The 115,343-nt window shown below is 71.7% G+C and carries 92 protein-coding genes and 1 pseudogene (1 of these 93 running past the window's edge); 51 read left to right on the top strand and 42 right to left on the bottom strand.

From position 1 onward, the window contains the following. A pseudogene (locus MB828_RS04065) lies at positions 1-304 on the top strand (hypothetical protein); the annotation flags it as partial. Here MB828_RS04065 and MB828_RS04070 read toward each other — a convergent pair. Next, positions 280-2,013 (bottom strand): ABC transporter ATP-binding protein, encoded by a 1,734-nt coding sequence (locus tag MB828_RS04070; protein WP_301646953.1) that lies wholly within the window; start codon positions 2,011-2,013, stop codon positions 280-282. The pseudogene MB828_RS04065 and the gene MB828_RS04070 sit on opposite strands and share 25 nt — an antisense overlap. A gap of 196 nt (positions 2,014-2,209) precedes the next feature. Here MB828_RS04070 and MB828_RS04075 point away from each other — a divergent pair, with 196 nt between their 5' ends. Continuing rightward, a complete protein-coding gene (locus MB828_RS04075; RefSeq protein WP_301646954.1) occupies positions 2,210-3,472 on the top strand; it encodes an acyltransferase family protein in 1,263 nt (420 codons plus the stop codon). Between the two features lie 109 nt (positions 3,473-3,581). Here the strand turns inward: MB828_RS04075 and MB828_RS04080 are convergent, their stop codons facing one another. Beyond that, positions 3,582-4,139, bottom strand: a complete 558-nt coding sequence (locus MB828_RS04080; protein WP_301646955.1) for a hypothetical protein — start codon at positions 4,137-4,139, stop codon at positions 3,582-3,584. 212 nt (positions 4,140-4,351) lie between these two features. Here MB828_RS04080 and MB828_RS04085 point away from each other — a divergent pair, with 212 nt between their 5' ends. After that, positions 4,352-5,185 (top strand): SAM-dependent methyltransferase, encoded by an 834-nt coding sequence (locus tag MB828_RS04085; protein WP_301647043.1) that lies wholly within the window; start codon positions 4,352-4,354, stop codon positions 5,183-5,185. 111 nt (positions 5,186-5,296) lie between these two features. Here the strand turns inward: MB828_RS04085 and MB828_RS04090 are convergent, their stop codons facing one another. From MB828_RS04090 to MB828_RS04105, 4 genes are all read right to left on the bottom strand, one after another. Then, the gene (locus MB828_RS04090) at positions 5,297-6,826 is read right to left on the bottom strand and encodes a helix-turn-helix domain-containing protein (RefSeq protein WP_046729145.1); all 1,530 of its coding nucleotides are present in this window, start codon (positions 6,824-6,826) and stop codon (positions 5,297-5,299) included. A 73-nt stretch (positions 6,827-6,899) separates the two neighbouring features. Continuing rightward, the gene (locus MB828_RS04095) at positions 6,900-8,138 is read right to left on the bottom strand and encodes an MFS transporter (protein WP_301646956.1); all 1,239 of its coding nucleotides are present in this window, start codon (positions 8,136-8,138) and stop codon (positions 6,900-6,902) included. Beyond that, a complete protein-coding gene (locus MB828_RS04100) occupies positions 8,129-8,629 on the bottom strand; it encodes a MarR family winged helix-turn-helix transcriptional regulator (RefSeq protein ID WP_430381326.1) in 501 nt (166 codons plus the stop codon). The genes MB828_RS04095 and MB828_RS04100 overlap by 10 nt, the downstream gene beginning before the upstream one ends. Positions 8,630-8,677: 48 nt before the next feature. Further along, positions 8,678-9,607, bottom strand: a complete 930-nt coding sequence (locus tag MB828_RS04105) for an NADP-dependent oxidoreductase (RefSeq protein WP_301646957.1) — start codon at positions 9,605-9,607, stop codon at positions 8,678-8,680. A gap of 89 nt (positions 9,608-9,696) precedes the next feature. Between MB828_RS04105 and MB828_RS04110 the strand changes: the two genes are divergently transcribed. The 5 genes from MB828_RS04110 (at position 9,697) to MB828_RS04130 (ending at position 15,974) form a co-directional block, all read left to right on the top strand. Next, complete coding sequence (locus tag MB828_RS04110) at positions 9,697-10,116, top strand: winged helix-turn-helix transcriptional regulator (protein WP_301646958.1); 420 nt, start codon at positions 9,697-9,699, stop codon at positions 10,114-10,116. Positions 10,117-10,318: 202 nt separating this feature from the next. Next, positions 10,319-13,036 (top strand): aconitate hydratase AcnA, encoded by a 2,718-nt coding sequence (acnA, locus tag MB828_RS04115; RefSeq protein ID WP_301646959.1) that lies wholly within the window; start codon positions 10,319-10,321, stop codon positions 13,034-13,036. Positions 13,037-13,210: 174 nt separating this feature from the next. Further along, on the top strand, positions 13,211-13,420 hold the full coding sequence (locus MB828_RS04120) for a hypothetical protein (RefSeq protein WP_301646960.1): 210 nt from the start codon (positions 13,211-13,213) through the stop codon (positions 13,418-13,420). Next, positions 13,417-14,955, top strand: coding sequence for a sensor histidine kinase (locus MB828_RS04125; RefSeq protein WP_301646961.1), 1,539 nt, complete (start codon positions 13,417-13,419; stop codon positions 14,953-14,955). Before MB828_RS04120 ends, MB828_RS04125 begins: the two co-directional genes overlap by 4 nt. A gap of 467 nt (positions 14,956-15,422) precedes the next feature. After that, complete coding sequence (locus tag MB828_RS04130) at positions 15,423-15,974, top strand: hypothetical protein (protein WP_301646962.1); 552 nt, start codon at positions 15,423-15,425, stop codon at positions 15,972-15,974. A 320-nt stretch (positions 15,975-16,294) separates the two neighbouring features. On the opposite strand, the gene MB828_RS04135 is transcribed toward MB828_RS04130, so the two are convergent. After that, on the bottom strand, positions 16,295-16,702 hold the full coding sequence (locus tag MB828_RS04135) for a hypothetical protein (RefSeq protein ID WP_133027732.1): 408 nt from the start codon (positions 16,700-16,702) through the stop codon (positions 16,295-16,297). Between the two features lie 605 nt (positions 16,703-17,307). On the opposite strand from MB828_RS04135, the gene MB828_RS04140 reads away from it, so the two are divergent. Both MB828_RS04140 and MB828_RS04145 read left to right on the top strand, forming a co-directional pair. Then, entirely contained in the window at positions 17,308-18,399 is a 1,092-nt protein-coding gene (locus MB828_RS04140; protein WP_301647044.1) for a lytic polysaccharide monooxygenase, read from the top strand. Between the two features lie 366 nt (positions 18,400-18,765). Then, entirely contained in the window at positions 18,766-22,035 is a 3,270-nt protein-coding gene (locus tag MB828_RS04145) for a GH92 family glycosyl hydrolase (protein ID WP_301646963.1), read from the top strand. 57 nt (positions 22,036-22,092) lie between these two features. Here the strand turns inward: MB828_RS04145 and MB828_RS04150 are convergent, their stop codons facing one another. Continuing rightward, positions 22,093-25,833, bottom strand: coding sequence for a GH92 family glycosyl hydrolase (locus MB828_RS04150; protein WP_301646964.1), 3,741 nt, complete (start codon positions 25,831-25,833; stop codon positions 22,093-22,095). A 423-nt stretch (positions 25,834-26,256) separates the two neighbouring features. On the opposite strand from MB828_RS04150, the gene ngcE reads away from it, so the two are divergent. The 10 genes from ngcE to MB828_RS04200 all read left to right on the top strand — a co-directional run bounded on the left by ngcE (position 26,257) and on the right by MB828_RS04200 (position 40,231). Continuing rightward, complete coding sequence (gene ngcE, locus MB828_RS04155; protein ID WP_133027730.1) at positions 26,257-27,732, top strand: N-acetylglucosamine/diacetylchitobiose ABC transporter substrate-binding protein; 1,476 nt, start codon at positions 26,257-26,259, stop codon at positions 27,730-27,732. A gap of 29 nt (positions 27,733-27,761) precedes the next feature. After that, the gene (locus MB828_RS04160; RefSeq protein ID WP_133027729.1) at positions 27,762-28,688 is read left to right on the top strand and encodes a carbohydrate ABC transporter permease; all 927 of its coding nucleotides are present in this window, start codon (positions 27,762-27,764) and stop codon (positions 28,686-28,688) included. A 4-nt stretch (positions 28,689-28,692) separates the two neighbouring features. Further along, complete coding sequence (locus tag MB828_RS04165; protein ID WP_133027728.1) at positions 28,693-29,592, top strand: carbohydrate ABC transporter permease; 900 nt, start codon at positions 28,693-28,695, stop codon at positions 29,590-29,592. 320 nt (positions 29,593-29,912) lie between these two features. Further along, positions 29,913-31,112, top strand: coding sequence for an ROK family transcriptional regulator (locus MB828_RS04170; protein ID WP_301646965.1), 1,200 nt, complete (start codon positions 29,913-29,915; stop codon positions 31,110-31,112). Between the two features lie 135 nt (positions 31,113-31,247). Beyond that, positions 31,248-32,342, top strand: a complete 1,095-nt coding sequence (locus MB828_RS04175) for a sugar ABC transporter substrate-binding protein (RefSeq protein ID WP_133027726.1) — start codon at positions 31,248-31,250, stop codon at positions 32,340-32,342. Positions 32,343-32,668: 326 nt separating this feature from the next. Beyond that, positions 32,669-33,460 (top strand): ATP-binding cassette domain-containing protein, encoded by a 792-nt coding sequence (locus tag MB828_RS04180; protein ID WP_133027725.1) that lies wholly within the window; start codon positions 32,669-32,671, stop codon positions 33,458-33,460. Between the two features lie 89 nt (positions 33,461-33,549). Continuing rightward, on the top strand, positions 33,550-34,818 hold the full coding sequence (locus tag MB828_RS04185) for a sugar ABC transporter permease (RefSeq protein ID WP_301647045.1): 1,269 nt from the start codon (positions 33,550-33,552) through the stop codon (positions 34,816-34,818). Between the two features lie 262 nt (positions 34,819-35,080). Further along, positions 35,081-36,997 (top strand): 1-deoxy-D-xylulose-5-phosphate synthase, encoded by a 1,917-nt coding sequence (gene dxs, locus MB828_RS04190; protein ID WP_301646966.1) that lies wholly within the window; start codon positions 35,081-35,083, stop codon positions 36,995-36,997. 213 nt (positions 36,998-37,210) lie between these two features. Further along, on the top strand, positions 37,211-38,707 hold the full coding sequence (locus MB828_RS04195; RefSeq protein WP_301646967.1) for an amino acid permease: 1,497 nt from the start codon (positions 37,211-37,213) through the stop codon (positions 38,705-38,707). 72 nt (positions 38,708-38,779) lie between these two features. After that, on the top strand, positions 38,780-40,231 hold the full coding sequence (locus MB828_RS04200) for an ArnT family glycosyltransferase (protein ID WP_301646968.1): 1,452 nt from the start codon (positions 38,780-38,782) through the stop codon (positions 40,229-40,231). 20 nt (positions 40,232-40,251) lie between these two features. On the opposite strand, the gene MB828_RS04205 is transcribed toward MB828_RS04200, so the two are convergent. Then, positions 40,252-40,623 carry an NTP pyrophosphohydrolase gene (locus tag MB828_RS04205; protein ID WP_301646969.1) on the bottom strand — a complete coding sequence of 124 codons (372 nt, stop codon included), beginning with the start codon at positions 40,621-40,623 and terminating at the stop codon, positions 40,252-40,254. 273 nt (positions 40,624-40,896) lie between these two features. Here MB828_RS04205 and MB828_RS04210 point away from each other — a divergent pair, with 273 nt between their 5' ends. After that, on the top strand, positions 40,897-41,913 hold the full coding sequence (locus MB828_RS04210; protein WP_301646970.1) for a hypothetical protein: 1,017 nt from the start codon (positions 40,897-40,899) through the stop codon (positions 41,911-41,913). Between the two features lie 7 nt (positions 41,914-41,920). Here the strand turns inward: MB828_RS04210 and MB828_RS04215 are convergent, their stop codons facing one another. After that, the gene (locus MB828_RS04215; RefSeq protein WP_301646971.1) at positions 41,921-43,030 is read right to left on the bottom strand and encodes an LCP family protein; all 1,110 of its coding nucleotides are present in this window, start codon (positions 43,028-43,030) and stop codon (positions 41,921-41,923) included. Positions 43,031-43,278: 248 nt separating this feature from the next. On the opposite strand from MB828_RS04215, the gene MB828_RS04220 reads away from it, so the two are divergent. The 5 genes from MB828_RS04220 to MB828_RS04240 all read left to right on the top strand — a co-directional run bounded on the left by MB828_RS04220 (position 43,279) and on the right by MB828_RS04240 (position 51,608). Next, positions 43,279-44,397, top strand: coding sequence for a hypothetical protein (locus MB828_RS04220; RefSeq protein ID WP_301646972.1), 1,119 nt, complete (start codon positions 43,279-43,281; stop codon positions 44,395-44,397). A 317-nt stretch (positions 44,398-44,714) separates the two neighbouring features. Continuing rightward, complete coding sequence (locus MB828_RS04225) at positions 44,715-46,391, top strand: stealth family protein (protein WP_301647046.1); 1,677 nt, start codon at positions 44,715-44,717, stop codon at positions 46,389-46,391. Continuing rightward, positions 46,388-47,332, top strand: a complete 945-nt coding sequence (locus tag MB828_RS04230; RefSeq protein WP_301646973.1) for a hypothetical protein — start codon at positions 46,388-46,390, stop codon at positions 47,330-47,332. Before MB828_RS04225 ends, MB828_RS04230 begins: the two co-directional genes overlap by 4 nt. 8 nt (positions 47,333-47,340) lie before the next feature. Beyond that, positions 47,341-50,202 carry a stealth conserved region 3 domain-containing protein gene (locus MB828_RS04235; protein ID WP_301646974.1) on the top strand — a complete coding sequence of 954 codons (2,862 nt, stop codon included), beginning with the start codon at positions 47,341-47,343 and terminating at the stop codon, positions 50,200-50,202. A gap of 8 nt (positions 50,203-50,210) precedes the next feature. After that, positions 50,211-51,608, top strand: coding sequence for a hypothetical protein (locus MB828_RS04240; protein WP_301646975.1), 1,398 nt, complete (start codon positions 50,211-50,213; stop codon positions 51,606-51,608). A gap of 18 nt (positions 51,609-51,626) precedes the next feature. Here MB828_RS04240 and MB828_RS04245 read toward each other — a convergent pair whose 3' ends face one another. From MB828_RS04245 to MB828_RS04265, 4 genes are all read right to left on the bottom strand, one after another. Further along, entirely contained in the window at positions 51,627-52,610 is a 984-nt protein-coding gene (locus tag MB828_RS04245; RefSeq protein ID WP_301646976.1) for an endonuclease/exonuclease/phosphatase family protein, read from the bottom strand. 76 nt (positions 52,611-52,686) lie between these two features. Then, positions 52,687-54,816 (bottom strand): 3-hydroxyacyl-CoA dehydrogenase NAD-binding domain-containing protein, encoded by a 2,130-nt coding sequence (locus tag MB828_RS04250; protein WP_301646977.1) that lies wholly within the window; start codon positions 54,814-54,816, stop codon positions 52,687-52,689. Next, entirely contained in the window at positions 54,813-56,030 is a 1,218-nt protein-coding gene (locus tag MB828_RS04255) for a thiolase family protein (RefSeq protein WP_301646978.1), read from the bottom strand. The genes MB828_RS04250 and MB828_RS04255 overlap by 4 nt, the downstream gene beginning before the upstream one ends. 254 nt (positions 56,031-56,284) lie before the next feature. Next, the gene (locus MB828_RS04265; protein WP_301646979.1) at positions 56,285-56,452 is read right to left on the bottom strand and encodes a hypothetical protein; all 168 of its coding nucleotides are present in this window, start codon (positions 56,450-56,452) and stop codon (positions 56,285-56,287) included. 234 nt (positions 56,453-56,686) lie between these two features. Here MB828_RS04265 and MB828_RS04270 point away from each other — a divergent pair, with 234 nt between their 5' ends. Continuing rightward, positions 56,687-57,508: a TetR/AcrR family transcriptional regulator gene (locus tag MB828_RS04270; RefSeq protein ID WP_301646980.1), complete on the top strand. Its 822-nt coding sequence runs from the start codon at positions 56,687-56,689 to the stop codon at positions 57,506-57,508. Here the strand turns inward: MB828_RS04270 and MB828_RS04275 are convergent. From MB828_RS04275 to MB828_RS04285, 3 genes are all read right to left on the bottom strand, one after another. After that, complete coding sequence (locus tag MB828_RS04275) at positions 57,505-58,785, bottom strand: ribonuclease D (RefSeq protein ID WP_301646981.1); 1,281 nt, start codon at positions 58,783-58,785, stop codon at positions 57,505-57,507. The genes MB828_RS04270 and MB828_RS04275 overlap by 4 nt on opposite strands. Before the next feature lie 180 nt (positions 58,786-58,965). Further along, positions 58,966-59,625 (bottom strand): helix-turn-helix transcriptional regulator, encoded by a 660-nt coding sequence (locus MB828_RS04280; protein WP_005481878.1) that lies wholly within the window; start codon positions 59,623-59,625, stop codon positions 58,966-58,968. A gap of 310 nt (positions 59,626-59,935) precedes the next feature. Beyond that, positions 59,936-60,622 (bottom strand): DUF3000 domain-containing protein, encoded by a 687-nt coding sequence (locus MB828_RS04285; RefSeq protein ID WP_301646982.1) that lies wholly within the window; start codon positions 60,620-60,622, stop codon positions 59,936-59,938. Between the two features lie 109 nt (positions 60,623-60,731). On the opposite strand from MB828_RS04285, the gene hemE reads away from it, so the two are divergent. From hemE to MB828_RS04305, 4 genes are all read left to right on the top strand, one after another. Then, a complete protein-coding gene (gene hemE / locus MB828_RS04290) occupies positions 60,732-61,799 on the top strand; it encodes a uroporphyrinogen decarboxylase (protein WP_301646983.1) in 1,068 nt (355 codons plus the stop codon). Between the two features lie 91 nt (positions 61,800-61,890). Next, positions 61,891-63,801 carry an effector-associated domain 2-containing protein gene (locus tag MB828_RS04295; protein WP_301646984.1) on the top strand — a complete coding sequence of 637 codons (1,911 nt, stop codon included), beginning with the start codon at positions 61,891-61,893 and terminating at the stop codon, positions 63,799-63,801. A gap of 6 nt (positions 63,802-63,807) precedes the next feature. Beyond that, positions 63,808-66,216, top strand: coding sequence for an NB-ARC domain-containing protein (locus tag MB828_RS04300; protein WP_301646985.1), 2,409 nt, complete (start codon positions 63,808-63,810; stop codon positions 66,214-66,216). Between the two features lie 29 nt (positions 66,217-66,245). Beyond that, entirely contained in the window at positions 66,246-67,535 is a 1,290-nt protein-coding gene (locus MB828_RS04305) for a KAP family P-loop NTPase fold protein (protein ID WP_301646986.1), read from the top strand. A 27-nt stretch (positions 67,536-67,562) separates the two neighbouring features. Here the strand turns inward: MB828_RS04305 and MB828_RS04310 are convergent, their stop codons facing one another. Next, positions 67,563-68,387: a rhomboid family intramembrane serine protease gene (locus tag MB828_RS04310; protein WP_133027704.1), complete on the bottom strand. Its 825-nt coding sequence runs from the start codon at positions 68,385-68,387 to the stop codon at positions 67,563-67,565. Positions 68,388-68,504: 117 nt separating this feature from the next. Here MB828_RS04310 and MB828_RS04315 point away from each other — a divergent pair, with 117 nt between their 5' ends. Next, complete coding sequence (locus MB828_RS04315) at positions 68,505-68,810, top strand: hypothetical protein (RefSeq protein ID WP_301646987.1); 306 nt, start codon at positions 68,505-68,507, stop codon at positions 68,808-68,810. 67 nt (positions 68,811-68,877) lie between these two features. Here MB828_RS04315 and MB828_RS04320 read toward each other — a convergent pair whose 3' ends face one another. Continuing rightward, entirely contained in the window at positions 68,878-70,266 is a 1,389-nt protein-coding gene (locus MB828_RS04320; protein ID WP_301646988.1) for an FAD-dependent oxidoreductase, read from the bottom strand. Positions 70,267-70,293: 27 nt separating this feature from the next. Continuing rightward, a complete protein-coding gene (locus tag MB828_RS04325; protein ID WP_301646989.1) occupies positions 70,294-71,193 on the bottom strand; it encodes a DUF4349 domain-containing protein in 900 nt (299 codons plus the stop codon). A 177-nt stretch (positions 71,194-71,370) separates the two neighbouring features. On the opposite strand from MB828_RS04325, the gene hemG reads away from it, so the two are divergent. Together hemG and hemQ are read left to right on the top strand one after the other, a co-directional pair. Further along, positions 71,371-72,822, top strand: coding sequence for a protoporphyrinogen oxidase (gene hemG / locus MB828_RS04330; protein WP_301646990.1), 1,452 nt, complete (start codon positions 71,371-71,373; stop codon positions 72,820-72,822). 5 nt (positions 72,823-72,827) lie between these two features. Continuing rightward, on the top strand, positions 72,828-73,559 hold the full coding sequence (gene hemQ / locus MB828_RS04335; protein ID WP_301646991.1) for a hydrogen peroxide-dependent heme synthase: 732 nt from the start codon (positions 72,828-72,830) through the stop codon (positions 73,557-73,559). Between the two features lie 14 nt (positions 73,560-73,573). On the opposite strand, the gene MB828_RS04340 is transcribed toward hemQ, so the two are convergent. The 5 genes from MB828_RS04340 to MB828_RS04360 all read right to left on the bottom strand — a co-directional run bounded on the left by MB828_RS04340 (position 73,574) and on the right by MB828_RS04360 (position 79,574). Continuing rightward, the gene (locus MB828_RS04340; protein ID WP_301646992.1) at positions 73,574-75,214 is read right to left on the bottom strand and encodes an alpha/beta hydrolase; all 1,641 of its coding nucleotides are present in this window, start codon (positions 75,212-75,214) and stop codon (positions 73,574-73,576) included. A 154-nt stretch (positions 75,215-75,368) separates the two neighbouring features. Continuing rightward, positions 75,369-76,148 (bottom strand): TIGR04222 domain-containing membrane protein, encoded by a 780-nt coding sequence (locus MB828_RS04345; RefSeq protein ID WP_133027697.1) that lies wholly within the window; start codon positions 76,146-76,148, stop codon positions 75,369-75,371. Positions 76,149-76,244: 96 nt separating this feature from the next. Next, positions 76,245-77,054, bottom strand: coding sequence for a DUF4142 domain-containing protein (locus tag MB828_RS04350; protein ID WP_301646993.1), 810 nt, complete (start codon positions 77,052-77,054; stop codon positions 76,245-76,247). Between the two features lie 296 nt (positions 77,055-77,350). After that, a complete protein-coding gene (locus tag MB828_RS04355; RefSeq protein WP_301647047.1) occupies positions 77,351-78,619 on the bottom strand; it encodes a DUF692 domain-containing protein in 1,269 nt (422 codons plus the stop codon). Positions 78,620-78,782: 163 nt separating this feature from the next. Next, positions 78,783-79,574: a DUF4142 domain-containing protein gene (locus MB828_RS04360; protein WP_301646994.1), complete on the bottom strand. Its 792-nt coding sequence runs from the start codon at positions 79,572-79,574 to the stop codon at positions 78,783-78,785. A gap of 157 nt (positions 79,575-79,731) precedes the next feature. Between MB828_RS04360 and MB828_RS04365 the strand changes: the two genes are divergently transcribed. Further along, entirely contained in the window at positions 79,732-80,361 is a 630-nt protein-coding gene (locus MB828_RS04365; protein WP_301646995.1) for a nucleotidyltransferase family protein, read from the top strand. A 28-nt stretch (positions 80,362-80,389) separates the two neighbouring features. Here the strand turns inward: MB828_RS04365 and MB828_RS04370 are convergent, their stop codons facing one another. From MB828_RS04370 to zapE, 8 genes are all read right to left on the bottom strand, one after another. Further along, positions 80,390-81,133: a peptidyl-tRNA hydrolase gene (locus tag MB828_RS04370; protein WP_301646996.1), complete on the bottom strand. Its 744-nt coding sequence runs from the start codon at positions 81,131-81,133 to the stop codon at positions 80,390-80,392. A gap of 107 nt (positions 81,134-81,240) precedes the next feature. Next, positions 81,241-81,426 carry a hypothetical protein gene (locus MB828_RS04375; protein WP_133027691.1) on the bottom strand — a complete coding sequence of 62 codons (186 nt, stop codon included), beginning with the start codon at positions 81,424-81,426 and terminating at the stop codon, positions 81,241-81,243. An 18-nt stretch (positions 81,427-81,444) separates the two neighbouring features. Further along, the gene (locus tag MB828_RS04380; protein WP_301646997.1) at positions 81,445-82,302 is read right to left on the bottom strand and encodes a polysaccharide deacetylase family protein; all 858 of its coding nucleotides are present in this window, start codon (positions 82,300-82,302) and stop codon (positions 81,445-81,447) included. 52 nt (positions 82,303-82,354) lie between these two features. Continuing rightward, a complete protein-coding gene (locus tag MB828_RS04385) occupies positions 82,355-83,185 on the bottom strand; it encodes a slipin family protein (protein WP_301646998.1) in 831 nt (276 codons plus the stop codon). Positions 83,186-83,368: 183 nt separating this feature from the next. Then, positions 83,369-84,865 carry a SulP family inorganic anion transporter gene (locus MB828_RS04390; RefSeq protein WP_301646999.1) on the bottom strand — a complete coding sequence of 499 codons (1,497 nt, stop codon included), beginning with the start codon at positions 84,863-84,865 and terminating at the stop codon, positions 83,369-83,371. An 8-nt stretch (positions 84,866-84,873) separates the two neighbouring features. Continuing rightward, entirely contained in the window at positions 84,874-85,452 is a 579-nt protein-coding gene (locus MB828_RS04395) for a carbonic anhydrase (RefSeq protein WP_133027688.1), read from the bottom strand. Between the two features lie 88 nt (positions 85,453-85,540). Beyond that, positions 85,541-85,936, bottom strand: coding sequence for a hypothetical protein (locus tag MB828_RS04400; RefSeq protein WP_301647000.1), 396 nt, complete (start codon positions 85,934-85,936; stop codon positions 85,541-85,543). A 153-nt stretch (positions 85,937-86,089) separates the two neighbouring features. Further along, complete coding sequence (zapE, locus tag MB828_RS04405; protein WP_301647001.1) at positions 86,090-87,196, bottom strand: cell division protein ZapE; 1,107 nt, start codon at positions 87,194-87,196, stop codon at positions 86,090-86,092. A gap of 37 nt (positions 87,197-87,233) precedes the next feature. Between zapE and MB828_RS04410 the strand changes: the two genes are divergently transcribed. From MB828_RS04410 to MB828_RS04435, 6 genes are all read left to right on the top strand, one after another. Further along, positions 87,234-88,031, top strand: a complete 798-nt coding sequence (locus MB828_RS04410; RefSeq protein WP_301647002.1) for a pyrimidine reductase family protein — start codon at positions 87,234-87,236, stop codon at positions 88,029-88,031. Between the two features lie 153 nt (positions 88,032-88,184). Beyond that, positions 88,185-88,658 carry an indole-3-glycerol phosphate synthase gene (locus MB828_RS04415; RefSeq protein ID WP_301647003.1) on the top strand — a complete coding sequence of 158 codons (474 nt, stop codon included), beginning with the start codon at positions 88,185-88,187 and terminating at the stop codon, positions 88,656-88,658. A gap of 262 nt (positions 88,659-88,920) precedes the next feature. After that, a complete protein-coding gene (gene murC, locus MB828_RS04420; protein ID WP_301647004.1) occupies positions 88,921-90,309 on the top strand; it encodes a UDP-N-acetylmuramate--L-alanine ligase in 1,389 nt (462 codons plus the stop codon). A 13-nt stretch (positions 90,310-90,322) separates the two neighbouring features. Beyond that, positions 90,323-90,730 carry a peptide-methionine (R)-S-oxide reductase MsrB gene (gene msrB / locus MB828_RS04425; RefSeq protein WP_046734192.1) on the top strand — a complete coding sequence of 136 codons (408 nt, stop codon included), beginning with the start codon at positions 90,323-90,325 and terminating at the stop codon, positions 90,728-90,730. A 211-nt stretch (positions 90,731-90,941) separates the two neighbouring features. Next, complete coding sequence (locus MB828_RS04430; protein ID WP_301647005.1) at positions 90,942-92,546, top strand: MFS transporter; 1,605 nt, start codon at positions 90,942-90,944, stop codon at positions 92,544-92,546. Between the two features lie 143 nt (positions 92,547-92,689). Next, positions 92,690-94,462 carry an MOSC and FAD-binding oxidoreductase domain-containing protein gene (locus MB828_RS04435; RefSeq protein WP_301647006.1) on the top strand — a complete coding sequence of 591 codons (1,773 nt, stop codon included), beginning with the start codon at positions 92,690-92,692 and terminating at the stop codon, positions 94,460-94,462. Positions 94,463-94,516: 54 nt separating this feature from the next. On the opposite strand, the gene MB828_RS04440 is transcribed toward MB828_RS04435, so the two are convergent. Beyond that, entirely contained in the window at positions 94,517-95,995 is a 1,479-nt protein-coding gene (locus tag MB828_RS04440) for a sensor histidine kinase (RefSeq protein ID WP_301647007.1), read from the bottom strand. Then, a complete protein-coding gene (locus MB828_RS04445) occupies positions 95,992-96,687 on the bottom strand; it encodes a response regulator transcription factor (RefSeq protein WP_133027679.1) in 696 nt (231 codons plus the stop codon). The genes MB828_RS04440 and MB828_RS04445 overlap by 4 nt, the downstream gene beginning before the upstream one ends. Positions 96,688-96,838: 151 nt before the next feature. Between MB828_RS04445 and MB828_RS04450 the strand changes: the two genes are divergently transcribed. Genes MB828_RS04450 through MB828_RS04460 form a run of 3 tightly spaced genes read left to right on the top strand, consistent with a single transcriptional unit; the run spans position 96,839 to position 99,361 of the window. Then, on the top strand, positions 96,839-98,176 hold the full coding sequence (locus MB828_RS04450; protein WP_301647008.1) for a ferredoxin reductase family protein: 1,338 nt from the start codon (positions 96,839-96,841) through the stop codon (positions 98,174-98,176). 10 nt (positions 98,177-98,186) lie between these two features. Next, positions 98,187-98,618 carry an FMN-binding protein gene (locus tag MB828_RS04455; RefSeq protein ID WP_301647009.1) on the top strand — a complete coding sequence of 144 codons (432 nt, stop codon included), beginning with the start codon at positions 98,187-98,189 and terminating at the stop codon, positions 98,616-98,618. Positions 98,619-98,620: 2 nt separating this feature from the next. Continuing rightward, a complete protein-coding gene (locus MB828_RS04460; protein WP_133027676.1) occupies positions 98,621-99,361 on the top strand; it encodes an FAD:protein FMN transferase in 741 nt (246 codons plus the stop codon). A gap of 94 nt (positions 99,362-99,455) precedes the next feature. Here the strand turns inward: MB828_RS04460 and MB828_RS04465 are convergent, their stop codons facing one another. Both MB828_RS04465 and MB828_RS04470 read right to left on the bottom strand, forming a co-directional pair. Continuing rightward, entirely contained in the window at positions 99,456-101,678 is a 2,223-nt protein-coding gene (locus tag MB828_RS04465) for an ArnT family glycosyltransferase (protein WP_301647010.1), read from the bottom strand. Continuing rightward, complete coding sequence (locus MB828_RS04470) at positions 101,675-102,520, bottom strand: dolichyl-phosphate beta-glucosyltransferase (protein WP_343236149.1); 846 nt, start codon at positions 102,518-102,520, stop codon at positions 101,675-101,677. Before MB828_RS04470 ends, MB828_RS04465 begins: the two co-directional genes overlap by 4 nt. Positions 102,521-102,762: 242 nt before the next feature. Here MB828_RS04470 and MB828_RS04475 point away from each other — a divergent pair, with 242 nt between their 5' ends. From MB828_RS04475 to MB828_RS04485, 3 genes are read left to right on the top strand one after another with little or no spacing between them, the layout of a single operon-like run. Next, positions 102,763-103,893: an ABC transporter ATP-binding protein gene (locus tag MB828_RS04475; RefSeq protein ID WP_165941667.1), complete on the top strand. Its 1,131-nt coding sequence runs from the start codon at positions 102,763-102,765 to the stop codon at positions 103,891-103,893. Then, on the top strand, positions 103,890-104,540 hold the full coding sequence (locus MB828_RS04480; protein WP_133027673.1) for an ABC transporter permease: 651 nt from the start codon (positions 103,890-103,892) through the stop codon (positions 104,538-104,540). Before MB828_RS04475 ends, MB828_RS04480 begins: the two co-directional genes overlap by 4 nt. Continuing rightward, positions 104,537-105,202 carry an ABC transporter permease gene (locus MB828_RS04485; RefSeq protein ID WP_301647011.1) on the top strand — a complete coding sequence of 222 codons (666 nt, stop codon included), beginning with the start codon at positions 104,537-104,539 and terminating at the stop codon, positions 105,200-105,202. The genes MB828_RS04480 and MB828_RS04485 overlap by 4 nt, the downstream gene beginning before the upstream one ends. A gap of 84 nt (positions 105,203-105,286) precedes the next feature. On the opposite strand, the gene MB828_RS04490 is transcribed toward MB828_RS04485, so the two are convergent. From MB828_RS04490 to MB828_RS04505, 4 genes are read right to left on the bottom strand one after another with little or no spacing between them, the layout of a single operon-like run. After that, entirely contained in the window at positions 105,287-105,883 is a 597-nt protein-coding gene (locus tag MB828_RS04490) for a GTP-binding protein (RefSeq protein ID WP_293993635.1), read from the bottom strand. Continuing rightward, the gene (locus MB828_RS04495) at positions 105,870-106,286 is read right to left on the bottom strand and encodes a DUF742 domain-containing protein (protein ID WP_133027670.1); all 417 of its coding nucleotides are present in this window, start codon (positions 106,284-106,286) and stop codon (positions 105,870-105,872) included. The genes MB828_RS04490 and MB828_RS04495 overlap by 14 nt, the downstream gene beginning before the upstream one ends. A gap of 45 nt (positions 106,287-106,331) precedes the next feature. Beyond that, on the bottom strand, positions 106,332-106,808 hold the full coding sequence (locus tag MB828_RS04500; protein WP_132890098.1) for a roadblock/LC7 domain-containing protein: 477 nt from the start codon (positions 106,806-106,808) through the stop codon (positions 106,332-106,334). Further along, the gene (locus tag MB828_RS04505) at positions 106,805-109,423 is read right to left on the bottom strand and encodes a sensor histidine kinase (RefSeq protein ID WP_301647012.1); all 2,619 of its coding nucleotides are present in this window, start codon (positions 109,421-109,423) and stop codon (positions 106,805-106,807) included. The genes MB828_RS04500 and MB828_RS04505 overlap by 4 nt, the downstream gene beginning before the upstream one ends. A 321-nt stretch (positions 109,424-109,744) precedes the next feature. On the opposite strand from MB828_RS04505, the gene MB828_RS04510 reads away from it, so the two are divergent. After that, on the top strand, positions 109,745-110,710 hold the full coding sequence (locus MB828_RS04510; RefSeq protein WP_133027668.1) for an ABC transporter substrate-binding protein: 966 nt from the start codon (positions 109,745-109,747) through the stop codon (positions 110,708-110,710). A 162-nt stretch (positions 110,711-110,872) separates the two neighbouring features. Beyond that, complete coding sequence (locus MB828_RS04515) at positions 110,873-112,234, top strand: MFS transporter (RefSeq protein WP_301647013.1); 1,362 nt, start codon at positions 110,873-110,875, stop codon at positions 112,232-112,234. Positions 112,235-112,259: 25 nt separating this feature from the next. On the opposite strand, the gene MB828_RS04520 is transcribed toward MB828_RS04515, so the two are convergent. Continuing rightward, positions 112,260-112,715 carry a tellurite resistance TerB family protein gene (locus MB828_RS04520; protein ID WP_046732632.1) on the bottom strand — a complete coding sequence of 152 codons (456 nt, stop codon included), beginning with the start codon at positions 112,713-112,715 and terminating at the stop codon, positions 112,260-112,262. Positions 112,716-112,846: 131 nt separating this feature from the next. Here MB828_RS04520 and MB828_RS04525 point away from each other — a divergent pair, with 131 nt between their 5' ends. Together MB828_RS04525 and MB828_RS04530 are read left to right on the top strand one after the other, a co-directional pair. Beyond that, positions 112,847-113,209, top strand: coding sequence for an ArsR/SmtB family transcription factor (locus MB828_RS04525; protein ID WP_046732631.1), 363 nt, complete (start codon positions 112,847-112,849; stop codon positions 113,207-113,209). Further along, on the top strand, positions 113,199-115,343 hold the 5' portion of the coding sequence (locus MB828_RS04530; protein WP_301647014.1) for an HAD-IC family P-type ATPase. 630 nt of this gene lie beyond the right edge of the window; the window shows 2,145 of its 2,775 coding nt (coding positions 1-2,145); its start codon is at positions 113,199-113,201; the stop codon falls past the right edge of the window. Before MB828_RS04525 ends, MB828_RS04530 begins: the two co-directional genes overlap by 11 nt.

Genomic DNA, 115,343 nt, shown 5'->3' on the forward strand with positions numbered 1-115,343 from the left:
CCGCCGCGCCCGGCCCGATACCCGCGCCCGGCCCGGCACCCGCGCCCGGCCCGATACCCGCGCCCGGCCCGATACCCGCGCCCGGCCCGGCACCCGCGCCCGGCCCGGTACCCGCGCCCGGCCCGGCACCCGCGCCCGGCCCGGTACCCGCGCCCGGCCCGGCACCTGCGCCCGGCTCGACGCTCCCGTCCTGCCTGGCGCCTCCGTCCGGCTCAACACTCCTGTTCTGCCCGGCGCCTCCGTCCTGCCTCGCGCCTCCGTTCGGTCCTGTGGTGCCGGTCATGCGAGGACCGCCGTGCGGTAGGCCGTGTCGGTGCGGGCGAGTTCGGCGTGGGTGCCCTCGGCTCCGACCCGGCCGCCGTCCAGCAGCACCACCCGGTCGGTCACAGCGAGCAGCGCCGGGCTGTTGGTCACCACGACCGTCGTCCGCCCCTGTCTCAACTCCCGTATTCCTTGGGCGATTCGGGCCTCGGTGACGGCGTCCACGGCCGTCGTCGGATCGTGCACGACCAGGACGGGCGGTCCGGCGCGCAGGGCCCGGGCCAGCAGGACGCGCTGCCGTTGCCCGCCGGACAGCGACCGGCCGCCCTCGCCCACCCCGGTGGCCGTGCCGTGCGGCAGTGACCGGGCGACCTCGTCGGCGTCGGCGGCGGCCATGGCGGCGACCGTCCTCGGATCCGGCTCCCCTCGGTCTCCGTCGTCCACTCCGTCGTCCACTCCTGCGTCCTCCGGCAGCACGTTGCCGGCCAGGGACCCCTCGAACAACGCGGCGTCGTGCGCGGCGACCAGCACCGCGGCGCGCAGCCCCGCCGGGTCCAGCCGGGTCAGCGGCACCCCGTCCAGCTCGACGGACCCCGACTCCGGGTCGGCCTCCCGGCCCAGGCAGCTCAACAGAGCGTCGGCACAGGCCGGGTCGGTGACCGCGATCCCGGTCAGCCGCCCGGCGGCCACGTCGAGGTCGAGCCCCGCCAGCCCGCCGAGCCGGACCCCGCGCAGCCGCAGCTCCCCGCGCACCACGTGCGGGACCGGCTCGTCCCCGCCGACGACGGCGGGCGGGACGGCGAGCACGTCCGCGATCCGGGCGGCGGAGGCCCGCCCCTGCGCCAGTTCGGCGTTGACCCAGGCGAACGTCTCCAACGGCCCCAGCAGGAACAGCGCGAGGCCCACCGCCGACACCAACTGCCCGAGGGTGAGGGAGCCGTCGAGCGCCAGCCGTCCGCCGACCCAGGCGATCAGCGCGATGAACCCGCCGGTCAGGGCCAGGACGAGTCCCGTCTGCCAGGACTCGGCGCGCGCGGCGCGCAGGGTGGCCGTGAGTGAGACGCCGCTGGCGCGCCGGTACCGCTCGACGGCCGCCTGCTGCGCGCCGAGCCCCTTGAGCACCCGCAGCCCGGCCACCAGGTCGGCCGCGACCCCGGCGGCGCCCGCGGCCCGGTCCTGCTCGGCCGCGCTGCGCCGCTCCAGCGGCTTGCTGAGCAGATGTCCGAGCCACAGCAGCACGGGCGTGCCGAGCAGCACGATCAGACCGAGCGTCAGAGAGGTGAGCAGCAGCGCCACGGCGCTCACGGCGATGCCCGCCACGGCCGATATCCCGCTCATCAGCGCCATGTTGACGGCGCCGACACGTTTCGCGTCCTCGGTGGCGACGTTGGCGAGCTCCCCGGGGAGCCGGTCGCTCTCGGCCCCGCCCCGCGCGTCGAGGACGCGGCGTACGACCGCCAGCCGCAGTTCGTGGGCGGCCTCCTCGGCGCCGCGTTCGCCGGCCCGCGCACCGAGCCGGAAACTCCACGACAGGCATACGTACATGACGGCCAGTACGGCCAGCCAGAGCACCAGCCGCCCGGCGTCCTGCCCGGCCACGGCCTGGTCGACGACCACGCCGACGAGCACCGGAACCAGGGCTTCCCCGAGCTGGTGCAGAGAGCCGAGCACCGAACCGGCCGCGACCCGCCGTCCCTGCCCTTTGACCGCGCTCCCCAGGACGTCCCGCCCCGACAGTTCCCCTGATCCCACCGGCCACCCTCCGGAGACGGTCAACTTAGGCAAGGCTACTCTAAGTAAATGCGGTGCCGTCAATCCCCGCGGTGGCCGCCCGTTGAACGGCCCGGACCGGCGTCACGTACCAGTTGCCGCGGACGGCACCGGGCCGCCCGGCGACGTCGCCGGCGCACGGAGGCCGGTGAACCAGGGGAAGGGCCGGACGATTTCAGTGCACTCGAGCAGCTCGGCGGGCAGCGCCCTCGACCTGGCCACCCCCGCTCGCCGGGAAGCGCAGGAGACGCGGGAAGCGCGGAAGAGGGGGGAGACGCCGGAGACGGGGGAGACGCCGGAGGCGCGGGAGGCCGGAGCCCGGGACCGCCGGCAAGTACGGGGCCTGGACGGTCTGCGTGGGCTGGCGGCCCTGTACGTCGTCCTGTTCCACTGCTGGCTGTACACCTTCCCCGGCTACCCCGACAGTTCGGCGCCGCCCTGGCTGGACGCCCTGATGTTCGGGCGGCTCGCCGTCGTCTTCTTCCTGGTGCTGTCCGGGTTCTCGCTGGCGATCTCCCCGGCCCGGCACGGCTGGCGGTCGGGTGGCGTGGGCGAGTTCCTGCGCCGCCGGGCCTGGCGCATCCTGCCGCCGTACTGGGCCGCGCTGGCCATGAGCCTGCTCGTCTCCTACCTCGTGGTGCCGGCCTCGCACTTCGGGCCGCCCACCGGCACGACGGTACTGGTGTACGGCCTCCTCACCCAGGACGTCGTCACCGCTCCGACGCCGAACGGCGCGTTCTGGTCGATCGGGGTGGAGGCCGAGCTCTATCTCCTCTTCCCGCTCCTGCTCGTCCTGCGCCGGCGGTGGGGCGCCGCGGTCCTGGCCGGGTGCGTCACGCTCCCGGTGGTCGCCGGCGGACTCATGGCGGCCGGCGCGTCCCCCGTGGAGGGCGACAACTGGCTCGCCCCGCATCTGGCTCCGGTGTTCGCCGCCGGTGTGATCGGCGCGGGCGTCATCAGCGCGTCCGACCGCGTCCGGCGGCTGCCGTGGGGGTGGCTGGCCGTCCTGGCCGCGCTGCCCGTCCTGGCGCTCGGTGCCCTCCGGGGTTCCGTGTGGACGGTGAACCACTACTTCTGGATCGACCTGGCCATCGCGCCTGCCATGACGATGCTCCTGGCCGCCGTCGCCACCGGCCAACCGGCCTTCCTCGTACGGCTGTTGACCACGCGCCCCGTGCGGGCCCTCGGCGACCTCTCCTACAGCCTCTACCTGATCCATCTGCCGATCGTCATGACGGTGATCCGCCGCGTCGCCCCGCACTTCGTGGCACGTGGACTGCCTACGTTCTGCTTCACGCTCGTCGTGGCCCTGCCGGTCGCGGTGTGCACGGCGTGGCTGTTCTCGAAGATCTTCGAGATACCGTTCAAGCGGAACAGGTCCTGGAAGTCCCTCGCTGAACACGGGAGTTCCTGGTGGACCGGCCGGAACCGGAAGGGCTGACCCGGAACGGGAGGGGCTGACCCGGAACGGGAGGGGCTGACCCGGAACGGGAGGGGCTGACCCGGACGGGAGGGGCCGACGGTGAGTCGGCGCCGGCCCGCCGTCACCGTCACCCCGTCGGGGCGGACCTCTGTCCTGACGGGGCGACCGCGTACCACTCGCCGTCCTTCCCCTGCCCGTTCACCTGACCGGCCGCCGTGTCGCCGACGTACCGGTAGAGCGGCCAGCCGGCGAGGGTCAGTTGCGTCTGACCGTTCCGGTGGACCGTACCGAGGAGGCTCTGCCGTACCCCCGAGGCCCGCACGGTTTCCGGCACGATGACAGGGATCCACGTCTTCGTGCACGTGCCGGAGCAGGTCCACTTCGACGGACTCGGCTGGTCCTTGTCGAAGCGGTAGAGGGCCATCCCCTTGTCGTCGGTGACGACGGTGCCGATCCCGTCGACCGCCTGGGCCGCCACCGCGGTGGTCACCCCCGGGGCCGTGCTCGCGGACCCGCCGCCGTCGCCCGGCGTCGAGGCGGCGGCCGTGGTGGAGGGCGCGGGGTCCGACGCGGCCGGCGTCACCGGGGCGACACTGCCGGTGTCGGCCGAGGAGCCGCAGGCACCCAGCAGGAACGCGGAGGCCAGCCCTACGACGAGGCTCGGAACGATGCGTCGCGGGTTCAAGGAGTCGCCCTTCGTCGGGAGTCACAGCTGCTTGCTCCGTCCAGTACGCGACCGACCCGCGCGCCTCTCACCAGCCACCGCCCCATGACGCACTCTTGACCATCACCGGCACCCCCCGACACGACGACGGCGGTGTACGGCAGAATGACGCCCACCGATGTGCGATGGCGCAGCCGTGACCGCAAGTGCCTTATTACATGCGGTTCTTGAGCATGCGAGGAGAGGAAGACGTGAGCGAGAACCAGGGCGCCACCGCCGCAGGGCAGCGACTCGACACCAAGACGGCGCACAACGCTCGCGTGTGGAACTACTGGCAGGGCGGCAAGGACAACTACGAGGTCGACCAGCAGGTAGGCGATCATGTTGCCGGAATGATCCCCGTCATACGCGACATTGCGCGCGCCGACCGGGAGTTCCTCGGCCGCGCCGTACGCTGTCTGGCAGAGGAACACGGCATCCGTCAGTTCCTCGACATCGGCACCGGTCTGCCGGCCCTGGAGAACACCCACGAGATCGCCCAGCGGATCGCCCCCGAGTCGCGGATCGTGTACGTCGACAACGACCCCATCGTGCTCGCGCACGCCCGCGCCCTGCTGACCAGTTCCCCGGAAGGCGCCACCGACTACATCGACGCCGATGTGCACGACGCGGACACCATTCTGCGCCTCTCCGGACGCACCCTCGACTTCAGCAAGCCCACCGCACTCATGCTGCTCGGCATCCTCAACTTCGTCCTCGACGGTGACGAGGCGCGGGCCATCGCACGTCGGCTCGTGGAAGCCCTGCCTCCCGGCAGCTTCCTCGTACTGACCCACCCCACCACGGAGCCCGAACTCGGCGGCGACCTCCAGCTCGAGGCGATGGAGTTCTGGAACGCCAACGCCAAGCCGCCGGTCACCGCCCGCAGCAGCGAGGAGGTCGCCCAGTACTTCGACGGGCTCACGCTCCTGGAGCCCGGGCTCGTGTCCTGCTCGCTGTGGCGGCCGGAGCCCGGGGAAGACCCCGCGGTCGTACCCCAGCTGGGAGCCGTGGCGCTGAAGCCGTGACCTTCGGCCTGCCCGTAGCCCGCCGCGCGCCAGAAGTCCGGGAGATACCGCCGCACCCCTCCGTGCCCAGCCACTCAGCGGGTCAAGGAGGAGTGCGGCGGCATCCGCGCGTCAGATGTCCCGGAAGATCTCGATCTGGGCGCCGATCGAGTTCAGGCGTTCGGCGAGGTCCTCGTAGCCGCGGTTGATGACGTACACGTTGCGCAGCACCGACGTGCCCTCGGCCGCCATCATCGCCAGCAGGACGACCACTGCGGGGCGCAGGGCAGGCGGGCACATCATCTCGGCGGCGCGCCAGCGGGTCGGGCCCTCCACCAGGACCCGGTGCGGGTCGAGGAGCTGGAGGCGGCCCCCGAGGCGGTTCAGGTCGGTGAGGTAGATCGCGCGGTTGTCGTACACCCAGTCGTGGATCAGCGTCTTGCCCTGGGCGACCGCGGCGATGGCGGCGAAGAAGGGGACGTTGTCGATGTTCAGGCCGGGGAACGGCATGGGGTGGATCTTGTCGATCGGCGCTTCCAGCTTGGAGGGGCGGACCGTGAGGTCGGTCAGGCGGGTGCGGCCGTTGTCCGCGAAGTACTCGGCGCTGCGGTCGTGGTCGAGGCCCATCTCCTCCAGGACCGCCAGCTCGATCTCCAGGAACTCGATCGGCACCCGGCGCACCGTCAGCTCCGACTCCGTCACCACCGCCGCGGCCAGCAGGCTCATCGCCTCGACCGGGTCCTCGGAGGGGGAGTAGTCCACGTCCACGTCGATGTTCGGGACGCCGTGCACGGTCAGGGTGGTGGTGCCGATGCCCTCCACGCGGACGCCCAGCGCCTCCAGGAAGAAGCAGAGGTCCTGGACCATGTAGTTGGAGGACGCGTTGCGGATGACGGTGACGCCGTCGTGGCGGGCGGCGGCCAGCAGCGCGTTCTCGGTGACGGTGTCGCCGCGCTCGGTCAGCACGATCGGGCGGTCGGGCCGGATCGCCCGGTCGACCTGGGCGTGGTACTGGCCCTCGGTCGCCGCGATGTCGAGACCGAACCGGCGCAAGGCGATCATGTGCGGCTCGATGGTCCGCGTGCCCAGGTCGCAGCCGCCGGCGTACGGCAGCTTGAAGTGGTCCATGCGGTGCAGCAGCGGACCGAAGAACATGATGATCGAGCGGGTGCGTACGGCGGCCTCGGCGTCGATCGAGGCCATGTCGAGGTCGGCCGGCGGCACCAGTTCCAGGTCCACCCCGTCGTTGATCCAACGGGTGCGCACGCCGATGGAGTTGAGCACCTCCAGCAGGCGGTACACCTCCTCGATGCGGGCCACCCGGCGCAGCACCGTGCGGCCCTTGTTGAGGAGCGAGGCGCACAGCAGGGCCACGCAGGCGTTCTTGCTGGTCTTCACGTCGATCGCACCGGAGAGCCGGCGACCGCCGACCACCCGCAGATGCATCGGGCCCGCGTAGCCCAGTGAGACGATCTCGCTGTCCAGGGCTTCACCGATTCGGGCGATCATCTCAAGGCTGATGTTTTGATTGCCGCGTTCGATGCGGTTGACAGCGCTCTGACTGGTGCCGAGGGCCTCCGCCAGCTGTGCCTGTGTCCAGCCGCGGTGCTGCCGGGCGTCACGGATGAGCTTGCCGATGCGTACGAGGTAGTCGTCTGACATGAGACAGAGGTTATCTCAGATATGAGATGGCACTTGTTGGGGGGTCCGTTCGGGTGACGTTGTGTCAACGAGACTACCCGTTCGGCCGATCGGTGAGGGGATTGCGTAGTTCTGCGGTGGTTGCGCCCACTATGGCGATGGCGGCCAGGCAGAGCAGACCGCCGCTGACGAGCGCCGCCGTACCCGAGGTGGCGTCCGCGACCAGGCCGCCGCGCAGGTTGCCGATGTCGGGTCCGGCCTGGCCGACGATCTGCTCGGCGGCGCCGACGCGGCCGAGCAGATCGTGCGGGGTGTGCAGCTGGACGACCGTGCTCCGGGACACGACGGAGACGGTGTCGGCGGCGCCGGCCGTGACGAGGAAGGCCAGACCGGCCCAGGGGTCGGACGACAGGCCGAACAGCGTCAACGAGGCGCCCCAGGCCGCGGCTCCGCCGAGCATGACCAGGCCGGGGCGCGGGGAGCGGGTGAAGGTTCCGGAGAACAGCGACGCGGCGACACCGCCGGCGGCGACGGCGGTGAGGAACAGTCCGAGGGTGCGCGGGTCGCCGCCGAACCGTTCGGCGTTGATCAGGGGGAACAGGCTGACGGGCATGGACAGTACGGTGGTGGCCAGGTCCGCGAGCAGGGCGCCGCGGACGACGGGGGTGCGGCCCAGGAACGCCAGGCCGGCCGGCACGCCGCGCGCACCGGGGCGGGCCGGCTCGGCCGCGGGTTCCGCCCGCGGCAGGCCGAACGCGCCGTACAGCGCGGCGAGGAAGGTCAGGGCGTCCAGCAGGTAGCAGGCACCCGCTCCCGGTCCGCCCACGACCAGTCCGCTCAGTGCGGGACCGAGCAGCATGGCGCCCTGGAAGGCGATCCGTCGCAACGCCAGCCCGGCGGCCAGCCGGTGCTCGGGCAGCAGGCGCGGCAGGACGGCTCGTGCGGCAGGGCCGCCGCCCGCGCCGCAGCAGGACTGGAGTGCGACCAGCCCCAGGACGCCGGCCGCGGGGAACCGGCCGAGGAAGGCCTGTAGCGCGAGAAGGAGCGAACACAGCGCCTGCCCGCCGGTCGTGAACAGGAGGAACCTCCGCGGATCCCCCCGGTCGACGAGCGATCCGGCGAAGAGTCCGAACGCGACGACGGGGATCGCCTGTGCCAGCCCGACGGCACCCGTCCACGTGGTGCTCCCCGTCAACTGCCAGACCTGGAACATCACGGCGACGAGTGTCATCTGGCTGCCGAAGCCGGACAGCGTCTGTCCGATCCACAGCCGCCGGAACGGGGGTGAGCTCCGTAACGGAGTCACGTCGATCAGCGTGCGTCTCATCCCCATCCGGGGTCCTCGGCCAGTTTCCCGGCGATCCGGTCGTGGAAGCTCCTGTGCTCCAGAGCCCGCTCGATGTCGGCGACGACCCGGGAGAGCGGGTAGGGGATCTCGGCCTCGAGTTCGGCCAGGGCTGCCTCGGTGGCCCGCCATTCCGCGGCCAGACGGCCCACGACGCGCCGGGCCTTGTCGGTGAGCGTCACCTGCCTGGTGCGCGCGTCGTCGCCCGCGACGGTCCGCACCCACCCGGCCTCGCGCATCGCCGCGACCTTCTGGCTGAGCGCCGAATGCGTGCGCTGGACCGACTCGGCCAGTTCCGCGATGGTCATGGGCCCATGGGCGTGCAGCCGGAGCAACTCCATGACGTAGCTGGGTCTGAGCCCGTCGATCTGCCGCTCGTCGTAGAGCCGGGCGATGTCGGCGTCCATCGCCGCCTGGAGCAGCCGCAGGGGCCGCCAGAGGCTCTCCTGCGTCGGATCGGGTGAACGGGGATCGGCCATGATCCGCATCGTAACAGTGCTTATATAAGCACTGTTACTTTGGCGGGATCAGACGGTGAGGACGAGCTTGCCCTGGAGGTGACCGCCGTCGAGCAGCCGGTGCGCGTCGGCGACGCGCTCGAACGGGAACGTCTCCTGCACGTGGACCCGGAGCCTGCCCTGTTCGACGAGTTCGACGAGACCTCGCAGGGCGACGGGATCGGGTTCCACCGCGATGCCGCTGAAGCGCATGCCGGCCGCCTCGTACCTGGCGATGAGCTCCGAATCCTCCTCGGCGACCGCCGTCACCAGGTGACCGCCCGGGCGGAGCACTTCGAGCGACCGCTCGACGGTGTCGCCGCCGATCGTGTCGAGCACGACGTCGACGTCGCGGACCGCCTCGGTGAAGTCGACCGCCGTGTAGTCGATCACCTCGTCGGCGCCGAACCCCTCGACGAACTTCCGCTTGCCTCCGCCGGCGGTGGTGATCACGTGCGCGCCGAACGCTTTCGCGATCTGGATCGCGACGTGGCCGACCCCGCCACCGCCGCCGTGGACCAGGACGCGGTCGCCCTCCCTCACGCCGCCGAGGTCGACGAGACCCTGCCACGCCGTCAGCCCGACGACCGGCAGTGCCGACGCCTCGACGTGCGAGAGCGACGCCGGCTTGCGTGCCAGGTGCAACGCCGGCGCCGACACGAACTCGGCGTACGCGCTCGCCGCCCGCGGGAACAGCGGCATCCCGAACACCTCGTCGCCGGGCCTGAACCGCCACGTCCCCGGCGCCTCCTCGACCACGCCGCTGATGTCCCAGCCCAGAACGAACGGCGGCTGGCCTATCAGGGGGAACTCGCCGGCGCGCAGGCGCGCCTCCAGCGGGTTCAGCCCGATCGCCTTGACGCGGACGAGAACCTCGGTCGGAAGGGGCTGGGGCTCGGGCGCGTCCACGATGGTGAGCACCTCGGGACCGCCGAGCGTCTGCTGGGTGATGACTCGCATGACTCTCCTGGCTCTGGAAGGGGAGAGCACCCAGGCTATGAATGTGACAGGAACCAGCAGGTACCTTCGGCGCGGGTACCTTTGGCGCCATGAGCGGTTTCGGTCCCGGGGATTGCTTTCTCGCCGACTGTCCGGCGCGTCTTGCGGTCGAGCTGATCGCCGACAAGTGGACGGTGGTCGTGCTCTACGGCCTCAGCAGGGGCCCGGTGCGCCACGGTGAGCTGATCGAGCTGATCGGCGGCATCTCCCGCAAGATGCTCACCCAGACGCTTCGGCGGCTCGAGGCGCATGGACTCATCCGCCGCCACGCCTATGCCGAGGTGCCGCCCCGAGTCGAGTACGAGCTCACCCCGCTCGGGGCGACGCTGATCGATCCGATCCACATGCTGACCGAGTGGGCGAGGGTGAACGGCGACGCGGTGCTCGATGCGCTCGACGCCGCCCCCGAGCCGGCCGCCCATGGCGAGAAGCCCGAACGACTCGGTTCGCTGAGCAGTCGACTCGATTGAGCGAGACAGGACGAGGAGCGCCCGGGCATGACCATCCGGCCCTGGTGTACTAGAGTTATCTCGACATCGAGATATCTGCCAGGCGCACCGGGACCGCCGCCCGACTAAGGGTTACCTAACTTAGCCTTACCTTAGTGGAACGGCCAAGTCGGCGTGGCGGCAGGATCGTGGTGGTACGCGCACATCAATGAAGGAGACTGTCGTGTCGGCGAACAGCTTCGACGCCCGCAGCACGCTGCAGGTGGGCGACGAGTCGTACGAGATCTTCCGGCTGGACAAGGTGGAAGGCTCGGCTCGCCTTCCGTACAGCCTGAAGGTGCTGCTGGAGAACCTGCTCCGCACGGAGGACGGCGCGAACATCACCGCCGACCACATCCGCGCCCTCGGCGGCTGGGACTCGCAGGCCCAGCCCAGCCAGGAGATCCAGTTCACGCCGGCTCGCGTGATCATGCAGGACTTCACCGGCGTCCCCTGTGTCGTCGACCTCGCCACCATGCGTGAGGCCGTGAAGGAGCTCGGCGGCGACCCGGCGAAGATCAACCCGCTGGCCCCGGCCGAGCTGGTCATCGACCACTCCGTCATCGCCGACAAGTTCGGCACCAACGACGCCTTCAAGCAGAACGTCGAGCTGGAGTACGGCCGCAACAAGGAGCGCTACCAGTTCCTGCGCTGGGGCCAGACCGCGTTCGACGAGTTCAAGGTCGTCCCGCCGGGCACCGGCATCGTCCACCAGGTGAACATCGAGCACCTCGCGCGCACGGTGATGGTCCGCAACGGGCAGGCCTACCCGGACACCCTGGTCGGCACCGACTCGCACACCACCATGGTCAACGGCCTCGGCGTGCTCGGCTGGGGCGTCGGCGGCATCGAGGCCGAGGCCGCCATGCTCGGCCAGCCGGTCTCCATGCTCATCCCGCGCGTCGTCGGCTTCAAGCTGACCGGTGAGCTGAAGCCGGGCACCACCGCCACGGACCTCGTCCTCACCATCACCGAGATGCTCCGCAAGCACGGTGTGGTCGGCAAGTTCGTCGAGTTCTACGGCGAGGGCGTGGCGGCCACGAGCCTCGCCAACCGCGCCACCATCGGCAACATGTCTCCCGAGTTCGGCTCCACCGCCGCGATCTTCCCGATCGACGGCGAGACCCTGAACTACCTGCGCCTGACCGGCCGCAGCGACCAGCAGGTCGCGCTCGTCGAGGCGTACGCCAAGGAGCAGGGCCTCTGGCTGGACCCGCAGGCCGAGCCCGACTTCTCCGAGAAGCTGGAGCTGGACCTCTCCACGGTCGTCCCCTCCATCGCCGGCCCGAAGCGCCCGCAGGACCGCATCGTCCTCGCGAACGCCGCCCAGCAGTTCAAGTCGGACGTCCTCAACTACGTCGACGCCGTGGACGAGGCCGGCAAGGAGTCCTTCCCGGCCTCCGACGCCCCCGCGGTCGCCCCGAACGGCGTCCCGTCCAACCCGGTCACCGTGACCGCCCCCGACGGCACCACGTACGAGATCGACCACGGCGCGGTCACCGTCGCGGCCATCACCTCCTGCACCAACACCTCGAACCCGTACGTCATGGTCGCCGCCGCGCTGGTCGCGAAGAAGGCCGTGGAGAAGGGCCTGACCCGCAAGCCCTGGGTCAAGACCACCCTCGCCCCGGGCTCCAAGGTCGTCACCGACTACTTCGAGAAGGCGGGCCTGACCCCGTACCTCGACAAGGTCGGCTTCAACCTGGTCGGTTACGGCTGCACCACCTGCATCGGCAACTCCGGCCCGCTGCCGGAGGAGGTCTCCAAGGCCGTCAACGACCACGACCTCGCGGTCACCTCGGTCCTCTCCGGCAACCGGAACTTCGAGGGCCGGATCAACCCCGACGTCAAGATGAACTACCTGGCCTCCCCGCCGCTGGTGGTCGCCTACGCGCTCGCCGGCTCCATGAAGGTGGACATCACCAAGGACGCCCTCGGCACCGACCAGGACGGCAAGCCGGTCTACCTGTCCGACATCTGGCCGACCGAGGCCGAGGTCAACGACGTCGTCGCCAACGCGATCGGCGAGGACATGTTCAACAAGTCCTACGCCGACGTCTTCGCCGGCGACGCCCAGTGGCAGTCCCTCCCGGTCCCGACCGGCAACACCTTCGAGTGGGACGCCGAGTCGACCTACGTCCGCAAGCCCCCCTACTTCGAGGGCATGCAGCACGAGCCGGCCCCGGTCACCGACATCGCCGGCGCCCGCGTCCTCGCCAAGCTCGGCGACTCGGTCACCACCGACCACATCTCGCCCGCCGGCGCCATCAAGGCCGACACCCCGGCCGGCAAGTACCTCACCGAGCACGGTGTGGAGCGTCGTGACTTCAACAGCTACGGCTCCCGCCGAGGCAACCACGAGGTCATGATCCGCGGCACGTTCGCCAACATCCGCCTGCGCAACCAGATCGCGCCGGGCACCGAGGGCGGCTACACCCGCGACTTCACCCAGGCCGACGCGCCGGTGGCGTTCATCTACGACGCCTCGCGCAACTACATCGAGCAGGGCATCCCGCTGGTCGTCCTGGCCGGCAAGGAGTACGGCTCCGGCTCGTCCCGCGACTGGGCCGCCAAGGGCACCGCGCTGCTCGGCGTCAAGGCCGTCATCGCCGAGTCGTACGAGCGCATCCACCGCTCGAACCTCATCGGCATGGGCGTCCTGCCGCTCCAGTTCCCGGAGGGGGCCACCGCCGAGTCCCTCGGTCTGACCGGCGAGGAGACCTTCTCCTTCACCGGCGTCGAGGAGCTCAACAACGGCACCACCCCGCGCACCGTCAAGGTCACCACCGACACGGGCGTCGAGTTCGACGCGGTCGTCCGGATCGACACCCCCGGTGAGGCCGACTACTACCGCAACGGCGGCATCATGCAGTACGTGCTGCGCAGCCTGATCCGCAAGTAGTCAGCAGTGGCCCGCAGGGGCCTGTGAGGGCCGCGTCCCCGGTCAACGGGGGCGCGGCCCTTTCGCGTTGCCCGCCACCGGCCGTCGCTCCCCGTGCGTGTTGCCTACACGTGACATCGCCAAAGCTCAGTCGGAACACAGGGTTCCCCCAGCCAACCGGCACAGACTTGGTACATGTCCGCCACCACAGGGTCCCGAACCGGCCGAGTCCGCGTCCTGGTCGTCGACGACGAACCCGGTCTCACCGCACTGCTCTCCGCCGCCGTCGCGGACGCCGGCCGGCGACCCCACCCCGCGCCCGGCGGACCCGGCGCCCAGTGGCCCGGCGACGGCCTCGTACGTCCCGCGGACCACGTCGTACGCCCCGCGGAGGCCGGCAGATGACCGCCCGGCCGGCCGGCCGGCAGGCGACGGTCCGGCCGCGGAGCCGGTCGCTGCGCACCCGTCTGCTCGTCCTCGTCACCGCGGTCCTGGTCTGCCTCTGCGCCGCTACGGCAGTGACCACCGTGCTCGCCCAACGCGCCTACCTGATGGGCAACCTGGACGACCGGGTCGGCGACGCCGTCGAACGCGACGCCGGCGCCGCCGCCCTGCACCCGGAGCTGACCCACGACCTGGCCTTCCTCGACGAGGGCGGCCGGCCGGCGGGCCTGCTCGCCGCCCGCGTCGACGCCAGGGGCGACATCCTCAGCGCGGCCGTGATCGGCCAGGACACGCCCCGGCGCTCGCTCACCACCGCCCAGACGGCCGCCCTGGAGGGCATCGCCCAGGACGGCTCGCCCCGGACCCGCGTGGTCCCCGGCCTCGGCACCTACCGGGTCGCCGCCCTGGACGCCGGCGGCATCCGGGTCCTGACGGGGCTGCCCATGGACGACGTACTGGACACGATCGACGGCCTGGTGGAGATCGAGCTCGCGGTCGCCGCGGTCGGTGTGACCGCGGCGGGAGTCGTGTGCGCGGTGGTGATACGACGGCAACTGCGCCCCCTCGGCCGGGTCGCCGCCACCGCCGTCGAGGTCTCCCACGCGCCCCTCGGCCGGGGCCAGGTGACCGGCCTGACCCGGGTGCCCGAGCGGGACACCGACCCCGGCAGCGAGGCCGGCCAGGTCGGCGCCGCCCTCAACCGCATGATCGACCACGTCGAGGCGTCCCTGGCCGAACGGCAGCGCGGCGAGGAGCGGATGCGCCGCAGCGAGGAGCGGATGCGCCGGTTCCTGGCCGACGCGAGCCATGAACTGCGCACCCCGCTCGCCTCGATCGCCGGGTACGCGGAGCTGATGAACCGCGGCACGGACCGTGTCGAGGCCGGCCTGGCCTGGCGCCGGGTCAACGCCGAGTCCGCGCGCATGCGCAGCCTGGTGGAGGACCTCCTGCTGCTGGCCCGCCTCGACGAGGGCCGCCCGCTGCCGTCCGCCGAGGTGGACGTGGCCGCGCTGCTCGCGGAGGCGGTGTGGGACGCGCGGGTGACCGGTACCGGCCATGTCTGGCGGCTCGAACTCGCCCTGGACGGACCGCTGCTGGTGCGCGGCGACGAGGCCGGGCTGCACCAGGTGGTGGCCAACCTGCTGGCCAACGCGCGGGTGCACACCCCGGCGGGCACCACCGTGACCGCCACGCTGGAGACCACCCCCACCACCGCGGTGATCCGGGTCCGCGACGACGGCCCCGGCATCCCGCCCGACCTGCTCCCGGCCGTCTTCGAACGCTTCACCCGGGCCGACACCTCCCGCACGCGTGCCGGTGTCCCGGAAGGCGGCTCGGGCCTGGGCCTGGCGATCGCCGCCGCGATCACGGCGGCCCACGGCGGCCGTGTCGACGTCCAGAGCGCACCGGGGCGCACCGAGTTCACGGTGGAACTCCCGGTCACCGAACTCCCGCCCGCCGAGTCGCCGCTACGCGCCCGGACCGCGCCGGTCTAGGAGAATCCGGGCGGTCGATCTGATCCGGAGCGCGGGGCGGTCGTTCCTGGGCCAGGTCCACGTCTCGGGCCGTGGCCTGTCCTGTTCCCTCCAGGGGGCGTAGGCGTCGGGGCTCACGCAGTCTGCTGCGGGTTAAAGACTCCGCAAAGCATTCTCGGGCCGTTCTCGTCGGGGATCGCCCTGATGGGCGTCGGCGGCATCGGAGTCGGCGTCCGTGTCGTCATCAACATCGTCCGGTAGCCGCACAGGCTGATGGCCCGTACGGCGGCTGGCCGCGGTCACCGTCTCGGCCCACCCAACTCTCTCAACTCGCAGCCCCATTTGACCGGTGCTTGAATGGAAGCCCGGGTGAGCTCGGCCTTCGTGACCACACCGAAACGCAGCAGCTCACACCGACAGGCCTCATCCCGTCTCCACGGAAGATCCCGAGGCACTGTGTCTGCCCCGGGACACGAAGGGAGCCACCCATGGTCACGTACGGCAAAGTCCCGCCCACCTGTACGTCCGACATCCTCTTCGTCGGGCCCGCGGCCATCCGTGCGACCAGCAAGACCGGCATCTTGTCGCTGAACATGGACCTGATAACCAAGGGCTACTCGGACACGTATTTCGAATGGGCCTCGCTGTACCTCCGGATCCTCACCCCCGACGTGCTGATCGTCCCGCATCCCGACAACAACCCCACCGGGGAATGGTCCCTGTGGGCGGGAGGCGATTGGAAGCCGATCTCGCATGTGCCGGTGCCACCGGAGGGGCCGGAGACAACTGTCCCGCCGCCGGCCGACACGGCAACGGACTACCTGCGGTTGAGGAACCCCCACATCCACCTACTTCGGGACAAAACTGGCCTCATCGACGGCAAGACGCACTATGTCGGGCTGAAGGGCATGCCTGACGACGGCACATTGGAGTTGAACGCCTGGGCCGACGCTCTCAACGTCGCTGCGGCAGCGAAGAGTTGCGAGATCCACATAGCGGACTTCAAGAAGGACGACTCGCTGCCGCCGTATCTGGACTGATCCGGACGCCGGTCGGCCTCAGACGGTCGCCTCGATACTCGGGCGCTCGGTGCCACGGTCGCGTCAACCGGCCGCGCCCGGGTCAGCCGATGCGCCGCGAATACGGCGACCCCGCGCGGGTGCCGCCGCCCTGGGGAGCATGCGACAGCGGCGGGTGCGCGACAGCCCCGGCGTCGGCCTCGGGTATGAGGCCGTACACGGAACAGGAAAACCCGGCGGTCCGGATGTCGTCCGGGCCGCCGGGCAGGTAGTCGACGCGGCGGACGCCGTCGAGGAATCAGCTGTCGCGGAACAACTGTCGAGGAACAGCTGTCCGGGGATCAGTCGTAGGGGTTGATCGACACGCCCGACGAGCTGCAGTTGTCGAAGGTCGTGTCGCGACAGACCGTCACCCCGAGGCTGTGGATGCCGCCTTCCAGGCTGCCCGACAGGCTGCTCCAGGTGCTGGTGGTGCCGCAGCCGCTGGAGTTCCAGTGGTTGGGGAACTGGAAGCCCGGCGCGGTGACGTGGAAGTACACCGGGTGGGCGTCACAGGAGGTGTCACTGAGCTTCACGTTGCGCAGGGTGAACGACTCCGAACCGGTCCAGTCGACGGTCAGCGAGACGGACGCCCCCGTGGTGCTGGCGCTGAGCGGCTGGTTGTCGGCGGCGTTGGCCGTGCCCGGCGTGAACCCCAGGGCGACGGCCGCGAGGCCGGCGGCGACTGCGGTGATCCCGCGCTTGTTCATGGTTCCTCCCGTGTGTTCGGGCGAGGCGCTCGCCCTCGCCGTGGTGCGGTGCGGCGGCTTCGGTGCCGCACCGTCGGTTCCGTCGAGGCCGGCGGCGCGGTCCCGGTGGCGTCGGGACGCAGGTCCCCGCCACCTCACCGACGACCCCCGCTGGTCCGGCGGGGCTCTCACCGTTCGGCATCGGCCCGGCCCCGGTGCCCCGGTGGCCTGGCGGCAGAAGGCTTCCGGGGCGGCCCGCCGGCCGCCAAGGGGATTCGGGCACCCTGGGAGGGCGGGATGCCGGCAGCCCTGTGACCTGCGGTGCCGCCGAGCCGCCGGGACGCCGCTGGGACGGCGGGCCGTACCTCCCGGTCGTCGGGCGAGGCGGTACGGGTGTCCCGGGCCCACGGACCGGATGCCGTGCCCCGGCCGGAGCGGTGCGTCCCTTCCACACCGTTTACAGCCGCCCCCGTCCGCGCTAGCTTCACAGGAGAGTGGGATGGGAGCGCTCCCATATCGTCGGTGGTCCGGAACCCGCCGGTGTGCCGGGCGCGCTCCCGTCCCGCCGTCAGCACCCGACCCGCGTACGACCGTTCACCCCACACAGAGGCTGAAATGTCATGCATATGACAATCAACGGGCGCCCGTACCGCCCGGGACTTCCCCGATTACCCCTACCGACCCGGGGCCGCGCCCTCTTCCTGACCCTTCTCGCGCTCCTCACCACCGTTCCCGCCCTGGCCCTGATCCTGGCCGCGGGCACCCCGGCCCAGGCCCACGGCACGCCCATGAAGCCGGGCAGCCGGACCTTCCTGTGCTGGCAGGACGCGCTCACCGACACCGGCGAGATCAAGCCCGTGAACCCGGCCTGCAAGGCGGCCCAGCAGGTCAGCGGGACCACGCCGTTCTACAACTGGTTCTCCGTGCTCCGTTCGGACGGCGCCGGCCGCACCCGCGGCTTCGTCCCCGACGGCCAGTTGTGCAGCGGCGGCAACCCCAACTTCACCGGCTTCGACCTGCCCCGCGACGACTGGCCGGTCACCCACCTCACCTCGGGCGCGACCGTCGACTTCTCCTACAACGCCTGGGCGGCGCATCCGGGTTGGTTCTACGTCTACGTCACCAAGGACGGCTACGACCCGACCCGGCCGCTCACCTGGGACGACATGGAGGACACCCCGTTCCTGACCGTCGACCACCCGCCGCTCGACGGCACCCCGGGCACGGTCGAGGCCAACTACTCCTGGACCGGCACGCTCCCGGCGAACAAGACCGGGCGCCACATCATCTACATGGTGTGGCAGCGCTCGGACAGCACGGAGACCTTCTACTCCTGTTCGGACGTCGTCTTCGACGGCGGCAACGGCGAGGTCACCGGCATCCACGACCCGGGCGACCCCACCCAGCCCCCGCCCGGCACCTGCACCGCCACCCGGACCACGACCAACAGCTGGCCCGGCGGCTACCAGTCCGAGGTCACCGTCACCAACAGCGGTGACGTGGCGATGCTCGGCTGGATGGTCGACTGGACGCTGCCGGGCGGCCAGTCGGTGGCCAGTCTCTGGAACGGCAACGCCACCTACGGCGGACAGGACGTGATGGTCCACAACGCCGACTGGAACGGCTCGCTGAGTCCCGGGCAGAGCACGACGTTCGGCTACGTCGTCCAGGGCGACGGCGGGGACAGTGCGACCGACCTGCCCTGTCAGGTCGGCTGACGTACGGGATCCGCTCTGGGCGGACCCGGTGGCGGTGCACACCGGGTCCGCGAGCCGGGCAGGCGAGGGGGGTGGGCGGCCTGTCCGGGTGGGAGTTGCTCGAAGTGCTGCTGAGCGTACGCGCGTTGCTGTGCGGCTTGTGTCGACTCCGTGACGGGCGACAACGTTGTCTGATGGTCTGTACATGACTCTACCGCCTCAACCGACAACGATGTCAACCCACTTCGGGGTAGCCCGACCGAGTGAACCGTGCCCCGGCCTCCCCGGCGCTCGCGGTCTTCCGTGCTACCGGTGGCGCACGTTACTGTCCCTGCGGCTTGTGCGACCTGTGGTGCGCGACCCGTCCGGAGGAGGAAGGGCCGCGTCATGCGTTTCCGACCCATGTCCCTGCTGCTGGCCGCGGTACTCGCGACCGGCGGGGCCACCCCCGCCCTCGCGGCGACCGCGAGCACACCACCCGAACTCGTCAAGGACCCCACGGCGTACGTCGATCCGCTGATCGGCAGCAAGAACGGCGGCGACACCTTCCCGGGCGCCGTCGTGCCGTTCGGCATGCTCTCCTGGAGCCCGGAGAACACCAGAGGCGACGCGACCAGAACGGCCGCGCCGGGCGGGTACCAGTACGACGCCACCCGCATCCGCGGCTTCAGCCTCACCCACATGTCCGGCACCGGCTGCGCGGGCGGCAGCGGCGACATCCCGTTCTTCCCGTACGCGGGCGAGGTCACCTCGTCACCCGCCGGCGACACCAAGGACGCCGTCTACGCCTCGGACTTCAGCCACACCGACGAGACCGCCGAGCCCGGCCACTACAAGGTGGGCCTGGCCTCCGGGGTCACCGCCGACCTCACCGCGACCGCCCGCACCGGCTCGGCACGGTTCGGCTACCCCGCCGACAAGCCCGCCTCGCTCCTCGTCCGCACCGCCAACTCCGAGGTGGGCTCGGAGGATTCGACGGTCATCATCGACCCGGACACCCGGACCGTCTCCGGCTCGGTCACCTCCGGCGACTTCTGCGGCTACCTCGACCCCGAGGGCCGGCGCGCCTATTACACCCTCTACTTCACCGCCCGCTTCGACCGCGCCTTCACCGCGACCGGCACCTGGCAGGACGACCGGCTGAGCCCGGGTTCGACCACCGCGTCCGGCGGCACCGGCGGCTTCGCCGGCGGCGGACGCCCCGTCGCGGGCAAGGGGGCCGGCGGGTACGTCGAGTTCGCGCCCGGCAGCGGGCCGGTGAACGTCAAGGTCGGCGTCTCGTACGTCAGCCGGGCCGCCGCCGAGGCCAACCTCAGGGCGGAGAACCCGCCCGGCCGCTCCTTCGACGCCGTCCGAGCCGCGGCCCACCGCGCCTGGCGCGACCGGCTGGGCGCCGTCCGGGTGGGCGGCGGCACCGACGCCGAGCGCACCACCTTCTACACCGCGCTCTACCACTCGCTCTTCCACCCGAACGTGATCAGTGACGCCGACGGCCGCTACCGGGGCAGCGACGACGAGGTCCACCGGGTGGGCCGCGGCCACCGGGCCCAGTACGGCACCTTCTCCGGCTGGGACGTCTACCGCGACCAGGTCCAGCTGCTGACCCTGCTCGACCCGCGCACCGGCTCGGACATCGCCCAGTCGCTCTACGAACTCGCGCGGCAGAACGGCGGCACCTGGGACCGCTGGCTGCACGGCGCGAAGGGCACCCACGTGATGAACGGCGACCCCGCGCCGACCGCCCTGGCCGGCATCCGCGCCTTCGGCGGCACCGGCTTCGACCTGAAGGGCGCCCTGGCCTCCCTGGTGCGGGCGGCGACGGTTCCCACGGCCCAGGACCTCTCCGCGGCGGGCAAGCCGGTGCTGTCCGTCGGCCAGCGCCCGTCCCTGGACAAGTACCTGGACAAGCACTACATGCCGGCCGTCTCCAACGCCTGGGGCGGCGCCGCCGAGACCCTGGAGATGTCGACCGCCGACTTCTCCCTCTCCCAACTCGCCTCGGCAGCAGGGGAGAAGAGCACGGCGGCCGTCTTCGCCGACCGTGCCCAGTGGTGGCAGAACAACTTCGACATCGCCGCCGACCCCACCGGCGGCTACATCGCCAACCGCAGGGCGGACGGCAGCTGGGTCACCGGGTTCACCCCGGCCACCGGCAACGGGTTCGTGGAGGGCACGGCCGCCCAGTACACCTGGATGGTCCCGCACGACCCGGCCGGTCTCTTCGCCGCGATGGGCGGCACCGACCGGGCCCTCGCCCGCCTCGACGCCTTCTTCCACGACGGCGACGGCGGCTGGGCCTTCACCGGCAGCGGCGGCGACAAGTCCGAACTCGACAACGAGCCCTCCATCAACGTGCCCTACCTGTACGACTACGCGGGCGCCCCCTACAAGACGCAGGAGACCGTCCGCGCGGCGATGACCTCCCTCTGGTCGACCGGCCCGGGCGGCATCCCCGGCAACGACGACCTGGGCGCGATGTCGGCCTGGTACGTCTTCTCGGCGCTCGGCATGTACCCCCAGGTCCCGTCCCGCGCCGAACTCGTCCTCGCCTCACCCCTGTTCGAGCGCGTGGAGATCCACCGCCCGGACGGCAACGACATCTCCGTCCGGGCGCGGGGCGCCGCGTCGGACGCCCCGTACGTCCAGTCCCTGAAGGTCGACGGCCGTACCAGTGACCGCCCTTGGCTGGACAGCTCGTTCGTCCGCGACGGCGGCCGGCTCGACTACACCCTCTCCGCCACCCCGAACCGCACCTGGGGCACGGCGTCCCCGCCGCCGTCCTTCCGGCAGGGGGAGCAGCCATACCAGATCGGCGTCGGCCCGACGGCAGCGACGCTCGCCCCGGGCGGCAGCGCGCAGGTCGACATCCGGGCGCTGTCCCTGACCGGCGGCACCGGCCCCGAGGTCCGCTTCCGCGTCGAGACCCCGGACGGCGTCACGGCCACCCCCGCCGAGGGCACGGTGACGGGCGGTTCCCGGCGGATCACCCTCGCCACCACCTCCGACACCCGCCAGGGCTACTACGACGCGCGGGTCACGGTGACCTCCGCCGACAGCTCCTACGCCCAGCCGGTCGCCCTGACCGTGGCCGCGCCCGGCACCCTGCTCGCGGCCTACGACAACACCGGGGTCTCGGACGACTCCGGAGACCACGCCGAGGCCGACTTCGACGGCGGCGGCTGGAGCTACTCCCGCCAGGCGCTCGCGGCGGGCGGCCTCACCGCGGGCGCCCGGGGCACGGTCGACGGCCTGGACTTCATCTGGCCGAACGCCCCCGCGGGCCGCCCCGACAACGCGACGGCGAACGCCCAGACCATCGAACTCCCCACCCCCGCGGCCAGGTTGTCGTTCCTGGGCAGCGCCACCAACGGCAACCAGTCCGCCACGGCGACCGTCACCTACACCGACGGCACCACCGGCACGGTCGGTCTCTCCTTCACCGACTGGACCATCGGCGGCGGAGGCGGCTCGGTCCAGTACGGCAACGAGATCGTGGCGAGGAGCGCCTACCGCAATGTGGCGGGCGCGGACAAGGACCCGGTGGCCACCTACGTCTTCGCCACCGAGCCGTTCACCGCGCCGGACGGGAAGACCGTCAGGAGCGTCCGGCTGCCCGACAACGGCGACCTGCACGTGTTCACCCTCGCCACCGGCTGAGAACGGAAAGGGGGCGGGCCCGCTCGGGCCCGCCCCCGGTCCTGCCGTGCCGTGGCCTCAGGCCAGCAACTCCACCTCCGCGAGCGTCGGTTCACCGTCCAGGACCAGCCGGTAGTGCGCGTAGGTCCCGGGCCGCTGGATGGTGAACGCCCTGGTCTGGAGGTCCCAGTCGAAGGTCTGGTCCGTCCGCCGGTCCACCGTCCGCCAGTCGGTGCCGTCCGTCGAGGCCTGAAGGGTCCAGCCCGTCGGGGCCTTGGCGTGGTCCGAAGGGGAGGTGAGCGTGTACTGGATCCCCTTGACCGGTCCGGTCGCCGGCAGGTCCACCGACGCCACCGTCTCCTGGGTGGCCGAGGTGTTGTCGAACAGGGCGCCCTGGGGCTTCAGGACGTCCACGCGCGGCGCCGGGACCTTGTCGTCCTGGGTGATCGAGACCGGACCGGCGTTCCTGCCCGTGCCCCAGGCCGACGGCTTGGGGCCCATCGCGAAGTCGATCGTCCCGCCCCTGGAGACGAGGGAGTGGGGGAGCGATGTCGAGTTCCAGGTGCGGCCGTTGACCCGGACGTCCTGGACGTAGACGTTCCTTGCGCTGTTGCGCGGCGCGCGGATCACCAGGTCACGGCCGTTCTCCAGATGGACGGTCGCCTTCCTGAACAGCGGGGAGCCGATCGAGTAGTCGCCGCTGCCCATCACCAGCGGGTAGAAGCCGAGGGCGGAGAAGAGGTACCAGGCCGACTGCTCGCCGTTGTCCTCGTCGCCGTGGTAGCCCTGGCCGATCTCGCTGCCGACGTAGAGCCGGGAGAGCGCCTCCCGGACGTAGGCCTGCGCCTTCCAGGGCTCGCCGGCCGCGTCGTACATGTAGATGACGTGGTGGGCGACCTGGTTGGAGTGGCCGTACATGCCCATCCGGACGTCCCGGGCCTCGGTCATCTCGTGGATGACCCCGCCGTAGGAGCCGACGAAGTCGGGGGAGGCCGTCTCGGGCGTCGCGAAGAACTCGTCGAGCTTGTCGGCGAGGCCGGACCGGCCGCCGTACAGGTTGGCGAGGCCCCGGCTGTCCTGCGGGGCGGTGAAGGCGTAACCCCAGCCGTTGGTCTCGGTGTAGTCGTAGCCCCACACCCGCGGGTCGTACGACGACGAGTCCACCCGCCACCTGCCCTGGGCGTCCTTGCCCTGGAAGAAGCCGGCCTTGGAGTCGAAGAGGTTCACGTAGTCCCGGGCGCGGTTGAGGAAGTAGTCCGACTCCTCCTTGTAGCGCTTCTCGCCCGTCTTCTCGTACAGCGCCTTGCCCATCTCGGCGATGCCGTAGTCGTTGACGTAGCCCTCCATCGCCCAGGACAGGCCCTCACGGGTGTCGTCGCTGGTGTAGCCGAGGAAGGGGGAGGTGGACATGCCCTTGCGGCCGACGCCGGAGGACGGCGGTACGACCGTCGCGTTCTTCACGGCCGCGTCGTAGGCCGCCTTGGCGTCGAAGTGCACGCCCTTGACGTAGGCGTCCGCGAACGCCACGTCCGAGGAGGTGCCGGTCATCAGGTCGGCGTAGCCGGGGGACGACCAGCGGGAGGTCCAGCCGCCGTCCTTGTACTGCTGGACGAAGCCGTCGACCATCTCGCCCGCCTGGGAAGGCGTCAGCAGGCTGTACGCCGGCCAGGTCGTCCGGTACGTGTCCCAGAACCCGTTGTTGACGTACACCTTGCCGTCCACGATCTTCGCGCCGGTGTGCGTCGGGGTGTCCTGGCTGGTCATCGGGGAGAACGGGGAGGCGTACTGGTCCTTCGAACCGACCTTCTCGAAGCCGGAGTTGGGGTACAGGTACAGCCGGTACATGCTGGAGTAGAGGGTGGTCAGCCGGTCGGCCGTGGCGCCCTCCACCTCCACCTTGCCGAGCAGCCGGTCCCAGACCCGCTGGGCGCGTGTCCGCACCGTGTCGAAGGAGGTGCCGTCCGGGATCTCCTGGCGCAGGTTTTCCTTGGCCTGGTCCACACTGATCAGGGAGGTGGCGAGGCGGAGCGTCACGGTGTGGTCGTCGCCCGCGTCGAAGCGCAGGTAGCCCTTCACCCCGCTGGAGTCGCCACCGGTCACCGGCCTGTCGAAGACGCCGTAGACGAAGAGGCGGGTGGCGCCGGTGGACAGGCCGGACTTGACGTCCGAGTAGCCGGTGACGACCCCGTTCTCCTTGTCGAGGGTCAGGCCGGCCTGCTCGGTGACGTTGTCGAACACCACGCTCGCGTCCGTGCCCGGGTAGGTGAAGCGGAGCGAGGCCGCGTGGTCGGTCGGCGCCATCTCGGCCTTCAGCCCGTTCTCGAACCGCACCCCGTAGTAGTAGGGCCGGGCGGTCTCGTTCTCGTGCCGGAAGGCCAGTTCGCGCGCCTCCCGGCCGGTGTCCGGGGTGCCGGCCGCGACCGAGGGCATCACCTGGAAGGTCTGCCGGTCGCCCATCCAGGGGCTCGGCTCGTGGCTGGCGCTGAACGCCTGGATCGTCGGCAGGTTGGCGTCGTTGTTGGCCCGCGCGTACTCGTACAGCCAGCTGAGCGAGGACGCGTTGGTCACCGGCGTCCAGAAGTTGAAGCCGTGCGGCAGGGCCGTCGCCGGGAAGTTGTTGCCGCGCGAGAAGCTGCCGCTGGAGTTGGTGCCGCGGGTGGTCAGCGCGTAGTCGGACAGGTGCGCCCGGGGCTTCTCGGGGGCGACCGGCCGCAGGGACACGTCGTCGATCCAGCCGCGGAACTTCGCCGGACCCGCGGGGGAGTCGTACCCCACCAGGATCCGGTCGACCGTCCGGCCCGCCGCGACCGAGCCGATCGCCGACGAGACGTCGTTCCACTGGTTGACGTACAGCGCCTTCGACGCGCCCTGCCCGCGCGGGGACAGCGTGAACCCGTGCTGGTCCACGGCCCCGAGCTCACTCAGGTAGGTGCCGTCGGTGAAGGCCAGGTCCACCGACACGTTTGTGGCGTCGTAGTCCCGGTCGCCGTCGGCCATCGAGGGGAAGATCCGGTACGACAGCCGGGTGTCGCGGCCGGCCTTCACGTCCACGTCGAAGACCTTGTTGTACGAGTACGCGCGGCCGGTCGAGGTGTGCCGGCCGGCGTAGCGCAGCGCGTGGGTGCCGGTGAACCCGGCCCGCGCCTTCGCGGTGGGGGAGCCGTTCGGCCCGTGGTCGACCAGCGAGAGCATGTCCTGCGGCACCGGGCCGCCGCTGCCGCCCGTGGAGAACTGGACGTCGGCGATCTGGAGGATGTCCGGGGCGCCGTTGTTCTTCGTGACGTCGAGCCGGAAGTGCTGGTACTCGGCCGGCGCGGAGAGGTCGTACGACTGGGTCTGGAACCGCTCGGCGAAGGACTCGTCGGTCCGGGTGTCGAGGGTCTTCCAGTCCTTGCCGTCGGCCGAGCCCTGGAGGGTCCAGTCCTTGGGGTCGCGTTCGTCGTAGTCGTTGGCCGAGGTGAGGGCGTACGTCACGAGCTTGACGGCCTTGTCGAAGTCGAACTCGACCCAGCCGGTGGGTGCGAAGGTGAGCCACTTGGTGCCCGACTCGCCGTCGACCAGGTTCTCCTTCACCTCGCCCGCGCCGGTGTTCTCGCCGTTCGCCCGCAGGTCGGTCACGTGGTCGGTGACGTTGCCGGGGATGCCGGTGCTGTAGCCGCCGTCGACGCCCGAGGCGCGCGGGGCGCCCGTCGGGTCCGTGTCGACGGTGTCCGTCCAGTCCGGTGCCGGATCGCCGGACTCGAACGAGGACGCGAACCGGGTCGCGGCGGCCGGCGCCTTGGCAGGCAGGGCGACCGCGGCCTGGGAGCTCAGCGCCATGACTACGGCGGCCGTGATCACGACCGCCGTACCGGATCTGTGTCCTGTTCTTCGCTGCGTCTTCCGCTGCATCAAAACGGGTACCCTCCCTGCCACGTGCGACAACGTTGTCAGCTGACTGGCGCAGGAACCAGTAGGTGGTCAAGTGGCCCGTGATGTCAAGGGTGTTGACTGCGGCATTCAGGGGGCTATGTCGCGTCTTTTTCCGGCAAGGCGTACCCGGGTCGCTCATATTTCCGAGAGGTCTCAACTAGGAAAAGACCAGCGGCGAACCTTGCATTCGATCTTGCCCCGCTGGCGGGAAGTGGACTATACCTGTCGGCGTTTCCCGCATGACTTCCTGCACGACCCAGCACTACCCGACCGCGGTGCCGGGAGGATCCGGTTCACCGCCTGAGTCCTGGAGAAGGCGAGGACTTGAGCATGGGATCCACTTCCGCAGCGAGCCACGGTTCCGATTCCGCGGCGACCCCCGGTTCCGAGGGTGTCGGCCGCCGCGATCTGATCAAGCGGTCCGCCGCGCTCGGCCTGATTTCGGTCCCCACCGTCGGATTCCTCTCCGCCTGCGCCAGCAGCGGCGGTGGCGGCCAGTCCAAGGACAAGGCGGGCAAGAAGACGGCGAAGAACCCGCTCGGCGTCAACGAGACCGCACAGCTGGAATTCGTCCTCTTCGACGGCGGCTTCGGCAAGGAGTACGCCCAGGACGCGGTGAAGATCTACCAGAAGGACTTCCCGAAGGCCAAGGTGAAGTTCTCCGCCACCCAGAAGATCCAGTCCACTCTCCAGCCCCGCTTCAACCAGGGCACCCCGCCGGACCTCATCGACAACTCCGGTGCCGAGCAGATGGACATGGGCGTGCTGGTCGGCAAGAAGCAGCTGGCCGACCTCACCCCGCTGCTCGACGCGCCGTCGTACGACGACCCGAACAAGAAGGTGCGCGACACGCTGCGCCCCGGCATCGTCGAGATGGGCCAGTTCGACGGCGACCCGGTCTGGATCATGTACTACGCCTACACGGTCTACGGCGTCTGGTACTCCCAGAAGGCCCTGGACTCGCTGGACGCGGAGTACCCGCAGACCTGGGACCAGATGATCGCCGTCTGCGAGAAGGCCAAGAAGAAGGGGATGGCCGGCTGGACCTACGCGGGCAAGTACCCCTACTACATCCCCTTCTCGCTCTACCCGATGATCGGCAAGGTCGGCGGCGTCGAAGTCCTGAACGCGATCGACAACCTGGAGCCGAACGCCTGGAAGCACCCGGCCGTCAAGGCGTGTTTCGAGGCGTACTACGAGCTCTACAAGAAGGGCTACATCCTCAAGGGCACCCCGGGTCTCGACCACATCCAGTCGCAGACCGCCTGGGCGCAGGGCAAGGCGCTGTTCATCCCGAACGGCTCCTGGGTGGAGAACGAGTCGGCGAACGTCATCCCCGCCGACTTCGACCTCGCCGTCTCCGCGCCCACCGGCATCGACAAGAACGACAAGATGCCGTTCGGCACCATCTGGGCCTCCGGCGGCGAGCCGTTCATCGTCCCGGCCAAGGCGAAGAACGCCGAGGGCGGCATGGAGCAGCTGCGCATCATGCTCAGCGAGGCCTCCTCCAAGAACTTCACGTCGAAGGTGAAGTCGCTGACCGCCTACAACGGCGGCACCGACGGCATCACCCTCACCCCCGGACTCACCTCGGGTGTGGCCGCGCTGAAGCTGGCCGGTTCCAACGTGGTCAACCCGCGGCTCCAGGACTGGTACGTACAGCTCCAGAAGGAGAAGATCGGTGTCGCCGGTCTCGGCGAGATGATGGCCGGCCGGCTGACCCCGGCGGAGGCCATCAAGAAGATCCAGGGCTTCGCCGACGAGGCGGCCAAGGACACCTCGATCAAGCACTACAAGCACCAGTAACCGACGCACCTGACGGCACCGGAGTGGCGATGCAGCACGGCAAGTACCGGTTCATCGTGGGGTTTCTGGCATTGCCCCTGGGACTGTACGCGCTCTTCGTGGTGTGGCCTTTCGTCCAGTCCATCTACTACTCGTTCACGGACTGGACGGGCCTCAGCCCCGAATTCAAGATGGTCGGCCTGGACAATTACAAGAGGATGATCCACGACGACATCTTCTGGAAGTCCTTGCAGCACAGCTTGATGTTCGCGGTCGTGCTGCCGCTGGTGACGATCAGCCTCGCCCTGTTCTTCGCCTTCATGATCAATGTCGGCGGCCGGAGAAGGCGCGGCGGCCCGGTCGTCTCCGGGGTCCGCGGCTCCTCCTTCTACAAGATCGTCTATTTCTTCCCGCAGGTGCTCTCGATCGCGATCGTCTCGCTGCTGTTCGCCTTCGCGTACAACCCGGACAGCGGCGCGATCAACTCACTCCTGCGCGGGATCGGTCTGGACAGCGTCCAGCCGCTCTGGCTCGGCGACCCGAGCCTCGCCCTGTGGTGCGTGATGGCGGTACTGGTCTGGTCCACGGTCGGTTTCTTCGTGGTCCTCTTCTCCGCGGGCATGGCGTCCATCCCCACGGATCTCTACGAGGCCGCCCTGCTGGACGGCGCCGGCCGCGCCACCACGTTCTTCCGCCTCACCCTGCCGCTGCTGTGGGACACCGTGCAGTCCGGCTGGGTGTACATGGGCATCCTCGCCCTGGGCGCCGAGTCGTTCGCGGTCGTACAGATCATGACGACCGGTCCGGGCGGCCCCGACTACTCGACGACCGTGCTGGTCCTGTACGTGTACCAGAAGGCGTTCCGGGACGGTCAGGCCGCCTACGCCACCACCATCGGCGTCGCCCTGCTGGTCGTCACGCTCGCCTTCGCGGCGATCGTGATGCGGCTGGGCCGTCGCGAGCGGCTGGAGTACTGAAGCCATGACGACGACCGAGACCGATGTCACCGTCACCAAGACCGAGCCCGCCGCGCCGGAGCCGCCCCGCGCGAAGCGCGAGGGCGGGGTCCTCAACGCCTTCTCCCACGGCATCCTGGTCATCTGGGCGGTCATGGTGGTCACCCCGCTGCTGTGGGCGGTGATGACCTCCTTCAAGGACGACAGGTCGATCTTCAGCTCGCCCTGGGCGCTGCCCGACAAGCTGCACTTCGACAACTGGTCGCGGGCCTGGACCCAGGCCAACATGAGCGACTACTTCCTGAACACCCTCCTGGTGGTGGGCGGCTCGCTCATCGGCACCCTGGTCCTCGGCTCGATGGCGGCCTACGTCCTGGCCCGCTTCGACTTCCCGGGCAACCGGTTCATCTACTACCTGTTCATCGGCGGCATGAGCTTCCCGATCATGCTCGCCCTGGTCCCGCTGTTCTACGTCGTGAACAACATGGGCCTGCTGAACACGATCCACGGCCTGATCCTGGTCTACATCGCGTACTCACTGCCGTTCACGGTGTTCTTCCTCACGGCGTTCTTCCGCACCCTGCCCACCTCGGTGGCCGAGGCCGCCTTCGTCGACGGCGCCTCGCACACCCGCACGTTCTTCCAGATCATGCTGCCGATGGCGAAGCCCGGCCTGATCAGCGTCGGGATCTTCAATTTCCTCGGCCAGTGGAACCAGTACATGCTGCCGACGGTCCTCAACACGGACCCCGACAAGCACGTCCTCACCCAGGGCCTGGTCCAGCTGGCGGTGAGCCAGGGCTACAAGGGCGACTGGTCGGGTCTCTTCGCGGGCCTGGTCATGGCGATGCTCCCGGTGCTCGCGGCCTACATCGTCTTCCAGCGCCAGGTGGTGGCGGGACTGACGGCGGGAGCCTTGAAGTAACGCAAGCGCAGGCGCCCCGTCAGGGGCGCGGGGCTGTGTTCAATATGCGGCTCCGCCGCGTGGCGCGACCAGCCACGACGCACCCGCGCCCGACCACGGTTCCCCTCGGCGCCTGCCCAGTCCAGTGGCCTAGACATGTCCGCCGCGTGTCCCCCAGGCAACCCCCGAACCGCCAACGATTTCTCTCAAGGACTTGACGCCGGTAACCCGTTCAGCAGAGCTTGGAGTTCATAACTTGTAAGTGACCCGGCTCCAGAGGTGTGGCCTGGGTCACCTTGGCGGCACCGTGGCCGCCTCCGATGGCGGGAGTGGATGGGTCGATGGAGACTCCGGGGTCGCAGTCGTCGCTGCACCGAGCCAACCTGGAACGTGTCGTACGGGCCGTACGCCTGGCCGGATCGCTCACGCAGGCGGAGATCGCGCGCACCACCGGCCTGTCGGCCGCGACGGTCTCCAACATCGTGCGCGAGCTGAAGGACGGCGGAACCGTCGAGGTCACGCCCACGTCGGCGGGGGGCCGCAGGGCCCGCAGCGTGAGTCTCAGCGGTGACGCCGGGATCGTCATAGGGATCGACTTCGGCCACACCCACCTGCGCGTCGCGATCGGGAACCTGGCCCACCAGGTGCTGGCCGAGGAGTCCGAGCCGCTGGACGTGGACGCCTCGTCCAGCCAGGGCTTCGACCGCGCCGAAGAACTGGTCAACCGCCTGATCTCGGCGACCGGCGTGGACCGTTCGAAGATCGCCGGCGTGGGCGTCGGCGTCCCCGGCCCGATCGACGTCGAGTCCGGCACCCTCGGCTCCAGCGCGATCCTGCCCGGCTGGATCGGCGCGAGACCCGCCGAGGAGCTGAGACTGCGGCTCGGCGTCCCCGTGCACGTGGACAACGACGCCAACCTCGGCGCCCTCGGCGAACTGGTGTGGGGCAGCGGCAAGGGCGTACGTGATCTTGCTTACATCAAGGTGGCCAGCGGTGTCGGCGCCGGTCTGGTGATCAACGGGAAGATCTACCGGGGGCCCGGCGGTACCGCCGGAGAAATAGGACATATTACACTCGACGAAGCCGGCCCGGTCTGCCGCTGCGGCAACCGCGGCTGCCTGGAGACCTTCGCGGCGGCCCGCTACGTGCTGCCGCTGCTCCAGCCCAGCCACGGCACCGACCTGACCATGGAAGGCGTCGTACGGCTGGCCAGGGACGGCGACCCGGGCTGCCGCCGGGTCATCGCCGACGTGGGCCGTCACATCGGCAGCGGTGTGGCCAACCTCTGCAACCTGCTGAACCCGAGCCGGGTGGTCCTGGGCGGCGATCTCGCCGAGGCCGGAGAGCTGGTCCTGGGGCCCATCAGGGAGTCCGTGGGCCGCTACGCGATCCCCAGCGCGGCACGCCAGCTCTCGGTGCTCCCGGGGGCCCTCGGCGGCCGTGCGGAAGTGCTCGGGGCGCTCGCTCTCGCACTCAGCGAGATGGGCGATTCGACCCTTTTGGACGGCACGTCGCCGGCCGTTGCACCTGCCTTCACTTAGAGAACGAATGGCGCCGTTGCCATCTCGTTAAGTATTTACTTCTTGACGTCGAACTTGCGGCCGAGTTGACTTCGAGCCACCTCGGCCGCAGCGTTGCGGCCCTGTCAGGGAGGCACCCCTCAAATGAACGCAACGATGCGTAGAGTCGTCATCGGCACCGCCGCGGTTTCCATGGCGCTGTCGCTCGCCGCCTGTGGCAAGGCCGGCGACGACAAGAAGAGCGACTCGTCCAGCAGCAGCTCCTCCGGTGGCAGCAAGACCATCGGCCTGCTGCTCCCCGACAGCGTGACCGCGCGCTACGAGAAGTTCGACAAGCCGTACTTCGAGGCGCAGGTCAGCTCGCTGTGTGCCGACTGCAAGGTCGAGTACGCGAACGCCGCGGGTGACGCGGCCAAGCAGGCCCAGCAGGTCAGCAGCATGGTCACCAAGGGCGTGAAGGTCATCGTGATCTCCGCCCAGGACTCCGCGGCCATCAAGTCCTCCATCGACGCCGCGGTGGCCAAGGGCATCAAGGTCGTCGCGTACGACCGCCTCGCCCAGGGCAAGGTCTCGGCCTACGTCTCCTTCGACAACGTCAAGGTCGGCCAGCTCCAGGGCCAGGCCCTGCTGGACGCCCTCGGCTCCAAGGCGACCACCAAGTCGAAGATCGTCATGATCAACGGTGACGACGCCGACCCGAACGCCGGCCAGTTCAAGAAGGGTGCCCACGAGGCCCTGGACGGCAAGGTCGACATCGCCTACGAGCAGTCCGGCCTGTGGAAGGACACCGTCGCCGCGCAGAAGGTGAAGGCGGCCATCACCCAGCTGGGCGCCAAGAACATCGCGGGCGTCTACTCCGCCAACGACGGCATGGCCGGTGGTATCGCCACCACCCTCAAGGGCGCCGGCATCAGCGGCATCCCGCTGACCGGTCAGGACGCGGAGCTCGCGGGCATCCAGCGCATCGTCGCCGGCACCCAGTCCTCCACCGTCTACAAGGCGTTCAAGCCGGAGGCCGACGCCGCCGCCACGATCGCCGTGGACCTGCTCCAGGGCAAGAGCATCTCCTCGCTCGCCACCACCACGCAGACCAGCGGCTCCGGCGACAAGGTGCCCTCCCAGCTGCTGACCCCGGTGTCGGTCACCAAGGCCAACATCAAGGACACGGTGATCAAGGACAAGCTGTACACCGTCGCCGACATCTGCACGGCCGAGTTCGCCAAGGCCTGCAAGGCCGCCGGCCTGCAGTAGTCAGCACCGGAGCCGTCCGGCTCCGGCCGCCAGCGCCCGGGTGATCGCAGTACGACACCCGGGCCCCGGCCGCCCGACCCGAGGGGCCCTTCCGCAAGGTGCCCCGTCCGTCCGGCGGTCTCGCGAAACCCCTCCGACGCCCGCTCCGGCCTTCATACCCCGCTGCCGGAGCGGGCGTCGGACGGACCCGTTGCCAAGTGCGACGGATTCGCGCATGTTCATCTTGTAAACCGCGTGCGTCCGCCCCGGAAAACCCCGGGCTGCCGCACGTCCCTCCGCGCCTGATCAGCAAGCGCGGCATCCCCGCCGGTCAGGCGGCGAAGGAGATGGTTCACGTGTCCGCTACGCCCGTGCTGGCGTTGCGCGGAGTCTCCAAGAGGTTCGGTGCGGTGCAGGCGCTCACCGACGTCGAACTGGAGGTCCACGCCGGAGAAGTCGTCGCCCTGGTGGGCGACAACGGCGCAGGTAAGTCGACCCTGGTCAAGACGATCGCGGGTGTGCATCCCATCGATGAGGGCGTCATCGAGTGGGAGGGCAACGCGGTCAGCATCAACAAGCCGCACGACGCCCAGGGTCTCGGCGTCGCGACGGTCTACCAGGACCTCGCTCTCTGCGACAACCTCGACGTGGTCGGCAACCTCTTCCTCGGCCGTGAGCTGCTGCACCGCGGCGTCATCGACGAGGTCACGATGGAGAAGCAGGCGCGCGAGCTGCTGTCCACGCTCTCCATCCGCATCCCGAGCGTGCGCATCCCGATCGCCAGCCTCTCCGGTGGTCAGCGCCAGGTCGTGGCCATCGCCCGCGCCCTGATCGGTGACCCCAAGGTCGTCATCCTCGACGAGCCCACCGCCGCCCTCGGCGTCGAGCAGACCGCGCAGGTCCTCGACCTCGTCGAGCGGCTGCGCGAGCGCAACCTCGGCGTCATCCTCATCAGCCACAACATGGCCGACGTGAAGGCGGTCGCGGACACCGTCGCCGTGCTGCGCCTCGGCAAGAACAACGGCTCCTTCCCCGTGAAGAGCACCAGCCACGAAGAGATCATCGCCGCGATCACGGGTGCCACGGACAACGCCGTGACCCGTCGTGCGGAGCGTCGCACCACGGAGGCGGCAAAGTGAGCGAGACATCCAACAAGACCGTCCAGGGCGACGAGTCGCCCAAGGCCGAGAAGACCGCGGTCGCCGAGGCCGCCGCGGCCACCGCCACGGTGCCGGCCCCCGCCGAGGACCCCACGGCCGCCGGAGTCGCGGTCGTCGACCCGCGGCTGCTGGTCCGTGAAGAGGGCCTGAAGGGCTACGTCACCGAGTTCAAGCGCAAGGTGAGGGGCGGCGAGCTGGGCTCGCTGCCGGTGGTCATCGGTCTGATCATCATCTGGACGATCTTCCAGGCGAAGAACAGCCTGTTCCTCAGCGCGGACAACCTCTCCAACATCAGCTACTTCCTCTCGGCCACCGGCATGCTCGCCATCGGCCTGGTGTTCGTGCTGCTGCTCGGCGAGATCGACCTGTCCGTCGGTTCGGTCAGCGGCCTGGCGTCCACCGTGTTCGCCGTCTTCGTGGTCAACCACGGGATGAACCAGTGGCTGGCCCTGATCCTCACGATCATCACCGGTATCGGCATCGGTGCGCTGCACGGCTGGTTCTTCGCGAGGATCGGCGTCCCCGCGTTCGTGGTCACCCTGGCCGGCTTCCTCGGCTGGAACGGTCTGATGCTGTGGCTGCTGGGCGACAGCGGCACGATCAACATCCCGGCCGACTCCGGCCCGGTGCACATCCTCGGCCAGTCCTCCTTCTTCATGGACCAGGCCATCATCGGCGCCTACCTGCTGGCCGGCCTCGGTGTCGTCCTGTCGGCCCTGGGCCAGTTCAACGAGCAGCGCCGGCGCCGTGCGGCGGGCGTGCCGTTCCGGCCCACCAGCGAGATCGTCGTCCGCGTCGTGCTGCTCGCGATCGCGTCCTTCGTCGCGGCGGCCGTCCTGAACAACGCGGCCGGTGTCTCCAACGCGCTGGTGATCTTCCTCGCCTCCCTGGTGATCGTCGACTTCGTGCTGCGCCGTACGACCTTCGGCCGCAAGGTCTTCGCGGTCGGCGGTGGCATCGAGGCGGCCCGCCGCGCCGGTATCAGCGTGCCGCTGGTCCGGATCACGGTCTTCGCGATCTCCGGGGGCTTCGCGGCCATCGGCGGTATGTTCTTCGCCGGTCAGACGGCCAGCGCGACGCTGAACGCCGGTGGCGGCAACACCCTGATGCTCGCCATCGCGGCGGCCGTCATCGGTGGTACCTCGCTGTTCGGCGGCCGCGGTTCGGTCTGGTCGGCGCTCCTGGGCATGCTGGTCATCCAGTCCATCCAGACCGGCCTCGACCTGCTGAACATGAACACGTCGATCCAGTACATGATCACGGGTGGCGTTCTGCTCGGCGCGGTCGTCATCGACTCGGTCTCCCGCAAGAGCCAGAAGGCGGCGGGGCGCGGATAGCGCCGAGCGCCGCAGGGGGTGCGGTGGCGTCGCGAGTGCCGGTCGGTCGTGGCTGGTCGCGCGGTTCGCCGCGCCCCTGAGTGGGACAAGTGGTCCGGTGCCTTCAGGTGCCGGGCCACAGCTGTGTCTCAGGAACGCTTTCGATGGGTACGGCCGTTCGCGTGACGTATGACGTACAGCCCGCGCGTCGGCCGCTCGGGCGGAACATTAGACTCGACGAGCCCGGCAACAGCTCGATCAGCTCTACTGCAAGGAGGCACGGGTGCCGCTGCTGACCCGTATCAGGGGACCGCGCGATCTGGACCGGCTCAGCCCCGAGGAGCTGGTCCAGCTGGCGGAGGAGATCCGGAGCTTCCTCGTGGACGCGGTCTCCAAGACCGGCGGACACCTCGGTCCCAACCTGGGCGTGGTCGAGCTCACCATCGCCCTGCACCGCGTCTTCGACTCGCCGAGGGACAAGGTGCTGTGGGACACCGGCCACCAGTCCTACGTGCACAAGCTGCTCACCGGCCGCCAGGACTTCTCGAAGCTCAAACAGAAGGGCGGCCTGTCCGGCTACCCCTCGCAGGCCGAGTCCGAGCACGACGTCATCGAGAACAGCCACGCCTCCACGGTGCTCGGCTGGGCCGACGGCATCGCCAAGGCCAACCAGCTGCTCGACCGTGACAGCCATGTGGTCGCCGTGATCGGTGACGGCGCCCTCACCGGCGGGATGGCCTGGGAGGCGCTGAACAACATCGCCGACGCCAAGGACCGCCCGCTGGTCATCGTCGTCAACGACAACGAGCGGTCGTACGCCCCGACCATCGGCGGCCTCGCCAACCACCTGGCGACCCTGCGCACCACCGACGGCTACGAGCGCTTCCTCGCCCGCGGCAAGGACCTGCTGGAGCGCACCCCGGTCGTCGGCAAGCCGCTCTTCGACACCCTGCACGGCGCCAAGAAGGGGCTCAAGGACTTCATCGCCCCGCAGGGCATGTTCGAGGACCTGGGCCTGAAGTACGTCGGCCCGATCGACGGCCACGACATGGAGGCCCTGGAGTCGGCCCTGGCCCGCGCCAAGCGGTTCGGCGGCCCGGTGATCGTGCACTGCCTCACCGAGAAGGGCCGCGGCTACCAGCCCGCCCTCCAGGACGAGGCCGACCGCTTCCACGGCATCGGCCCCATCCACCCCGACACCGGCCTGCCGGTCAAGGCGTCCGGCGCCGACTGGACCTCGGTCTTCGGCGACGAGATGGTGAAGCTCGGCAAGGAGCGCGCGGACATCGTCGCGATCACCGCGGCCATGCTCCAGCCGGTCGGCCTGAAGAAGTTCGCGGACACGTTCCCCGACCGGATCTACGACGTCGGCATCGCCGAACAGCACGGCGCGGTCTCCGCGGCCGGCCTCGCCACCGCCGGTGTGCACCCCGTCTTCGCCGTGTACGCCACCTTCCTCAACCGCGCCTTCGACCAGGTCCTGATGGACGTGGCCCTGCACCGGTGCGGGGTGACCTTCGTCCTGGACCGGGCCGGCGTCACCGGCACCGACGGCGCTTCCCACAACGGCATGTGGGACATGTCGATCCTCCAGGTCGTCCCCGGCCTCAGGCTCGCCGCCCCGCGCGACGCCGACCAGGTCCGCGCCCAGCTCCGCGAGGCCGTCGAGGTGGACGACGCCCCCACGGTCGTACGCTTCTCCAAGGGCGCGGTCGGCCCCGCCGTACCTGCCGTGGGCAGGGTCGGCGGCATGGACGTGCTGCGCGAGCCCGGCACCGACACCCCGGACGTGCTCCTCGTGTCGGTGGGCGCGCTGGCCCCCATGTGCCTGGAGATCGCCGCCCTGCTCGACAAGCAGGGGATCTCCACCACCGTGGTCGACCCGCGCTGGGTCAAGCCGGTGGACGAGGCGATGGCCCCGCTGGCCGAGCGCCACCGGGTGGTCGTCACGGTCGAGGACAACAGCCGCGTCGGCGGCGTGGGCTCCGCCGTCGCCCAGGCCCTGCGGGACGCGGGCGTCGACGTCCCCCTCCGCGACTTCGGCATCCCGCCCCGCTTCCTCGACCACGCCTCGCGCGCCGAGATCATGGCGGAGATCGGCCTGACCGCCCCCGACATCGCCCGCCAGGTCACCGGCCTGGTCGCGAAGCTGGACGGCACGACCACGGAAGTCGACTCGGTGGAGCCCGCAAGGGACTGAGCTGCAACGCGCCCCGAAGGGGCGCTGGGGGTCCCCCCGGCCGAAGGCTGGGGGAGGAACTGCGCGACCAGCCACATACAGCCCGCACTCTCCGACGAAACCCGCACCACCTCGATGGGCCGGTCCCACCTCTCCGGTGGCGAGACCGGCCCATCTGCGTGAACCTGCCTTTGCCGGGCATACGCACCTCCGGCCGTCTCGGGAGGTAGGCACGTGAGCAGTACCCTCTTCAGGACCAAGAACGTCGAACAGTCCATCAAGGACACCGAGGAACCGGAGCACGCGCTCAGGAAGTCACTCTCGGCCCTGGACCTCACGGTCTTCGGCGTGGGCGTCATCATCGGCACCGGCATCTTCGTCCTGACCGGCACCGCCGCCAAGAACAACGCGGGCCCGGCGGTCGCCCTCTCCTTCGTGGTGGCCGGCATCGTCTGCGGCCTCGCCGCGCTCTGCTACGCCGAGTTCGCCTCCACCCTCCCGGTCGCCGGCTCCGCCTACACGTTCTCCTACGCCTCGCTCGGCGAGTTCCCCGCCTGGATCATCGGCTGGGACCTGGTGCTGGAGCTGGCGCTGGGCACGGCGGTGGTCGCCGTCGGCTGGTCCGGGTACATCCACTCGCTGCTCGACAACGCCGGCTGGCACCTCCCGGCGTACCTGAGCGGCAGGGACGGCGCCCACGGCTTCGGCTTCGACATCCTCGCCGCCGCCCTCGTCCTCGTGCTCACCGCGATCCTCGTCGTCGGCATGAAGCTGTCCGCCCGGGTCACCTCGGTCGTCGTCGCCATCAAGGTCGCCGTCGTGCTGGTCGTCATCATCGCGGGCGCCTTCTTCATCCACAGCGGCAACTACACCCCCTTCATCCCGCCGAAGGAGGCCGTGCCGGCCGGCGGCAACCTCAAGGCGCCGCTGATCCAGCTGATGATCGGCTGGGCGCCGTCCAACTTCGGTGTGATGGGCATCTTCACCGCCGCGTCCGTGGTCTTCTTCGCCTTCATCGGCTTCGACGTCGTCGCCACCGCCGCCGAGGAGACCCGCAACCCCCAGCGGGACGTGCCGCGCGGCATCATCGGCTCGCTCGTCATCTGCACCGCGCTCTACGTGGCCGTGGCCATCGTGGTGACCGGCATGCAGAAGTACAGCGAGCTGTCCGTGGACGCCCCGCTGGCCGACGCGTTCAAGGCCACCGGTCACCCCTGGTTCGCCGGTCTGATCAGCTTCGGCGCCGCCGTCGGCCTGACCACCGTGTGCATGATCCTGCTGCTCGGCCAGTCCCGGGTGTTCTTCGCGATGAGCCGGGACGGGCTGCTGCCCCGGTTCTTCTCGCACACCCACCCGAAGTTCCGCACCCCGTACCGGCCGACCATCCTGCTCGGTGTCGTCATCGCGATCGTCGCCGGCTTCACCAGCCTCAGCGAACTCGCCGAACTGGTGAACATCGGTACGCTCTTCGCGTTCATCGTCGTCGCGATCAGCGTGATCATCCTGCGCAACACCCGCCCCGACCTGGAGCGGTCCTTCCGCACCCCGTGGGTCCCGGTGCTGCCGATCGTGTCCGTGCTGGCCTCGCTGTGGCTGATGCTCAACCTGCCGGCCGAGACCTGGCTGCGGTTCGCCGTCTGGATGGTCATCGGCTTCGTCGTCTACTTCCTCTACGGCCGCTCGCACAGCCGTCTCGCCCAGCGGGAACGCACCCCGGCCGACGCTCCCTGACGACCGGGCTCGCCGCTCCTGCCCCGTATGTCCCGTCCGGAAGGGACCGCGGGGCCGGATAGCGTGCTCCCCATGCTTGCCGCGCCCCTCGCTTCGCCGCGGTCCGCAGTCGCCGGGAAGGGGTACTGGGCGCGGCTGCTGCCGCCGCTCGCCCTGCTGGCCTGCGTGACCCGGGTGCCGTCCTTCCTGCGCCCCCTGTGGAACCCGGACGAGGGCTATCTCGCCGTACAGGCGGAGATACTGGCGCGGGGCGGCCGGCTGTACGAGACCGTCGTGGACCGCAAGCCGCCGCTGCTGCCCTGGCTGTACGAGGGGCTGTTCGCGGTCTTCGGGTCCGGGTCCCTCGCCCCGGTCCGGGTCCTCGCCGTGCTCGCACAGCTGACCACCGCCGTACTGCTGGCCTCGCTCGCCCGCCGCCGCTGGGGCGACCACGCGGGCCGCACCGCCGGGGTGCTGTATCTGCTGGTCTCCGTGGGGCTCAACCCCGAGGACGCCCAGGCGGCCGGTTTCGAGGTGTTCATACTGCCGTGCACGGCGGCCGCGATGTGGTGTGCCGACCGCCGCCGCTGGGCCGCCGCCGGGACCGCCGTCGCCTGCGCCTTCCTCACCAAGCAGACCGGCGGCGCGGTGCTGCTGCCGGTGGTCTGCATGCTGCACCGGTACGGCCCGACGCGCGCCGCCACGCTGGGACTGGCCGCCGGCGCCGTGCTGCCGGTGCTGGGCGCGGCCCTGGTCACCGACCCGGCGGGCTTCGCCTTCTGGACGGTCACCGGCTCCGGCGCCTACGCCTCCTCCTTCACCGGCTCGGAACTGCACGTCCTGGCACGGGCGCTGACCAACACCGCGATCCTCGCCGCGGCCTGCGCCGGTCTGCTCCCGCCGGTCGCGCGCGCCCTGCGCATCGCCCGCACCGGGGCCGTCGACCTGTGGCTGTGGCTCGCCGCGTCGGCCGTCGCCGTCACCCTCGGCTGTCACTTCTTCGGCCACTACTTCCTGCAACTCACCCCGCCCCTGGCCCTGTTGGCCACGGCCGCGCTCCAGGTCCTGCCACGGGAACGGGCCATGACCGCCGTCCTCACCTCCTGCTGCGCCTGCGCCCTGTTCCTGGCCTGGGGGATGTTCGCGCCGCGCGGCGAGCTCGCGCACGCGCAGCGGCTCGCGCTCACCCTCGACCGCCGTACCGCGCCCGGCGACCGGGTGCTGGTCTGGGGCATGCACCCGGAGACGTACTGGCTGGCCGGCCGCACCCCCGCCACCCGCTACCTCACCGCCGGTCTCCTCACCAACTTCAGCGGCGGCCGGGACGGACCGCAGGTCGGCGAGAAGTACGCGGTCGAGGGCAGCTGGCCGGTCTTCCGCGCGGAGCTGGCCGCCCGCCCGCCGGCCTTGGTGATCGACGACTCCCGCGGGGGACCGTACGGCCCCGCCCGGCTGCCCGCCCTGCGCCGCTTCCTGGCGGCAGGCTACGAACAGGCGGGCGAGGTGGACGGCGCGGTCCTGTACGTCAGGGCGCCGGGGGAGTGACCCAGGGGCCGGCGCCGCGGTCAGTGCAGCAGGGCGCTCGGGCCGATCACTTCCGCCCCCAACTCCGTTACTCTGCGCCGTAGTTCGCGGTCGGCGGTGACGACGAGCCGGGGGCGGTGCGGCTCCCCGGCGGTCAGGTCAACGATCCGGTCGTCGCCGCTGCCGGGCGCCGACTCCACGCGTACCCCGGGCACCGACGCCACCCCGCGGGCCGCGCCCTCCACGACGAGCACCAGCTCCACCGGGGCGGGACGGCCGGGCAGCCCGCGCTCGGCGAGCCGGTCCCGGAGCCGTTCGGCGGCGCCCCTGCGGTCCCGCCACCAGCCGTCCGGCCGCGACCCGACGACGTTCGCACCGTCGACGATCACCAGCAGGGGAGCTTCGTCATCCATGCCCCCACCCTCGCACGCCGAGGGCCGCTCCACTGCCCCCTGCCTCGCACGCCGGGGGCCGTCCCACTGCGTCGCAGCCTGGCACGCCGGGGGTCGTCCCCCTGCGTCGCAGCCTGGCACGCCGGGGGTCGTCCCCCTGCGTCGCAGCCTGGCACGCCGGGGGCCGTCCCACTGCGTCGCAGCCTGGCACGCCGGGGGCCGTCCCACTGCGTCGCAGCCTGGCACGCCGGGGGCCGCCCCGCTGCGCCGCGCGGGCCCGCTTACAGTGATGCGGTGAACGGCGACTGGCTCCTCCGCGGCCGTGACGGCCGGCTCAGTGTCTACTTCCCGTCGGGCGACGCCGTGTGGTGCCGGGCGGAACGCGCCCCCGGCGGCCCCTGGGGCGCGCCCCGGCCGATGGGCGGCGACCAGCGGCTGTACCCCGGCTTCTCGGTGGGGCAGGGCGCGAACGGGTACGGTCACCTGGTCGCCTGGCGGCCCACCGTCAAGGGCGAGTCGGGTCTCGTCCACTCGACCCACTACCGTCCGCGTCTGGCCGCCATGGACTGGCAGTCGATCGGCCACCCGAGCAGGAAGGGCGACGTCACCGGAACCCCCGCGGTCGCGGTGGACGCGGCGGGCCGCGCCCATGTGTTCGTCCGCAACCGGGGGCGCGGGGTGAGCATGGTCGCCCAGAAGGAGAAGGGCGGCTGGGACCCCTGGCGCGACCTGAAGGGGCGGCTGGTCGAGGACGGACTCGCGGCGGTGACCGGGGAGTCCGGGTGCGTCGAGGTGTACGCGGCGGTACCCGACGGGATCGTGTACTGGCGTCAGGAGGAGGCGGGCAGGCCGCCCGTGCTCCAGGAGGCCCTGGAGGCGCCGGTCCGGCCGGGCACCCTCGCCGCCCTCGCCACCTCGCCGGCGAGCACGACCCTCTACTACACCGACCACTCCGGCGACCTCTGCGCCTGGCGCCCCGGCGGCAAGCCGCACGCCCTGCTGCCGTCCGCCGGACCCGGCCCGGTCGCGGCGGTCCGCTGCGAACTCGACGGCCACGACTGCACCCTGCTCGCCCAGCGCTCGGCGAGCGGCCGGGTGGCCTTCGCGGCCTATCCGACCGAGGACGAGCGGGCCGGTGCCTGGTGGTCGGAGTCGGGCCCGCAGCTCCCGGTGGACGCGACGGTCGCCCTGACCACGGACGAGGCCGGCCGCGTCACCGCGGCCAGCCTGTCCCCGGCCGGCGGCCGGCTCCTGCTGGCCCGTCGCAAGGACGAGCCGGGGCTGGCCCTGGAGGCCTGGAGCGAGGTCTGACCTGCCGTCAGTTCCCGCCCGTGGCAGGGGACTTCTTCGCCGACTCCGGGATCGTGGTGTCGGCGCGGATCGCCTTCCAGAGCGTGGCCGCCTGAGGTTCGGCGGCCACCACGCGGTTCGGGTCGACCTTGTCGTACGCCACCGGGAGCATGATCGTCTCCATGGTGGACGGGTTGACGCCGTTCAGGCTGCGGCCGAACTCCGCGAGCTTGGTGAGGGAGGCGAGTTCGGAGTCCGTGGTGAGCGCGGCGGTGAGCTTGTCGGCGATCTTGTACGCCTTGACCGGGCTGCCCAGCAGGTCCTGCTTCTGGATCTCCGCGAGCAGCGCGATCATGAACTGCTGCTGGAGGCCTATGCGGCCGAGGTCGCTGCCGTCGCCGATGCCGTGCCGGGTGCGGACGAACTCCAGGGACTGGGTGCCGTTCAGCCGGTGGGTGCCCTTGGTGAGGTCCAGGCCGCTGGAGGAGTCGTGGATGTCCTGGTCGACGGTGACGGTCACCCCGCCGATCGCGTCCACCAGCCCCTTGAAGCCGGCGAAGTCGACCTCGACGTAGTGGTCCATGCGGACCCCGGACATCTGCTCCACCGTCTTGACCACACAGGCCGGACCGACCTGGGAGTAGATGGAGTTGAACATCACACGCTTCGCCGAGGCGACCTGGGTGCCGTCCGCCTTGGTGCACTCGGGGCGCGTCACCAGGGTGTCGCGGGGGATGCTGACGGCGACGGCCTTCTTGCGGCCCTCGGGTATGTGCATCACCAGCGCGGTGTCCGAACGGGCGCCGGAGACGTTGCCGGTGTTCAGCTTCGCGTTGGCGCCGGCCCGTGAGTCGGAGCCCAGGATCAGGACGTTCTGGCCCGAGGTGGGCAGTTTCTCCGGCCGGTCGTCGCCGATCGACCGGTCGATGTCGACGCCCTTGATGTTGCCGTCGATCCCGCTGTAGAGCCAGTAACCGGTACCCGCCCCGGCGAGGACCAGCACGGCCAGGGAGAGCAGGATCCAGCGTCCGGTCCGGCGCCTGCCGGTGCGCCCGCGCTTGCGGCCGCGCCCCCCGCCGCGCGGTGGCGCGGTGCCGGTCTCGGCGTCGGCGGAGGACGGCGTCGATACGTGGCTCATCCTGGTTCGAGTCCTCAGGTGTCGTGCCCCGGAGGGCGAATGCGGTGGCGTGGGGACTCGGGTGGGGGGAGGGCCGGTCCGTGATCTGCCGGATGACGTTGCACTATAGACACCCCGCCCGGACAGTTGTGCGGTCGGAGTGACGAAAACATGAATGCGGACCATCGGGCGGGTGACTTTCAGGGAGGCCCGGGAGGCGGTCGGCGCCGACGGCGGAGTGCCGGCGGACGAGGAGGAGGGGGCACCGGATGGGGGCCAGGACCGGACGCGCCGGACGCGGACGCGGCGGCGCGCCGCGAGGGGACGCGGGCCGTGCGCCGTACGAAGGCCCCCGAGCCGTCGGTGTCGTGGACGGCCGATGGCTCGTCGGCGGTCGCGACGGCAGGCTCACCGCCTACGCGCGCGCCGACGGCGGGCTGCTGCGCTGGACGGAGGAGCGCCCGGGTGGCCCGGAGTGGACCGGACCGGACTTCTTCGCCGCCCCCGGGGTCACGGATGTCTCGGCCGGCCAGGGAGCCGACGGCTACGTGCACCTGGTGGCCCGGCGGGAGCCGGGCGGCGCCGCCCCGGTCGACATCGTGCACGCGGTGCAGTACCAGACCGGCCGGCCCGTCACCGAGTGGCGCTCGATGGGCAATCCCGGCCGGACCCCGGAGCGGGCGGCGCTGGTGGGGGCTCCGGTCGCGGCCGTGAGCGCGTCGGGGCGGGTGCATGTGTTCGTCCGCAACGCGGGCGGCGGGGTCTGCCTGCGCCGGGAGGCGCCGGACGGGCGCTGGGAGCCCTGGCGGGACCTGCGGGGCGGTGGTGTCCGCGCGGGCATGACGGCCACCGCCACCGGCAGCGGCCGGATCGAGCTGTTCGTGCCGGGTGAGGGATCCGCGATGCACTGGTCCCAGTCCGCGCCGGACGGCGAGCCGGAGCGCCGCCCCAACCTGGGCGTCGCCGCGGCCGAGGGCAGTCCCGTCGTGCTGGAGACCGCCCCGGAACGGATGACCTTCTACTGGACGGACCTGGCGACGGACGGGATCGTCGCGCACCGTCCCGGCAGTTGGGTCATCCCGTTGGGCGGGGGGCCCGCGGCCGGCCGGATCGCGGCCCTGCGCACCGCTCTCGACGGGTACGACTGCACGGTGCTGGCCGTCCGCGACCGGGCCGGGGAGATCTCGCTCGCGGCCTTCGGGACGGAGAACGAGGGCGGCGGGGTGTGGTGGTCGCCCACGGGGGAGCGGTCCGCGCACGCTCCCGCGCTGGCCCGGGACGCGCACGGGCGCGTGGTCCTCGCCTTCCTGGACGAGGCGGGCGGGCTGCGCGTGGCGCGCCAGTCGGACGAGGCCGGACTGGTGATGGGGCGGTCCGTCCCGGTGTGACCGGGTAACGGTGCATGGCTGGTTAAAATGTAAGTGACACGTATCTCACAGGTATGAAAACGTATAGACAATGACTTGGCAAAGATGTGAAGATCCGGTGGCCTGATCCCTTCGTCCAGAAGTGAACGTCAGGTGAGTGAATCGTTTTCGGGGGCATGAGGGGGGTCTCAGCCCTTGCTTCATGGTGCTGAGGAGTCTGAGTGAGCCCGGGTAATCCTGAGGCCAGTGCGCTCGTTGCCACGTACAGGTCGCTGGTGCCGGTGCGGGCCCGCCGACGTATCGTCCGCCGGATCCCCCGGCCGCTGCGCCAGGGGGTGATGCGGTTCCTGACGACGGCCGACGCGATGCGCGGCGCCCTGGCCAGGATCGCCCTGCGAGGGGCCCGCGGCCCCGCCGGGCGCGGCGCGGGGGAAACCCTGCGAGTGGTCCGCCTCGACGGACAGCACGTACGGGCCATGGTCGTGCCCGGTGCCACCGAATGGGCCGCGAGGGCGCGCAACCTCCATCTGCTCGTGGCCATCCTCGAAGAGGCCGAGATCGAGTACTTCGCCGTGCGCGGCACGGGAGGAATCGTTCCTTCAGTGGCGGTGCCGGCGGCGTTCCGCGAGGACGTCGAGGAGATCCTCCAACTCGTCTGCAGCCGTGACCCCGGCTACGTCCGCGCCGCTTCCGGCGGCCAGCCCCGCGCCGGGTCCTCCGCGCAGACCTGGCGGAAACTGCGGTCGCAGAAGGTGCTGAACGTGGCCTGGGTCGTGTGCGACCCCACCGAGAACCTCGTCTTCGGCCACGACTCCGGCTGTGACCTGGAGTTCTGGGCGGAGGAGGACGGCGAACTCGTCGCCCCCCGCCCCAACTCCGTGATCACCACCACCCCGGTGAACGGCGAACGCCGGCTCGCCGAACAGCGCCTGTTCAGCCCCGTGCCGTTCCTCTACGGCACCGGGCAGACCCGTACGCTGCCCGAGTTCACGGCCGCCCTGATCGGCGACCACCGCTACCCGATCGACATCGTCTACACCTGGGTCGACGACTCCGACCCGGCCTGGCGGGCGAGCAAGGCCGCCGCGCGCCAGTGGGCCGACGGCTCCGCGCCGCTGCACGAGCAGGCCGACAACGACGCCCGGTACACCAGCCGCGACGAGCTGCGGTACTCCCTGCGCTCGATTCACCAGTTCGTGCCCTGGGTGCGCAACATCTTCCTGGTGACGGCGGGGCAGGTGCCCGCCTGGCTCGACACCGAGTACCCGGGCCTGCGGGTGGTGGATCACCGCGAGATCTTCTCCGACCCCCGCGCCCTGCCGACCTTCAACTCCCACGCCATCGAGAGCCAGCTGCACCACATACCGGACCTCGCGGAGCACTTCCTCTACCTGAACGACGACGTGTTCTTCGGACGGCCCGTCCGCCCCGAGCAGTTCTTCCATCCCAATGGCCTGACCAAGTTCTTCATGTCCAAGGCGCTGATCCCGTCCGGCCAGATCTCCCCCGACGACCTCCCGGTGAACGCCGCGGGCAAGAACAGCCGGGGCCTGATCGCCCAGCAGTTCGGCACGGTCATCTCGCAGAAGATGAAGCACACCCCGCACGCCCTCAGACGCTCCGTCCTCAGCGAGATCGAGCAGGTCTACGCGCGTGCGCACTGGGTCACCCAGCACTCGCGTTTCCGCTCCCCGCACGACACCCCCGTCGCCTCGTCGCTGCACCACTACTACGCCTACCACTCGGCCAGGGCCACGGTCGGCGACCTGCGCTACGTCTACATCGACATCGGCGACCAGCGCGCCCAGCAGCGGCTCGACCGGCTGGCGGCCCGCCGTGACTTCGACACCTTCTGCATCAACGACACGGTCGTCCCGGAGGACCGGGACGCGCAGGCGCGCATGGTCGCCCGGTTCCTCGACGCCTACTTCCCGGTGCCCAGCCCCTACGAGCTCACCGACCGGGCCCTGTCCCCGGCGAGACACGAGGTCGAGCAGGGGGTCGCCGCCCGATGAGCGCGCGCCGCCGTCTCCTCCCCGCCGTCCGCCGACGCGCGGCGGCCCGGCTCGCCCGGCCCCGCGCCTGGCTGATGAACCGGCTCTTCCTGCCCCGGCGGGCCGGCCGTACCGCACGCCTGCGCTATGCCGCCGTACTGGACGGCCAGACCGTCAACCTGCACGCCGAGCTGCCCCGTTCGGTGACCGAAGCGGACCACGCCGAGATCGTCGTACAGCGCCGGCGCCGCCGGCACCGGGTCCCCGCCCGGGTCTACGCCGGACGCGACGGCCGGCTCCTCGTCGACGCGGCGGTGCTGCTGGGCTCCGGGACCCGGGGAGTGCCCGTCACGCCGGGGCGCTGGAAACTGCGCCTGAACGTGGGCACCGGACGCCGGACCCGCCAGTTCCCGCTGCTGCTGGCGGAGTTGACCAGACCCCCGACCGGGACGACCGGGCCCATGACGTCCTCGCCGGTCACCGCCGACCGCTACCGGCTCGGCCGGACCGTCCGCGGTGACGCACGCGTGGTGTACGCCAAGGCACGGCCCGCCGCCGAGGTGGTCAACGTGCACATCGAACACGCGCGCATCGAGGTCGACCTGCGCCTGCTCGGAGTCGGCTCCGACGCCAGGCTGGCCGAGTTCGTCGCCGCCGGACGCAGTGTGAAGCGTCCGCTCGACGAGGTGGAACCCGGCGTGTGGCGGGTGGACGTACCGCTGGCCGAGATGGTTCCGGCCGGGAGCCGGCGCGTGCACTGGGACGTCCTGGTCCACACGGACGCCCACGCCCCCCTGCGTCTCGGCCGGCGGCTGCACGACGTCCAGGCACCGGGCCGGGTGTTCGCGATGCGCAAGATACTCGTGTCACCGCGCCGCGACACCCTGATGATGATCGAACCCCGCTACACACCTGCCGGGAACCTGCGGTTCACCTGCGGTGACGGTGCCGGGGCGGAGTAGAGGAACCCATGAGAATCGCCTTCCTGCTGACCCAGGCCGACGTGCTGGGCGGCGAGGAGCGAGCCGTGCTCGGTCACGCCGGCGCGCTCGCCGACCGGCACGAGGTCAGCGTCATCAGCGTCTTCAAGGCGCGTCGGCGGCGCTTCACACCCCCCGACCCCCGGGTGTCGGTCGGGTTCCTCGTCGAGGCGCTCCAGCACCGGCCCGTACGCCGCTCGACCCTGGACGCCGCCACCGGCCAGGCGCTGAGCGCGGTCCCCAGCGAGGTCGTCGAACGCCGCTGGGACGACCGCTTCCACCGGCTCGCCGACATCGAGATCGAGTACGCGCTCCAGAACACCGACGCCGACGTCCTCGTCACCACCTCGCCGGCGCTGCTCGCCTACGCCGCGCGGTTCGCCCCGCCGCACGTCCTCACGGTCCACTACGAACTGAGCGCACCGGAGGTGGCCGGCCCCGCCGCCGAACCCCTCCTCCGGCACATCACGCGCTGCGACGCGGTGGCGCTGGCGTGCGCCCGCTCCCACGAGTGGTACACCGAGACGTTCGGCGCCGGCGCCCCGCCGCTCGCGGTGATCCCGCCCGCGCTCGCGGAGGGGTTCCGGCCCCGCTCCACACTGGAGACCCGGATGGTGACCCTGGCCGCCCGGCTGGAGGAGCGCTCCGGAATCGCCGACGCCCTGACCGCCTGGGCACAGGTCAACCCGCTCCACCCCACCTGGGTCCTGCGGATCATAGGTGACGGCCCGCTCGGCAACCGGCTCACCGGCCGCCGGGACCAACTCGGCCTGCACGGAACCGTCCAGTTCGTGGGGGAGGCACCGCCCAGCCTCGCCGAGGAGTGGGCCAAGGCCAGCATCGCCCTGAGCACCGCGACCGAGGACGCCGTCGGACTGGCGCTGCGCGAGGCCCAGGCCGCCGGGGTGCCCGTACTGGCGTACGACAGCCCCAACGCTCCCCGGGAGATCGTGTACGAGGGGCGCACCGGCCTGCTCACCACCCCGGGCGACACGGACGCGCTGGCCACCGCCCTGCGGAACCTGATCGAGAACACCGAGATGCGCCAGGGCATGGGCCGGCTCGCCGCCGAAGCAGCCCTGCGGTTCACCGCCGGGGACCAGTGGGACACCCTGTTCACCACGCTCGAGACGGACCGGGCGAGCGGCCGCCGCGCCACGCTGAAGGCCGAGCGGATCGCCGCGCACGCCCTCGTCGCCGGTGCGGGCGGCCAGGCCAGGGCCGCGGCCGCCGCCCCGCGCAGCACCCAGCACTCCAGCCGGCTCCAGGGAACCGAGGAGCGGCTCCTCAAGGAGCACGCCGGTCTGGTGCGCGACGGCGGACAGGTGTGCCGCCTGATCGACGCGGAGACCCCTTTCGACACCGTCCAGGCCAACCTGGCGATGACGGCCGCCGCGCTGGAGGCGGCCCGCATCCCGTACTTCGTCTCCCGGACCACGAAGGTGCGGCACACCGTCGCCGTGCACGCCGACCACCGGGAGGCCGTCCTCAAGGCACTGGCCCAGCACTTCAAGAAGCAGGCCGTGTACATGGCACTGCTCAACGACGCCGACGCCTCCGTCGCCACCACACTCGCCGGACTCGCCACCGAGTACCTGCGCACGGAGTGTTCCGGAGTACGGGTCTACCAGAGCGTCGTCACCCCGTCCCGCACCCTGCGGCTCGGGGCGGCCTACGGCTGTACCGTCGCGTTCTGGGAGGACGACCCGGAGGACGCCGACACCATCGTCTCCCCCTTCCGCACCCTGATCGGCTCGAAGGTGCCCAAGGGCGCGCTGCGCCGGGTGCCGATGGCCCTGGGCGGGCGCCAGTACCCGACGCTGGAAGCGTTCGCGGGCACCCTGCACCACGACATCGCGTTCCCGGTCGACGCCGTCTACACCTGGGTCGACGGCGCCGACGTCTCGTGGCTGGAGCGCAAGAACGCGGTGCTGGCCGCCAAGGGCATCGAGACGGAGGACGCGGCCACCAGCGCCGCCCGCTTCCGCAACCGCGACGAACTGCGGTACTCGCTGCGGTCCCTGGACACGTACGCCCCGTGGATCAGGAACATCTACATCGTGACGGACCGCCAGGTCCCGGCGTGGCTCGACCCCCACCACCCGAGGGTCCGCGTGGTCGACCACACCGAGATCTTCGGCGGCGAGGGGGCGCTGCCCACGTACAACTCGCACGCCATCGAGAGCCGGCTGCACCACATCGACGGACTGGCCGAGCACTTCCTGTACTTCAACGACGACGTCTTCGCCGCCCGCCCCATCCAGCCCAGCCTGTTCTTCCTGGGCAACGGCCAGTCCAAGCACTTCATGTCGTCGAACGCCATCCCGATGAGCCCCATCACGGAGGGCGACGAGTTCAGCCGCATGGCGGCCAAGAACAACCGGCAGCTGGTGGCCTGGATGTTCGGCCGGACGCTCGTCAACTCCTTCATCCACGCCCCGCACCCGTTGCGCCGCAGTGTCATGTACGACCTGGAGAAGCAGTTCCCGGACGCGCTGCGCAACACCGCCCGCAACCAGCTGCGCGACCCGTCGGACGTGTCCGTCGCCTCGTCGCTGCACCACTACTTCGGCTACTACACGGGCCGCAGCGTGCCGGGCGGCATCTCCAGCGGGTTCGTCAACGTCGGCCTCAGCGAGCAGGTGAAGAAGCTCAACCACCTCCTCGCCGAGCGGGCCAACGACGTCTTCTGCCTCAACGACTTCCACGACGGCGACATCTCCGAGGACGAGCAGGACGCCACGCTGGCCGCGTTCCTGCCCAGCTACTTCCCGATAGCCAGCCAGTTCGAGGCGGGCTCGCCCCGCAACCAGCTCTTCCACGCGGGGCGCCTGCCCGGCTGGCCGCTCTGAGAGGCACCATGAACAAGTTCTGCATCCTGGGCAACTCCGTGGCGACCTCCCGCAGACCCGAAGAGGCGCCCATGGCCGGCTGGGGCCAGTACCTCGACGAGTTCCTCGCCGGCCGTCACGAGGTCAAGAACTACGCCCGTGACGCGATGACCGCGCGCTCCTACTACACCGAGCGGCTGGCGAGCCTGCTCAACTCACTCGTCCCCGGCGACGTCGTGGCCATCGACTTCGGCGCCGTCGAACAGCGCGTCAACGTGCCGCTGCGCTACCACAGCCCCCGCGAGTTCGGTGAGTTCCTCCGGCTCTACGTGGACGCGATCCGCGGCGAGGGAGCCGTACCGCTGCTGCTCACCCCGACGGCACGCTGCGTCTACGACGTCCAGGGCAACGTCCTGAACACCCATGACGTCTACCCGGACGTGATCCGTGAGGTCGCCGCCGCGACGGGCGCCGACCTGATCGACCTGAACCACTACACCACGCAGTTGCTGCAGGAACTCGGCCCCACCCGGGCGCGGGGACTCTTCCGCTGGACCGACCCGGGCGAGCACCCCCACCACCCCGAGGGCATCGTCGACTCCACGCACTTCAGCGAGGCCGGCGCCCGCGAAGTGGCCCGCATCCTCTGCTCCGCGCTCCTGCACGCCCGTACCCTGCCGCCCGGCCTCGTCAACCCCGACAGCCTCGGACCGGGTGAGTACCCGCCGGTGACCGCCGAGTTCACGGTCGCCAACCCCGAGTCCGTGCTCTACGGCGGCAACCAGATCACCGGCCCGGCACCCACGATCGCCGCACCCACCGCCTCGAAGATCGTCAGCCCGCTGCAGAAGTTCACCGGCACGGCCCCGCCCGGCACGTCCTACCTGCTGTTCTTCGAGAACGGCGGCTACCTCGGCGGCACCGCCGTCGGCCCTGCCGGCACCTGGCAGTGGCGCCGGGCGGTCAGCTGGCCCGGCGGCGACCACCTGCTCCAGGCGGTCGGACTGACCGAGAGCGGCGTGACCGAGGTCGCGTCGGTGCCCTTCACCGTCTGGGACCACGTCGAGCCCCCGGTCGTCCTCGGCCCCCGGGAGGGTGCCTTCAGCGGCCCGCGGCCGCGTTTCTCCGGCACCGCGGACCACGGCGTGACCAAGGTGATGCTCCTCGAAGGCGGCCGGCTGATCGCCGAGGCGCCGGTGCGCGACGACGGCACCTGGAGCGTGCGCCATCCGCACGACTGGAAGCCCGGCACCTACCAGGTCGACTTCGTTTCGGTGTTCAGTGCCCTGCACTCCCGGCCGGCCTCCCTGGGGCTGCGGATCCACGGCATCCCGGAGGGCCACTGGATCCGGGAGTCCGCGACCCGCGCCCGCGAGACCTGCGGGGACGAGAAGTGCGAGCACCTGCCGTTCCACGGGCGCTGGTGACCGGACCCGGCCGGGGGATCAGGGCAGCCGCAGCCGTACCGTGCCGACGAGAACCCGGTGGTCGGAACACCGGATGAGCCCCCGGCACGAGGTGGGGACGGCCAGGGCGACGGCCCCGTACGGTCCGGCCAGCCGTGACTCGCGGACGAAGATCTCATCGATCTTGGCGCGGCCCCCGCAGGGCGGCGCGCTGCCGGGACTGCCCAGCGCGGTCCACTCCCCGTACCCCGGGCAGTGGGCCTTGTCCGCGTCGTCCAGCTCGCGGTGGCTGCCCGTGTTGGCGGGGTTGGCGGCCGTGGACGCGGAGGGCGCGTAGAACGGGTTCAGCCGGGCGTAGTCGGGCTGGGCGTTGAAGTCGCCGGCGATGATGTAGGCCTGACCGGCCGCGTCGAAACCGTCGAGGACCGCCAGGACCGCCCGGAGCTGTCGGACGTTGTCGGGAACGCCGGAGCGCACGGCGTTGCTGGTGGTGATGTGCACGGTGCAGAACTTCAGCCGGGGCTCGTCCCGCGGCGCGGCGCACAGGAGCCTGCGGTGCTCCGCGGTGCCGTCGGACGGCAGGGCGTACTCCCGCGTGGCGCCGAGCGGAGCCCTGCTGAACAGGGCGATGCCGTAGTCGCCCGTGCCCCCGCACAGTCCGGGCGACGCGGCACGCGTGGTGGCGAAGCGGGCGAAGGTCCCGGGGCCTTCGGGCCACCCGCGCTCGACGAGGAGCTTCTTCATCCTGTCGAACTGTGTGCGGCAGACCTCGTTGAGCGAGACGAAGTCCGCCTCGCGGTTGCGTATCGAGTCGACGGCGGCCTCGGCCAGTCCGTCGTCGGCGGCGCCGTGGTGCAGGGCGTTCCCCGCGATGTTCCAGTGCCAGACGCGGAACGTGCGGTCGGTGTCCTCGGGCCGGCCCGACCACGAGAGGGCCGCGGCCAGCGCGGCGAGCGCCACCACGACGGCGAGCAGCGTCCCGCGACGGGACACCGGAACCCTGGGCTTGTGAACTGTTCTCATGACACCCGGTATTTTCCCGGACGGAACGAGGGGGCCGCCGCGTCACCGCGGCGGCCCCCTCCGGCTTGTCCGGCCGTTACGCCGGAACCGACGCCACGCCCGGGGCCAGGAACTTCTTGCCGTTCACGCGCTCCGAGACACCCTCGCGGTCCAGGTACGGCGTGATGCCGCCCAGGTGGAAGGGCCAGCCGGCGCCCGTGATCAGGCACAGGTCGATGTCCTGCGCCTCGGCGACGACACCCTCGTCGAGCATCAGCCCGATCTCCTGGGCGACGGCGTCCAGGACACGGTCACGGACCTGCTCCTCGGAGAGGACCACGTCACCCTGCTTGAGCAGCGCGGCGACCTCGGGGTCCAGCTCCGGCTTCCCGCTGTCGTACACGTAGAAGCCGCGCTTGCCCGCCTTGACGACGGCGGCGAGGTTCGGGGAGACCGTGAAGCGGTCCGGGAAGGCCCGGTTGAGGGTCTCCGAGACGTGCAGGCCGATGGCGGGTCCGACCAGCTCCAGCAGGACCAGCGGGGACATCGGCAGGCCCAGGGGCTCGACCGCCTTCTCCGCGACCTCGACCGGGGTGCCCTCGTCGATGACGTTCTGGATCTCGCCCATGAAGCGGGTGAGGATGCGGTTCACGACGAACGCCGGGGCGTCCTTCACCAGGACCGCGGTCTTCTTCAGCTTCTTGGCGACGGCGAACGCGGTCGCCAGCGACGCGTCGTCGGTCTGCTCGCCGCGCACGATCTCCAGAAGCGGGAGGATCGCGACCGGGTTGAAGAAGTGGAAGCCCACGACCCGCTCGGGGTTCTTCAGCTTCGACGCCATCTCCGTCACCGACAGCGAGGAGGTGTTGGTGGCGAGGATCGCGTGCGCCGGGGCGACCGCCTCGACCTCCGCGAACACCTGCTGCTTGACGCCGATCTCCTCGAACACGGCCTCGATGACGAAGTCCGCGTCGGAGAAGCCCTCGGCCTTGTCCAGCACACCGGTGACCAGGGCCTTGAGGCGGTTGGCCTTGTCCTGGTTGATGCGGCCCTTGCCGAGCAGCTTGTCGATCTCGGCGTGCACGTAGCCCACACCCTTGTCGACGCGCTCCTGGTCGATGTCGGTCAGCACGACCGGCACCTCCAGGCGGCGCAGGAAGAGCAGCGCGAGCTGCGAGGCCATGAGGCCCGCGCCCACGACACCCACCTTGGTGACCGGCCGCGCCAGGTTCTTGTCGGGCGCACCCGCCGGACGCTTGCCGCGCTTCTGCACCAGGTTGAACGCGTAGATGCCGGCGCGGAGTTCGCCGCCCATGATCAGGTCGGCGAGGGCCTGGTCCTCGGCGTCGTACCCCTGCTGGAGGTCGCCGTTCTTGGCGGCGGCGATGATGTCCAGGGCGCGGTAGGCGGCCGGCGCGGCGCCGTGCACCTTGGAGTCTGCGATGAACCGGCCGCGCGCGACGGCCTGGTCCCAGGCCTCACCGCGGTCGATCACCGGGCGCTCGACCTCGATCTCGCCCTTCAGCACCTGGGCGGTCCAGATCAGCGACTGCTCCAGGAAGTCGGCACCCTCGAAGAGGGCGTCGGCGATACCCAGGTCGAAGACCTGCTGGCCCTTGAGCTGCTTGTTCTGGTTGAGGCTGTTCTCGATGATCACCGAGACGGCCTTGTCGGCGCCGATCAGGTTCGGCAGCAGCGCGCAGCCGCCCCAGCCCGGGACCAGACCGAGGAAGACCTCGGGCAGCGAGAACGCCGGGATGGCCTTGGACACGGTCCGGTACGTGCAGTGCAGACCGACCTCGACGCCACCGCCCATGGCGGCACCGTTGTAGTACGTGAAGGTCGGCACCGCGAGGCCCGCGAGGCGCTTGAAGACCTCGTGACCGCCCTTGCCGATGGCGAGCGCGTGCTCGTGCTCCTTGAGCAGCTCGACGCCCTTGAGGTCGGCGCCGACCGCGAAGATGAACGGCTTGCCGGTGATGCCGACACCGACGATCGCGCCCTCGGCGGCCTCCTTCTCCACCTGGTCGATCGCGGTGTTGAGGTTGGCCAGCGAGGCCGGGCCGAAGGTGGTCGGCTTGGTGTGGTCCAGGCCGTTGTCCAGGGTGATCAGCGCGAAGCGGCCGGCCCCGGACGGCAGGTCGAAGTGGCGTACGTGCGCCGACGTCACGACCTCGTCGGGGAACAGGTCCGAGGCCTGCTTCAGAAGCTCGGCGGTGGTGCTCACTTGTCCCCCTCGAAGTGCGGGTTCTCCCAGATGACCGTGGCGCCCATGCCGAAGCCGACGCACATGGTGGTCAGGCCGTAGCGGACGTTCGGCTGCTCCTCGAACTGGCGGGCCAGCTGCGTCATCAGACGCACACCCGAGGAGGCCAGCGGGTGACCGAAGGCGATGGCGCCGCCGTACTGGTTGACGCGCTCGTCGTCGTCCGCGATGCCGTAGTGCTCCAGGAAGGCCAGCACCTGCACGGCGAAGGCCTCGTTGATCTCGAAGAGACCGATGTCGGAGATGCTGAGCCCCGCCTGCGCGAGGGCCTTCTCCGTGGCCGGGATCGGACCGTAGCCCATGACCTCCGGCTCCACGCCCGCGAAGGAGTACGCCACGAGACGCATCTTCACCGGCAGGTCGTTCTCGCGGGCGAAGTCCTCGGAGGCGATGATCGAGGCGGTCGCACCGTCGTTCAGACCGGCCGCGTTACCGGCGGTGACCCGCCCGTGCACACGGAACGGCGTCTTGAGACCGGAGAGGCTCTCCAGCGTCGTGCCGGGCCGCATCGGCTCGTCGGCGGTGACCAGACCCCAGCCGGTCTCGCCGCCCTCCGGGCTGGTCCGGCGCACCGAGATCGGCACCAGGTCCTGCTGGATCTTGCCGTTGGCGTACGCCTTGGCGGCCTTCTCCTGCGAGCGCACCGCGTACTCGTCCGCGCGCTGCTTGGTGATCGCCGGGTAGCGGTCGTGCAGGTTCTCGGCGGTCATGCCCATGAACAGCGCTGACTCGTCGACCAGCTTCTCGCTGACGAACCGCGGGTTCGGGTCCACGCCCTCGCCCATCGGGTGGCGGCCCATGTGCTCGACACCGCCGGCGATGGCGACGTCGTACGCGCCGAAGGCGACGGAACCGGCGACCGTGGTGACGGCGGTCAGGGCGCCGGCGCACATCCGGTCGATGGAGTAACCCGGCACGGAGGTCGGCAGGCCCGCGAGGATGCCCGCGGTACGGCCGATGGTCAGACCCTGGTCACCGATCTGCGTGGTCGCGGCGATGGCGACCTCGTCGATCTTCTTCGTGTCCAGACCGGGGTTGCGGCGCAGCAGCTCCCGGATCGCCTTCACGACGAGGTCGTCGGCACGGGTCTCGTGGTAGATGCCCTTCGGGCCCGCCTTGCCGAACGGGGTACGGACGCCGTCGACGAAGACGACATCCCTGACGGTACGAGGCACGATTGGCTCTCCTCCAGGGTGCGGGATGGCACTGCTGCGATGCGCTGAGCGCGCGCTCAGGACCCRTGCTACTTATCAGTAACGTAACTGCCCACCCCTGACGCCGGGAGCGGCGAAGGTCACACGAGAAGGGCCCGTGGTGGAGCGCCCCGCCGCCCCTGTGCATGCCGTTCGAGAACCTTGGCGTGATCTCGACGTCCCTGTTCCGCTGCCGCGGACCGTGCGGAGCGCACTGGGAAAATCATCTCGGCGGGCTACTGCGGCTTCACGCGGGGCGCCACGCGATGAGCCGCCCCGGCGGGGACGGGCGGCGCGGCGTTGTGCGGCTGCTCCTCGCGCCGTGCGCCCAGCTCCAGGATGTGGGTGTTCCGCGTGGCCGTGGACGGCGCATCGGCGGCGGCAGGCGGGGGCCATTCGGTCATGGGCTGTCCTCAGCTGTCCTCAAAGGGCCTTGTCGGGACCGAACGGTCCACTCTGCGATGACCGGCCTGCCATGCGAAAACGGCGATGCGTCCGTGCGGCTTCACTCCGGGCGGCGCCAGAAGGGACTGTTCGGTCTGTTCTGTCGTCGCCGAGTCTGGAACCCCGCGTACGGTGGCGTCAAGCAGACATCGCGTCTGGTATTCCTTAGCCGGGAATCTCGAAGGTGAGAGTGAATGAGCAACCCGCGCAGGCCAAGACGCCGGCAGCAGCGCGCCATCGACACCCGGCAGCGGATCCTCGACACCGCCGGCGCGCTGTTCGTGACGGAAAGCTACGAAGGGGCCTCGGTCAGCGACCTGATCACGGCCGCACGGACGAGCAAGGGGGCCTTCTACCGGCATTTCCCCGGCGGGAAGCTCGACGTGGCGACCGCCATCATGGAGGACACGCTGAGCATGGACGGGCTGCGGGAGCAGCGGCTCATGCTCCAGGAAGTGATCGACATCGGCATGATCCTGGCGTACCGCATCTCCCACGAGAGCGCGCTTCAGGCCGCCCTGATGCTGTCGTTCCACAGCAACGCGCCGGAGACCTACGGGACCCCGTGGCCGGACTGGATCGTCTTCAACACCGGGCAGCTGGCCGAGGCCCGGCGGCGGGGCGAGCTGAAGCCCTTCGTCGACGTGGCGGAGCAGGCCCACCAGATCGCCGGGAACTGGGCCGGCACCGTGCTGATCTCCCACACCCTCGACCGGCACCTGGGGAACGTGGAGGCGCGGGTGTCACGCATGTACCGCAACCTGGTGACGGCGATCGCGGTCCCGGAGATCCTGCCCGAGCTGGACCTCTCGGTGAACCGAGGCAACCACCTCTACACCGCGTTCCTCAAAACCACCCCCGACCCATCCCCGGAACCGGACCCATCCCCGGAACCGGACCCATCCCCGGAACGGGACTCCGCCCCGGAACGGGACTCCGCCCCGGAACCGGGCTCTGGTCCGGCCCCGTACGCCGCCCCGGACCCCGATCCCGACGGTGATCCGGTGGCGGGCTAGGCGGACAGGGCCGTCAGTAGGGCCGGGGTCACCTGTTCGATCTGCCACGGGCGGGCTCCGTAGGCCACCAGCGCGTCCGCGACCGACTCCGCGTCCACCACGCGCGGCGGCTCCCAGCAGAGCCGCCGTACCGTGTCCGGCGTGATCAGGTTCTCCTGCGGCATGTTGAGCTCCTCTGCCAGCGCCGACACCGCGGCCCGCGCCGCGGACAGCCGGGCCGCCGCGGCGGGATCCTTGTCGGCCCACGCCCGCGGCGGCGGCGGTCCGGTCACCGGCTGCCCGGGCTGCGGCAGCGCGCTGTCGGGGAGCGCCCTGGCCCGGTCGACCGCGGTCTGCCACTGCTCCAGCTGGCGCCGGCCCATCCGGTGCCCGAACCCGTTCAGCCCGGCGAGGACGTGCACGTTCGGCGGCAGCGCGAGCGCCGCCTCCACGATCGCCGTGTCACTGAGCACCTTGCCCGGCGAGACGTCCCGCTTCTGCGCGATCCGGTCCCGCGTCTCCCACAGCTCCCGCACCACGGCCAGCTGCCGGCGCCGCCGCACCTTGTGCATCCCGGACGTCCGCCGCCAGGGGTCCTTCCGGGGCTCCGCCGGCGGCGCCGCCGCGATCGCGTCGAACTCCTGCCGGGCCCACTCCAGCTTGCCCTGCCGCTCCAGCTCCTTCTCCAGGGCGTCCCGCAGGTCCACGAGCAGCTCGACGTCCAGCGCCGCGTACCGCAGCCACGGCTCGGGCAGCGGGCGGGTCGACCAGTCGACGGCGGAGTGCCCCTTCTCCAGCACGAACCCGAGGACGCCCTCGACCATCGCGCCGAGCCCGACCCGCGGGAAACCGGCGAGCCGGCCGGCCAGTTCGGTGTCGAACAGACTGCTGGGCAGCATGCCTATCTCGCGCAGACAGGGCAGGTCCTGGGTGGCCGCGTGCAGCACCCACTCGACGCCGGCCAGCGCCTCGCCGAGCCCGGAGAGGTCGGGGCAGGCGACCGGGTCGATCAGCGCGGTCCCGGCGCCCTCGCGGCGCAGCTGGACGAGGTAGGCGCGCTGCCCGTAGCGGTAGCCGGACGCCCGCTCGGCGTCGACGGCCACCGGACCCGAGCCGGCGGCGAACGCGGCGATCACGCGCGCGAGCGCGGCCTCGTCCGTGACCACGGGCGGGATGCCCTCGCGCGGCTCCAGCAGAGGGATCGGCGCCTCCGTCGCAGAAGACTCGGCGTCGTCCGGGGGAGTGCCCCCGGTGGTGCGCAGTGAACTGTCTGCTGCGGTCTCTTGGGCGTCGGTCACATGTCAAGGGTATCTGTGTGTGGACGGCGCCCGTCGACGGAACGTTCCGTCGACGGGCGCCGGAGGGTCGTAAACCAGTCAGGTCGGTGAAAGATCAGATGCACGAACGGGGGACAACGGGGTACGACGCGACACCGGGTCGGCGGCCGATCCGGTTCACGTCACTGAATCAACGGCGGGTCAGTGGATGATGCCGGTGCGCAGGGCCACCGCGACCATGCCGGCCCGGTCGCCCGTGCCGAGCTTGCGGGCGATCCGTGCCAGGTGGCTCTTGACGGTCAGGGCGGACAGTCCCATCGAGACGCCGATCGCCTTGTTCGACTGGCCCTCGGCGACCAGTCGGAGCACCTCGACCTCACGGCCGGAGAGTTCGCGGTAGCCACCCGGGTGGCTCGGGGCACCCGGGGGACGGCGGTGCATGCGGGCGGCGGAACCGATGGGGGCCGCACCGGGTCGGGTGGGGAGCCCGATGTTGGTACGGGTGCCGGTGACGACGTAGCCCTTGACGCCGCCGGCCAGGGCGTTGCGCACGGCGCCGATGTCGTCGGCGGCGGACAGGGCCAGGCCGTTGGGCCAGCCCGCGGCGCGGGTCTCGGAGAGGAGGGTCAGGCCGGAGCCGTCGGGCAGGTGGACGTCGGCGACGCAGATGTCGCGGGGGTTGCCGATGCGGGGACGAGCCTCCGCGATGGACGAGGCCTCGATGACGTCGCGCACACCGAGCGCCCACAGGTGACGGGTGACGGTGGAGCGGACTCGGGGGTCGGCCACGACCACCATGGCGGTGGGCTTGTTCGGGCGGTAGGCGACCAGGCTTGCGGGCTGCTCAAGGAGAACGGACACCAGGCCTCCTGGGTGGGGGACGGGGCCGGCTTGGGGGGAAGAAGCCGGGACGAACCGTGCTTTCAAGGTCACAGTCGTCTTCGGCAGCAAACCCGTCCGCCTTTAGAGAAAGATCACGATCTGGTGAGTAACAATACGTGCAATTCGGACACGCGATCGATCATCCGAAGATCGAATCGGTTCGGGCCGTTGCCGTACGGGACAGAAAGTGGCCGTATCGACAAAGGGATGGTCAATGAAGGGTGAGTCGACGGGACCTTCGTGGACGGGACCTTCGTCGACGGGACCTTCGTGGGCCTTCGTGGACGGATCAGCGCGCCTCCGGGTCACGGCGCTGCGGGAGGGTGACCACCGAGGCGTCGCCGGGGCCGGCCGGCGGCAGCCCCGCCACCTGCGCCAGCAGGTCGCACCAGGAGGCGAGGTGCGCCGCGGTGTCCGGCACGCCGGCCCGGCCCTCCCTGGGCGTCCAGGAGGCCCGGATCTCGATCTGCGAGGCGGCCGGGCGTTCGGACAGCCCGCCGAAGTAGTGCGAACTCGCCCGCGTGACGGTCCCGCTGGGCTCCCCGTACGAGAGTCCCCGCGCCTGGAGCGCGCCGGTCAGCCACGACCAGCAGACGTCCGGCAGCAGCGGATCGGCCGCCATCTCCGGCTCCAGCTCCGCCCGCACCAGCGTGACCAGCCGGAACGTACCGCGCCAGGCGTCGTGGCCGGCGGGGTCGTGCAGCAGCACCAGCCGGCCGTCGGCGAGGTCCTGGTCGCCGTCGACCACCGCCGCCTCCAGGGCGTACGCGAACGGCGCGAGGCGCTGCGGCGCCGGTGTCGGCTCCACCTCGACCTGCGGCCGCAGCCGGGCGCCGCGCAGCGCGTCGACCGCGGCCCGGAAGGCCGACGGCGGCGGTGGCGCCGTACTCCCCGTATGCCCGTCACCCTCCCCGGTGTCCTTACCCTCGCCCATCCCGCCAGCGCCGTCCGACAGTCGTCCCTGAGCCGCAGCCATGCGGGGAAGAGTAAGGGGAACGACGCCTTCGCGCAGGGAGAGACACCACCTAAGGCCCCAGTAAAGGGCGCGGCGGAGCCGGTCTCCGGGGCATGGGAGACTTGCCGTCGTGAGTGCGAACGGAAGCCCCGCGGGCCAGCAGCCGACAGCGACGTACGACAGTGCCTTCCTGAAGGCGTGCAGGCGTGAACCCGTGCCGCACACCCCCGTGTGGTTCATGCGGCAGGCCGGCCGTTCGCTGCCGGAGTACCACAAGGCGCGCGAGGGCGTCCCGATGCTGGAGTCCTGCACGCGGCCCGAGCTGGTCGCCGAGATCACCCTCCAGCCCGTGCGCCGGCACGGCGTGGACGCGGCGATCTACTTCAGCGACATCGTCGTCCCGCTCAAGGCCATCGGCATCGATCTCGACATCAAGCCCGGCGTCGGCCCGGTCGTCGCGCACCCGATCCGCACCCGCGCCGACCTCGCCCAGCTCCGTGACCTCACCCCCGAGGACGTCTCCTACGTCACCGAGGCGATCGGCCTGCTCACCGCCGAGCTCGGCCCGACCCCGCTGATCGGCTTCGCCGGCGCCCCCTTCACCCTCGCGAGCTACCTGATCGAGGGAGGCCCCTCGCGCACGTACGAGAACGCCAAGGCGATGATGTACGGCGACCCCGAGCTCTGGGCCGACCTGCTCGACCGCCTCGCCGACATCACGGCCGGGTTCCTGAAGGTGCAGATCGAGGCCGGCGCCTCCGCCGTCCAGCTCTTCGACTCCTGGGCCGGCGCGCTGGCCCCCGCCGACTACCGGCGCTCCGTCCTCCCCGCCTCCGCGAAGGTCTTCGACGCCGTCTCCGGGTACGGCGTCCCGCGCATCCACTTCGGTGTCGGCACCGGCGAACTGCTGAAGCTCATGGGCGAGGCCGGCGCGGACGTGGTCGGCGTCGACTACCGCGTCCCGCTCGACGAGGCCGCCCGCCGGATCGGCCCCGGCAAGACGCTCCAGGGCAACCTCGACCCGGCCGTCCTGTTCGCCGGCAAGGAGGCGGTGGAGACCAAGGCGCGCGAGGTCCTCGACGCGGCCGCCGGTCTCGAGGGCCACGTCTTCAACCTCGGACACGGCGTGATGCCGTCCACCGACCCGGACGCGCTGACCCGGCTCGTCGAGTTCGTGCACACCGAGAGCACCCGCTGAGGTACCCCTTCCCGTCGTTCTGTTGCCGCAGATCCACTGACGCGGACCCGTCCCCGGCCGCATAATCTTCGCGAACGGGGAGGGGGACACCGTGCCGGGGGAGTCGGGGGAGCACGAGCCCTGGCCGGTCCGCGTCCAGGGCGACGCGACCCGGCCGGCCGGCTCCGGTCTCCTGATCGCCCATGGGCTGGTACTGACCTGCGCCCATGTGGTGGCCGACGCACTGGGCGCGGACGCGCACCGGGAGAGCACCCCACGGGGCCGGCTGCGGGTGCTGCGGCACCCCACCGAGGAGCCGCTGCCCGCCCGGGTGATGCCCGGTGGCTGGGTGCCGCGCCGGGACCAGGGCGGCGACTTCGCGCTCCTCAGCCTGGACGCCCGGCCCGACACCGTTCTCCGGGTCGGCGGGGCCCGCCTCACCGGCCGGGTCCGGGTGATCACCCCGGACGCGGTGCTGCCCGCCGTCGTCGAGGCACTGCCCGGGCCGGACGAGCCCGACGGCTGGGGTCTGCTGGCCTTCGACCGGGCGGTACCGCGACCGGGCAGCAGCGGCAGCCCGGTGGTCGACGACAAGGGCGCCGTGGTCGGTCTCCTCACCGCCGTCCGGACCACCGGCACCGCGCCCCGCACCGGCCCCTTCCTGCCCCTGGCCGCGATCGCGGAGCGGCTTCTCCTCCCCGGCCCGCACAGCCCCGGTACGGAACCCGGGTGGGACGGCGGACTCACCCTGCGCGAGCGCGGGGAGCTGGCGGAGGCCCTGCTGGCCGTACCCGTGATGCACGACCGGTGGACGTACGAGCTGTTCGCCCGGGAAGTACGGCGCGAGGTCCCCGGGGTCGACCTGAGACCGGGCGCCACGACCCGGCTCGCGGCCCTGGACCTGGTCGGACAGTTCACGCGCCGCCCGGAGGACCTGCGGCTGCTGGTCGAGGTGCTGCGGGTGTTCGACCCCGGCAGCTCGGAGGTGGAGGCGTTCGGGGCCCTGGTGGACAAGGTCGCGGCCCCGTCGCTGCTGCTCGCCCACGAGCGCCGGACCCTTCAGGGACTGCTCACCCGGCCGGAACTCTCCGGCCGCGTCGCTCTCCTCGACCGCGTGCGGGACCTCGAGAACCGCGGGGCCCCGCCCGGCGGTCCGCCCGCCCTGCTGGACTTCGTCTCGCGGCTCGCCCACTCGGTGCCGGGGGAGGCCGGTGCGGGACTGGACACCTGGCAGCGATCGGTGGCGGCCCGGCTCGGCATCGCAGGACGGCCGGGGCCCACGACCGAGCCACCGGTCCTCGTCATCAGAGTGGCCCACCGCCCCTGGGACGCGGCCGCCTACTGGGTGACGGCGTCGGTCCGCGCGGCGGACGGCACCACGATGCTGTGGACCGCCGACGAGGTACCGCACGAGCGGCTGATGCCCGCGATCGAGGCGGCGCTGCGCACGGTCGAGGGACACGAGAGAAACGCCCCCTCCGACTCGGCAGGACAGGTCGAGTTCGTGCTGCCGTACCGGCTGCTGGACCTCCCGGTCGACGAACTGGACACGTTCGACGGCGACCTGCGGCGTCCGCTGGGCACGCGACGCACCGTCGTCGTGCGGGCCGCCGAACTGGAGGCCCGCGTCGACCTGCACGGCCGTTGGCACGCGTGGTGGCGGCGGCTGAAGGAGACCCCCGCGGGCCGGCGCGGCCCGCGCTGGGTGGACGGCGTGGACGGCCGGGTGCTGCTGCTGGACGCCGCCGGACTGGCCTTCCCGCCCAGGGGGGACGTGGTCGCCGCCTGCCTCCTGCAAGGGGTGCCGGTGCTGATCCGGTCGCGTGACGCGTCGCCCGCGGCGGAGGAGGCGCTGACGGCACTGGCCCGCACGGTGTCCCTGGAGGAGATCCCGGACGCGGTGCGGTCCTGGCGGATCCGCCAGCACACGACCGGCACCGGCGACCGGGTGAGTCTGCTCTTCGCCGACCCGGACCGGCCGCTGCCCAAGGACGAACCGCTCGTCTCCCCCGACAGCGGGTGATGCCCGGTGAACCCGAGCACGCTGCTGCGCGCGCTGCACCCCTTCGAGGGCACTCCGTACCTCACCCTGACCCTGGTGCTGGACCGGGCACCCTCGATGGAGCTGTGGCGCCGGACCGTCGACGACCTGCGGGAAGCGCTGGGGCAGGCGCCGTTCGAGGAGCTCCGGGTCCAGACGGTGGACACCTCCGCACCGGGCCCGCTGCCGACCGGGGACACCGGCATGCCGCACCCCGGGAAGCAGGTCGTGCTGCTGGTCAGCAACCTGGTGGAGGCGGCCTGGCGGGACGGCCGCGCGGCCGGACTGCTCGACCACTGGTGCCGGACCGGCGCGACCGCCGTACTCCAGCCGCTGCCTCCGGAGCTGCGGCACCATGCGGGTGTCCGCCTCGCCCCGTTCCGGTGGCGGGCGCCCCGCCCCGCCACCCCCACCGCCTGGCTGGAGTGCGGTCTGCAGCCGGGCAGCCTGGAGGTGGCGGCAGGACTGCACGCGCCGAGCGCCGTTCCCGTGCTCGACCTGGAGGACAGCCGGTCCATCGAGAACTGGGCACGCCTGGTGGCCGGCCCGGCGACCGACTGGTACGAGGGCCACGGGATACCCAGCGGCATGGACCCCGGCACCTGGGACGGCTTCACGGTCCCCGCCCCGGCGACCGACCCGGCCGCCCTCATCGAGACGCTCCGGGAGGCCGCCGGTACCGCGGCCGTCCAACTCGCCGTTCTGCTGACGGTCTCCCCGCTCGTCACCCTCCACCTGATGTACGCCATGCAGCGCCGCCTGCTGCCGGAGGCGGACGAGGCCGTGCCGGAGGTCCTGCACAGCGGCCTCCTGGTCCGTGCGGCCGAACGCGACCGGGACGTCGCCCCCCAGTACGCCTACGTCCTGCTCGACGGGGCGGCGGAGCTGCTCGACGACAGGCTGACCCACTTCGACCGGCGGCGCGCCCGGGACCTGGCCATGAGGCTGCTGCCGCCGGCGGTCTCGGCCCGGAACACGCGCCCGGACCCGTCGTCCGTGCTGCGCGGGGAGTACGCCCGGTCCCCGGAGCCCACCGGCCGTGCCGGTTCCGGGCTGCGGGTCCGCACGGCGCTGCCCGACCCCAACCGCCGCTTCACCGGCCGCGGGAAACTGCTCGCCGACATCCACGAGACCCTGCACCGCTCCGACAGCGACGGGCTGTGCGTGCTGCACGGCATGGCGGGCATCGGCAAGACCCAGGTCGCGCTGAAGTACGCCCACAACCACTGCGACGAGTACGACTTCGTCTGGTGGAGCGAGGCCCGCGACGCCCGGACCCTGGCCGAGTCCCTGGCCCGGCTCGGCGACGAGCTGTCCGTCCCACCGGGGCCCGACGGCCGCGTGCCGGTGGCCGGCGTCCTCGACCGGCTGCGCTCCGGCCGCGTCGACCGCGGCTGGCTGCTCGTCCTGGACAACGCCGACCCGCCGGCCACACTCGCCTCCCTGCTGCCGCTCGGCGCCGGCCACATCCTGATCACCAGCCGCCATGTCAGCTGGACCGAGGAGACGGCACATCCGCTGCGCGTGGACGGGCTGAGCCCCGAGGACAGCCTCGCCCTGCTGCGGGCGCGGGCACCCTGGCTCACCGGAGAGGAGGGGGCCGCCGTCGCCGAACGCGCCGGCGGTCTGCCGCCCCTCCTCATCCACCTCGGCCACTCCCTGGCCAAGGGCCCCCTCGACGTCACCGAGCACCTCGCGGACTTCGACGAACTCTGCGCCGATCTGCTGCTGCACCACGACCTCACCGACTACGACGTGAACCTCGCCGGCGTCTGGAAACAGGCCGTGGCGGAGCTGGTCGCGGACGCGGACGCCGGCGAGGACGGCCACGCCCCCGAACTGTTGAGGGTGCTCAGCTGCCTCGGCACCGGCCCCCTCTCGTTCGGACTGCTGTCCGCCGCGACCGAGTCGGCCCCCTCGGCCGGCGACGGCGGTGTGCTGCACGACAAGGTCCGCCTCCACATGGCCCTGCTGCGGCTGGACGCCAAGGACCTGGCCACCTACGAACGGGGCGGACCGGTCGAGGTGCACCCCGTCCTGCAGATGGTGATGCGGGGCGTGGTGATGACGCCCAACCAGCTTCGGCTGGCCGAGCAGGCCGCGCTCGGCCTGCTCTCGGCGGCGCTGCCCGCCGATCCCACCACGTCCTCCGGCCGCGGCCGGATGGCCGAGATCGCCCGTCGGCTGAGCCTGCCCACGGCCGTGGACGCCGGGCCCGAGGCCGCCGGCGAGCTGGTCGCCGCCGTGATCAAGCACCATGCGGCCGTCGGTGACACCAGGCTCGCCGCCTCCCGCGCCCGCATCGTCCTCGACTCCTGGAGCCGCCACCTCGACACCGGACACCCGCTCGTCGCCTTCCTGCGCACCCACGCCGGCACACCGCCGGGAGAGCCCTGAACCACCTCCGTACGACCGAAGGAGCCGCCTTGCGTCCGCTGACCGACAACCCCATCTCCGACTTCGCCGACGACGCCTTCGAGTTCGAGCCCTACGTGGACGTGCTGCACCGCGCCGTCGAACAGGCGACGCCGCTGCCGCTCACCGTCGGCGTGTTCGGCTCCTGGGGCACCGGCAAGTCCAGCTTCCTGCGGCTGTGGCAGCGGCGGCTGGTGGAGCGGGACGTGCGCACCATCTGGTTCAACCCGTGGAAGTACGACCGCAAGGTCGAGGTGTGGGCGGCCCTGCTGCACACCATCCTGGCCGAGATGGAGAACGAGGAGGGTCTGAAGGAGAAGGCCCTGCGGCTCGCCAAGGCCGCCACCTGGCTCTCCGTGCGCGCCGGACTCGGCACGGCCGCCACCGTGGCCACCGGCGGGGTGATCAAGAGCGGTGACGTCGACTCCCTGCTCACCGAGCTGTCCAGGGGGGATGCCGAGCAGTACCGCCAGATCAACCGGTTCGAGAACGACTTCCGGGACGCCGTACGGGAGTTCGTGGGCGCCGAGGGACGGCTGGTGGTCTTCGTCGACGACCTGGACCGCTGCACCCCGGACTCGGCGATGACCGTGCTGGAGTCGCTCAAGCTGTTCCTCGGCGAGTCCCAGTGCGTGTTCGTCCTCGCCCTGGACCTGGACGTGCTGGCCGCGGTCGCCACCAACAAGTTCGGCGACGCGTTCAAGAGCGCGCCCGCCGAGGTGGTGTCCGGACTCGCCTACCTGGACAAGATCGTCCAGTTGCCGTTCTTCCTCCCGGACGTCGGTTTCGACACCCTGCGCGAGGCCTTCGCGCCGTGGGTGCACCAGGAGGCCAGGGGCCATGCCTTCTGGCGGCTGCTCCAGCGCGGCCTGGGCGCGAACCCCCGGCGGCTGAAGCGGTTCGTGAACGTCTTCAACATGGCGATGGAGGTGCGCGTCGCCCAGGCCGGCGGCATCGGGCCGGACCGGGTCTACCCCCTTCAGCTGGCGGCCCTCCTGGTGATCCGCAGCCGGCACCGGGACTTCTTCCACGTCCTCGCGGCCGACCCCACGTCGTGGGACACCCTGGCGTCCTACTTCCGGAACGTGCGGGACGCGGCCGACTCCCGCGAGATCAACCGGTACCGGAGCGCTCTGCCCGAGGAGCTGGCACCCTTCCAGGCCAACCGGACGCTCGAGGGGCTGCTGGCCGCGGGCGGGATCGACGCGGTGCCGCCGCCCTCCGCCGAGACCGTCCGTTCCATGATCAGCACCCTGCACGCCGCAGCCGGCCCCGACGGCCTCGGCGAGCCGGACGCCTGAGGAACCCCGCCGCCGGACCGGCCGGTCTCACCAGCCGTGCCGGGGCCGCGCCCGCCTGCCGAACAGCAGGCCGCGTGGCTCCGGCGGCGGGGGCGTGCCCGGCTTGAGCGGCCAGGCGAGCACCATGCCCACCAGGAAGCCGACGATGTGCGCCGCGTACGCCACGGTGCCCGCGTCGGAGACGCCCTCGCCGGACGAGTACACGGCCTGGAGCACGAACCAGAAGCCCAGCACCAGCCAGGCCGGCAGCCGTAGCGGCAGGAAGACCAGGAAGGGCACCAGGACCCACACCCGCGCCTTCGGGTAGAGGACCAGGTAGGCGCCCAGGACACCGGCGATCGCGCCGGAGGCGCCGATCAGCGGGTCGCCCGACGAGGCGTTCAGGAGGGCGAAGCCATAACCGGCCGCGTAGCCGCAGAAGACGTAGAAGAGGAAGAACCGGACGTGCCCCATCCGGTCCTCGACGTTGTTGCCGAAGATCAGCAGGAACAGCATGTTGCCCAGCAGGTGCAGCCAGCTGCCGTGCAGGAACATCGCCGTGAAGACGGACAGCGCCGGCGACTTGTCGTAGGCGGGCGGGCCGACGACACAGCCGGGCCCGCCGCGGCCCACGCCCACCTGCCCGGTCGGGACGACCTGGGGCAGCTGATGGTGGATCAGCTCTCGGGGGACCGCCGCGTAGTGGTCCATGAAGGCCTGGAGATGACACAGCTGCGACAGATCGCTGCCCCCGGCCACGGAACCGGCTATGCCGGGCGTGAACAGGAACACGAGGACGTTCGCGGCGATCAGCGCGTACGTCACGTACGGCGTGCGACGCACCGGGTTCACGTCATGAACGGGGATGACCACAGGTAAGTAGTGCCCAGGGAGTACGGAACCAAAGCGGGGCGATGATGTGAACGTCGGCCCGGTCGCGTGCGTATGTCTGTGAAACCGAGTCCGGTTCAGGCGACGTAAGGACAGGCGATGAACGAGCGGGTTGCTCCTCAGGCGTTCCCTCCCATGCAGGCTCTGCCCGACGGAGAGGCGGAGATCTCCCTCGTCGTGCGGCTCCCCTGGGAAGACGTGGCACGGCTCGGTCAGGAGGCCGGGCGGCTGGCGGCGCAGATGCAGCGGCCGGTGACGCTGGACGAGGCCGTGAGCAGCCGGCTGCGGTCGACGCGGCCGGCGGCGGCGCACGCCCGTCCCGGGGCGGAGCAGCCCGCTGCCGCCGCGGCAGCGCCGGGAGGGGCGGGGGTCACTTCGCTGCCGCGGATCAGTGGGACTGCTTAGGGCGCGTTGCGGGGTGCGGGTGCGCTGTGGCTGGTCGCGCAGTTCCCCGCGCCCCTGAAGGGGCGCTTCAGTGAGCGTCGCGCACCTTGGTCGCCGCCTTCCTCGCCGCCACCAGGACCGGGTCCCACACCGGTGAGAACGGCGGGGCGTAGCCCAGGTCCAGAGCCGTCATCTGTTCCACCGTCATGCCGGCGGTCAGGGCGACCGCCGCGATGTCGACCCGCTTGCCCGCGCCCTCCCGGCCCACGATCTGCACGCCCAGCAGCCGGCCCGTGCGGCGTTCCGCCAGCATCTTGACCGTCATCGGGCTGGCGCCGGGGTAGTAGCCGGCGCGGCTCGTGGACTCGATGGTGACCGTCTCGAACCGCAGGCCCACGCGCAGGGCGTCCTTCTCGCGCAGACCGGTGCGGGCGATCTCCAGGTCGCAGACCTTGCTCACCGCGGTGCCGACGACCCCCGGGAAGGTGGCGTAACCGCCGCCCACGTTGGTGCCGATGACCTGCCCGTGCTTGTTGGCGTGGGTGCCCAGCGGGATGTACTGCTCCTGGCCCGAGACCAGGTTCAGGACCTCCACGCAGTCGCCGCCCGCCCAGATGTCCTCGTGGCCGCGCACCCGCATCGCCAGGTCGGTCAGCAGGCCGCCGCGGGCGCCCAGCGGCAGGCCCGCCGCCTCGGCGAGGCGGGTCTCGGGCCGGACGCCGATACCGAGGATCACCACGTCCGCCGGGTACTCGGCGTCCTCCGTCGCTACCGCCCGCACCCTGCCGTCCGCTCCGGTGCGCACCTCGGTGACCTCGGTGTCGTTGACCATCGTGATGCCGAGGCCCTCCATGGCCTTGTGCACCAGCCGGCCCATGTCCGGGTCGAGCGTGGACATCGGCTCGCTGCCGCGGTTGACGACCGTCACCTCGTAACCCCGGTTGATCAGCGCCTCGGCCATCTCCACACCGATGTAGCCGGCGCCGACGACGACCGCGCGACGGCCACGCGTGCGTGCCAGCGTGTCCAGGAGGGCCTGCCCGTCGTCGAGGGTCTGCACGCCGTGCACCCCCGGGGCGTCCGAGCCCGGCATGTCCGGGCGGATCGGGTGCGCGCCGGTCCCGATGACGAGCTTGTCGTACGACGTCCAGGACTCCGCGCCGGAGTCGACGGCACGCGCGCGCACCCGCCTCCCGGCCGTGTCGATCTCCGTGACCTCGGTGCGCATCCGCAGGTCGATGTCGCGGGCGCGGTGCTCGGCGGGGGACCGGGCGATCAGCTGGTCCCGCTCCGCCACGTCACCGCCGACCCAGTACGGGATGCCGCACGCCGAGTAGGAGCTGAAGTGGCCGCGTTCGAAGGCCACGATCTCCAACTCGTCCGGTCCCCGCAGCCGGCGCGCCTGGGACGCCGCGGACATTCCCGCGGCGTCCCCGCCGATCACGACCAGTCGTTCCCGCCCACCGCTCATGCTCATGTGAACACGCTACGGGGCGCGGCCACTTCAGGCCCGCTCAGGTCCGCTCTCGGGCCCGGCGGAGGTACGGCGCCGGCGCGGCGCCTTCCACCACAGCAGTGCCACCAGGCCCGCCAGGGCCGCGAACGGCAGGGCCGCGCCCAGCGCCAGGGCGATCCAGCGCAGCATGGTGACGAACACGTGCCAGCCGCCGGACAGCGCGTCCACGAACCCGGGCGTGTCGTCCCGCGCGGCCCGGTGCGCCGGCGTCTGCGTGAGCGACAGCGTGACGGTGGCCAGGGAGGTGCGGTCCTTCAGGGACGCCTGCCGGGCGAGGAGGGCCTCCAGATCGGCCTCCCGGCTGCTCAACTCCCCTTCCAGGGTGACCACGTCACTGAGTCCGGCCGCCCGGTCCATCAGCTCGCGGACCCGGGCCACGCTGGCCCGCTGCGACCTGATCCGGCTGTCCACGTCCACCACCTGGTCGGTGACGTCCTGCGCCTTCGCGGTGCGGTCGAGCAGCTTGCCGGCGCCCTGGAGACCGGTGAGCACCTCGTCGTAGCGCTCGGTGGGCACCCGCAGGACCACCCGGGTGTGCTCGTGCCCCGCTGAGTCCCGGCTGGTCGTCTCGTCGCCGACGTAGCCGCCGGCGTCCTCGGCCGTGGTCCGGGCCTCGTCGAGGGCCTTGGGCACGTCCTTGACCTGGACGGTCAGGGAGGCGGTGCGGATGATGCGGTCGGCGGTGAGGCCGGGCGTGGTCGTGGCGGGCCGCTTGCCGCCGCTGTCCTTGGCACCGGCGGCACCCGCCGCCCGGGCCGCGCTGCCCGCGTCGGCCTTGGATTCGCCGGCGGAGCCGTCGCCGCCGTCGCCGCCCGCGCCGCAGCCGGTGAGGACGAGGACGGCGGCGAGCAGGACGCCGGCGAGGGCGGGTCGTACGGGATGGCGCATGGATTCCCCCGGGGGTCTCGGTGACTGACGCTCCTTCGACGCCGGGACGGGGCGGAACGTTTGGCGGGGACGGTCCCGTTGCGGTCACGGTCCGGACGCGGGCGGGTCACCGGGCCGGGGCGGGGGCGCCGGTGGGCCGGGAAAGGCGGGCCGGCGGGGTCTGAGAGAGTGGTGGTCATGAGCGGAACGGGTACGGGCAGCGGGCATGTCGTCGTCATCGGGGCCGGGATCGCGGGGCTGGCCGCGGCCCACCGGCTGCTGGCGCGCGGCGCGCGGGTGACCGTGCTGGAGGCCGCCGGGCGCGTCGGCGGGAAGCTGCTCCCCGGGGAGATCGCCGGCGTGCGGGTCGACCTGGGCGCCGAGTCGATGCTGGCCCGCCGGCCCGAGGCGGTCGCCCTCGCGCGCGAGGCCGGCCTCGCCGGACGGCTCCGGCCGCCGGCCACCGCCACCGCCTCGATCTGGACCCGGGGCGCCCTGCGGCCCATGCCCAAGGGCCATGTCATGGGCGTCCCCGGCACCGCGGCGGCGCTCTCCGGGGTACTGTCCGAGGAGGGCCTCGCCCGCATCGAGCGCGACGCCGACCTGCCCCGCACCGAGGTCGGCGACGACGTGGCGGTGGGGGAGTACGTGGCCGCGCGGCTGGGCCGGGAGGTCGTCGACCGGCTCGTCGAGCCGCTGCTCGGCGGGGTCTACGCGGGCGACGCGTACCGGATCTCACTGCGCTCGGCGGTCCCGCAGCTCTACCAGGCCGCGAAGACCCACGTCTCACTGACCGAGGCGGTCCGCGAGATCCAGGCGAAGGCGGCCGCCAACCAGCAGACGGGCCCGGTGTTCATGGGCGTCGAGGGCGGGGTGGGCACCCTGCCGCTCGCGGTGGCCGAGTCGGTACGGGCGCGCGGCGGCGAGATCCTGACCGGGGCGCCCGTGACGGAACTGCGCAGGGCGACCGGAGGCTGGCGGGTGGTCACCGGCGACCGGGTGCTGCACGCGGACGCCGTGATCGTCGCCGTCCCCGCCCCGGCCGCCGCCGCCCTGCTCGCCGCCGAGTCGCCGGCGGCCGCCGCCGAACTGCGCGCGATCGAGTACGCCTCCATGGCCCTGATCACCCTCGCCTACCGCCGTGCCGACGCGGACCTGCCCGCCGGGAGCGGCTTCCTGGTCCCGCCGGTCGACGGCCGGACCATCAAGGCGTCCACCTTCGCCTCCCGCAAGTGGGGCTGGATCGGCGACGAGGACCCGGACGTGGTCGTCCTGCGCACCTCGGTCGGCCGGTACGGCGAGACGGCCGTCCTCGGCCGCGACGACGCCGGCCTCGTCGACGTCTCCCGGCACGACCTCCGCGAGGCCACCGGTCTGACCGCCACGCCACTGGAGACCCGCGTCACCCGCTGGACCGACGGCCTGCCCCAGTACCCCGTGGGCCACCACGCGCGCGTGGCCCGGATCCGTGAGCACGTCGGCAGGCTGCCGGCGCTCGCGGTGTGCGGCGCGCAGTACGACGGCGTCGGCATCCCCGCCTGCGTCGCGAGCGCGTACGCGGCGGTCGACCAGCTGGCGGGCGACCTCGGCGGGGTCGAGGAGCTGACGGCCAACCCGGTGCAGAGTCTCCACGGCGGAGCGGGAGAATAGGGACCATGAGTGACGACGCCCCCACCACCGAGTCCGGCAGGATCCCGAACAAGGGCAAGCTGGCCAAGGACCTCAACGAGGTCATCCGCTACACCCTGTGGTCCGTCTTCAAGCTGAAGGACGTGCTGCCGGAGGACCGCACGGGCTACGCCGACGAGGTCCAGGAGCTGTTCGACCAGCTCGCCGCCAAGGACGTGACCGTCCGGGGCACCTACGACGTGTCCGGCCTGCGTGCCGACGCGGATCTGATGATCTGGTGGCACGCCGAGACCAGCGACCAGCTCCAGGAGGCGTACAACCTCTTCCGCCGCACCCGGCTGGGCCGTGCCCTGGAGCCGGTCTGGTCGAACATGGCGCTGCACCGCCCCGCCGAGTTCAACCGCTCGCACATCCCGGCGTTCCTCGCCGACGAGACGCCGCGCGACTACGTCAGCGTGTACCCGTTCGTGCGCTCGTACGACTGGTACCTGCTGCCCGACGAGGACCGCCGCCGGATGCTCGCGGACCACGGCAAGATGGCCCGCGGCTACCCGGACGTGCGCGCCAACACCGTCGCCTCGTTCTCCCTGGGCGACTACGAGTGGGTGCTGGCCTTCGAGGCCGACGAGCTGTACCGCATCGTCGACCTCATGCGCCACCTGCGCGGCTCCGAGGCCCGCCGGCACGTCCGCGAGGAGGTCCCGTTCTACACGGGCCGCCGCAAGGACGTCGCGGACCTGGTCGCGGGCCTCGCCTGAGACCGTCCGCCGGCTCAGTGCCGGCCGGCCTTGCCCTTCAGGGAGTCCCGCAGGGTCTTCCGCCCGGCCGGGCCGGCCGTCGGCTTCGGCTCCGCGTGCCCGGCGCAGGACGCGCGCCGCTCGGGGAGCCGGCCCTCCAGCAGGTACGCCTCCAGATACCCGTTGACGCACTTGTTGGGCCCGCCGCCGACACCGTGCGTGCCCGCGTCCCGCTCGGTCACCAGCACCGAGCCGGCGAGCCGCCGGTTCATCTCCAGCGCTCCCGCGTACGGCGTGGCCGCGTCCCGCTCGGCCTGGAGGATCAGGGTCGGCGGCAGCTCACCGGGGCCCGTCCGCACGTCGAGGGCCTTCTGCCGGGGCACCGGCCAGTACGCGCACGGCAGGTTCATGAAGGCGTTGTCCCAGGTCTCGAACGGCGCCACCCGCGCGAGCCGGGTGTTGTCCCGGTCCCAGGTCTTCCAGTCCGCCGGCCAATGCGCGTCGTTGCACTCGACGGCCGTGTAGACGGCGTTGCCGTTCTCCGCCGCGGCGGCCGAGTCCGGTGCCGGCGCGGCCAGCCGGATCAACGGTTTCGGGTCCCCCTTCAGGTACTTCGACAGCGCCTCCGCACGGCTCGGCCAGTAGTCGTCGTAGTACCCGGCGGACAGGAACGCGCCCTGCAACTGCGCCGGGCCCACCTTCCCGCCGGCCGCCCTGCCCGCCAGCCGCCTGCTCGCCCGGTCGTAGCTCGCCTGCACCTTCGCGGGCGTGCCGCCGAGCCCGTACACGTCGTTGTGCCTGGCGATCCACTCCCGGTAGTCCGCCCAGCGGCTCTCGAACGCGGCCGACTGCTCCAGGTTGTTGCGGTACCAGATCTGCGCCGGGTCCGGGTTGACCGCCGAGTCCAGCACCATCCGCCGTACGTGGGAGGGGAACAGGGTCGCGTACAGCGCGCCGAAGTAGGTGCCGTACGAGGCGCCCATGAACGTCAGCCGGTTCTCGCCGAGCGCGGCCCGCAGCACGTCCAGGTCACGGGCGTTGTTGAGGGAGGTGTAGTGGCGCAGCTTGCTCCCGGACCGCTTCAGACAGCCCTTCGCGTACGCCTTCGCCTCCTTGATCCGGGCCTTCTTGTACGACTCGGAGGGGTGCGTCGGCGACTGTGACGGTGCCTTGAAGAAGTGCTTGGGATCCACACAGGACAGCGGTGCCGAACGGTCGACACCCCGCGGGGCGTAGCCGACCAGGTCGTAGGCGGCGGCGATCCGCTTCCACTCGGGCAGCACGCCGACCATCGGGAAGCTCATGCCGGAGGCGCCGGGGCCGCCCGGGTCGTAGACCAGGGCGCCCTGCCGCGGCACCCTGCGCTTGCTGTTGTGCGGGTCCTTGTGGGTGGCCCGGACCCGGCTGACGGTCAGTTTGATCCGCTTGCCGTCCGGGTGCGCGTAGTCCAGCGGAACGCTCAGGGTGCCGCACTGGAAGGTGTCGGGGAACTCCAGGGCGGCGGCGCAGCGGCCGAAGACGATGCCCTCCGCACGCGCGCGTTCGGCGGCCACCGCGGTGCCGCGCAGTGCGGCCCGGGCCGTGTCGGGGACGCGCTCGGCGCTCCCGGCCGGGGCGGCCGCCAGCGTGGTCAGGATCAGTGACCCGGCTGCCGAGTACAGGGCGGGGGCTCTCATGGCGTATCCCTTCGGTGCACGGCTGCGGTGGCGTGGCGGCAAGGGCACCGCAGCGACTGCACGGCAGCAATAAAAGGGATATTTCGATCGGTTGGCCGGGAAGGCAAGCACCATCGGGCGGGTGTCGCCGCCAATGCCCCCGATGCGCCCCCGCTCACTCCCGCGGCAGCTGGTCCCGGTGTGCGAAGGCCGCACGCAGCTCCGGCTCGCCGATCGCGCGGATCCCGCGGACGGCGACGGAGGCCAGCAGCGAGTGGTCGTCGACCGCACGGTTCGCCCGCCGGTGCAGCACGCCGAGCAGCCGCTGTCCGGCCGGGGAGGCCCAGCGCGAGTACGGGTGCACCTCGACCCGGGCGATGCCGAGACAGCTCAGGGTCAGGGTGAGGGGCAGCGCGAACCAGACGGCGACCAGGTCACGCGGCATCCCGGTCGGGGTGGGCAGGGCGAGCGCGGCCGCACCGAGGCCGAGGACGGCCAACGCGGCGGCGCGGACCTGCCGGACGCCGGACGCGACGGTCGTCCGCGCCGCCGCGTCGGGCACCGCCAGCCCCGCCCGCACCAGCCCCTCGCCGAGGTCGCGCACGGCGTCCGTGTCGGCGGCGGCCGAGCGCACCGGCGCTATCCGGGACTGCCCCTCCGGCCCGATGACCCCTATCACCGACCGCTCCATGTCGTCCCGTCCCCGAGGGTCCACGACGGTCGCCCAGCCGGTGTGCGCGAGCAGCAGCCGCTGCTCCCGGGCCATCGACACCAGCGTCAGATCGGCGACCCGCGCGGGCCCGCCGGACAGGAACGCGGCCTCGTACAGCGTCAGATCGTGTACCCGGCCCGCGTCCGCGTCGGCGGCCGCCGACCGTACGGCGGCCAGGCACAGCCGGGTGCAGGCGGTACCGGCGACGGCCCAGGCCAGGAGCAGCAGAAGGACCCAGAACATGACACGTTTCTATGCCAGGGTCCTGCGAATCACCATGCCCTGTTCACATTCCGGACCGAGTGTTGTGGGTATGTGACGTTCCGCTTGCCCCGCAGGTCAGGGGCTGTCGGAGGCCGGCGGCGGGCTGGTGGTGGCGGGCGGCAGGGTGTACGGCGCCGACGGCGACGGTGTCGCCGCCGGTGACAGCGTCGCGGACGGTGCGACCGGGATCGCGTCGCTCGGCGCGAACACCGGTGGCGAGGAGGCGGGGGAGGGGGTGACCGCCAGCTGCCGCGCGAGCGTGGAGAAGTCGACGAAGCCGGTCGCCTCCAGGACCTTGATGTGGTCGAGGACGGTGCTGTTGGCGTCGTCGGCGAGTTCGCGGACCAGGGTGTTCTGGGTGCCGGCGCGGACCTGGGCGACGACCGAGAAGACCCGGCCGTGGGCCAGCCGCACGAGGTTCGCGAACTGCCGGTCGAAGTCCTGGCCCTGGGCGCCGGCGAGGGTGGCGAGCCACTGCTGCTGCTGGTCGTTGGGCTGGTTCGGGAGCGGTACGCCGAGCTGGGCGGCGACGCTGCGGACATGCGCGTCGAGGGAGGTGTGCCCGTCCACCAGGTGCTGCCCGGCCGTTCGTACGGCTGCCGTCGTGCCCTTCTGCTCCGCCATCTGCCCGGCGGGCAGTTCCCAGAGCCCGGCCAGCCGGACCTTCACGATGAAGTCCCGGTCCGGCTCGGACAGCGGGCCGTACCGGGTCGCCACGGTCTTCGCGCTGAGCACGCTGACCGCGCCGGTCGGGTCCGCGCGGTCGGCGTACGACCAGACCGGGAAGACCAGGGCGGCGATGGTCGCCGCGAGACCGGTGACGATCAGCCCGGTACCGCTGAATATGCCTCGTCCTTGGACGGGGGGCCGGGGACGCGCTCGCATGATGCCTCCTGCACGCACGGCTGTGGCTTCGCTGTGCGGGCTTGGCATATTACCGAGAGGTTCGGCGAGGGAGCGTCGCCGGTGTTCGGCTGCGGGCGGGTGGGGGCTGGCCGCGCAGTTCCTCCCCCAGCCTTTGGCCGGGGGGACCCACAGCGCCCCTGACGGGGTGCTGTGCAGCCGTGTCTTCAATCCAGCCGCGGGCAGTCGTGCCGCTGGGGCGATGGGGGAGGGTGGGCGCGAACGGCACCCTGCGAGCGCAGGTAAGTGAAACCCCGGCCCCTAGCCCCCCGCACCGGTCACGCCCTCCGTAGGAGCGCCCTCCGGGGTGGTGTCGGGCCGGTGCGGTGTTGCCACCATGCGCGCAAGCGGCGCCGGGAGGCCCTGTTCGCCGGCCGGCCCTCCCGCAGCAGCTGGCCCGCGAAGTCCAGCGCGTCCCGCCGGTACCCCCCGGTCATCGGCCGTTCCTGCGCGTACGCCAGGAACGTCGGACGGTACGTCTCGCCCAGGATCTCCGGCAGCTCCGGCGCCACCTTCGCCACCACGTCCGCCCGCTTCCCGGCCAGCGCCCGCGCCTGCACCCCGATCCGTACCCGGTCGAACCCCTCCGGCACCGGCGTCCCCGCGACCAGCGACGACAGCACCGCGGCCTGGGCGAGTCCGACCCGCTGCCGGGTGGCCTCGGGGACGGCGGCCACGGGCGCCGGCCCGCCCAGGCGGCTGTCGGCGGCGGCGGCCGTCGCCCCGCCCGCCACCACGGCCGCCCGGATGGCCGTCAGCTCCCGTTCCAGTTCCGCCGGCTCCGGGAAGTTCTCGTCGCGCTCCAGCAGGACCCCCGGCGGCGCGACCCGGGACGCGAGGTCGCCCAGGATGTCCAGGACCGCCGGCGGCACCGGGTGGGCGTGGCTGTCGTGCCAGACGCCGTCCCGCTCGAAGCCGCCCGCGACATGGACGTACGCGATCGCCTCGACGGGGAGTTCGGAGAGCGCCTTGGCCGGGTCCTCGCCCCGGTTGACGTGGTTGGTGTGCAGGTTGGCCACGTCGATCAGCAGCCGTACCCCGGTGCGGTCGGCGAGGTCGTACAGGAACTGTCCCTCGGTCATCTCCTCGCCGGGCCACGCGATGAGCGCGGCGATGTTCTCGACGGCGAGCGGCACGGGCAGCGCGTCCTGCGCGATGCGGACGTTCTCGCAGAGCACGTCCAGGGCGTCCCGGGTGCGCGGGACGGGCAGCAGATGGCCCGCCTCCAGGAGCGGTGACGCGGTGCGCGGGCCGCCCGCGCGGACGAACGCGATGTGCTCGGTGACCAGCGGAGCGGCCAGCGCCTCCGCCCGCTCGGCGAGCGCCCGCAGCTGTTCTCCGTCGGGGCGGTCCGCGCCGCCGAGGCCCAGCGAGACGCCGTGCGGGACGACCGTCACGCCCCGCTCGCGGAGCCGCCGCAGCGACTCGGGGAGGTGACCCGGGCAGGTGTTCTCGGCCACGACCTCCACCCAGTCGACGCCCGGCATGCGCTCCACGGCGTCCGCGATCTCCGGCCGCCAGCCGATCCCCGTTCCCAGCCGCTCCAGGACCATGGTCCTCCCCCTCCCCCTCACCCTCCTCCGCCGACGCCTTCGTCTTCGCGTCGGCGAGTGACGGGGGTATGGCCCCGGAGCGCGCCCGCGAACCGTGCTGCCTGCCGCTTCAGAGCAACATTTGAGGTTCGGGGGCGCGCTCCGGGGAGTCGACGGGCTACCGGCCGACCCCGCCCACGGAGTCCTCCGGGTCGGGGCGCCCGGTGTTCACCGTGCCCGGCGCACCGGGCGAGGGACTGGACGTCGTCCGCACGTCGCCGCCGGCCTGCGCGGCCGGCGCGGAGGGCACCACCAGCCCGGGCGCCGGTACCGCGGGACCGGTCGGGCTGGCCGTGGTCGCGTTGGCGATCTCGTTGGCGATCGCCTCGAAGTCGACCTTGCCGGTCTTCTCCAGGACCGTGATGTGGTCCAGCACGGTCTGGTTGGTGTCGGAGGCGAGCTGCCGTACCAGGCTGTTGCGGGTGGTGTTCCGTACCGTCCCGACCGCCGGGAAGATCTTGCCGTGCGCGGCGCGCAGCAGGTTCACGAACTTGTACTCGTACTCCGCGCCGGTCGCCGCCGACATCTCCTGGAGCCAGCCCTGCTGCTGCTCGTTGGGGACGTTGGGCAGCTCGACGTTGAGTTTGGCGGCGACGATCCGCACCCGCCTGTCCAGGTCGGTGTGACCGACGATCAGATGGTCACCGGCCTCCTTGATCGCGGCGCTGGGCGCCCGCTGGACGGCCTGCTGTCCGGCCGGCAGCTCCCACAGCCCGGCCAGCCGGACCCGCACGATCAGATCGCGGTCGGCGGCCGTGAGCGGCCCCCACTCGGTGTTCACGGTCCCCGCCGCCACGTTCGCCTGCCCGGTGCCGGCGCGGTCGCCGTACGACCACACGGGGTACACGAGCGCGCCGACGGTCCCGGCGAGTGCCGTCAGGACGAGGGCCGTTCCGTTCAAACGCGGCAAGGATTCCTCCCCGTGTCGCTGGTTCAGTGCCAGGACGTACGGCCGCACCCGCGACGCTGTTCAAACAATCGGCAAAGTTTCCAAGGGAATTCAAAAATCCCCAGCTCAACGACGCGCGGGCGCCCCGCTTCGGGCCCGATCGTGGTAACCAGGACGGATGTTCGGACGGCTTCCCCTCGACGAGCAGCTCGACACGCTGCGCTCCGTCCTCACCCAGAACGAAGTCCTGACCGACGTGCTGGCCAGGACGGCGGCGCTGGCGCTTCCGGGCTGGTACGTGACCGCGGGCTGTCTGTTCCAGACGGTGTGGAACGTGGTGACCGGCCGCGACCCGGCCGACGGCATCAAGGACTACGACGTCTTCTACTTCGACGGCGGCGACCTCTCCTGGGAGGCGGAGGACGCGGTGATCAGGGCCGGGCGGGAGGCGTTCGCCGGGCTGCCGGCCGAGGTCGAGATCCGCAACGAGGCCCGCGTGCACCTCTGGTACGAGCGGAAGTTCGGGGTCCGCTGTCCGCCGCACGAGTCCACCGAGGCCGCGATCGACCGCTTCGCCGCGACGACGTGCTGCCTCGGTGTCCGGCTGGAACCCGACGGGCGCTGGCGCGTCTACGCGCCCCACGGGCTCTCCGACGTGTTCAACCTGGTCGTACGGCCCAACCCGGTTCTGGCCCCGCGAGAGGTCTACGAGGCCAAGGCGGCCCGCTGGAAGGGTGAGTGGCCGCAGCTCACCGTTCTGCCCTGGCCGGACCCGGAGCCGGCCCGCGCGGCCGCTTCGCCGCACTGACGGAACCGGCCCGGCCGTGAGCGGCTCGTCAGGGGCGTCGCAGGCGGCCCAGGGGGGCGAAGTGTTCGCCACCCTCCGCGGCGACGGTCAGGCCGGGAGCGATCTCGGTGAACCCGGCGTCCCGCACCAACGGCAGTTCGCTGCGGGCCAGTTCACGCCACTCGGCCGGATCGGCGGTCCGTACGGCGAGCGGGAACCCGGCGTCCCGCCAGGCCGTCCGCTCCTCCTCCGACAGGGCCCACCAGGCCAGTTGGGCCCCGTGCCCGGCCTGCGCCATGGTCTTCCCGGCCGACATCTCCACCCCGGGGTTCAGCCAGAGCACGGGCGCGGACGGGTCGGCGCCGACGGGCGGCTCGGGGTCCTCCAGTTCGGTCCCGGACACCTGTAGCTTCGCCAGGTCCCTGGGCCACCCGTCCAGGGGGACCGGGGGAAACACCCGTACCTCCGCGGACTTCCCCGTCAGGGTGATCCCGGGCAGCTCCCCGGCCCGCCGCCACTCGGCGCCCCGGGCCCGCCGCACGACCTTGCGGATCCGGGCGTCCTCCCAGTCCCGGACGGCCTGTGCCCACTCCCCGTCACCGAGGGCGCGCTCGTCACTGAGCATCGTCAGCACGGCCCGCGCGGCGGTCTCCAGCGCGTCGGTCCGGGCAGGCGGCGCCGACTTCTCGATCCGCACGACGAGGGGCAGCACGAACTGGGGCGCTTCGTCGCGTGCGGTGGGTTCGGTCCGGAAGGGGCTGTCGCCGGGTGACTTCGAATCAACGCTCACCACATCACCCTAAAGGGCGCCGGACCAGGCGGTGCCCGCGATGCCGCCGGCCGTGCTGCTCGCGACGGTGGCCGCGGGCTCCCCGGCGCGGCTTCCTCGACGGCCGCCGCTCATCCCGAGCAGGCGCTCCGCTGCGCCTCCTGCCACTCGCACCTGGGACACAGGGTGATGCCCTTGTACGACTCCGGGTACTCCGTAGGCTCCCGGCACAGCACGCACTCCGCGTACGGCGGCCCGTCCGCCCTCGGTGGCCGCGCGGTCCCCGCGATCGTGCAGTAGTCGCCCTCGTCGCTCATCCCTCCAGCGTAGGACGGTCACCGGTGGCCCGGTGTCTCCCCGATCAGCTGGGACACCTTCACGAAGCGGAAGCCGCGCTTGCGGAGCTCCGGTACGACGTCGCGGACCACCTGCTCGGTGGTCGGGGCGGCGCTGCGCGTGCAGTGCATGACGACCACCGAGCCCGGCTTCACCCCGTCCAGCACCTGTTTGGTCACCGCGTCGGCGTCGGTCGCGAACGCGTCCCCGCTCACCACGTCCCACTGCACCGCGGTGACCCCGAGCCGGCCGACCGCGCGCAGCGCCTGCTGGTCGTAACAGCCGCCGGGGAAGCGGAAGTACGGCATCGGGTGCGGCACCCCCGCCCGGAGCAGTGCCGTGTAGGCGCGCTGCACGTCCGACGTCATCCGGTCGGCGGAGACGGTCGGCAGGCCGTAGCAGTCGCCGGTGAAGGCGTAGTGGCTGTAGGAGTGGTTGGCGACCTCGAACTGCGGGTCACGGCCGAGGGAGCGGGCCTGGTCCGGGTACTGGTCGGCCCAGCGGCCGGTCATGAAGACGGTGGCCGGCACCTTCAGCCGGCGCAGGGTCGCGATCAGTGCCGGGTTGTCGAAGTGCTCGCCGGCCGCGGCGCGCGGCCCCTGGTCGGCGGTCATGTCGGCGTCGAAGGTGAGGGCGACGGTCCTGCCCAGGGTGCGGGGGCCGTTCATGAAGACGGCGGCCGCGCCGCCCGGGCCCGCGGGGAGGGTGGGCGGCTTCGCCGGCTTGGTCGTGGGGGCGGGCCTCGCGGGGGCCGGGCTTCCGGGCTTGGGCGCCTGGGCGGAGCCACAGGCGGCGAGCGCGGCGCCCAGGGCGCAGACGGCGGTCGTACCGGCAATACGGCGTACTAGTCTGATCACCGTACGAACGTAAGGTGGAATATCGGGTTTTTCCGGTCGGCGCGGCGCCGGGTCACCCGGGCGGCGGCTGGGCCGGACCGCCCGGACCGCCCGGACCGGGCGCGGATCCGCCGCCCGGCAGGGGGTGCTGGGCCCTCTCCAGGAACCGCAGCAGTTCCACCGGGAAGGGCAGCACCAGGGTGGAGTTCTTCTCGGCCGCCACCGCCACGATCGTCTGGAGCAGCCGCAGTTGCAGGGCGGAGGGGGTGCCGGCCATCTGCTCGGCGGCCTCGGCCAGCTTCTTCGAGGCCTGGAGTTCGGCGTCGGCGTTGATGATCCGGGCCCGGCGCTCCCGGTCGGCCTCGGCCTGCCGGGCCATCGAGCGCTTCATGGTGTCCGGCAGCGACACGTCCTTGATCTCGACCCGGTCCACCTGCACGCCCCAGCCCACGGCCGGGCTGTCGATCATCAGCTCCAGGCCCTGGTTGAGCTTCTCGCGGTTGGAGAGCAGGTCGTCCAGGTCGCTCTTGCCGATGATGGACCGGAGTGAGGTCTGGGCCATCTGGGAGACGGCGAACTTGTAGTCCTCGACCTTGACGAGCGCGCTGACCGCGTCGATCACCCGGAAGTAGACCACCGCGTCCACCCGTACCGTGACGTTGTCGCGGGTGATGCCCTCCTGGGCCGGCACCGGCAGGGTCACGATCTGCATGTTGACCTTGTGCAGCCGGTCCACGACCGGGATCACCAGGTTGAGGCCGGGCTCCCGTACCTCACCGGAGACGCGGCCGAGCCGGAACAGCACACCCTGTTCGTACTGCTTGACGACCCGTGCGCCGGCGGCCAGGTACAGCACGCCGAAACAGAGGGCGGCCACCACCGCGGCCAGCAGCTCCTGAATCATCACGACCCCCGGAAAAAGAGGACCGATTTGTCTGATGCTGCAACGATATGCCCGGCGGGAGGGCGGGGCCACGGTCGCCGGGGACGAGGTCCGGGCCGGGGTGCCGAGGGGCGTCGGCACCCCGGCCCGGGAGCGGCCGCCGGTCGCGGCGGCCGGGTCCCGGGCCCGTGTGCGGGCCGCGGCTCAGGGGGCCGGGAGCTTCGCCGGTTCGGCGCCGGACGGCACCGGTTCCGCGCTGACCCGCACCGGTTCGGTACCGGCGTCGCTGTGCCGCTCGGCCCAGCTCTCCAGCGCGGTCCGGCAGGCGTGGTCGAGATGGTGCAGCCCCGACAGGTCCACCCGGATGGGGCGGTCCTGCGGCAGCGACTCCAGACTGTCGAGGATCTTCGGCAGCCGCAGGAAGGTCGCGTTGCCCGACAGGTGGGCGTCGATGGGGCCGGCGCCCTTGTCGACGACCTCCAGCTTGAGGTGCGAGGCCTCCCAGGCGGTCTTCACGATCGACAGCGCCAGACCGATGAGCACTCCTTCGAACATGCTGACCGCGACGATGGACACCGCCGTGACCACCAGGATCAGCGCCTCGCCCCGGTGCTCGCGCCAGAGGGCGGCCAGTGCCCGGACGGGGATCAGCTTGGCGCCCGAGTAGACCAGGATCCCGGCCAGCGCCGGGATCGGGATGTAGCCCAGGGCACCGGGCAGCAGCGCCGCGAACAGCAGCAGCCAGAGGCCGTGCATGACCCGGGACGCCTTGGTCCGGGCGCCCGCCTGGACGTTGGCCGCGCTGCGCACGATCACCGCGGTCATCGGCAGCGCGCCGAGCACCCCGCAGAGCGCGTTGCCCGCGCCCTGGGCGACCAGTTCCCTGTTGTACTGGGTGCGCGGGCCGTGGTGCAGCCGGTCGACGGCCGCCGCGCTGAACAGCGACTCGGCGGACGCGATCAGCGTGAACGCGACGATCGTGCCGATCACCCCGAGGCCCGCCAGTTCGCCGAAGGCGCTGAGCGGCGGGGGCTGCACGGAATCCAGCAGCCCCCGCACCTCGACGGTGGCGACCGGCAGGCTCAGGAGGAGCGCGGCCAGGGTGGCGAGACCGACGGCGGCCAGCGGACCGGGGACCGTACGCACCTTCGCCGGGGCGTACTTCCACAGTACGAGGACCGCCACGGTGCCCGCGCCGAGGGCGAGTGAGGCCAGCGCCCCGCCGTCCCCGAGGGCGTCCAGGAACGCCCCGGGCAGCCCGGCTATCTTGCCCGGCCCCGATTCGGGCGCCTGGGCGGCGAGCGCCGGGTACAGCTGCCCGGCGATCAGTACCAGACCGATTCCGGCCAGCATGCCCTCGACCACCGAGACCGAGATGGCCCGGAAGTAGCGCCCCAGCTTCAGGACGCCCATGGTGATCTGGAGGAGGCCGGTGGCCAGCACGATCACGCCGAGCACCGGCAGCCCGAACTCGTGCACCGCCTCGTAGACGAGCACGGTCAGACCGGCGGCCGGCCCCGACACCTGAAGGCTGCTGCCCCGCAGCGTCCCGGTGACGAGACCGCCCACGATGCCGGTGACCAGGCCGAGTTCGGCCGGGACACCGGAGGCGACGGCCACGCCCACGCACAGCGGGAGCGCGACCAGGAAGACGACGAGAGAGGCGGCGAAGTCCTGACGTATGTATGGGAACTTGGTCATCGTGGCGCTCACAGGGCCTCGAAGGTGTCGGTGTCGGCGCGGTGTTCGCGCACGGCGCCGGTGTGGACCTCGTAGTACCAGCCGCGCAGGGTCAGTTCGCCCTGTGCCAGCTTCCTGTCGATGAACGGGTAGGAGCGCAGCCGCAGCAGCTGGGCGAGCACATGGCTCTGCACGCCGTCGGCCACGGCCGGGTCCTCCGCCGCCCCGCTCGGGCGCGGCTCGGCGCTGGCCAGCCAGTCCCGCACGGCGGGTACGGCGGTCAGGTCGTCGCCGCGCACCAGCGCGCCGACGGCCCCGCAGTGCGAGTGACCGCAGACGACGACGTCGCGGACGCCGAGCACCTCCACGGCGTACTCGATGGTGGCCGCCTCGCTGGTGGGGTGGACCGAGGCGTACGGCGGGACGATGTTGCCCGCGGTGCGCAGCTCGAAGAGCTCGCCCGGGCGGGCGCCGGTGATCAGGGCCGGGACGACCCGGGAGTCGGAGCAGGTGATGAAGAGCACCTGTGGGGACTGGCCTGCCGCGAGCTGGGCGAACTCCTCAGGGCGCTGTCCGAACGTACGGGCGTTGTCGATGAGGGGCTGCATGGTGTGTGGACTCCTCCTGGCGCGCCGGAACGGCGCGTCGGGCTTGCACGACGGTTGTGGGGGGGTGAGCCGGGACCGGACCGGTCCCTCAGCAGCGGAAGACCTGGAGTGCGGCCGCCGAGTGGGCTCTGGATGCTCTGAAGGCGCGTCGGTGCTTGGCCGAGGGGGTCGTCGAGGCGTGTATGGCCTCGGTGTGCCGGGCGGTGGCCGGACGCTCGTCGGCGCAGCCGGCGGTCGCGGTGCGGTGGCGGTCCGCGCTCTGCGGCGGACCGGGCGGCTCGCCGCACAGTCCGTGGTAGCGAAGGGTGTGCGAGCCGTCGCGTACGGCGTTCGCCGGGGGCTTGGATCCGGGCTGGGCCTTGGCCTCGGTATGACTGAGAGTGTGCGCGGCTGCGAAGGTTGCCGCGGGAGCGAAGAACTGTACGGCGAGCAGGGCGGCGGCCAGGAGCGAGATCACGGTCCGGGCCGTCGTACCTCGGAACATGAGCCCCCCTCGCGACAGTTCACGCCTCTCGTGTGCACCAAGCACAGGTCAATGGTTGGTCAAGAAACACGTTAACCCCGCAAAGTCGTTTGCAGGGTTAACTCCGTGTTGCGAACCGAAGAGAGCGTGAAAAATGCCGGTGGCGTGGCCTGATCAGGCTCTTGACACCAGGCCCTTGCCGTCCCGGGCGAGCGCGGTGAGCCGGGATATCGCACGGAAGTACTTCTTGCGGTAGCCGCCGTTCAGCATCTCCTCGCTGAACAGCCTGTCGAAGGGCAGCCCGGAGGCCAGCACCGGGACCTCGCGGTCGTAGAGCCGGTCCGCGAGGACCACCAGCCGCAGCGCGGTCGACTGGTCCGGCACCGGACGCACGTCCGTCAGGCAGACCGCCGCGAGGCCGTCGGTCAGCGCGCCGTACCTGCTGGGGTGCACCTTGGCCAGGTGGTCGAGGAGGTGCGGGAAGTCGTCGAGCGACGCGCCCGGCGTGGCGTACGCCGCCTTGGTCACCTGCTCGTCGGAGTACGGCGCGGGCGCCTCGGGCAGGCCGCGGTGGCGGTAGTCCTCGCCGTCGATGCGCAGCGTCCGGAAGTGGGCCGACAAACCCTGGATCTCGCGCAGGAAGTCGACGGCCGCGAACCGGCCCTCGCCGAGCTTGCCCGGCAGCGTGTTGGAGGTGGCCGCGAGCGCCACCCCGGCCTCGACCAGCCGCGCGAGCAGGCTCGACACCAGGACCGTGTCGCCGGGGTCGTCCAGCTCGAACTCGTCGATGCAGAGCAGACGGTGGCCGGACAGGGTCCGCACGGTCTCCTGGAAGCCGAGGGCGCCGACCAGGTTGGTCAGCTCCACGAAGGTGCCGAACGCCTTCAGCGCGGGCTCCGCGGGGGTCGCGTGCCAGAGGGAGGCGAGCAGATGGGTCTTGCCGACGCCGTAACCGCCGTCGAGATAGACCCCCCGGGGCCCCGCGGGCACCTTCGGCGCCCTGGCCTTCCCGAAGCCGAGGAAGCCGCGCTTCCCGCCGCCGGCCGCGTGCGCCCCGCCGAGACCGGCCGCGAAGCCCTCGAGGACCCGTACGGCCTCGGTCTGGCTCGGCTGGTTCGGGTCCGGGAGGTACGTGGCGAAGCGGACCGAGTCGAAGCGCGGCGGCGGCACCATCTCGGCGACCAGCCGGTCCGCGGGGACGTGCGGCGCGCGGGCGCACAGGGACAGCGGGGCCGCGTCGGCTATGGGGCTGACCTCGGAAGCGGCGGGAGAAGAGGACACGGTCACCCATGCTAGTTGCCGTGCCACACTGCACGGCATGCGACGCCTGTTCCCTGTGACCGAAGAAACAGCAGCCCAGGCCTCCGGCGGTGCGGCCGGAGGGGAACACGAGGGGGAGTGGAGCCTCGCCGAGCTGGCCCTCGCCTACGCCTATCCCGAGTCCGCGGGGCGCCAGGCGTGGCTGCGGGCCAACATGGTCTCCACCCTGGACGGGGCGGGCCAGCACGACGGGCGCTCGCAGCCCATCTCCGGCGCGGCCGACATGCGGATCTTCGGCACCCTGCGGGGGCTCGCGGACGTGGTGGTCGTGGGTGCGGAAACGGTACGGCAGGAGGAGTACCGGCCGGTACGCGCGCGTGCGGAGTTCGCGGGGGCCCGCGCCGCGGCGGGGCAGACGGAGGCCGCCGCGGTCGCCGTGGTCACCGCGAGCCTGGATCTCGACTTCTCGCTCCCGCTGTTCACCTCGCCCCTCGCGCCGACGCTGATCCTGACCGGCGCGGCGGCCGCGCCCGACCGGGTCGCCGCCGCGGAGAAGGCCGGTGCCCGGGTGGTGATCGCCGGGGACGGCATGGGCGTCGACCCGGCCCGCGCGGTACGCGCCCTCGCCGACCTGGGCCACACCCGGCTGCTCACCGAGGGCGGCCCGCGGCTGCTCGGCCAGTTCATCGCCGCCGGGGTCCTCGACGAGCTGTGCCTGACTCTCTCCCCGATGCTCACCGCCGGGGCCGCGCAGCGGATCTCGGGTGGACCCGGTGTCACCGTGCCGCACCGCCTCGAACTAGTGTCCCTCCTGGAAGAGGCCGGATTCCTGTTCGGTCGCTACCGCCGGTCCTGACATCAGCGGAATCTACCGTTCCGCTTAGCTTTCGGCGGGCACACTGAATCCGGCAGTACCCGTGCGATCACGGGGCAGGATGGTTTCCGCAGGGTGCTCGGCCCCGCGGAGAACAGAGGGCCGAAGCGGCCCTCTAAGGAGAAGAGGCGCCTGGTGTTCACAAGCGTTCTGATGATCGAGAAGGCCCTGACGTCCGCCGACGTGGAGTTCGTCACCACCTTGCACGGGGACGAGCAGGTCGCCTTCCACGTGCTGCTCCAGCCGCGCGGCGACCAGGCGGACCGCCTGCTGCGGGCCATCGACGACATCGCACTCGGCGAACTCGACGAGGCCGCTCGCGAGCGGGACACGCCGGAGGGGGATGCGGCGAAGGGGCCGGCCGAGCAGGCGCTGGACGTGTCGCTGACGGCTCTGCGGGCGACCGGGAGCGCGGCGGAGGGGCGGATGGTCGAGGACCATCCGCTGGACGCGCTGCGGAAGCTGGTGGAAGAGGTGAGGGCGGACGAGGTGATCGTGCTGACCGATCCGCACTACGTGGAGGAGTTCTTCCACAGAGACTGGGCGTCGCGGGCGCGGCACAAGGTGGGGGTGCCGGTGCTGAAGCTGTTCTCCCACAGCAAGGCGTAGGGGTTCGCCGGGGCGCCGTGGGGGGTGCGGTGCGTCGGCGGGTGCGGGTGCTCCGTGGCTGATCGCGCAGTTCCTCCCCCAGCCTTCGGCCGGGGGTACCCCCAGCGCCCCTTTCGGGGCGCTGATGCCTGCGTCTGTTTCGGGGTGCTGATGTCCGCCTCCCTTTCGGGGTGCTGATGCCCGCGCCCCTTGCGGGGGGCCCGGTGCCCCAGCGCATAGGCTAGGGGCGCTTTCGCACGTCATCGTCTCTGGGGAGAACCACATGGCACCCGGCCTTCCTGCCGCCATGGACCGACCGCACTTCATCGGCATCGGCGGCGCCGGGATGTCGGGGATCGCCAAGATCCTCGCCCAGCGCGGGGCCGCGGTGGCCGGCAGCGATGCCAAGGAGTCGGCCACCGCCGAGGCGCTGCGGGCGCTCGGCGTCACCGTGCACATCGGGCACGCGGCCGGGCACCTCGCCGACGACGCCAGCTGCGTCGTCGTGTCGTCGGCGATCCGCGAGGACAACCCGGAGCTGGCCCGCGCGGCCGAGCTGGGCATCCCGGTCGTGCACCGGTCGGACGCGCTGGCCGCCCTGATGGACGGGCTGCGCCCGATCGCGGTCGCGGGCACCCACGGCAAGACCACGACCACGTCCATGCTGGCGGTGTCGCTGAGCGAGCTGGGGCGGAGCCCGTCGTACGCCATCGGCGGCGACCTGGACGCCCCCGGCTCCAACGCCCTGCACGGCGCGGGCGAGATCTTCGTCGCCGAGGCGGACGAGTCGGACCGCAGCTTCCACAAGTACGCGCCCGAGGTCGCCATCGTCCTCAACGTGGAGCTGGACCACCACGCCAACTACGCCTCGATGGACGAGATCTACGAGTCCTTCGAGACCTTCGCCGGCCGGATCGTGCCCGGCGGCACACTGGTGGTCAACGCCGACCACGAGGGCGCCAGGGAGCTGACCCGGCGGATCGCCGGCACCGTGCGCACGGTGACCTACGGCGAGGCCGCGGACGCCGACGTGCGGGTGCTCTCCGTCGTACCGCAGGGCCTGAAGAGCGAGGTGACGGTCCTGCTGGACGGCGCCGAGCTGACCTTCGCGGTCTCCGTCCCCGGCCGGCACTACGCGCACAACGCGGTCGCCGCGCTCGCCGCGGGCGTGGCCCTGGGCGTCCCGGCCGCCGAACTCGCTCCCGCCCTGGCCGCGTACACCGGGGTCAAGCGGCGTCTCCAGCTCAAGGGCGAGGCGGCCGGGGTCCAGGTGATCGACTCCTACGCGCACCACCCGACCGAGATGACCGCCGACCTGGAGGCGATGCGCGGCGCCGCCGGGGACGCCCGGATCCTGGTCGTCTTCCAGCCGCACCTGTTCTCCCGTACCCAGGAACTGGGCAAGGAGATGGGTGAGGCGCTGGCCCTCGCGGACGCGTCGGTGGTCCTGGACATCTATCCGGCCCGCGAGGACCCGATCCCCGGGGTCACCAGCGAGCTGATCATCGAGGCGGCGCGGGCGGCGGGCGCCGACGTCACCGCCGTGCACGACAAGGACGAGGTCCCCGCCGTGGTCGCGGGAATGACCGAGCCCGGTGATCTGGTTCTCACCATGGGCGCGGGCGATGTGACCGACCTGGGCCCGAGGATCCTGGAACGCCTGGCGAAGTAAGGGGCTGAGACTCATGTCGTACGACGTCGAGAAGCCGGACGAGCAGTGGCGCGCGGAGCTGGGGCCGGCCGAGTACGCCGTGCTGCGCCAGGCCGCGACCGAGCCGGCCTTCACCGGTGAGTACACCGACACCAAGACCAAGGGCGTGTACTCCTGTCGCGCCTGCGGTGCCGAACTCTTCACCTCCGACACGAAGTTCGAGTCCCACTGCGGCTGGCCGTCCTTCTTCGACCCGAAGGACACCGACGCCGTGGAGCTGATCGAGGACCGCTCGCACGGGATGGTCCGCACCGAGGTGCGCTGCGCCCGCTGCGGCTCCCACCTCGGCCACGTCTTCGAGGGGGAGGGCTATGCCACCCCGACCGACCAGCGGTACTGCATCAACTCGATCTCGCTGCGGCTGACGGCCGACGAGAGCTGACGCGCCGCACCGCCGACCTCCCCGCACCCCGCCGCCCTTCCGGGCGGCGGGGTGTTCTCGTGTGCCCGCCGGACACGGAAGCGCCGTCGATCGACATTGTGCAGTCTATTGACCGACGTGAAAAATCTGCCCTACATTCGACGCGTTCCAGGCGGTGTCGTCCCCGCGCCGCGACCGCCGCATCTCCCGCACCGTTCGAAGGGGAGCACCCGTGTCCACTGAAACGCGTTCGCCGTCCGACCCCCCGACCCTTCGGGAACCGTCCGGGCCGCTGCCCGTCGGCACCCTCGTCGCCGGCTGCTTCGCGGTCTGCCTGGCGCAGATCGCGCTCGCCATGCCCGCCACCCTGAACGGACTGTTCCAGGAGGACCTGCACCCCGTCGGCTCGCAGCTGACCTGGATCTCGGACGCGTTCCTGCTGCCCGTCACCGTGCTGGAGCTGACCTTCGGCGTCCTCGGCGACCTCTTCGGACGCAAGCGGCTGCTGGTCGGCGGCGGGGCGCTGCTGGTCGTCGGCGAGGCGCTGGCCGCGGCCAGCACCGGCATCCACATGCTCTGGGTGGGCCAGGCCATCGCCGGACTCGGCGCGGCGGCGCTGTTCCCGACCTCGCTCGCCGTGATCGCCGCCGGCACCCACACCGCCCGGGACCGCGCCCGCACCATCACGATCTGGGCCGCCGCCCTCTCCAGCGGCGGATTCGTCGCGCCCGTCCTCGGCGGCATCACCGGCAACTACGGCTCCTGGCGCTGGGCCTTCGTCGTGGTCACGGGGCTGGCCCTGGTCAGCACGGTGCTCAGCCGGCTGCTGGCGCAGAACTCCAGCGCGCCCGAGGGCCGCTCCCTCGACCTCGCCGGGCAGATCACCATCGGCATCGGCATGTTCGCCCTGCTGTACGCGGTGATCCAGGGCCCCTCGGACGGCTGGACCGCGACGCCGGTGGTGATCGCCTACGTGGTCGCGGCGGTCTTCATCGGGCTCTTCCTCGCCGCCGAGAGCCGGGCGGCCGCCCCCCTGCTGCGCCTGGACCTCTTCAGGAACCGGGCCTTCGCGGTCGCCTCGTTCGTCGCCGTCGTCGGCATGTTCAGCTACCTCGGGACGGCGTACGCGACCAGCATCCGGCTCGGCCCGATCCAGCACCAGAGCCCGCTGCGCGGGTCGTTCGCGTTCATCCTGCTCAACGCCTGGACGCTGGTGCTGCTGCCGTTGATCTCGCGGCTCCTGGAGAAGGTGAGCGCGCGCTGGGTGCTGGGCGTGGGCCTCGCCCTGATGGCGGCGGGCGACTTCACCGCCGCCACGCTCTCGGTCCACGACCGCGCCCTGACCTCGCTGATCCTGCCCATCGGCCTGGTCGGCATCGGATTCGCCCTCACGGTCTCCTCCATCACCGCCACCGCCGTCAACACGGTCGAGGTCCACTACGCGGGCATGGCCAGCGCCTCGACCAGCCTGCTGCGGGACTTCGGCTTCACGCTCGGCCCGGCCGTCATCGGGGCGGTCGCCCTCAGCCGGGCCGCCGACGAGTTCACCCGCAAGCTCGCCGGATCCGGCCTCGGCGACCAGGTCAAGGCCGCGGCCGGGCAGGTGGCGGCCGAGGGCGGACCGCTCGCCGTCAACTCCGTGCCCGCGTCCTCCCCGCCCGGCGGGGCGGCCCCCATCGCCCTGGAGGCCCTCGGCAACGGCTACGCCGTCGGCTACGTGGTCTGCGGCATCGCGGCCCTGGTCTGCTCCCTCCTCAGCGTGGTCGCCCTGCGGGGCAAGGCCGAGGAGACGGCCCTGGAGGGAATCGCGGCAGAGGAGGAGACCGCGGGCATCTGAGGCCGGCCTTGGGCGGGTCCGGAGCGCAAGTGGCCCGAGCGGGTCCGGAGCGCAAGTGGCCCGCCTCGGGGGCCGGGACTAGGGTGGACGGGCCACCGAGCAGTCGGCTGTGACCTGCCGAGGGTGGACGAGGAGGGCGAGCGGTGGCCACCTTGATCTCAGTCAACGTGGGGATGCCGAAAGACGTCTCCTGGCACGGCAGGACCGTGTACACCGGGGTGCACAAGCAGCCCGTGTCCGGGCCGCGGATGGTGAGACGGCTCAACATCGACGGAGACGGCCAGGGCGACCTGGACGGCCACGGCGGGGAAATGCGGGCCGTGCTGGTCTACCAGCTCGACTCGTACCGCTTCTGGTCCGAGGAACTCGGCCGGGACGACCTGACGCCGGGCAGCTTCGGGGAGAACTTCACGGTCGACGGGCTCCCCGACGACGAAGTGTGCATCGGCGACCGCTACCGGGTCGGCGAAGCCCTTCTGGAGGTCTCCCAACCGCGGGTGACCTGCTACCGGGTCGGCATGCGCCTGCGGGAACCGCGCATGGCGGCGCTGCTGGTGGCCCACCACCGGCCCGGCTTCTACCTGCGGGTCATCGAAGAGGGCGAGGTGGAGGCCGGGCAGCAGATCGTCAAGGTCTCCACCGGCCCGGAAGCCATGACCGTCGAGGAGATCGATTCCGTCCTCTACCTCTCCGGTCACACTCCCGACCAGGTGCGCCGTGCCCTGCGCATTCCGGCGCTCAGTCCGGGCTGGCAGGGCTCGATGCGTGCCCTGCTCGAACAGGCCGGCCAGGGCACGACCGCCTCGTCCGGCAGCGCCGGTCTCACCGCCGCGGCCGGCGTCCCGCCCCCGGCGTGGCGCGGCTTCCGTCCTCTCACGGTCACCGACGTCCACCCCGAGAGCGAGGACGTGGTCTCCCTGACCCTGGCCGCGGCCGACGGTTCCGCCCTGCCCGCCGCGCTGCCGGGACAGTTCCTGACCGTGCGGATGCGCGCGGCCGAGGACGGGACGTCCGTGATCCGCAGCTACTCGCTGTCGGGCAGGCCCGGCACGGGTACGTACCGGATCAGCGTGAAGGTGGAACCACACGGCCTGGCGAGCGCCTACGTGCGCGCGCACGTCCGGGCCGGCGACAGCCTGGAGTTCGCCGCCCCGCGCGGCACCTTCTACCTGCCCGGCGGTGACACGCCGGTCGTGCTGGTGTCCGCCGGCATCGGGGCGACTCCCGTGCTGGCCATGCTGCACTCACTGGCGGACACCGCCTCCGGCAGACAGGTGTGGTGGCTGCATGCCGCCCGCAACGGCCGTGCGCACCCCTTCGCGCAGGAGGTGCGTGACCTGGTGGCACACCTGGCCGACGCCCGGTCCGTCGTCTACTACAGCCGGCCCGACCGCGCCGACGAGCGCGGCAGGGACTACTCGGAAGCGGGCCGCGTCTCCGTCGGGCGGATCCTCGGCCTGGGCCTGCCCACCGATGCCGACGCCTACGTCTGCGGGCCCGCGGACTTCATGGACGGCATGACCGAAGCGCTGGTCACGGCCGGTCTGCGGCCGTCCCGCGTGCACACCGAGAACTTCAGCGGCGGCCCCTCCCTCACCCCGGGGATCAAAGGGACGTCCGCGGCGAGGGCGCCGCACCGGCCCGAAGGCGCCCCGGGCAGCGGTCCCAGCGTCTCCTTCGCCCGCAGCGGGCTGACCGTCCCGTGGAACGACGACCGGAGCTCGCTGCTGGAACTCGCGGAGGCATGCGATGTCCCGGTCCGGTGGTCGTGCCGCACGGGCGTCTGCCACACCTGTGAACTCGCCATGATGTCCGGGGCCGTCGACTACTCCCCGGAGCCGGTCGAGCCACCGGGCGAGGGCGACATCCTCATCTGTTGCAGCAGACCCGTGCGGGACGTCGTCCTGGACCTCTGACACCCGCCGTCCCGCGGGCGGCCCTGCGCGGCGGACGCCGACCGGTGCCGCCCGTCATGCGGGTGCGGCTGCCGGTGTCTCCCTGTCGGGTGCCGGGGTGAGAGGGAGCGTCAGGGTGAACGCCGTCGTTCGCTCCCGCTCCTCGTCCAGCGTGATCGTCCCGCCGTGGGCCTCCACCAGCGCGCGCGCCACCGCCAGCCCCAGACCGCTGCCGCCGCGGTCGCGGCTGCGGGCCTTGTCGACGCGGTAGAAGCGGTCGAAGACCCGGTCCCGGTCGCCGGGCGGAATGCCGGGCCCCCGGTCGGTGACGCGGACCGACGCCGAGCCGGCACCGACCTCGACGGTCACGGCCACCGGGGTGCCGGCGGGCGTGTGCACGGCCGCGTTGGTGAGCAGGTTGTCCAGGACCTGGCGGAGCCGGACCGGGTCGAGGCGCAGCGGGACCGGGTCCGGACCGGCCGTCACCGTCAGCGGATGGTCCGCGTGGGCCGCGCGGAAGGCGTCGGCGGCCTCCCGGACCAGCTCCGTCAGGTCGGTGTCCTCCAGCCGCAGCGGGGTCTCCACCTCGGCGGCGTCCAGCCGGGCGAGGAGCAGCAGGTCGTCGAGGAGCACGCCCATCCGGGCCGCCTCGGCGCGCAGCCGGGCCAGGTGTCTGTCGCGCTCCTCGGGCTGGTTGGCGGCCGCGTACTGGAAGAGGTCGGCATAGCCGCGTACCGACATCAGCGGGGTGCGCAGTTCGTGCGAGGCGTCCGCGACGAAGCGGCGCAGCCGCTGCTCGGCCTCGGCGCGCACGGCGAGCGAGTGGTCGATGTGTTCGAGCATCGTGTTGAACGCGGTGCGCAGTTCCTCGACCTCCGGACCGCCGCCCCGCTTGGCCGCGCGCAGCGGCAGCCGGGCCGCCGACTCCGTCAGGTTGTGCGAGGCGATGCCGTGCGCGGTGTGCGCCATGTCGCTCAGCGGCTCCAGACCGTGCCGCAGCAGCCGGCGGCCGAACACCACCAGCGCCAGCAGGGCCAGCCCGAAGGCGACGACCTGGACCGTGACCAGTTGCCGCACCGTGTCGTCGATGCTGTCCATCGGGGCGCCGCTGACCAGCACCACCCCCGGTTCCACCGCGCAGCCGCGCAGCCGGTACTCGCCCTCGCCGGTCAGGTCCCTGGTGCGCAGCACCTCGGTGCCCGCGGCGATCTGCGCCTTCGCCACCGAGGTGAGGTCGGCGATGTCAGCGGGCAGGTCACCCGTCTCCTCGGGCTTGCGCAGCACCGGGGTGCCGTTCGAGACGTCGTACACGGCGTAGTACCAGCGGTAGTACTTCTTGCCCTGGAGGGAGCCGTTCTGCTCGATGCTCTTCGACTGGGCGGTCTGGGCGAGCCCGAGCTGGCTGTCCAGCTGGGCCGACAGGTAGTCCCGCATGTAGGTGGTCAGGGCCGTGCCGACGACCGCGAACACCACCAGGGCCAGCGCGCCGAGCCCGAGTGCCAGCCGGGTGCCGAGCCGTGTGCTCCGGTACGACCGCAGCAGCCGCCCGATCACTCCGCCGCCTGCTGCCGTATGACGTACCCGAAGCCGCGCACGGTGTGGATCAGCGGCTCCCCGCCGGCCTCGTCCATCTTGCGGCGCAGCCGGCTGACGACCAGCTCCACCACGTTCGAACGGCCGCCGAAGCCGTACTCCCACACGTGGTCGAGGATCTGCGCCTTGGTCAGCACGGTCGGCGACCTGCGCATCAGGTAGCGCAGCACCTCGAACTCCGTGGGGGTCAGGGAGAGCAGCCGGTCGGCGCGGCGGACCTCGCGGGTGTCCTCGTCCATGGTCAGGTCGGCGACCCGGAGCACCGAGCGCTGGAAGCCGGGTCCGGCGCTGCGCCGCAGCACGGTCCGCAGCCGGGCCATCAGCTCCTCCACCGCGAACGGCTTGACCAGGTAGTCGTCGCCGCCCCGGGTGAGCCCGGCGACCCGGTCGGCGACCCCGTCGCGGGCCGTGAGGAACACCACCGGCACCATCGTCCCGGAGCGCCGCAGCCGGTCCAGGACCCCGAAGCCGTCGAGGTCGGGCAGCATCAGGTCGAGCACGACGATGTCCGGCCGGAACTCGGCGGCCCGGGCCAGCGCGTCCTCGCCGGAGTACGCGGTGACCGCGTCCCAGCCCTCGTACCGGGCGACCGTCGCGACCAGGTCGGCGATCGGCGGGTCGTCGTCCACGACGAGGAGTCGTACTTTTTCCACCCGCTCATAGTGCGCCACCCGGCAGTGGACGCCAGACCCGAGCTCACACAGAGAACACATCGATAACCAGTTGAAAGCAGCCCGACAGGAAAACGACAGCAGCCACGGGTGAAGCTCGACTCCCAGGACCCGATCAAGGAGCTGCCGACCCGTGACGACCGTCCAATCACCCTCTGCGCCCCCCACGGCGATACGCCCCAGGGTGGTGGCCCGCACGGGCCTGTACGCCGTGCTCGCCGTGAACGCGGCCGTGGTCGCCTGGTTCTTCGCCCAGGCGGGCTTCGCCTCCAACGTCCTGATCGTCATCGGCCGGCTGTTCGGTCTGTACGGCGCCCTCGTCATGGCCTTCCAGCTGGTGCTGGTGGCCCGGCTGCCCTGGCTGGACCGCCGGATCGGCATGGACCGGCTGACCTCCTGGCACCGCTGGACCGGCTTCGCCCTGCTGTGGACGCTGCTCGCGCACGCCGTCTTCATCGCCTTCGGCTACGCCGACGGCGCGGGCGTCGGCCCGGTCACCGAGGTCGTCGACCTCGCGGAGACCACGGAAGGCGTGCTCCGGGCCGTCGTCGCGCTCGGCGTCATCCTCGTGGTGGGCGCCGTCTCGGCCCGCTACGCCCGCCGCCGCCTCGCCTACGAGACCTGGCACTTCATCCACCTCTACACCTACGTGGCCGTGGTGCTGGCCTTCAGCCACCAGGTCGCGGTCGGTACGACCTTCACGTCGTCGGCCGCCGCCACGGCGTACTGGTACGCGGTGTGGGGCGTGGCCCTCGGCGCGGTCGTCGCCGGCCGTGCCGTGCTCCCCCTGTGGCGCAACCGCCGCCACCAGTTCCGGGTCTCCGCCGTCGTCCCCGAGTCGGACAACGTGGTCTCGGTCCACGTCACCGGCCGCGACCTGGACAGACTCGGCGCGCAGGCGGGCCAGTTCTTCCTGTGGCGGTTCCTGACCAAGGACCGCTGGTGGCAGGCGAACCCCTTCTCCCTCTCCGCCGCCCCCGACGGCCGCACCCTGCGCCTGACCGCCAAGGCCGCCGGTGACGGCAGCGCCGCCCTGCGCCACCTGAAGGTCGGCACCCGGGTCTTCGCCGAGGGCCCCTACGGCGCGTTCACCACCCTGCACCGCCGCAAGGCCGAGTCCCTGCTGATCGCGGGCGGTGTCGGGGTGACCCCCATCCGCGCCCTCCTCGAGGACCTCGAAGGCCACGCGGTCGTCATCTACCGCGTCGGCTCCGACCGGGACGCCGTCCTCTACGACGAACTGCGCGACCTCGCCGTCGCCAAGGGCGCCGAACTGCACCTGGTCACCGGCCCGCCGGTGCCCGACATGCTGGCCGCGCGCGAACTGGCCCGGCTGGTGCCGGACATCGCCGACCGGGACGTCTTCCTGTGCGGGCCGCCCCCGATGATGAACGCGGTGCTGCGCAGCCTGGGAGACCTGGGCGTGCCCAAGCCGCAGATCCACTTCGAGCGTTTCAGCCTGGCGGGATGAGAGGGACACCGTGAAGCGAGCCATACCTGTCGTCGTCCTGAGCATCGCGGGCCTGATCCCCGTCTGGCGCTACGAGCCGTCGATCGGCGGTACGACGTCCTCCACCGCCGAACCGGCCACGACCCCGTCCGCCGCCACCCCGTCCACTGCGGCGACCGGCGCCTCGGGCACGACCGCGGCCTCGGGCACGGGCGTCAAGGGGACGACCGTCAACACCGACAAGGGCCCGGTCCAGGTCCAGGTGACCTTCTCCGGTGACGAGATCACCGCCGTGAAGATGCTCCAGCAGCCGGACCACCCGCAGACGACGGCCGCGGTGCCGGTGCTGATCTCGGAGACGCTGAAGGCGCAGAGCGCGGACATCGACACCGTCTCCGGCGCCACGGTCACCAGCGACGGCTACAAGGAGTCCCTCCAGGCCGCGATCGACGCGAAGGGCTGATCATGCGCCGGGTCGAACACGTCATGGGCTTCCCGGTGTCGCTGCGCATCGACGACGAAGGGGACTTCGAGGAGGCCGCGGACGCCGCCTTCGCCTGGCTGCGCGAGGTCGACGAGCGGTTCAGCCCCTTCCGGCCGGACAGCGAGGTCTCCCGGCTCGACCGGGGTGAACTCCCCGGGACGTCGGTCTCCCCGGACCTCGCCGAGGTGCTCGCGCTGTGCGAGGAGTACCGGCTGGCGACCGGCGGCGCGTTCGACGTACGGCTGCCGGGCCGGGGCCTCGACCCGTGCGCGGTCGTCAAGGGCTGGTCGGTGCAGCGGGCCGCGGAACTGCTGTCGGCGGCCGGGGCGCGGCGGTTCGTGCTGAACGCCGGGGGAGACGTGGTCGCCTCCGGCGGGCCCTGGCGGGTGGGGGTACGGCACCCCGAACACGCCGACCGGCTGTGCGCGGTCCTGGAGTTGACCGACGGCGCGGTCGCCACCTCCGCCCGCTACGAGCGCGGCGACCACATCATCGACGGCCGCACCGGGCGTCCGGCGACCGGCCTGCTCAGCGTCACGGTCGTCGCCCCGACCCTGACGGAGGCGGACTCGGTGGCCACGGCCGCCTTCGCACTGGGCGCGGAGGGCACCGCGTGGGCGGCGGCCCGGCCGGGCTGCGAGGTGTTCGTGGTGGACGCGGAGCGGTCCGTGCTGCGGACGGCGGGGCTGCCGGTCGCCGGGGAACCCTCGGCGGCCGCCTGATCCCGCGGTCGCCCGCCCCGCCGGGGGCGGCCGGACAGTACGAACGGGCGGGCCGCCGGGATGTCTCCCGGCGGCCCGCCCGTTGGGGTCGTGGTCAGCTGACGTCGGACGCGTCCAGGCGGTACAGACCGCTGCTGGTCGAGGTGGTCGAGGTGGTCGAGGTGGTCGAGGTGGTGGAGGTGGTCGAGCTCGACGTGCTCGAACCGCTGCTGTACGCCGAGGACTTGACCGCCGTGCCGTGCTTCTTGACCCAGGCGGCGATCTCCGAGTCGGTGCCCTGACCGCCGTCGCTGCTGACGACGATGTAGTGCAGCTTGCCGGCCTTCACCAGGCTCTTGAGCTTGGCGAGGGTCATCGCGTCGTCGCTGCCGGACCAGCCGCCCATGGAGATCACGGGCTGGCCGGACTCCAGGATGATCGAGGAGGCCGTCTGGTCGGTGGCCACGGCCACCAGCCAGGTGGCGCCGTCCTGGTGCTTCTCGAGATACGTGATCATCTCGGAGGTGACCTGGGTGCCACCGCCCATCCCGCCGCCTCCGCCGCCCGTCTGACCGTCCTCGCTCGTGGACTTGCCGGACGAGGACTCACCAGACGTGGAGGAACCCGTGCCGGACGGAGGCTGCCCCATCGACTGACCGCTGGAGCTGGAGCTGGAGCCGCTTGAGCCGCTGGAGCCGGAGCCGCCGGGGAAGCCGCCGCTCGGGGCGCTCCCGCCGGATCCGCTGCCGGTCTTGCTCCCGCTCGGCGCGCTGCCGCTCGGGCGCTGGCCGCCGCCGCCCATACCGCCGCCGGTGTTCGGCCCGGCCGTCGGGTTGGTGCCGTTGGTGCTCGCGGTCGTGGCCGCCGAGACGGAGTAGGCCGCCGGTCCCGCCAGCAGGGCGACGACCGCCGCCAGCGCCGCGAAGCCGATCAGCTTCTGCCGCTTCATGAACCGTCCGACCAGCAGCCCGGTCACCGCCAGCGCACCGCCCAGCGCGGCCGCCACCTCGGCGACCGTGTACACCGTGCCGGAGCCGGAGACCCGCTGGAGCAGGACGACCGCCCAGACCGCGCTCGCGGCGACGGCCACCGGCAGCACCCAGCTCCACCTGGCCGCCGAGCCCTCCCGGAAGGCCTGGTACAGCATGACCCCGCCCGCACCGGCCAGGGCGGCGATCCCCGGCGCCATGGCGGTGACGTAGTAGGGGTGGAAGGTGCCCTCGGCGAGGGAGAAGGTCAGGAAGTGCAGGACGAACCAGCCGCCCCAGAGCATCAGCGCCGCCCGCCTGGCGTCGGTGCGCGGCGCCCGGCCGCGCAGCACCAGCCCGCCGCCCAGGGCGATCGCGGCGAACGGGATCAGCCAGGAGATCTGGCCGCCCATGATGTCGTTGAACATCCGGTACAGGCCCGAACTGCCGCCGAAGCTGGCCCCGTTGCCCGCCGAGCCCACCGAGGAACTCGCCCCGAAGATCCGGCCGAAGCCGTTGTAGCCGATGACCAGGTCCCACACGGTGTTGTCGGTGGAGCCGCCGATGTAGGGCCGCGAGGAGGCGGGGATCAGGTCGACGACCACCATCCACCAGGCGCTGCTCACGACGAGGGCGACCGTGCCGACGGCGAGGTTGCGGACGCGCCTGCCCAGCGACAGGTCCGTGGCCCACAGGTAGACCAGGAAGAACGCGGGCAGCACGACGTACGCCTGCATCATCTTGGTGTTGAACGCGAACCCGATCGCGACCGCCGACCAGACCAGCGGCAGCAGCCTGCCGGTGCGCACGGCCTTCAGCAGGGCGGCCGCGCCGAGCAGCATCAGGAAGACCAGGATCGGGTCCGGGTTGGTGTCCCGGTTGATGGCGACGGTGATCGGGGTGAGCGTCAGCACCAGCGCGGCGATCGTGCCCGCGACGACTCCGAAGTCCCGCTTGACGAGTCGGTACAGCAGGGCGACCGAGCCGGTGCCGACGGCCACCATCGGCAGCATCAACTGCCAGGTGCCGTACCCGAAGGCGCGGGCGGACAGGCCCATCACCCACAGTGCGAAGGGGGGCTTGTCGACGGTGATGAAGCTGCCGGAGTCCAGGGCGCCGAAGAAGAACGCCTTCCAGCTCTTGGTGCCGGAGTAGACCGCCGCGTCGTAGAAGGTGTTGCCGGTGAGGGAGGAGAGGTTCCAGGCGTACAGGGCGGTGGCCAGGAGCAGGATCGCCCACAAGGCCGGGCGGGCCCAGCGCGGGTCCTCGGGGGCGCCCAGGAACAGCCTTCTGGCGCGGGAGACCGGCGGGGTGTCGGCCCGGTGCCGGCCTTCCTGGGCAGGGGCGGGCGGCGGGGCGAGGGTCGTCATGACGCGTACTCCATGGGCTCGGCGGCGGTGCCTGCCGCGGTGGGCAGGGCCGTGACGTTCTGCGGGACGGTGGTGCGGCGGGGTACGGCGGGGACGCGGGTGCGGCCGGTGACGGTGGACCGGAACATCCGGCCCATGCCCCTGAGGTCGTCCACGGCGGTGCGGACGATGTCGACCCGGCTGTCGGGGTCGTCGACCCAGTCGACCGGGACCTCGTGCACGCGCAGCCCGTTGCGCTGGGCGAGCACCAGCAGTTCGGTGTCGAAGAACCAGGCGGTGTCCTCGATGTGCGGGGCGAGGGCGCGGAACACGTCGGCGCGGACGGCCTTGAAGCCGCACTGCGCGTCCGAGAACCGGGCGCCGAGACCCGCCTTGAGCAGCAGGTTGTAGGAGCGCGAGATGAACTCCCGCCTGGGGCCGCGTACGACGGCCGCCTGCCGGTGCAGCCGGCTGCCGATCGCGAGGTCGCTGTGCCCGGACAGGAGCGGGGCGACCAGGGGCAGGAAGCCGTCGAGCCCGGTCGACAGGTCGACGTCCATGTAGGCGACGACGTCGGCCGTGGAGCGGCTCCACACGTGCTTCAGGGCGCGGCCCCGGCCCTTCTGCTCCAGCCGTCGCGCGTGCACGTGCGGCAGCCGCAGGGTCAGGCCGGTCGCCACCGTCCAGGTGGCGTCCGTGCTGGCGTTGTCCGCGATCGTGATGCGGAACGGGAACGGGAAGGACTCCTCGAGGTATGCGTGGAGACGGCAGATGCTGTCGGCGAGGACGTGTGCCTCGTTGTGGACCGGCACCACGATCTCGACCGACCGGCGCCGGACGCCTCCCGCGTTCGTTTCGTTCATGGCCACGACCATCGGGGCGCTGTCTGGGGCGGTCCTGAGGCTTCACTGAGCGAAGAATGAGAATCAGGGAACTCACAGCTGCCGCACAGTGGAAACCGGGAGGTCACAGACTGAAGACAACCAGTCAGTCGCCAAAGTCCTGAAACACTGGCGGTCTAAACTCTTGCCGCAATGGCCTGTGCCACGGCGACCGTGGTCGAAAATCGGGCAATCTCAGCCAAACCCGAAGGGTATTCGGCGCTTTGATACGGATAGATTCAGTCACCAAGCGGTACCCGGACGGTACGGTCGCCGTCGACCGGCTCTCCCTCGAGATACCGGACCGCTCGATCACCGTCTTCGTCGGTCCCTCGGGCTGCGGCAAGACGACGACCCTGCGGATGATCAACCGGATGGTGGAGCCCAGCGAGGGCCGCATCCTCCTCGACGGCGCCGACATCCACGCGCAGCCCGTCAACACCCTTCGCCGGTCCATGGGTTACGTCATCCAGAACGCCGGACTCTTCCAGCACCGCACGATCGTCGACAACATCGCCACCGTGCCCCGGCTGCTCGGCTGGAGCAAGCAGAAGGCGCGGGCCCGGGCGGCCGAACTCATGGAGCGGGTGGGCCTCGACGCCGCGCTCGCCAAGCGCTACCCGTACCAGCTCTCCGGTGGCCAGCAGCAGCGCGTCGGTGTCGCCCGGGCGCTCGCCGCCGACCCGCCCGTGCTGCTGATGGACGAGCCGTTCTCCGCCGTCGACCCCGTGGTCCGCAAGGGACTTCAGGACGAACTGCTGCGTATCCAGGACGAGTTGGGCAAGACCATCGTCTTCGTCACCCATGACATCGACGAGGCGATCAAGCTCGGCACGATGGTCGCCGTGATGCGCACCGGCGGTCACCTCGCCCAGTACGCGCCCCCCGCCGAACTGCTCACCGCCCCCGCCGACGAGTTCGTCGAGGACTTCCTCGGTGCCGACCGCGGTATCCGGCGGCTCTCCTTCTTCCCGTCCACGGGGCTGGAGTTGCAGCGGGCCCCGATCGTCGCGATCGACGCCGACGCCGGCCGGCTCGGCGCCCGCGCCTCGGCCGACGCCCCCTATCTCCTCGTGACGGACCTGGACGGCAGGCCGCTCGGCTGGGGCGAGCCGCAGGACCTCACCGCCGGTTCGATCGACCCGGCCCGACTGCTGTCGTACGGACGGCCCTTCACGCCCGGCCGGGACTCGCTGCGCGCCGCCCTCGACGGCTCCGTGCTCTCCCCGACCGGCTGGGCGGTGGCCGTGGACGGCGAGGGACGCGCGGTCGGCGTCGTCTCCCAGCAGGTCATCGGCGCCGCGATCCGCACCGCCCACGCCGAGGGCCGCGACGACGCGAGGGTCGGGGGATGAGCGGCTTCTTCGACATCCCCAGCGACCTCCAGAACACCTACTTCGGTCTGATCGGCCTGCACCTGCGCGAGGCCCTGGTCCCGGTCCTGGCCGGTCTGCTGGTGTCCCTGCCCGTCGCCCAGCTCTGCGTGCGCTTCCGCTGGCTGTACCCGCCGGTCCTCGGCGTGACCACGATCCTGTACGCCATCCCCTCCCTGGCCTTCTTCGTCGTCCTCATCGACTACACGGGCCAGACCGAGACCACGGTGATGATCCCGCTCTCGGTCTACAGCCTGGTGGTGCTGGTCCCGGCCATCGTGGACGGCGTCCGCTCGGTCCCCGCGGAGACCCTCGCCGCGGCCACCGCGATGGGCCTCGGGCCCGTACGCCGGTACTTCCAGGTGCAGTTGCCGATCGCCGTCCCCGCCATCATCGCGGGCCTGCGGGTGGCCACCGTCTCCAGCATCTCCCTGGTCAGCGTCGGCATGCTGATCGGCAACCAGGGCGCCCTCGGCAACCTGCTCAACGACGCGAACCTCTACCACCGCCCCGAACTGGCGGTGAACTCCGTGGTGACGACGGCCGTGCTGGCGATCCTGGCCGACGCGTTCCTCGTCCTCGTCCGCCGTGTGCTGACGCCCTGGATGCCGAAGGAGAGCACCCGGTGAACGTCCTCAACTTCATCCACGCCTTCTTCAGCGACAGTTCGCACTGGCACGGCTACGACGGCATCCCCGCCCGGGTGTGGGAGCACATCCAGTACTCCCTGGAGGCGCTCGGCTACGCGGCCCTGATCGGCCTGCCGGTCGGCCTGGTCACCGGCCACTACGGCCGCGGCGGCAACGCCCTCGCCCTGATCGCCACGGCCGGCCGCGCGCTGCCCAGCTTCGGCCTGCTGGTCCTGATGTTCATCTGGCTGGGCTTCGGCCTGCTGCCGGTGATGATCCCGCTGGTGATCCTCGCCGTACCGCCGATCCTGGTCACGACGTACGAGGCGCTCCGCTCGGTCGACCCGTCCCCGGTGGATGCCGCCCGGGGCATGGGCATGACCGAGTCACGCATCCTGTTCCAGGTCGAACTCCCGGTGGCCCTGCCGCTGATCCTCAGCGGCCTGCGTTCGGCGGCCATCCAGATCGTCTCGACGGCGACGATCGCGGCCTACGTCAGCCTGGGCGGCCTCGGCCGCTACATCATCGACGGCCTCTACCAGAAGAACTACGAGAAGGTGGTGGGCGGCGCCACCCTGGTGGCAGCCATGGCCCTGGCCACCCTGGGTATCTTCTGGGCGGTACAACGACTGACGGTCTCTCCCGGCGTACGGCGGAGTTAGCGCCCCGTCAGGGGCAGCGCCCCGTAGGGGCGCGGGGAACTGCGCGACCAGCCACACAGGGCCCGCAGTTCCCCACCCACCGCACTACCCCCCACTACGCGCCAGCGCCAGCTCCAGCACAACAAGCAGCGCATCCCGCACCGAACCCCGTTCCCGCGCGTCAAAGACGACCAGCGGAGTCCCGTCGGCGACATCCAGCGCCCACCGCACCTCGTCCAGCGTGTGCTCGACCTGCCCGTCGAACGCGTTGATCGCGACGGCGAACGGGATCCCCTTGTGCTCGAAGTAGTCGACGGCGGCGTAGCAGTCGTCCAGGCGACGCGTGTCAACGATGACGAGCCCGCCGAGCGCCCCCTCCACGATGTCGTCCCACATGAAGCCGAACCGTTCCTGCCCGGGTGTGCCGAACAGGTACAGCTTCAGCGTCGGGTCGATGGTGATGCAGCCGAAGTCCATCGCCACGGTCGTGGTCGTCTTGCGCGGGGTGAGCGACAGGTCGTCCACCCCCGCCGCGACCTCGGTGATCGACGCCTCGGTGGTCAGTGGCTCGATCTCCGAGATCGAGCCGACGGCGGTGGTCTTGCCCACGCCGAAACCGCCCGCGATGACCATCTTCACCGGCAGCGGCGGCCGTACGGCCGTACGCCCGGCGCCCCGGGTCAGCGAGTCAGTCGGTGTCACGGAGTACCCCTCGGGAGTCGGGGATGGCCCGCAGGCCATCGATAACCCTGCGCAGGACGGACGAGTCGTGGGTGGCCTCGAAGTCCGGCACGTGGACCGTCAGCTGCCCGGCCTCGCGCAGGTCTTCTGCCAGCACCCGGACCACGTTCAGGTGCAGCCGCAGCCGGGCCGCCAGTTCCGCGAGCGACTGCGGAATCCGGCACGCCGCGATGATGTCGTGCTGCTCGAAGGAGAGCCGGTCCAGCACCGCGAGCCCGGCGGTGGTGGCCACCACCTGGGTCTCGACGGGCATCGCCGGTCCGGAGGCGCTGTCCGCCACCCGGCCGGCGGTGACCAGGAACGGCCGTACGGCGGGGGCGGGGCCTACCGGGTCGCTGCCCGGGGGCGGTGAGCCGTCCGCCATGGCTGTGTCTTCCTCTCTCGACCGGATCTCTACCGGAGATCCCGGTCAGCGCGTCTGTGGGACGCCGACACTGTTCTTCAGCTCCAGGACGAGCTGCGGACTGAGCGCCGCACCGGCGCGGTTGGCGAACAGCGTCATCTCGTAGGCGATGTTGCCCAGCTTCGCCTCGTTGTCGGCGACCACGCCGAGCACCGCGCCGTTGCCGATCGCCGAGACGATGACGTGCCCGCCCTCCAGATCGATGATGACCTTGTTGAGGCCGCCCAGCCCGTAGTTGCCGGAGGCCCCGGCGGCCAGGCTGGTGATGCCGGAGACGATCGCGGCCAGCCGCTCGGAGTGGGCGCGCTCGCGTAGTTCCGACACGGCGATCAGCAGACCGTCGGAGGACACGGCTATCGCGTCGACCACGCCTGCGGTCTCGGTCGCGAAGCGGTTCAGCAGCCAGGTGAAGTCGGCTGCGGCCGCCTGCAGGTCGGTCGGCGTGACGCCGCCCGTCGGGGTGTCACCTGTCGACGTGCTCACTGCTCGGCTCCTTCCGGAAGGTGGATCTGGTCGTGCTGCGGGTTCGGTTCGGGGTGCGGCGCCGGCCGCTCGTGGCTGCCGGTGTCGCTGTCGCGCCGGGCGCGCTCCACCGCCGCCTCGAACTCGTCCAGGGCGTCCCGCTCGGCCTCGGCGTCGCGGGTGCGTGGCGGCTGGGCCAGGGCCTGGGCGGCTCCGACGGTGGTGCGCAGAGTGGCGCCGCGCACCCGGCGGCGCAGGGGGCGGGTGCCGTCGCCGCTGTCGGCCGGGGGTTCGCCGGAGCGCGCGGCGGGGATCAGCGGGGCCGTGGCGTCGACGGTGGGCCGGGGCGGTGGCGTGGCGTCGGCCGGCGTCGAGGTCAGCGGTGGCGTGGCGTCGGCCGTCGTCGAGGTCAGGGGTGACCTGGTGGCTGCCGGAGGGGTCGGCGGGGCCGTTCCGGTGTCGGTGGGGGCCGGCTCCCGGCGCGGTACCCGGCGGGGGAGCGAGCCCTCCGCCTCCGCGGTGGCGTGCTCCTGGCCGGAGGCCCAGCTCGGCGTGGCCGCGCCACCCCGCACCGGGGCCGTCCCGGCCGGCACCGAGGCCGCCGGAGTCGGTCCGGTCGGCTCGGCCGGCGCCGCGGGCTCCACGGTGAGCGGGCTGCCGGTGGTGTCGGCCACCGCGCTCATCGTCAGCAACAGCCGCGAGGGCAGCGTCACTTCGGCGGTGACACCGCCGCCCGGGGTCCGGGTCAGCTCGACGCCGATCTCCCAGCGGCGGGCCAGCGCACCCACCACGAACAGACCGAGCACCTTGGTCGGCACCAGGTCGAGCCGCTCACGGCGGATCAGCCGGGCGTTCTCCTCGGCCAGCCGCTCGGAACTCATGCCGAGGCCGTGGTCGGTGACAACGATGTGCGCACCCTGGTCGCCGGAGCGCACGGTCACCTCGACCGGGCTGCCCGCCGGTGAGAACGACACCGCGTTCTCCAGGAGTTCGGCCACCATCAGGGTGAGGTCGCCGATGATGTCCGGCTCGATCATGGCGTCCGTGCCGGCGTACAGCCGTACCCGCTGGTATCCCTCGATCTGGCCGAGCGCGGCCCGTACGACGTTGGACACCGGGGTGGGTCCCGCGGCCAGCACGGTCTCGCGGATGCCGGCCAGCAGCATCAGGCTGTCGGCGTTGCGGCGCAGGCGGACGGCGATGTGGTCGATGGAGTAGAGGCGTTCCAGGAGCGCCGGGTCGGTCTCGGCCCGCTCCACCGCGTCGATGAAGGCCAGCTGGCGGGTGGTCAGGTTGCTGACGCGGCGGCCGACGTTGCCGAACATCTCGGCGGTGTTGCGGCGGCTGAGCACCTGGCGTTCCAGCAGCGCCGCGGCCGTCGTCTGCACCTGGTTGAAGGCCTCGGCCAGGTCGCCGATCTCGTCCCGGGCGGTGACCGGCATGTCCCGCAGCCGGGGCGGGCCCGCGTCCTCGGCGTCGTCGTCGGCGACGCGGGCGAGTTCGCGGCCCGCCACCTCGGCGACCTCGTGCGCGACCCCCGTGAGGGCCTGCACCGGGCGGATCACCGAGCGGCGCACCAGCACCGAGAGCGCGAGCCACAGGACGAAGCCGAGCAGCGCGCCGCCCAGCAGCAGGCTCGCCCGCAGTTCGGCGGCCCGGTCGGTGGCGTCGGCGCGGGCGGCGATCTGGCCGATCAGCGAGGTGGTGATGGTCAGCCGGGCGGCGGCCTGGTCGTGATAGGCGGGGTAGTCGCTCAGCGCGTCCTTCACGGCCCGCCGGATCTGGTCCTGGTTGCCGGAGACCAGCTTGGTCGGGTCGATCTGCAACTCGGCGAAGGCCTCGGCGATGGCGCTCTGCGCCTTGGTGTGCTCGATGTCGGCGAGCTGCCGGGCCTGCCCCTCGGTGGCGAACCGGGCGAAGCGGCCGGCCTGGTGCTGGTAGAGGTCGTAGGCACCGACCGCGTTGGTGAACTCGATCAGCGCGTTGGTGTCCCCGGTGGTGGCGGCGAGCACGTTGGTCTCGAAGGCGCCGTGGGCGGCGTCCGCGCGCAGCAGCGAGTCCAGCAGGTTTCCGGTGAAGGTGGAGGCGAGGCTGGTGTTGCGGTCCAGACCGAGGCCGTCGATCAGGTCGTTGGCCGCGTTGGAGTACGCCGGGTCGATGTTGTCGGCCGGCAGGTAGGACTGCTCGACGGACTGGCGGAGGCTGGAGAGTCCCTCCACCTGGCGCAGGGCGTTCGACTCGGTGTCCGGCAGGTCGCCGCCGAAGGCCTCACGGACCGTCTGGACCTGGTCGTTCACCGCCTTCTGGGCGGCGCGGTAGGCGGCCGTCGAGGGCTTGCCGTCGCCGGCCTCGTACCGGGCGGACAGCAGGATCGCCTGCTGGTGCTCGGCCTCGACCTTGTCCACCAGCCGTGCCACGCCCGCGCTGTCACGCACCATCTGGGCCGCGGTCTCCGCGCTGCTGGACTGCTGGAGCAGATCGGTGAAGACGTACGCCAGCAGGACGGCGATCACGGCGAGCGGCACACCGACCAGCAGGTTGAGCTTGCGTCGGAAGGGCCAGCGGTCGGCGAATCCCCGTATCCCGCTCCGTTCCGGGGCGGGCCGGACGGGCGCGTCCACCTGGTTCGTGGACACCGGGCCTCCTTCATGAGGGTGTCTGGTCTGTGGGGGGCGTCTTCACCCCGAGCTGTTGCGGAACGACACCGAGTAGCGGGCCCCGTGCACCGCTGTGACCGATATCAACTGCCGTGAGACTACAGCGTTCTTGAAGCGCCATTCCGCTTGCTCTTTATCAAGAATCCGTTACAAAGAGACCGCTCTCCGTCCACAACTGGCCACGGATCGAAGCCAATCGGTGACCCGGAGACACTTGACTGACCGAGAACAGGCTGGATTGGATCGTGCGGAGTGGTTCGCTACACCCCCACCCTTCCCACAGCTCCCGGAACGGCAACCGTGACTTCCAACACCCTTCCCAGCAGGTCAATCCGGACATACCGAGGCGTGGCGGCCGTCGCGCTCGCCGCGACGACGGCCCTGCTGGCGGGCTGTTCCTCCTCCTCCGACGACAGCAAGTCCGACCCGCTGTCGGACAGCAAGGCGAGCGGCGACACCGTCGTCGTCGGCTCCAACAACTTCGCCGAGAGCACCCTGATCGCGGACATCTACGGTGAAGCGCTCAAGGCCAAGGGCGTCAAGGTCACTTACAAGCCGAACATCGGCAGCCGCGAGACCACCTACGGCCTGCTCAAGAACGGTTCGATCTCGGTCCTGCCCGAGTACAACGGCGCCCTGCTCGCGTACCTCGACCCCAAGGCCACTCCGAAGACCGTCGAGGAGACCACCAAGGCCATCGAGGCCAAGCTCGACTCCAAGCTGACGCTGCTGGACGCGGCGGAGGCGCAGGACAAGGACACGGTGACGGTCAACGCGACGACCGCCGCCAAGTACAACCTCACCGAGAAGTCCTCGATCGGCGACCTGAAGAGCATCGCCAAGGACCTGGTCATCGGTGCCTCGCCGGAGTTCCAGACCCGCCAGCAGGGCCTGGTCGGCCTCAAGTCCGTGTACGGCCTGGAGTTCAAGTCCTTCAAGGCGCTCGACGCGGGCGGCGCGCTGACCGAGGCCGCCCTGACGAAGAACTCGGTGCAGGCCGCCGACATCTTCAGCACGGACCCGACCATCACCAAGGAGAAGTTCGTCGTCCTCCAGGACCCGGAGAACCTCTTCGGCTTCGAGAACGTCCAGCCCCTGGTCTACAAGAGCGCCCTGAACCAGACGGCCACCGACGCCCTCAACGCCGTCTCCGCCAAGCTGGACACGGCGACCCTGCTGGACCTGGACACCCAGGTGCAGTCGGACAACAAGGACCCGCTGGACGTCGCCCAGGCCTGGCTGAAGAAGGTCGGCCTCACCAGCTGACCCGCACGCCGGCGACGGCGTCGGTGAGCCCCGGACCGATCCGGCTCACCGACGCCGTCCGACGCGTGGGATTCCGTCACCGAAGGCCTGATGGGTGGAGGAAAACGGCCGGCTCCGGTCGGAAACCGTCGGTCGCGGCGCTCCCGTCCGCACGCTCCTCCCATGACAACCGCACCCGCTCAGAGCCCCGCGGCCGCCGCCCCCTACCCCTGGCGCCGGCCCGCTCTCGTCGCTCTCCTCCTCGCCGAGGCGATGAACCTCCTGGACGCGACGATCGTCCAGGTCGCCGCCCCCGCCGTGCACGCCGACCTCGGCGGACCGGTCTCCGACGTCCAGTGGTTCAGCACGGCCTACACCCTGCCGTTCGCGGTCCTGCTGATCACCGGTGGCCGCCTCGGCGACATCGCCGGCCGCCGCAGGCTCTTCGTCCTCGGCGTCACCTTGTTCACCGCCGCCTCGGCCGCCTGCGCCCTGGCGCCGTCCCCCGCCCTGCTGATCGCCTTCCGCGCGGTGCAGGGCGCCGCGGCGGCGGTGATCATCCCCCAGACCATCGGCCTGATCAAGGCGATGTTCACGGGCGACGAGATGTCCCGCGCGCTGGGCAGCATCGGCCCGGTGATGGGACTCGCGGCGGTCAGCGGCCCGATCCTCGGCGGTGTCCTCACCCACGCCGACCTGCTCGGCTCCTCCTGGCGCGCCGCGTTCCTGGTGAACGTCCCGGTGGGCCTGACCGTCCTGGCGCTGTCCCCGAGGATCCTGGAGGACCGCGCCCCCCACCGCCCCGCCCTCGACTGGCCGGGCACAGCCCTCGCGGCGGCCGGCACCGGTCTGCTGGTCCACCCCCTGATCGGCGCGAACCTCGCCGAACTCCCGCCGCGCAACTGGGCGTTGCTCGCCGCTGGCCTGCTCATCCTGGCCGCCTTCGCGGTGCGGCAGCGCCGTACGAAGGCGCCCCTGCTGGAACCGACCCTCTTGACCCACCGGGGCTTCCCGCCCGCTCTCGCCACCTCGACGGCGTTCTTCGCGATGACCAACGGCCTGCTGACCGTGGTGGTCCTCCAGCTCCAACTCCAGTCCGGAGCGGGCGTGCTGACGGCAGGCCTGAGCCTGACCCCGTGGTCCGTCGGGCTGGCGGTCGCCTCGTGGCTGTCCGGCCGCCGTGGCGCCCGGCGCCGCATGATGCCCTACGGCCTGGCCCTGGTCCTCCTGGGCCTGACCGCCGCGACAGCGGTGTACGCGACCACCGCCCCCACCCGCTACCCCTGGCCGCTCGTGCCCGCGCTGGCCCTGGTCGGCTTGGGCGCGGGCCTGTTCACCCCCGCCTTCTTCACCATGGCCCTGCAGCCGTTGCGCCCCCAGGAGGTCGGCTCGGCGGCGGGTGCGCTGAACGCCGTACAGCAACTGGGGGCGACACTCGGCGTGGCCGTCCTCGGCAGTACCTACCTGGACGGCTCGGCGGAGGCCGCCTGTGCCGTGGCCGTGGCCCTCACCGCACTGTGCTGGGCCACGAGCCGCCGCATGTGACGGCCTTCCCTCGCGACGGCGCCGGTCAGAGGTCGAACTCGTGCGGCGGCAGGTCGAGCGTGAAGCAGGCCTCACGCACCACGGCCTGCTCCGTCTTGTCGAAGTCGCCGTCCGCGCCGCCGATGACGATGCCGATCTGGATGACGGCCCGTGCCTCGGCGGGCTTCTTCTTCGCCTTGGCGACCTCCTGCAACACGCTCACCTTGCCGAAGGCGAAGTCGGTCGTCAGCTTGTTCAGGTTCTCCTCGAAACGGCGGCGCAGGTCGTCCGCCGGGAAGTTCTGCAACACCTCGTTGGTGGCGATGAGCTGGGCGACCCGCTGCCGCTCCGCCGGGTCGATGGTGCCGTCGGCGGCCGCCACGAGCGCGCACATCGCCATGCTCGCGTCGCGGAACGCACCGCTCTTCAGGTCGTTCTTCTTCGCCACGAGCTGGGTCTGCATCTGCGTCGCGGAATCCTTGATGCGGTCCCACAGGGCCATGCGCACTCCTCGGTCGGTCCGGTGCCTGCCGGTGAATATCTTCTACAACAACGTAGAAACTGCCCCGGCCGCCGATAAGTTCCCGCGTCCTAGACTGGTCCCTCGATCCGGTGGACAGGAGGACGGCGACGGTGGCGACAGGGCCTGGCAGAGGTGACGGGGACCCCTCCGCGGACGTGCTCACGGAAGCGGCCGCCGCCTTCGGGCTGCTCGCCTCGCCCGCCCGGCTGCACATCGTCTGGACGCTGGCCCAGGGCGAGAGCGACGTCACCGGCCTCGCCGAACGGGTCGGCGGCGCGCTGCCCGCCGTCAGCCAGCACCTCACCAAGCTGAAGCTCGCCGGTCTCGTCCGCTCCCGCCGGGAGGGCCGCCGCCAGGTGTACCTCGTCGACGACCCGGACGTCGTGGACGTCGTACGGCTCCTCGTCGGCCGCCTCACCGACCGCACCACCGGCGCCGGCCTCCCGGCGCCCCGCCGGATCCGTGGACTCTGAGGACGAGGCCGCCACCGCACTTCAGGTGCTGCGCCGGCTGGAGACGGGACCGCGCGGGCTGACCGAGGCCGAGGCCGCGGCCCGGCTCGCCGACGTCGGCGAGAACACCCCGCCCCGCCCGGGCACCACCGCCTGGCCGCTGCGCTGCGCCCGCGCCCTGCGCGACCCGTTCACCGCCGTCCTCCTCACCCTCGGCCTGGTCTCCGCCCTCGTCGCCTCCTGGGGCACGGCCGTCGTGATCCTCGCCCTGGTCGCGGTCAGCGCCGGACTGCGCGCGGCCGGCGAGCGCCGCGCCGACCGCTCCCTGGCCGCCCTGCGCGAACTCGTCGCCGGTACGGCCACCGTGCTGCGCCGCGCCGGCCCGGACGCGGAGCCGCGGGCCCGGGAGGTCGCGGTCGCCGACCTGGTCCCCGGTGACGTCGTACGGATCGGCCCGGGCGACCTGGTGCCCGCCGACGTACGCCTGCTGCGCGCCCGTGGGCTGACCGTGCACCAGGCCGTGCTCACCGGCGAGTCGGCGCCCGTCGCCAAGGCCGCCGTCGACGCGCCCCGGCCCGCGGACGCCGGACCCTTCGACGAGCCGTACCTCTGTTTCCAGGGCAGCGGGGTCGCCTCGGGCAGCGCCACCGCGGTGGTCCTGGCGACGGGGCAGCGGACCCGGTTCGCCGCCGCCCAGACCGCCGTGGACGGACGGCGGGAGGCGAGCGCCTTCGACCGGTCCGTGCACGGCATCTCCTGGGTCCTGATCCGGTTCATGCTGCTGACCCCGCCCCTGGTCCTCATGGCCAACGCGGCCCTGCGCGGCCGGGGTCTGGAGACGCTGCCCTTCGCGGTCGCGGTCGCCGTCGGACTCACCCCCGAGATGCTCCCGGTGGTCGTCACCACCTGCCTGGCCCGGGGCGCCGCACTGCTCGCCCGCGCCCACCGGGTGGTCGTACGACGGCTGCCCGCGCTGCACGACCTGGGCGCGGCCGACGTGCTCTGCCTGGACAAGACCGGCACCCTCACCCAGGACCGGCCCGTCGTCGAACGCGCGCTCGGGCCGGACGGCGAGGAGAGTCCCGAGGTGCTGCGTTGGGCGGCGGTCGCCGCCTGGTGGACCCTCCAGCTCGCCGAACTGCCCGCCCCGGACGCCCTGGACGAGGCCCTGCTCACCGCGGCCGGACCGGTGGGGGAGGAGTACGACGGCATCGACGCCGTGCCCTTCGACCCCGAGCGACGCACCGCCTCCGCTCTCGTCACCGACGGACCCGGCACCGGACTGCTCATCACCAAGGGCGCCGCCGAGGACGTGCTGGAGCGGTGCGCCCTGGACCCCGCCGAACGCGCCCGTCTGCGCGGCCTCGCCGCCGGCCAGGCCGCCGCCGGGCTGCGGGTGCTGGCGGTCGCCACCGCCGAGCTCCCGCATCCCCGGCTCGGCACGGGCGGGGGGACCGCCGGCGCCCGCGGGCGCCCCGGCGCGGCCGCCGACCGGCACGACCTCACCTTCCGGGGCCTGGTCACCTTCCGCGACGCCCTCGCACCCGGCGCCGCCGAGGCCCTGCGCACCCTCACCGGGCTCGGCATCACGATCCGCGTGCTCACCGGCGACCACCCGGCGACAGCGGCCCGCGCCTGCCGGGACCTCGGCCTGGATGTCGGCGCGTACCAGGACCACGGCCTGGATCCCGGTGGCGGCGGCGGTGGCGGTGGAGATGTCGGTGGCGGTGGCGGTGGTGCTGCCGGTGATGGTGGTGCGGGTGGCGCTGGCGGTGCGGGTGGCGGTGGTGCTGACGGTGGTGCGGGTGGCGCTGGCGGTGCGGGTGGCGGTGGTGCTGACGGTGGTGCGGGTGGCGCTGGCGGTGCCGGTGCGGGGCCAGGTCCGGGCGTGGGTCTGGACGCGGGCCGGGTGGCCGTGGCCGGCGATCTCGACGACCTGGGCGCCACCGTCGTCGCCCGCTGCACCCCCGAGGACAAGGCCCGGATCGTCGCCGGGCTGCGCGCCGCCGGGCACACCGTCGGCTTCCTCGGCGACGGCATCAACGACATCCCCGCGCTGCGCGCCGCCGACGTCCGCATCGCACCCCGTACCGCCGTGGACCTCGCCCGCGAGACCGCCGACGTCGTGCTCGCCGAGAAGGACCTCGGCGCGATC

The organism is Streptomyces arenae (genome assembly GCF_022343545.1).
GTDB classification, from domain to species: domain Bacteria; phylum Actinomycetota; class Actinomycetes; order Streptomycetales; family Streptomycetaceae; genus Streptomyces; species Streptomyces humi.

Excerpts from the sequence above, each read along its gene's own strand:
- MB828_RS04085 (WP_301647043.1), top strand. The coding sequence starts at position 4,352 with ATGCGAGGAGAGGAAGACGTGAGCGAGAACCAGGGCGCCACCGCCGCA.
- MB828_RS04090 (WP_046729145.1), bottom strand. The coding sequence starts at position 6,826 with ATGTCAGACGACTACCTCGTACGCATCGGCAAGCTCATCCGTGACGCC.
- MB828_RS04095 (WP_301646956.1), bottom strand. The coding sequence starts at position 8,138 with ATGGGGATGAGACGCACGCTGATCGACGTGACTCCGTTACGGAGCTCA.
- MB828_RS04100 (WP_430381326.1), bottom strand. The coding sequence starts at position 8,629 with ATGGCCGATCCCCGTTCACCCGATCCGACGCAGGAGAGCCTCTGGCGG.
- MB828_RS04105 (WP_301646957.1), bottom strand. The coding sequence starts at position 9,607 with ATGCGAGTCATCACCCAGCAGACGCTCGGCGGTCCCGAGGTGCTCACC.
- MB828_RS04110 (WP_301646958.1), top strand. The coding sequence starts at position 9,697 with ATGAGCGGTTTCGGTCCCGGGGATTGCTTTCTCGCCGACTGTCCGGCG.
- MB828_RS04120 (WP_301646960.1), top strand. The coding sequence starts at position 13,211 with ATGTCCGCCACCACAGGGTCCCGAACCGGCCGAGTCCGCGTCCTGGTC.
- MB828_RS04125 (WP_301646961.1), top strand. The coding sequence starts at position 13,417 with ATGACCGCCCGGCCGGCCGGCCGGCAGGCGACGGTCCGGCCGCGGAGC.
- MB828_RS04130 (WP_301646962.1), top strand. The coding sequence starts at position 15,423 with ATGGTCACGTACGGCAAAGTCCCGCCCACCTGTACGTCCGACATCCTC.
- MB828_RS04135 (WP_133027732.1), bottom strand. The coding sequence starts at position 16,702 with ATGAACAAGCGCGGGATCACCGCAGTCGCCGCCGGCCTCGCGGCCGTC.
- MB828_RS04140 (WP_301647044.1), top strand. The coding sequence starts at position 17,308 with ATGACAATCAACGGGCGCCCGTACCGCCCGGGACTTCCCCGATTACCC.
- MB828_RS04145 (WP_301646963.1), top strand. The coding sequence starts at position 18,766 with ATGCGTTTCCGACCCATGTCCCTGCTGCTGGCCGCGGTACTCGCGACC.
- MB828_RS04150 (WP_301646964.1), bottom strand. The coding sequence starts at position 25,833 with ATGGCGCTGAGCTCCCAGGCCGCGGTCGCCCTGCCTGCCAAGGCGCCG.
- ngcE (WP_133027730.1), top strand. The coding sequence starts at position 26,257 with ATGGGATCCACTTCCGCAGCGAGCCACGGTTCCGATTCCGCGGCGACC.
- MB828_RS04160 (WP_133027729.1), top strand. The coding sequence starts at position 27,762 with ATGCAGCACGGCAAGTACCGGTTCATCGTGGGGTTTCTGGCATTGCCC.
- MB828_RS04165 (WP_133027728.1), top strand. The coding sequence starts at position 28,693 with ATGACGACGACCGAGACCGATGTCACCGTCACCAAGACCGAGCCCGCC.
- MB828_RS04170 (WP_301646965.1), top strand. The coding sequence starts at position 29,913 with ATGGAGACTCCGGGGTCGCAGTCGTCGCTGCACCGAGCCAACCTGGAA.
- MB828_RS04175 (WP_133027726.1), top strand. The coding sequence starts at position 31,248 with ATGCGTAGAGTCGTCATCGGCACCGCCGCGGTTTCCATGGCGCTGTCG.
- MB828_RS04180 (WP_133027725.1), top strand. The coding sequence starts at position 32,669 with ATGGTTCACGTGTCCGCTACGCCCGTGCTGGCGTTGCGCGGAGTCTCC.
- MB828_RS04200 (WP_301646968.1), top strand. The coding sequence starts at position 38,780 with ATGCTTGCCGCGCCCCTCGCTTCGCCGCGGTCCGCAGTCGCCGGGAAG.
- MB828_RS04205 (WP_301646969.1), bottom strand. The coding sequence starts at position 40,623 with ATGGATGACGAAGCTCCCCTGCTGGTGATCGTCGACGGTGCGAACGTC.
- MB828_RS04215 (WP_301646971.1), bottom strand. The coding sequence starts at position 43,030 with ATGAGCCACGTATCGACGCCGTCCTCCGCCGACGCCGAGACCGGCACC.
- MB828_RS04220 (WP_301646972.1), top strand. The coding sequence starts at position 43,279 with ATGGGGGCCAGGACCGGACGCGCCGGACGCGGACGCGGCGGCGCGCCG.
- MB828_RS04225 (WP_301647046.1), top strand. The coding sequence starts at position 44,715 with ATGCGGTTCCTGACGACGGCCGACGCGATGCGCGGCGCCCTGGCCAGG.
- MB828_RS04230 (WP_301646973.1), top strand. The coding sequence starts at position 46,388 with ATGAGCGCGCGCCGCCGTCTCCTCCCCGCCGTCCGCCGACGCGCGGCG.
- MB828_RS04235 (WP_301646974.1), top strand. The coding sequence starts at position 47,341 with ATGAGAATCGCCTTCCTGCTGACCCAGGCCGACGTGCTGGGCGGCGAG.
- MB828_RS04240 (WP_301646975.1), top strand. The coding sequence starts at position 50,211 with ATGAACAAGTTCTGCATCCTGGGCAACTCCGTGGCGACCTCCCGCAGA.
- MB828_RS04245 (WP_301646976.1), bottom strand. The coding sequence starts at position 52,610 with ATGAGAACAGTTCACAAGCCCAGGGTTCCGGTGTCCCGTCGCGGGACG.
- MB828_RS04265 (WP_301646979.1), bottom strand. The coding sequence starts at position 56,452 with ATGACCGAATGGCCCCCGCCTGCCGCCGCCGATGCGCCGTCCACGGCC.
- MB828_RS04270 (WP_301646980.1), top strand. The coding sequence starts at position 56,687 with ATGAGCAACCCGCGCAGGCCAAGACGCCGGCAGCAGCGCGCCATCGAC.
- MB828_RS04285 (WP_301646982.1), bottom strand. The coding sequence starts at position 60,622 with ATGGCTGCGGCTCAGGGACGACTGTCGGACGGCGCTGGCGGGATGGGC.
- MB828_RS04315 (WP_301646987.1), top strand. The coding sequence starts at position 68,505 with ATGAACGAGCGGGTTGCTCCTCAGGCGTTCCCTCCCATGCAGGCTCTG.
- MB828_RS04320 (WP_301646988.1), bottom strand. The coding sequence starts at position 70,266 with ATGAGCATGAGCGGTGGGCGGGAACGACTGGTCGTGATCGGCGGGGAC.
- MB828_RS04325 (WP_301646989.1), bottom strand. The coding sequence starts at position 71,193 with ATGCGCCATCCCGTACGACCCGCCCTCGCCGGCGTCCTGCTCGCCGCC.
- hemG (WP_301646990.1), top strand. The coding sequence starts at position 71,371 with ATGAGCGGAACGGGTACGGGCAGCGGGCATGTCGTCGTCATCGGGGCC.
- hemQ (WP_301646991.1), top strand. The coding sequence starts at position 72,828 with ATGAGTGACGACGCCCCCACCACCGAGTCCGGCAGGATCCCGAACAAG.
- MB828_RS04340 (WP_301646992.1), bottom strand. The coding sequence starts at position 75,214 with ATGAGAGCCCCCGCCCTGTACTCGGCAGCCGGGTCACTGATCCTGACC.
- MB828_RS04345 (WP_133027697.1), bottom strand. The coding sequence starts at position 76,148 with ATGTTCTGGGTCCTTCTGCTGCTCCTGGCCTGGGCCGTCGCCGGTACC.
- MB828_RS04350 (WP_301646993.1), bottom strand. The coding sequence starts at position 77,054 with ATGCGAGCGCGTCCCCGGCCCCCCGTCCAAGGACGAGGCATATTCAGC.
- MB828_RS04365 (WP_301646995.1), top strand. The coding sequence starts at position 79,732 with ATGTTCGGACGGCTTCCCCTCGACGAGCAGCTCGACACGCTGCGCTCC.
- MB828_RS04375 (WP_133027691.1), bottom strand. The coding sequence starts at position 81,426 with ATGAGCGACGAGGGCGACTACTGCACGATCGCGGGGACCGCGCGGCCA.
- MB828_RS04385 (WP_301646998.1), bottom strand. The coding sequence starts at position 83,185 with ATGATTCAGGAGCTGCTGGCCGCGGTGGTGGCCGCCCTCTGTTTCGGC.
- MB828_RS04390 (WP_301646999.1), bottom strand. The coding sequence starts at position 84,865 with ATGACCAAGTTCCCATACATACGTCAGGACTTCGCCGCCTCTCTCGTC.
- MB828_RS04395 (WP_133027688.1), bottom strand. The coding sequence starts at position 85,452 with ATGCAGCCCCTCATCGACAACGCCCGTACGTTCGGACAGCGCCCTGAG.
- MB828_RS04400 (WP_301647000.1), bottom strand. The coding sequence starts at position 85,936 with ATGTTCCGAGGTACGACGGCCCGGACCGTGATCTCGCTCCTGGCCGCC.
- MB828_RS04410 (WP_301647002.1), top strand. The coding sequence starts at position 87,234 with ATGCGACGCCTGTTCCCTGTGACCGAAGAAACAGCAGCCCAGGCCTCC.
- murC (WP_301647004.1), top strand. The coding sequence starts at position 88,921 with ATGGCACCCGGCCTTCCTGCCGCCATGGACCGACCGCACTTCATCGGC.
- msrB (WP_046734192.1), top strand. The coding sequence starts at position 90,323 with ATGTCGTACGACGTCGAGAAGCCGGACGAGCAGTGGCGCGCGGAGCTG.
- MB828_RS04460 (WP_133027676.1), top strand. The coding sequence starts at position 98,621 with ATGCGCCGGGTCGAACACGTCATGGGCTTCCCGGTGTCGCTGCGCATC.
- MB828_RS04465 (WP_301647010.1), bottom strand. The coding sequence starts at position 101,678 with ATGACGACCCTCGCCCCGCCGCCCGCCCCTGCCCAGGAAGGCCGGCAC.
- MB828_RS04470 (WP_343236149.1), bottom strand. The coding sequence starts at position 102,520 with ATGAACGAAACGAACGCGGGAGGCGTCCGGCGCCGGTCGGTCGAGATC.
- MB828_RS04480 (WP_133027673.1), top strand. The coding sequence starts at position 103,890 with ATGAGCGGCTTCTTCGACATCCCCAGCGACCTCCAGAACACCTACTTC.
- MB828_RS04495 (WP_133027670.1), bottom strand. The coding sequence starts at position 106,286 with ATGGCGGACGGCTCACCGCCCCCGGGCAGCGACCCGGTAGGCCCCGCC.
- MB828_RS04515 (WP_301647013.1), top strand. The coding sequence starts at position 110,873 with ATGACAACCGCACCCGCTCAGAGCCCCGCGGCCGCCGCCCCCTACCCC.
- MB828_RS04520 (WP_046732632.1), bottom strand. The coding sequence starts at position 112,715 with ATGGCCCTGTGGGACCGCATCAAGGATTCCGCGACGCAGATGCAGACC.